General features: G+C 63.9%; 109 protein-coding genes, 4 tRNA genes and 2 pseudogenes (2 of these 115 only partly in view). 83 read left to right on the top strand and 32 right to left on the bottom strand.

The window, feature by feature from the left end; translation table 11 throughout:
* The 3 genes in view from ABB26_RS07470 to ABB26_RS07480 are tightly spaced (each overlapping or abutting the next) and all read left to right on the top strand, a layout consistent with a single transcriptional unit that may run on beyond the window.
* On the top strand, window positions 1–287 hold the 3' portion of the coding sequence (locus ABB26_RS07470; protein WP_057633060.1) for an NAD(P) transhydrogenase subunit alpha part 2. It extends 16 nt beyond the left edge of the window; the window shows 287 of its 303 coding nt (coding positions 17–303); the start codon falls outside the window, past its left edge; its stop codon occupies window positions 285–287.
* Window positions 284–781 carry a hypothetical protein gene (locus tag ABB26_RS07475; protein ID WP_057633061.1) on the top strand — a complete coding sequence of 166 codons (498 nt, stop codon included), beginning with the start codon at window positions 284–286 and terminating at the stop codon, window positions 779–781. Before ABB26_RS07470 ends, ABB26_RS07475 begins: the two co-directional genes overlap by 4 nt.
* Window positions 778–2,214 (top strand): NAD(P)(+) transhydrogenase (Re/Si-specific) subunit beta, encoded by a 1,437-nt coding sequence (locus tag ABB26_RS07480; RefSeq protein ID WP_057633062.1) that lies wholly within the window; start codon window positions 778–780, stop codon window positions 2,212–2,214. Before ABB26_RS07475 ends, ABB26_RS07480 begins: the two co-directional genes overlap by 4 nt.
* Window positions 2,215–2,222: 8 nt before the next feature.
* Here ABB26_RS07480 and ABB26_RS07485 read toward each other — a convergent pair whose 3' ends face one another.
* The gene (locus ABB26_RS07485) at window positions 2,223–3,161 is read right to left on the bottom strand and encodes a helix-turn-helix transcriptional regulator (protein WP_161809018.1); all 939 of its coding nucleotides are present in this window, start codon (window positions 3,159–3,161) and stop codon (window positions 2,223–2,225) included.
* Between the two features lie 395 nt (window positions 3,162–3,556).
* Here ABB26_RS07485 and ABB26_RS07490 point away from each other — a divergent pair, with 395 nt between their 5' ends.
* Complete coding sequence (locus ABB26_RS07490) at window positions 3,557–5,368, top strand: tetratricopeptide repeat-containing sulfotransferase family protein (RefSeq protein ID WP_161809019.1); 1,812 nt, start codon at window positions 3,557–3,559, stop codon at window positions 5,366–5,368.
* On the opposite strand, the gene ABB26_RS07495 is transcribed toward ABB26_RS07490, so the two are convergent.
* From ABB26_RS07495 to ABB26_RS07505, 3 genes are all read right to left on the bottom strand, one after another.
* Window positions 5,353–6,036 carry a 2OG-Fe(II) oxygenase gene (locus ABB26_RS07495; protein WP_083490725.1) on the bottom strand — a complete coding sequence of 228 codons (684 nt, stop codon included), beginning with the start codon at window positions 6,034–6,036 and terminating at the stop codon, window positions 5,353–5,355. The genes ABB26_RS07490 and ABB26_RS07495 overlap by 16 nt on opposite strands.
* On the bottom strand, window positions 5,990–8,875 hold the full coding sequence (locus ABB26_RS07500; RefSeq protein ID WP_057633065.1) for a TonB-dependent receptor plug domain-containing protein: 2,886 nt from the start codon (window positions 8,873–8,875) through the stop codon (window positions 5,990–5,992). Before ABB26_RS07500 ends, ABB26_RS07495 begins: the two co-directional genes overlap by 47 nt.
* A 316-nt stretch (window positions 8,876–9,191) precedes the next feature.
* A complete protein-coding gene (locus ABB26_RS07505) occupies window positions 9,192–9,614 on the bottom strand; it encodes a hypothetical protein (protein WP_057633066.1) in 423 nt (140 codons plus the stop codon).
* Window positions 9,615–9,722: 108 nt separating this feature from the next.
* Here ABB26_RS07505 and sufT point away from each other — a divergent pair, with 108 nt between their 5' ends.
* From sufT to ABB26_RS19420, 4 genes and pseudogenes are all read left to right on the top strand, one after another.
* The gene (sufT, locus tag ABB26_RS07510) at window positions 9,723–10,274 is read left to right on the top strand and encodes a putative Fe-S cluster assembly protein SufT (protein WP_057633067.1); all 552 of its coding nucleotides are present in this window, start codon (window positions 9,723–9,725) and stop codon (window positions 10,272–10,274) included.
* Between the two features lie 125 nt (window positions 10,275–10,399).
* Window positions 10,400–11,500 carry a branched-chain amino acid aminotransferase gene (locus ABB26_RS07515; RefSeq protein ID WP_057633068.1) on the top strand — a complete coding sequence of 367 codons (1,101 nt, stop codon included), beginning with the start codon at window positions 10,400–10,402 and terminating at the stop codon, window positions 11,498–11,500.
* A gap of 312 nt (window positions 11,501–11,812) precedes the next feature.
* Window positions 11,813–13,546: pseudogene (locus tag ABB26_RS07520) on the top strand (S8 family peptidase); the annotation flags it as partial.
* 141 nt (window positions 13,547–13,687) lie between these two features.
* A pseudogene (locus ABB26_RS19420) lies at window positions 13,688–13,909 on the top strand (proprotein convertase P-domain-containing protein); the annotation flags it as partial.
* 72 nt (window positions 13,910–13,981) lie between these two features.
* Here ABB26_RS19420 and ybaK read toward each other — a convergent pair.
* The 4 genes from ybaK to wrbA all read right to left on the bottom strand — a co-directional run bounded on the left by ybaK (window position 13,982) and on the right by wrbA (window position 16,051).
* The gene (gene ybaK / locus ABB26_RS07525; protein ID WP_057633070.1) at window positions 13,982–14,458 is read right to left on the bottom strand and encodes a Cys-tRNA(Pro) deacylase; all 477 of its coding nucleotides are present in this window, start codon (window positions 14,456–14,458) and stop codon (window positions 13,982–13,984) included.
* A 1-nt stretch (window position 14,459) separates the two neighbouring features.
* Window positions 14,460–14,945, bottom strand: coding sequence for an asparaginase domain-containing protein (locus tag ABB26_RS07530; protein ID WP_057633190.1), 486 nt, complete (start codon window positions 14,943–14,945; stop codon window positions 14,460–14,462).
* Window positions 14,946–15,116: 171 nt separating this feature from the next.
* Entirely contained in the window at window positions 15,117–15,461 is a 345-nt protein-coding gene (locus ABB26_RS07535; protein WP_057633071.1) for a DUF2069 domain-containing protein, read from the bottom strand.
* Complete coding sequence (gene wrbA, locus ABB26_RS07540) at window positions 15,458–16,051, bottom strand: NAD(P)H:quinone oxidoreductase (RefSeq protein ID WP_057633191.1); 594 nt, start codon at window positions 16,049–16,051, stop codon at window positions 15,458–15,460. Before wrbA ends, ABB26_RS07535 begins: the two co-directional genes overlap by 4 nt.
* A gap of 77 nt (window positions 16,052–16,128) precedes the next feature.
* On the opposite strand from wrbA, the gene ABB26_RS07545 reads away from it, so the two are divergent.
* Both ABB26_RS07545 and ABB26_RS07550 read left to right on the top strand, forming a co-directional pair.
* On the top strand, window positions 16,129–17,403 hold the full coding sequence (locus ABB26_RS07545; RefSeq protein WP_057633072.1) for a YihY family inner membrane protein: 1,275 nt from the start codon (window positions 16,129–16,131) through the stop codon (window positions 17,401–17,403).
* A complete protein-coding gene (locus tag ABB26_RS07550; RefSeq protein WP_057633073.1) occupies window positions 17,400–17,972 on the top strand; it encodes a TlpA family protein disulfide reductase in 573 nt (190 codons plus the stop codon). The genes ABB26_RS07545 and ABB26_RS07550 overlap by 4 nt, the downstream gene beginning before the upstream one ends.
* Before the next feature lie 161 nt (window positions 17,973–18,133).
* Here ABB26_RS07550 and ppk2 read toward each other — a convergent pair whose 3' ends face one another.
* The 4 genes from ppk2 to hemA all read right to left on the bottom strand — a co-directional run bounded on the left by ppk2 (window position 18,134) and on the right by hemA (window position 23,221).
* A complete protein-coding gene (gene ppk2, locus ABB26_RS07555; RefSeq protein WP_057633074.1) occupies window positions 18,134–18,925 on the bottom strand; it encodes a polyphosphate kinase 2 in 792 nt (263 codons plus the stop codon).
* Window positions 18,926–18,969: 44 nt separating this feature from the next.
* Window positions 18,970–20,682: an O-linked N-acetylglucosamine transferase, SPINDLY family protein gene (locus ABB26_RS07560; RefSeq protein WP_057633075.1), complete on the bottom strand. Its 1,713-nt coding sequence runs from the start codon at window positions 20,680–20,682 to the stop codon at window positions 18,970–18,972.
* Between the two features lie 192 nt (window positions 20,683–20,874).
* Window positions 20,875–21,960 (bottom strand): peptide chain release factor 1, encoded by a 1,086-nt coding sequence (gene prfA / locus ABB26_RS07565; RefSeq protein WP_057633076.1) that lies wholly within the window; start codon window positions 21,958–21,960, stop codon window positions 20,875–20,877.
* Window positions 21,938–23,221 (bottom strand): glutamyl-tRNA reductase, encoded by a 1,284-nt coding sequence (hemA, locus tag ABB26_RS07570; protein WP_057633077.1) that lies wholly within the window; start codon window positions 23,219–23,221, stop codon window positions 21,938–21,940. Before hemA ends, prfA begins: the two co-directional genes overlap by 23 nt.
* Before the next feature lie 67 nt (window positions 23,222–23,288).
* Here hemA and ABB26_RS07575 point away from each other — a divergent pair, with 67 nt between their 5' ends.
* The 8 genes from ABB26_RS07575 (at window position 23,289) to ychF (ending at window position 30,168) form a co-directional block, all read left to right on the top strand.
* Window positions 23,289–24,974, top strand: a complete 1,686-nt coding sequence (locus ABB26_RS07575) for a tetratricopeptide repeat protein (RefSeq protein WP_057633078.1) — start codon at window positions 23,289–23,291, stop codon at window positions 24,972–24,974.
* The gene (gene lolB / locus ABB26_RS07580) at window positions 24,971–25,630 is read left to right on the top strand and encodes a lipoprotein insertase outer membrane protein LolB (RefSeq protein WP_057633079.1); all 660 of its coding nucleotides are present in this window, start codon (window positions 24,971–24,973) and stop codon (window positions 25,628–25,630) included. Before ABB26_RS07575 ends, lolB begins: the two co-directional genes overlap by 4 nt.
* A complete protein-coding gene (gene ispE / locus ABB26_RS07585) occupies window positions 25,627–26,502 on the top strand; it encodes a 4-(cytidine 5'-diphospho)-2-C-methyl-D-erythritol kinase (RefSeq protein WP_057633080.1) in 876 nt (291 codons plus the stop codon). The genes lolB and ispE overlap by 4 nt, the downstream gene beginning before the upstream one ends.
* Before the next feature lie 3 nt (window positions 26,503–26,505).
* Window positions 26,506–26,582, top strand: a tRNA-Gln gene (locus tag ABB26_RS07590).
* Window positions 26,583–26,692: 110 nt separating this feature from the next.
* Complete coding sequence (locus tag ABB26_RS07595; protein ID WP_057633081.1) at window positions 26,693–27,652, top strand: ribose-phosphate diphosphokinase; 960 nt, start codon at window positions 26,693–26,695, stop codon at window positions 27,650–27,652.
* A 105-nt stretch (window positions 27,653–27,757) separates the two neighbouring features.
* Complete coding sequence (locus tag ABB26_RS07600; protein ID WP_057633082.1) at window positions 27,758–28,363, top strand: 50S ribosomal protein L25/general stress protein Ctc; 606 nt, start codon at window positions 27,758–27,760, stop codon at window positions 28,361–28,363.
* A 52-nt stretch (window positions 28,364–28,415) separates the two neighbouring features.
* Window positions 28,416–28,997, top strand: a complete 582-nt coding sequence (gene pth, locus ABB26_RS07605; RefSeq protein ID WP_057633083.1) for an aminoacyl-tRNA hydrolase — start codon at window positions 28,416–28,418, stop codon at window positions 28,995–28,997.
* 79 nt (window positions 28,998–29,076) lie between these two features.
* The gene (gene ychF / locus ABB26_RS07610) at window positions 29,077–30,168 is read left to right on the top strand and encodes a redox-regulated ATPase YchF (RefSeq protein WP_057633084.1); all 1,092 of its coding nucleotides are present in this window, start codon (window positions 29,077–29,079) and stop codon (window positions 30,166–30,168) included.
* Window positions 30,169–30,921: 753 nt separating this feature from the next.
* On the opposite strand, the gene ABB26_RS07615 is transcribed toward ychF, so the two are convergent.
* The 4 genes from ABB26_RS07615 to ABB26_RS07635 all read right to left on the bottom strand — a co-directional run bounded on the left by ABB26_RS07615 (window position 30,922) and on the right by ABB26_RS07635 (window position 37,826).
* Complete coding sequence (locus tag ABB26_RS07615; RefSeq protein WP_057633085.1) at window positions 30,922–31,551, bottom strand: response regulator; 630 nt, start codon at window positions 31,549–31,551, stop codon at window positions 30,922–30,924.
* 11 nt (window positions 31,552–31,562) lie between these two features.
* Window positions 31,563–31,925, bottom strand: coding sequence for an Hpt domain-containing protein (locus ABB26_RS19145; protein ID WP_161809020.1), 363 nt, complete (start codon window positions 31,923–31,925; stop codon window positions 31,563–31,565).
* Between the two features lie 178 nt (window positions 31,926–32,103).
* A complete protein-coding gene (locus ABB26_RS07630) occupies window positions 32,104–34,878 on the bottom strand; it encodes a response regulator (protein ID WP_245626165.1) in 2,775 nt (924 codons plus the stop codon).
* Between the two features lie 206 nt (window positions 34,879–35,084).
* Window positions 35,085–37,826: a TonB-dependent receptor plug domain-containing protein gene (locus tag ABB26_RS07635; RefSeq protein WP_338062616.1), complete on the bottom strand. Its 2,742-nt coding sequence runs from the start codon at window positions 37,824–37,826 to the stop codon at window positions 35,085–35,087.
* Between the two features lie 235 nt (window positions 37,827–38,061).
* On the opposite strand from ABB26_RS07635, the gene ABB26_RS07640 reads away from it, so the two are divergent.
* The 37 genes from ABB26_RS07640 to ABB26_RS07820 all read left to right on the top strand — a co-directional run bounded on the left by ABB26_RS07640 (window position 38,062) and on the right by ABB26_RS07820 (window position 62,283).
* Entirely contained in the window at window positions 38,062–39,084 is a 1,023-nt protein-coding gene (locus ABB26_RS07640; RefSeq protein ID WP_057633090.1) for a cyanophycinase, read from the top strand.
* A gap of 112 nt (window positions 39,085–39,196) precedes the next feature.
* A complete protein-coding gene (locus ABB26_RS07645; RefSeq protein ID WP_057633091.1) occupies window positions 39,197–40,213 on the top strand; it encodes an isoaspartyl peptidase/L-asparaginase family protein in 1,017 nt (338 codons plus the stop codon).
* Window positions 40,214–40,350: 137 nt separating this feature from the next.
* A tRNA-Tyr gene (locus ABB26_RS07650) sits at window positions 40,351–40,436 on the top strand.
* Between the two features lie 29 nt (window positions 40,437–40,465).
* Window positions 40,466–40,539: transfer RNA gene (locus ABB26_RS07655), tRNA-Gly, on the top strand.
* 37 nt (window positions 40,540–40,576) lie between these two features.
* Window positions 40,577–40,652 (top strand) — tRNA-Thr (locus ABB26_RS07660).
* A 47-nt stretch (window positions 40,653–40,699) separates the two neighbouring features.
* A complete protein-coding gene (tuf, locus tag ABB26_RS07665; RefSeq protein ID WP_057633092.1) occupies window positions 40,700–41,890 on the top strand; it encodes an elongation factor Tu in 1,191 nt (396 codons plus the stop codon).
* A gap of 357 nt (window positions 41,891–42,247) precedes the next feature.
* Window positions 42,248–44,998, top strand: a complete 2,751-nt coding sequence (locus tag ABB26_RS07670; protein WP_083490727.1) for a M14 family metallopeptidase — start codon at window positions 42,248–42,250, stop codon at window positions 44,996–44,998.
* Between the two features lie 395 nt (window positions 44,999–45,393).
* Window positions 45,394–45,705 (top strand): 30S ribosomal protein S10, encoded by a 312-nt coding sequence (gene rpsJ, locus ABB26_RS07675; RefSeq protein ID WP_010341589.1) that lies wholly within the window; start codon window positions 45,394–45,396, stop codon window positions 45,703–45,705.
* A gap of 11 nt (window positions 45,706–45,716) precedes the next feature.
* Window positions 45,717–46,367: a 50S ribosomal protein L3 gene (rplC, locus tag ABB26_RS07680; RefSeq protein WP_057633094.1), complete on the top strand. Its 651-nt coding sequence runs from the start codon at window positions 45,717–45,719 to the stop codon at window positions 46,365–46,367.
* 12 nt (window positions 46,368–46,379) lie between these two features.
* On the top strand, window positions 46,380–46,985 hold the full coding sequence (rplD, locus tag ABB26_RS07685) for a 50S ribosomal protein L4 (protein WP_057633192.1): 606 nt from the start codon (window positions 46,380–46,382) through the stop codon (window positions 46,983–46,985).
* Window positions 46,982–47,281 carry a 50S ribosomal protein L23 gene (gene rplW / locus ABB26_RS07690; RefSeq protein WP_057633095.1) on the top strand — a complete coding sequence of 100 codons (300 nt, stop codon included), beginning with the start codon at window positions 46,982–46,984 and terminating at the stop codon, window positions 47,279–47,281. Before rplD ends, rplW begins: the two co-directional genes overlap by 4 nt.
* A 10-nt stretch (window positions 47,282–47,291) precedes the next feature.
* Window positions 47,292–48,119 (top strand): 50S ribosomal protein L2, encoded by an 828-nt coding sequence (rplB, locus tag ABB26_RS07695; RefSeq protein ID WP_057633096.1) that lies wholly within the window; start codon window positions 47,292–47,294, stop codon window positions 48,117–48,119.
* A gap of 6 nt (window positions 48,120–48,125) precedes the next feature.
* Complete coding sequence (gene rpsS / locus ABB26_RS07700; protein WP_057633097.1) at window positions 48,126–48,395, top strand: 30S ribosomal protein S19; 270 nt, start codon at window positions 48,126–48,128, stop codon at window positions 48,393–48,395.
* Between the two features lie 12 nt (window positions 48,396–48,407).
* Complete coding sequence (rplV, locus tag ABB26_RS07705; RefSeq protein ID WP_057633098.1) at window positions 48,408–48,743, top strand: 50S ribosomal protein L22; 336 nt, start codon at window positions 48,408–48,410, stop codon at window positions 48,741–48,743.
* Window positions 48,744–48,760: 17 nt separating this feature from the next.
* Window positions 48,761–49,495, top strand: coding sequence for a 30S ribosomal protein S3 (gene rpsC, locus ABB26_RS07710; protein WP_057633099.1), 735 nt, complete (start codon window positions 48,761–48,763; stop codon window positions 49,493–49,495).
* A 5-nt stretch (window positions 49,496–49,500) separates the two neighbouring features.
* Window positions 49,501–49,914: a 50S ribosomal protein L16 gene (gene rplP, locus ABB26_RS07715; RefSeq protein WP_057629593.1), complete on the top strand. Its 414-nt coding sequence runs from the start codon at window positions 49,501–49,503 to the stop codon at window positions 49,912–49,914.
* Window positions 49,914–50,099 carry a 50S ribosomal protein L29 gene (gene rpmC / locus ABB26_RS07720; protein ID WP_057629594.1) on the top strand — a complete coding sequence of 62 codons (186 nt, stop codon included), beginning with the start codon at window positions 49,914–49,916 and terminating at the stop codon, window positions 50,097–50,099. Before rplP ends, rpmC begins: the two co-directional genes overlap by 1 nt.
* A gap of 11 nt (window positions 50,100–50,110) precedes the next feature.
* Entirely contained in the window at window positions 50,111–50,380 is a 270-nt protein-coding gene (gene rpsQ, locus ABB26_RS07725; RefSeq protein ID WP_057633100.1) for a 30S ribosomal protein S17, read from the top strand.
* Window positions 50,381–50,393: 13 nt separating this feature from the next.
* Complete coding sequence (gene rplN / locus ABB26_RS07730; protein WP_019186153.1) at window positions 50,394–50,762, top strand: 50S ribosomal protein L14; 369 nt, start codon at window positions 50,394–50,396, stop codon at window positions 50,760–50,762.
* 16 nt (window positions 50,763–50,778) lie between these two features.
* Window positions 50,779–51,096: a 50S ribosomal protein L24 gene (rplX, locus tag ABB26_RS07735; protein WP_057633101.1), complete on the top strand. Its 318-nt coding sequence runs from the start codon at window positions 50,779–50,781 to the stop codon at window positions 51,094–51,096.
* A gap of 11 nt (window positions 51,097–51,107) precedes the next feature.
* Window positions 51,108–51,650, top strand: a complete 543-nt coding sequence (rplE, locus tag ABB26_RS07740; RefSeq protein WP_057633102.1) for a 50S ribosomal protein L5 — start codon at window positions 51,108–51,110, stop codon at window positions 51,648–51,650.
* Between the two features lie 18 nt (window positions 51,651–51,668).
* On the top strand, window positions 51,669–51,974 hold the full coding sequence (gene rpsN / locus ABB26_RS07745; protein WP_057633103.1) for a 30S ribosomal protein S14: 306 nt from the start codon (window positions 51,669–51,671) through the stop codon (window positions 51,972–51,974).
* A 215-nt stretch (window positions 51,975–52,189) separates the two neighbouring features.
* The gene (rpsH, locus tag ABB26_RS07750; protein ID WP_057633104.1) at window positions 52,190–52,588 is read left to right on the top strand and encodes a 30S ribosomal protein S8; all 399 of its coding nucleotides are present in this window, start codon (window positions 52,190–52,192) and stop codon (window positions 52,586–52,588) included.
* Between the two features lie 15 nt (window positions 52,589–52,603).
* Window positions 52,604–53,131 (top strand): 50S ribosomal protein L6, encoded by a 528-nt coding sequence (gene rplF, locus ABB26_RS07755; protein WP_057633105.1) that lies wholly within the window; start codon window positions 52,604–52,606, stop codon window positions 53,129–53,131.
* A 33-nt stretch (window positions 53,132–53,164) separates the two neighbouring features.
* On the top strand, window positions 53,165–53,518 hold the full coding sequence (gene rplR / locus ABB26_RS07760) for a 50S ribosomal protein L18 (RefSeq protein WP_057633106.1): 354 nt from the start codon (window positions 53,165–53,167) through the stop codon (window positions 53,516–53,518).
* 156 nt (window positions 53,519–53,674) lie between these two features.
* Window positions 53,675–54,217: a 30S ribosomal protein S5 gene (rpsE, locus tag ABB26_RS07765; protein ID WP_057633107.1), complete on the top strand. Its 543-nt coding sequence runs from the start codon at window positions 53,675–53,677 to the stop codon at window positions 54,215–54,217.
* On the top strand, window positions 54,210–54,395 hold the full coding sequence (gene rpmD, locus ABB26_RS07770; RefSeq protein WP_057633108.1) for a 50S ribosomal protein L30: 186 nt from the start codon (window positions 54,210–54,212) through the stop codon (window positions 54,393–54,395). Before rpsE ends, rpmD begins: the two co-directional genes overlap by 8 nt.
* Window positions 54,396–54,401: 6 nt before the next feature.
* Window positions 54,402–54,845 (top strand): 50S ribosomal protein L15, encoded by a 444-nt coding sequence (rplO, locus tag ABB26_RS07775; RefSeq protein WP_057633109.1) that lies wholly within the window; start codon window positions 54,402–54,404, stop codon window positions 54,843–54,845.
* 7 nt (window positions 54,846–54,852) lie between these two features.
* Window positions 54,853–56,208, top strand: a complete 1,356-nt coding sequence (secY, locus tag ABB26_RS07780) for a preprotein translocase subunit SecY (RefSeq protein WP_057633110.1) — start codon at window positions 54,853–54,855, stop codon at window positions 56,206–56,208.
* Window positions 56,209–56,557: 349 nt separating this feature from the next.
* Window positions 56,558–56,914: a 30S ribosomal protein S13 gene (rpsM, locus tag ABB26_RS07785; protein WP_057633111.1), complete on the top strand. Its 357-nt coding sequence runs from the start codon at window positions 56,558–56,560 to the stop codon at window positions 56,912–56,914.
* A 12-nt stretch (window positions 56,915–56,926) separates the two neighbouring features.
* Complete coding sequence (gene rpsK / locus ABB26_RS07790; protein ID WP_057629606.1) at window positions 56,927–57,319, top strand: 30S ribosomal protein S11; 393 nt, start codon at window positions 56,927–56,929, stop codon at window positions 57,317–57,319.
* 14 nt (window positions 57,320–57,333) lie between these two features.
* Complete coding sequence (gene rpsD, locus ABB26_RS07795; RefSeq protein WP_057633112.1) at window positions 57,334–57,963, top strand: 30S ribosomal protein S4; 630 nt, start codon at window positions 57,334–57,336, stop codon at window positions 57,961–57,963.
* A 54-nt stretch (window positions 57,964–58,017) separates the two neighbouring features.
* Complete coding sequence (locus tag ABB26_RS07800; protein ID WP_057633113.1) at window positions 58,018–59,016, top strand: DNA-directed RNA polymerase subunit alpha; 999 nt, start codon at window positions 58,018–58,020, stop codon at window positions 59,014–59,016.
* A 191-nt stretch (window positions 59,017–59,207) separates the two neighbouring features.
* The gene (gene rplQ / locus ABB26_RS07805; RefSeq protein WP_055767523.1) at window positions 59,208–59,594 is read left to right on the top strand and encodes a 50S ribosomal protein L17; all 387 of its coding nucleotides are present in this window, start codon (window positions 59,208–59,210) and stop codon (window positions 59,592–59,594) included.
* Between the two features lie 145 nt (window positions 59,595–59,739).
* A complete protein-coding gene (locus tag ABB26_RS07810) occupies window positions 59,740–60,255 on the top strand; it encodes a disulfide bond formation protein B (protein WP_057633114.1) in 516 nt (171 codons plus the stop codon).
* A 34-nt stretch (window positions 60,256–60,289) separates the two neighbouring features.
* The gene (locus ABB26_RS07815) at window positions 60,290–61,672 is read left to right on the top strand and encodes a class II 3-deoxy-7-phosphoheptulonate synthase (RefSeq protein ID WP_057633115.1); all 1,383 of its coding nucleotides are present in this window, start codon (window positions 60,290–60,292) and stop codon (window positions 61,670–61,672) included.
* Between the two features lie 149 nt (window positions 61,673–61,821).
* Window positions 61,822–62,283, top strand: a complete 462-nt coding sequence (locus tag ABB26_RS07820; RefSeq protein ID WP_057633116.1) for a hypothetical protein — start codon at window positions 61,822–61,824, stop codon at window positions 62,281–62,283.
* Window positions 62,284–62,425: 142 nt separating this feature from the next.
* Here the strand turns inward: ABB26_RS07820 and ABB26_RS07825 are convergent, their stop codons facing one another.
* Window positions 62,426–62,899 carry a DUF2127 domain-containing protein gene (locus tag ABB26_RS07825; RefSeq protein WP_057633117.1) on the bottom strand — a complete coding sequence of 158 codons (474 nt, stop codon included), beginning with the start codon at window positions 62,897–62,899 and terminating at the stop codon, window positions 62,426–62,428.
* A gap of 5 nt (window positions 62,900–62,904) precedes the next feature.
* The gene (gene typA / locus ABB26_RS07830; protein ID WP_057633118.1) at window positions 62,905–64,734 is read right to left on the bottom strand and encodes a translational GTPase TypA; all 1,830 of its coding nucleotides are present in this window, start codon (window positions 64,732–64,734) and stop codon (window positions 62,905–62,907) included.
* Window positions 64,735–64,948: 214 nt separating this feature from the next.
* On the opposite strand from typA, the gene ABB26_RS07835 reads away from it, so the two are divergent.
* The 5 genes from ABB26_RS07835 to ABB26_RS07855 all read left to right on the top strand — a co-directional run bounded on the left by ABB26_RS07835 (window position 64,949) and on the right by ABB26_RS07855 (window position 70,005).
* Window positions 64,949–65,443 (top strand): peptidylprolyl isomerase, encoded by a 495-nt coding sequence (locus ABB26_RS07835; RefSeq protein WP_057633119.1) that lies wholly within the window; start codon window positions 64,949–64,951, stop codon window positions 65,441–65,443.
* Between the two features lie 118 nt (window positions 65,444–65,561).
* Entirely contained in the window at window positions 65,562–66,545 is a 984-nt protein-coding gene (locus ABB26_RS07840; RefSeq protein ID WP_057633120.1) for a malate dehydrogenase, read from the top strand.
* A 142-nt stretch (window positions 66,546–66,687) separates the two neighbouring features.
* Window positions 66,688–67,311 (top strand): RluA family pseudouridine synthase, encoded by a 624-nt coding sequence (locus tag ABB26_RS07845; RefSeq protein WP_057633121.1) that lies wholly within the window; start codon window positions 66,688–66,690, stop codon window positions 67,309–67,311.
* A gap of 212 nt (window positions 67,312–67,523) precedes the next feature.
* Window positions 67,524–69,404, top strand: coding sequence for a propionate--CoA ligase (prpE, locus tag ABB26_RS07850; RefSeq protein ID WP_057633122.1), 1,881 nt, complete (start codon window positions 67,524–67,526; stop codon window positions 69,402–69,404).
* A 121-nt stretch (window positions 69,405–69,525) separates the two neighbouring features.
* The gene (locus ABB26_RS07855; protein ID WP_057633123.1) at window positions 69,526–70,005 is read left to right on the top strand and encodes a hypothetical protein; all 480 of its coding nucleotides are present in this window, start codon (window positions 69,526–69,528) and stop codon (window positions 70,003–70,005) included.
* A 73-nt stretch (window positions 70,006–70,078) separates the two neighbouring features.
* Here ABB26_RS07855 and ABB26_RS07860 read toward each other — a convergent pair whose 3' ends face one another.
* Complete coding sequence (locus ABB26_RS07860; protein WP_057633124.1) at window positions 70,079–71,572, bottom strand: sensor histidine kinase; 1,494 nt, start codon at window positions 71,570–71,572, stop codon at window positions 70,079–70,081.
* Window positions 71,569–72,288 carry a response regulator transcription factor gene (locus ABB26_RS07865; RefSeq protein WP_057633125.1) on the bottom strand — a complete coding sequence of 240 codons (720 nt, stop codon included), beginning with the start codon at window positions 72,286–72,288 and terminating at the stop codon, window positions 71,569–71,571. Before ABB26_RS07865 ends, ABB26_RS07860 begins: the two co-directional genes overlap by 4 nt.
* Window positions 72,289–72,435: 147 nt before the next feature.
* Between ABB26_RS07865 and msrB the strand changes: the two genes are divergently transcribed.
* Genes msrB through msrA form a run of 3 tightly spaced genes read left to right on the top strand, consistent with a single transcriptional unit; the run spans window position 72,436 to window position 75,483 of the window.
* Window positions 72,436–72,939, top strand: a complete 504-nt coding sequence (msrB, locus tag ABB26_RS07870; protein WP_057633126.1) for a peptide-methionine (R)-S-oxide reductase MsrB — start codon at window positions 72,436–72,438, stop codon at window positions 72,937–72,939.
* A 35-nt stretch (window positions 72,940–72,974) separates the two neighbouring features.
* Window positions 72,975–74,732, top strand: coding sequence for a cytochrome c biogenesis protein DipZ (locus ABB26_RS07875; RefSeq protein WP_057633127.1), 1,758 nt, complete (start codon window positions 72,975–72,977; stop codon window positions 74,730–74,732).
* 16 nt (window positions 74,733–74,748) lie between these two features.
* A complete protein-coding gene (msrA, locus tag ABB26_RS07880) occupies window positions 74,749–75,483 on the top strand; it encodes a peptide-methionine (S)-S-oxide reductase MsrA (protein WP_057633128.1) in 735 nt (244 codons plus the stop codon).
* 112 nt (window positions 75,484–75,595) lie between these two features.
* Here the strand turns inward: msrA and ABB26_RS07885 are convergent, their stop codons facing one another.
* The 3 genes from ABB26_RS07885 to ABB26_RS07895 all read right to left on the bottom strand — a co-directional run bounded on the left by ABB26_RS07885 (window position 75,596) and on the right by ABB26_RS07895 (window position 79,290).
* The gene (locus ABB26_RS07885) at window positions 75,596–76,213 is read right to left on the bottom strand and encodes a glutathione S-transferase family protein (protein WP_057633129.1); all 618 of its coding nucleotides are present in this window, start codon (window positions 76,211–76,213) and stop codon (window positions 75,596–75,598) included.
* An 85-nt stretch (window positions 76,214–76,298) separates the two neighbouring features.
* On the bottom strand, window positions 76,299–76,757 hold the full coding sequence (locus tag ABB26_RS07890; RefSeq protein WP_057633130.1) for a cell wall hydrolase: 459 nt from the start codon (window positions 76,755–76,757) through the stop codon (window positions 76,299–76,301).
* 508 nt (window positions 76,758–77,265) lie between these two features.
* Entirely contained in the window at window positions 77,266–79,290 is a 2,025-nt protein-coding gene (locus tag ABB26_RS07895) for an NADPH-dependent 2,4-dienoyl-CoA reductase (protein ID WP_057633131.1), read from the bottom strand.
* A 160-nt stretch (window positions 79,291–79,450) separates the two neighbouring features.
* Here ABB26_RS07895 and ABB26_RS07900 point away from each other — a divergent pair, with 160 nt between their 5' ends.
* On the top strand, window positions 79,451–81,490 hold the full coding sequence (locus ABB26_RS07900; protein ID WP_057633132.1) for an LTA synthase family protein: 2,040 nt from the start codon (window positions 79,451–79,453) through the stop codon (window positions 81,488–81,490).
* A gap of 15 nt (window positions 81,491–81,505) precedes the next feature.
* On the opposite strand, the gene yczE is transcribed toward ABB26_RS07900, so the two are convergent.
* A complete protein-coding gene (gene yczE / locus ABB26_RS07905) occupies window positions 81,506–82,117 on the bottom strand; it encodes a membrane protein YczE (protein WP_057633133.1) in 612 nt (203 codons plus the stop codon).
* A 110-nt stretch (window positions 82,118–82,227) separates the two neighbouring features.
* Entirely contained in the window at window positions 82,228–83,253 is a 1,026-nt protein-coding gene (locus ABB26_RS07910; protein WP_057633134.1) for a zinc-binding alcohol dehydrogenase family protein, read from the bottom strand.
* A 378-nt stretch (window positions 83,254–83,631) separates the two neighbouring features.
* Here ABB26_RS07910 and ABB26_RS07915 point away from each other — a divergent pair, with 378 nt between their 5' ends.
* The 4 genes from ABB26_RS07915 (at window position 83,632) to ABB26_RS19225 (ending at window position 86,624) form a co-directional block, all read left to right on the top strand.
* Window positions 83,632–84,735, top strand: a complete 1,104-nt coding sequence (locus ABB26_RS07915; protein WP_057633135.1) for an OmpA family protein — start codon at window positions 83,632–83,634, stop codon at window positions 84,733–84,735.
* Between the two features lie 159 nt (window positions 84,736–84,894).
* A complete protein-coding gene (locus ABB26_RS07920) occupies window positions 84,895–85,386 on the top strand; it encodes a hypothetical protein (protein ID WP_057633136.1) in 492 nt (163 codons plus the stop codon).
* Between the two features lie 23 nt (window positions 85,387–85,409).
* Complete coding sequence (locus tag ABB26_RS07925) at window positions 85,410–86,216, top strand: pseudouridine synthase (protein ID WP_057633137.1); 807 nt, start codon at window positions 85,410–85,412, stop codon at window positions 86,214–86,216.
* 105 nt (window positions 86,217–86,321) lie between these two features.
* Complete coding sequence (locus tag ABB26_RS19225; protein WP_152982592.1) at window positions 86,322–86,624, top strand: hypothetical protein; 303 nt, start codon at window positions 86,322–86,324, stop codon at window positions 86,622–86,624.
* A gap of 157 nt (window positions 86,625–86,781) precedes the next feature.
* Here the strand turns inward: ABB26_RS19225 and kbl are convergent, their stop codons facing one another.
* Window positions 86,782–87,996 carry a glycine C-acetyltransferase gene (gene kbl / locus ABB26_RS07935; protein ID WP_057633139.1) on the bottom strand — a complete coding sequence of 405 codons (1,215 nt, stop codon included), beginning with the start codon at window positions 87,994–87,996 and terminating at the stop codon, window positions 86,782–86,784.
* A gap of 161 nt (window positions 87,997–88,157) precedes the next feature.
* Here kbl and ABB26_RS07940 point away from each other — a divergent pair, with 161 nt between their 5' ends.
* The 6 genes from ABB26_RS07940 (at window position 88,158) to ABB26_RS07965 (ending at window position 94,335) form a co-directional block, all read left to right on the top strand.
* Window positions 88,158–89,585: an OprO/OprP family phosphate-selective porin gene (locus ABB26_RS07940; protein WP_057633140.1), complete on the top strand. Its 1,428-nt coding sequence runs from the start codon at window positions 88,158–88,160 to the stop codon at window positions 89,583–89,585.
* Between the two features lie 12 nt (window positions 89,586–89,597).
* Window positions 89,598–90,620: a sulfate ABC transporter substrate-binding protein gene (locus ABB26_RS07945; RefSeq protein ID WP_152982593.1), complete on the top strand. Its 1,023-nt coding sequence runs from the start codon at window positions 89,598–89,600 to the stop codon at window positions 90,618–90,620.
* A 24-nt stretch (window positions 90,621–90,644) separates the two neighbouring features.
* Entirely contained in the window at window positions 90,645–91,481 is an 837-nt protein-coding gene (gene cysT / locus ABB26_RS07950) for a sulfate ABC transporter permease subunit CysT (protein ID WP_275452815.1), read from the top strand.
* Window positions 91,478–92,419 (top strand): sulfate ABC transporter permease subunit CysW, encoded by a 942-nt coding sequence (gene cysW, locus ABB26_RS07955; protein WP_083490735.1) that lies wholly within the window; start codon window positions 91,478–91,480, stop codon window positions 92,417–92,419. The genes cysT and cysW overlap by 4 nt, the downstream gene beginning before the upstream one ends.
* A 9-nt stretch (window positions 92,420–92,428) precedes the next feature.
* Complete coding sequence (locus ABB26_RS07960) at window positions 92,429–93,472, top strand: sulfate/molybdate ABC transporter ATP-binding protein (RefSeq protein ID WP_057633141.1); 1,044 nt, start codon at window positions 92,429–92,431, stop codon at window positions 93,470–93,472.
* A 110-nt stretch (window positions 93,473–93,582) separates the two neighbouring features.
* A complete protein-coding gene (locus ABB26_RS07965; protein ID WP_057633142.1) occupies window positions 93,583–94,335 on the top strand; it encodes a TorF family putative porin in 753 nt (250 codons plus the stop codon).
* Between the two features lie 168 nt (window positions 94,336–94,503).
* Here ABB26_RS07965 and tdh read toward each other — a convergent pair whose 3' ends face one another.
* Window positions 94,504–95,538, bottom strand: coding sequence for an L-threonine 3-dehydrogenase (tdh, locus tag ABB26_RS07970; RefSeq protein ID WP_057633143.1), 1,035 nt, complete (start codon window positions 95,536–95,538; stop codon window positions 94,504–94,506).
* A gap of 136 nt (window positions 95,539–95,674) precedes the next feature.
* Between tdh and ABB26_RS07975 the strand changes: the two genes are divergently transcribed.
* Window positions 95,675–97,840: a S46 family peptidase gene (locus ABB26_RS07975; RefSeq protein WP_057633144.1), complete on the top strand. Its 2,166-nt coding sequence runs from the start codon at window positions 95,675–95,677 to the stop codon at window positions 97,838–97,840.
* Between the two features lie 92 nt (window positions 97,841–97,932).
* Here ABB26_RS07975 and ABB26_RS07980 read toward each other — a convergent pair whose 3' ends face one another.
* Window positions 97,933–98,805: a hypothetical protein gene (locus ABB26_RS07980; RefSeq protein WP_057633145.1), complete on the bottom strand. Its 873-nt coding sequence runs from the start codon at window positions 98,803–98,805 to the stop codon at window positions 97,933–97,935.
* A 433-nt stretch (window positions 98,806–99,238) separates the two neighbouring features.
* On the opposite strand from ABB26_RS07980, the gene ABB26_RS07985 reads away from it, so the two are divergent.
* The 8 genes from ABB26_RS07985 to ABB26_RS08020 all read left to right on the top strand — a co-directional run bounded on the left by ABB26_RS07985 (window position 99,239) and on the right by ABB26_RS08020 (window position 106,862).
* Complete coding sequence (locus ABB26_RS07985; protein WP_057633146.1) at window positions 99,239–99,883, top strand: histidine phosphatase family protein; 645 nt, start codon at window positions 99,239–99,241, stop codon at window positions 99,881–99,883.
* A 206-nt stretch (window positions 99,884–100,089) separates the two neighbouring features.
* Window positions 100,090–101,364, top strand: a complete 1,275-nt coding sequence (folC, locus tag ABB26_RS07990; protein WP_057633147.1) for a bifunctional tetrahydrofolate synthase/dihydrofolate synthase — start codon at window positions 100,090–100,092, stop codon at window positions 101,362–101,364.
* 66 nt (window positions 101,365–101,430) lie between these two features.
* The gene (locus ABB26_RS07995) at window positions 101,431–102,444 is read left to right on the top strand and encodes an SPOR domain-containing protein (RefSeq protein WP_057633148.1); all 1,014 of its coding nucleotides are present in this window, start codon (window positions 101,431–101,433) and stop codon (window positions 102,442–102,444) included.
* 60 nt (window positions 102,445–102,504) lie between these two features.
* The gene (locus ABB26_RS08000) at window positions 102,505–103,251 is read left to right on the top strand and encodes a CvpA family protein (RefSeq protein ID WP_057633149.1); all 747 of its coding nucleotides are present in this window, start codon (window positions 102,505–102,507) and stop codon (window positions 103,249–103,251) included.
* A gap of 33 nt (window positions 103,252–103,284) precedes the next feature.
* On the top strand, window positions 103,285–104,751 hold the full coding sequence (gene purF, locus ABB26_RS08005; protein ID WP_057633150.1) for an amidophosphoribosyltransferase: 1,467 nt from the start codon (window positions 103,285–103,287) through the stop codon (window positions 104,749–104,751).
* 233 nt (window positions 104,752–104,984) lie between these two features.
* The gene (locus ABB26_RS08010) at window positions 104,985–105,755 is read left to right on the top strand and encodes a ferritin-like domain-containing protein (protein WP_245626172.1); all 771 of its coding nucleotides are present in this window, start codon (window positions 104,985–104,987) and stop codon (window positions 105,753–105,755) included.
* A 280-nt stretch (window positions 105,756–106,035) separates the two neighbouring features.
* The gene (locus ABB26_RS08015; protein WP_057633151.1) at window positions 106,036–106,428 is read left to right on the top strand and encodes a hypothetical protein; all 393 of its coding nucleotides are present in this window, start codon (window positions 106,036–106,038) and stop codon (window positions 106,426–106,428) included.
* A complete protein-coding gene (locus ABB26_RS08020; protein WP_057633152.1) occupies window positions 106,425–106,862 on the top strand; it encodes a COG3650 family protein in 438 nt (145 codons plus the stop codon). Before ABB26_RS08015 ends, ABB26_RS08020 begins: the two co-directional genes overlap by 4 nt.
* Before the next feature lie 172 nt (window positions 106,863–107,034).
* On the opposite strand, the gene lpxH is transcribed toward ABB26_RS08020, so the two are convergent.
* The 4 genes from lpxH to ppx form a co-directional block, all read right to left on the bottom strand.
* On the bottom strand, window positions 107,035–107,778 hold the full coding sequence (gene lpxH, locus ABB26_RS08025; protein ID WP_057633197.1) for a UDP-2,3-diacylglucosamine diphosphatase: 744 nt from the start codon (window positions 107,776–107,778) through the stop codon (window positions 107,035–107,037).
* A 21-nt stretch (window positions 107,779–107,799) separates the two neighbouring features.
* A complete protein-coding gene (locus ABB26_RS08030; RefSeq protein ID WP_057633153.1) occupies window positions 107,800–108,339 on the bottom strand; it encodes a phosphatase PAP2 family protein in 540 nt (179 codons plus the stop codon).
* Window positions 108,320–109,456, bottom strand: a complete 1,137-nt coding sequence (locus ABB26_RS08035; RefSeq protein ID WP_057633198.1) for a glycosyltransferase family 4 protein — start codon at window positions 109,454–109,456, stop codon at window positions 108,320–108,322. The genes ABB26_RS08030 and ABB26_RS08035 overlap by 20 nt, the downstream gene beginning before the upstream one ends.
* Window positions 109,457–109,683: 227 nt before the next feature.
* On the bottom strand, window positions 109,684–110,340 hold the end of the coding sequence (gene ppx, locus ABB26_RS08040; protein ID WP_057633154.1) for an exopolyphosphatase. It continues 870 nt past the right edge of the window; the window shows 657 of its 1,527 coding nt (coding positions 871–1,527); its start codon lies off the right edge, out of view; it ends in the stop codon at window positions 109,684–109,686.

Consider the following 110,340-nt stretch of genomic DNA (forward strand, 5'->3'; position numbering starts at 1 on the left):
TGGCGTTGTATATCTTCATGCTGGCAGCCATTGCCGGCCATGTGATCATTTCGCGGGTGCCGGTGATCCTGCATACCCCGTTGATGTCCGGTTCCAACTTCATCCACGGCATTGTATTGATTGGCGCGATGGTGGTGCTGGGCCATGCCGATACCACGCTGGAGAAAGCCATCGGCTTCATCGCGGTGGCCCTGGGCGCAGGCAATGCCGCCGGTGGCTATGTGGTCACCGAGCGCATGCTGGAGATGTTCAAAAGCTCGAAGAAGCCGGACGGGAAGGGGCAATGAGCGCGATGGCGTCTGCTACGACCGCGCGTCGGCGGGATGCGCGTCAGGTTTTCCAGTGGCTCAGTTATCTGCAGTATCCCGCCTTGCTGGTGGCCCTGGCGTACGCGGCGCGGCCGCTCTTCAACGGCATGGAAGGCATGCTCGATGCCTACAACAGCGCCTTGCTGTATGCCGGTGTGGGCATTGGCATGGCGTCGCTGCAGGATCCCACCAAGACGCAGAACAAGGTTTCCCGCAAGGTGTGGGAGGATCCGCGCAAGGGTCACTTCATGCTCTGGCTGATCGCGCTGCAGACGCTGGTCCCAATCGTGCTGGGGTTGCTGGGCGCGGCATTGGTCGACTCCACGGCGCTGAGCCAGCTTTCGTTGGGTCTGGTGGCTTTCGGCCTGGGCATGATCGGCCTGCTGAAAACCGCCATCGAGATGCGTGAACACCATCGCCTGGACAAACAGGTTGGCAGACAAGAACACGGAATTCCGGAGGCGGGTGCATGAGCATGCTGGTGCTGGTGAATACGAGTTATCTGGTGGCAGCAACGCTGTTCCTGCTGGGCCTGCAGCGCATGGCATCGCCCAAAACCGCACGTAGCGGCATCCACTGGGCCGGGCTGGGCATGTTGATCGCCACCATTGCCACCTTCTTTCTGCCAGGCCTGCACAACATCGCCTTGATCCTGGTGGCGCTGGTGCTGGGCACCGGGCTGGCGTGGGTGTCTGCCAAGAAGGTGGCCATCACCGACATGCCGCAGATGGTGGCGCTTTACAACGGCATGGGCGGTGGCTCGGCCGCTGCCATCGGCGCGGTGGAACTGCTGCGTTTTTCGGATGTAGCCAACCGTGATACCAGTCATTGGAGCGCGCAGGCCATCGCCGACCTGGCCGCGCGGCAGCCTTCGGCCACGGTGTTGGCGTTGGCGGTGATCGGTTCGGCGATTGGCGCGGTGTCGTTGTCCGGTTCGGTCATCGCCTGGGCCAAGCTCGACGGCCGCCTGGACAAGCGCGTCACCTTTCCGGGCCAGCAGGTGTTCAACCTGCTGGTTGCCGTGGCGATGGTGGCGCTGGGCGTTTGGGCTGCGGCAAGCCTGCAGCCGGTGGCGATCATCGCCTTCTTCGTGGTGGCGCTGGCGCTGGGTGTGTTGATGACGTTGCCGATCGGCGGTGCGGACATGCCGGTGGTGATTTCGCTGTACAACGCATTCACCGGTCTGGCGGTGGCTTTTGAAGGTTATGTGCTCGGCAACGAGGCGCTGATCATCGCCGGCATGATGGTCGGTGCCGCCGGCATCCTGTTGACGCGTTTGATGGCCAAGGCGATGAACCGGCCGATCAGCGGTGTGCTGTTCTCCAACTTCGGTGGCGGCGGCCAGGGTGCGGAAATCAGTGGCAGCCAGAAGCCGATCGAAGCGGCGGATGTGGCAGCGATGATGGCCTTTGCCGAACGCGTGGTGATCGTGCCCGGCTATGGCATGGCGGTGGCGCAGGCACAGCACAAGATCTGGGAACTGGCGCAACGCCTGATCGAACGCGGGGTCAAGGTGAAGTTCGCCATCCACCCGGTGGCCGGGCGCATGCCCGGGCACATGAACGTGCTGCTGGCCGAGGCCGGCGTGCCGTACGACCTGATCACCGACATGGACGACATCAACCCCGAGTTCGCCGTCACCGACGTGTCGCTGGTGATCGGTGCCAACGACGTGGTCAACCCGGTGGCCAAAACCGACCCGACCAGCCCGATCTACGGCATGCCGATCCTGGACGTGGTCAATTCGAGGAACACCATCGTCATCAAGCGCGGCAAGGGCACCGGTTTTGCCGGGATCGAGAATGCGCTGTTCTACGCGGACAACACCCGCATGCTGTATGGCGATGGGGCCGAAGCAGCCAGTTCACTGGTCAGCGAATTGAAGGCGCTGGATGGCGGGCATTGAGCCCGTCCTCACAGCACCAGGGTCGGCTCGCTGGTTCGAAGTTGCAACGCGTCGTCGGAGCTCAGGCCGAGGTGCCCGTGCACTGACACCATTGCGCGGGCACCGCGCCGCGCTTCGCTGGTGGTGCAGCCGAACGCGTGCTTGAACGCACGGCAGAAGGCACTCTCGCTTTCGAAGCTGAGTGCGTCGGCGATCTCGCAGACCGACATGTCGGTGGAACGCACCAGCTCCCACGCGCGCTGATGACGCAGGCGCGTGGCGTATTCGCAAGGGGTCTCACCGAATACCTCGCGGTACACGCGGATCAAATGGGTGGGCGAGTAGTTGGCGATGGCGGCAAGCCGGGTCAGGTCGATGCGGTCATCGACGTTGCAGCGGATCAGATGCTGCACACGGAGCAGCCGCAGCAAGGTCTGGTGCCGGCGCAATGCGGTGCGTCCGCTGCAGCGATCCATCTGTTGATGCTGCGCATCCTGGTGCTCGACGATGGCATCGCGCAGCCAGACCATGGTGTCGACCACTTCCCCCGCATCGCTGTCCTTCTTGAACCAGCGGGTACGTGCGATATGCACCAGGGGTCGGGCCAGTTGCGTGGGGCAGTGGGTTTCCACGGGGACCAGACTGGTATCGCATGGGGAGCTGTGCGGCAGTTCACGCCAAAGCTGTGCCGGCGCTGTCACGCACAGCCACCAGCAAGGAGTGCGGCTGACAAGGCGCACGCCGCCGTCCAGCCATAGTTGCTGATGACGGGAGGTCAATTGCCAGGGCGTATCACCACTGGCCAGCTCAAGCACACCGCGCAGTACCAGACTGATGCTGATCCAGCCGTTCGGAATCGACAGGCGTGAGCCACGACCGTTGCCGACAATGGCATGCACATTCGCCTGTTGCTGCGCATGCAGATCCAAGGACTGGGCGCCATGCAGAAGATGATGCTCGATTCTCACTGTTTTTCCATAGCTGGCGTGGCGGGGAAGCCGGCGGTGCGGTGGAATGGCGGGTGGGCAGAGCGGAGACTGCAGCAACAGATGGATGCCTAGCGGCCCATGAATGCAAAGGGCGTGGCGCAGGCGGAATCGCCGTGCACATGTTCGCGGAAACACATGTGAAATAGTGATGAAAAAAGAAGCCCGGACAGGCCGGGCAGTTCCGGAATGTCCTCGCTTGCCCCTGTGATTTGAGGGGCTGAGAAAGGCCGCGCCTGGGAGAGAGTTGCCAGGTTTCCGGACAGCTCTATGCTGCTCATACATGAGGATGGTCGACGTACCTGAATTTGCATTCCGATAGTCCGTTATTGCGATTTCGCGATGATGATTTCTTCCGTAACTGAAGAGGCGTGACAGTGACCCGGATTCAACTTGATCAGGCGCTTGAGCTGCTCCAGCAAGGACAGGCCCGGGAAGCGGAAGTGCTGATGCGACGTGTAATAGACGTTACGCCTGATGCAGCTGTCGCGATGCAATTGCTGGCATTGGCCCTGGCACACCAAGGCAAGACGGAAGCGGCCCGCGCATTGTTCGAGGAAGCGGCGCAGCGGCAGCCACGCGTTCCGGAAACCTGGATCAATCTGGGCAATGCCTGCCTGGAGTGTGGTGACCATGCTGGCGCCGACCGCGCCTTCGAGCATGCACGTAGTCTGGTGGGTGATGATGTCGCCGTGCTGTTGGGACAGGGACTTGCCTGGCTCGGGCTGCGGCGTTTTGTCGATGCGCACCGTGTGCTGGCGAAGGCGTTCGCATGCGAGCCGGACGCGGCGGACGTACGTCTGGCATACGCACAGTCGTTGATGGAGCTGGAGCGGTTCGATGATCTGGCGCTGTGCCTTGCGGACATCGATGCGGATACGCTGGATATCGACCAGCAACGCGCATTGGCCTGGCTGTGGGCACAGGCAGGCGACGATGAACATGCGCTCGCGCTCTATCAACAGCTGCTGGCAACGACGCCGGCGGACAGCGAATCGCGCGTTCGCCTTGCCTTGTTGCTTGAGCGGCTCAATCGCATCGATGAGGCCGCGAGCGTGCTGAACATGGTCGCCGCCGATAGCGGCGGGATGTGGGCGTTGGCCTCGGCGCGGGTGCTGCGCCGGCAAGGGCAGTTGAGCGAGGCGATGGAGCGCCTGCTGCCGGCCTTGTCGCAGCCCCTGCCATTGGCGATGCAGGCGCAGCTGCGCTTCGAGCAGGCCAAGTGCCACGACGCGGCGGGGGCAACCGATGAGGCCATGACGGCATTGGCGCTCGCGCATGACGCGTCAGCCCAGGCATTCCTGGAGCGCATGCCAGACACCGAACTGCCCGCCGTTCTGGGCTGGTTGCAGCAGCGTCTGCAGCACCGTGCCCCCGAGGCATGGAATGCGCCGGTGGAAGACATGCAGCCAGAGGACCCGGTTTTTCTGGTCGGCTTTCCGCGCTCCGGCACGACACTGCTGGAACGCATGCTCGACGCTCATCCGCAGTTGGATGTGCTGGATGAACGGCCGGCGCTCGAAGTCGCGATCGAATACCTGCGCGGCCGACCCGGTTGGCGCGACACTGACCTGGATCAATCGCTGGCGTTGCTGACGTCAGCCCAGATCACGCATGCCCGGGATATCTATTGGCAGCAAGTGCGCCGCTACGTGCACCCGAGCGGTCGCCTGATCGACAAGTACCCGTTGACGATGACGCGGCTCCCCTACGTGGCGCGCTTGTTTCCGCGGGCGCAATGGCTGCTGCTGTTGCGTCATCCCTGCGACTGTGTGCTGAGCTGCCACATGCAGGCGTTCGGCATGAATGGTGGCGCACTCGCATTTGCCTCACTGGAAGCCACCGCCAACACCTACGCCACAGTGATGGCCTGGTGGGACGCGCAGCGGCAGCGGGCGCCGGCGCGGGTGCATGTACTGCGCTACGAGGATCTGGTGCGGGCACCGGAAGCGGAGCTGGAAGCCTTGATGGGGTTCCTGTCGCTGTCGATGGAGCCGGTACAGCTGGCATCCCATCATGCGTCGGCGGCACGTACGCGACGCATCAATACACCCAGCTACGCGCAGGTGATCCAGCCGATCAATGCCAACGCGGTTGATCGCTGGAAGCGCTATCGGGCGTACTTCACCGACGCCACCCTGGCCGCACTGACTCCATGGCTGCAGCGCTATGGCTACGGAGTGGAGTGACGCTGAGGGAAGCGCAGGTATGTGGACAGGATGTATTTGTCCTGATGCGGCGATGCCTGCCCCTGGTGGGCATACATCCAGTAGGGGGGGAACATCAGCAGCCGTCCTGCGCGTGGTGCTACTCCGGTATGCAGCCCCGGGAACCAGGTCTGGCCGCCTTCCTCCACATCATTCAAGTACCAGAGAAACACCAGGTAGCGATCACAGACGTCATTGATCGAGTCGAAGTGCGTCTGGAATTTTTCCTCGTCGCCGGCGCGGTAGCGTTTGAGGATCAATGGACTCAACAGCGGGCTGTCAGGTACTGCGATGGGCAGACCGACATCGGCGTTGTAGCGCTGCAGCGACTGGCTGATCAGCTGCCGGAAGAATGCCAGGAAGCCAGCGTCGGAAAGCTTGCTGACATCCAGCTCGGTCCAGGCGCTGTCGTCCAGCCCTGCGCGGATGCCGCGTCCGTTGCGTTGCTGGAATCGTGCGAGCGTGGTGAAGGATTCAATCAGCTTGCTGCACAGGTCCGCCGGCAGGCTGTTGTCGTAAGTGCGGATGTAGTGGCGCAGGTGGCTGCCCTGAACATCCGCCGCGGCAGGTGCCGCGGCGGATGCCGGTGGTGCTGACTCAGGGTCAGAAGCGGGCAGTCCAGCGCATCCAGTAGAAACGGCCGATTGCATCGTAGGTCCGCATGTCCGTCGAGGCGTTGAAGCCAGAATAGATCAACGGCGGCTGGCGGTCAGTAAGGTTGCGCACGCCGATCTGGATGGAGCTGTTCTTCAGATCCTCGAAGCGGTAACCGATCTGGAAGTCGGTCTGGGTGAAGGACGGTACCCGGCGCTTGGCCACATAGCCGGGGTCGGTGACGTCAGCCACGTCCGGTGCTTCGTACACATGGTGCACGTAGCGCGTGGTCAGGCTGGCGCTGAGGTTGCCACGTGACCAGCTCAGGTCATTGAGCGCACGCCAACGGGCCATGTTGCCGAAGCCGGAGGAGGCATTGTCGACGAAGGTGCCGGCCAGTCCGGTGCTCTCCGGTATGCCGGGGAACGCGCCGACGTTGCTGCTGGGGTCGCCGGCCAGCAACTGCACGTCGTACTTGGCCAGGTAGGTGGTGTCCAGGTTCCAGCTGAACTTGCCCCACGCGCTTTCCGGGAACATATAGCGGAAGCCCAGGTCCATGCCGGAGGTTTCCAACGTGCCGAAGTTGCCGGTGATGTTGGTCATCTGTGCCACATCGCCCGCGTCATCACGAACAAACGTGTCGCAGAAGCGACCGAAGTTGAAGCACTGGTTGAGCAGCACGTTTTCCGGCAGGTTGGTGATGAACTTCTCCAGCTTCACCCGCCAGTAGTCTGCGGTGACGCTGAAGCCTTCCAACCAACTTGGGCTGTAGACGAAGCCATAGGTGAGCACATCACCTTCTTCCGGCACCAGTGCGGAATTGGCGACCTGGAACGATGTCACCTGGTTGTTGCTCTGGCGGAACGATCCGTCGGTCGGTACGCCTGCGCAGGCGGTGGGATTCCCGCCGGTGTAACCATTGCAGGGGTCGGTGTAGGTACTGGCACTGGGTACAGTGGGTGAGTACAGGTCGCCGATGGTCGGGGCCCGGAAAACGTCCGCGTAGGTTGCACGTACCAGCAGGTCGGCGAACGGCTTCCACTCCACGCCGATCTTGGAGTTGGTGGTGCCGCCGAAGTTCGAGTAATCCGAATAGCGTGTGCCCAGCGAAACGTTGAGCTTTTCGGCGAACGGCATGTCGGCCAACAACGGAATCAAGGCCTCGGCATAGATTTCGTTGACGTCGAACTTGCCGGAGATATCGCCGAACGTACAGGCTTCCTGGGTGATAAGGCAGACCGTTTCTCCCGGCGGGATGATGGTCAGGAAGTCGCTGCTGGAGCTGGCCGATTCCACGCGACGTTCGACGCCGACGGCCAGCGATACCGCGCCGGCCGGCATGCTGAACAAGTCGCCAGTGACGTTGGCATTGAAGACCTTCAGGTCATTCTCGTTGCTGCTGTGAATGGTGGGGTTGATCAGTTCCAGCGCGGCCAGCTGGGCCTGTCCAGCCGGCGTACTTGCATCCGGCGGCGGACCGAGGAAGTTGACCGGCAAGCAGCCGGCGATGGCGGTGGCGGCATTGCCCGGCGTGCGCACACAGATGGGATTGCCGGTGGCCGGGTCGATCATCGACGGGCCAAGGGCATCGGTCAGGCCCGGGCTGTAAAGATAGCCGCGTACCGCGGAAGACTGCGGTGTACGACCGTAGCCGTAGGAGGCATCCCAACTCCAGCTGCTGTCGCCGAACACACCGCGCAGGCCGCCGGTGATCTGGTAAGTCTCGGTCTCGAAGCGGGTGGTGCGGGTCGGGATGAAATTACGCAGGCGCAGACGTGCATCGGTGATGTCCACGCCGAACGGGTTGTAGATGCTGTCCTTGCTGATCGGTACGTTGTCCACAGCGGCACGGCCATCGAACGGCAGTGGCGCGATGAAGAACGAGGACTCGGTACGCAGCCACGAACCGAGCATGAAGGCTTCGATGTTGTCTGTGAGCTGGTAGTTGCCGCTCAGGAACAGCGCGGTGCGTTCCTGCGGAGTGAGGTTGAGGTTGCCGTCGGCCTGGAAGTTGTAGACGTCAGTGTTTGCGTTGAAGCAACGGAAATCCGATTGCGAGCTGCCAGGTCGGCCATCGATACGGGTCAACGTCACGTTTGCCCCGGTACCGCAGTTGGGGTCGGTCAGGTCCACGCCAGTGGCCGAGGCACGCGGCACCACGTAGCGACCGGTCAGGATGCGGCTGGTGCCACCAATACCGTGCTCACCGGCATACAGCTGGTAGGGCTGGCTGGAATAGGTGCGGTCGGCGGCGCTGACCGAATCCTCCTTGTCGTAGCTGGCACCCAGCATCATTCGGCCGCGGTCACCGACCATGCCGAAGGTGGCATCGAAGCGTTGGGTGTCGGCATCGCCGCGCGAGGAAATGCCATAGAAGGCGCTGGCTTCGAGTCCTTCGAAGTCCTTGCGCAGGATGAAGTTGACCACGCCGCCGATGGCGTCGGAGCCGTAGATGGCCGATGCGCCGTCCTTCAGCACCTCGACGCGCTCAATCAGTGCCATCGGGATGGAGTTCACGTCCACTGCGCCGTTGGCGTTGGAGATAGTGCCGATCCAGCGCTTGCCATCCACCAGCACCAGCGAACGGTTCACACCCAGGCCGCGCAGGTCGACCGTGGCCGCGCCTGCGCCGCCGCCGTTGTTGACCTGGGGATTGGTGGCCGCACCGGCGATGGCCGGGGTGCGTTGCAGGAATTCGCCGACCGTGGCTGCACCGGAGCTTTCAATGTTCTGACGGTCGATGGTGAAAACGGGGCTGGAGGTCTCCAGATCGGCGCGCTTGATGCGCGAACCAGTGACCTGAATGCGGTCCAGGTTGGTGGCCTCTTCCTTGGGAGGGGTGTCCTGAGCGAGGACGCTGCCGGCCGCTCCCAGCGCCAGGGCGGCGGTGGACATGGGCAACAGGGCACGACGAATTGCGTGACTCAGAGGCTGGATACTCACATTTGACTCCGCAGTGTTGGTGCAGGGGAGTCAAGAAATTACGAATATTTAACTCTATTGGATGTGCCACTCCAGCACAGAAAAATGTGCCGAAAATGACATTTGGTTACACATGGGTGCAATTTTGTGTAACCAAAATTACTCTGACTGATTGGAGCGGCAATGAACAGCGGTGGGGTTCAGTCAGCACACGCCACATCCACGGTGCTCGCAGCGAGCAAAAGCGCAACGCATTCCGGCCTACCCAACTGCGATCAAGCCCACGCGCTCAGCGCGCCGAACGCCAGGCCACCAACAGGGCGATGACCAGCCAGATGCCTTCGGCCAGGCCGTTGGCCAGGGACAGCAACGTCCAGGCCAGATGTGGCCCCATACGAAACGCTGATTCCCATGGAGTGAGTCCCATCGGGCCACCGATATAGGCGGCAGCGATCGCCCAATTGGCGGCAATGGCGATCAGCAGTGTTGCCGCGATGGCGATGGCGACCCGTGCCGGGCCGGCGCGGAATGTGCCAAGACGCAGCATCCATGCGGCTTCCAGTGCGGCCAATACCGCCATCCAGCCGGCTTGGGTGCCGGTGGCGAGCGCGGCGAGCAGCCACGCGACGGTGATGGTGATACTCCCCAGCAGCAACAGTAGTGGCCAAAGCCAGTGATGAGTGGCGCGCGCCGACGAGGAAACAGAGGACATGGGTATTCCCAAACAGGTCACGCAGCATAGCCCTTCAGCGGGGAAGGCGCCCAGTCGGATAAAATGACGCACCTTGCGGGAAGCCCCCGCGTCCCCATATCGATCCACATGTATTCGCGTAGCAGTGAACCCGTCCATTTTGAGCGTGATTGCCCGGCCGTGATGGTGCCGCAGGGCGATAGCGTGACCCTGCCCGCTGGCAGCTATGGCTACATCACCCAGGCACTGGGCGGCAGCTATACCGTGTTCGTCGAAGGCAATCTGTTCCGTATCGCCGGCAAGGATGGTGATGCCATCGGCAAGGAACCGCCGCCGGGGCTGGAACTGGCTGAAGGTGCAGCCGACGAAGATGTCGAGAAGCTGGTCTGGCAGCAGCTGCGGACCTGTTTCGATCCCGAGATTCCGTTCAACATCGTTGACCTGGGGCTGATCTACGAAGTGGACATCAAGCATCTGGAGGACGGCCAGCGCGAGGTCGACGTCAAGATGACCTTGACCGCACCCGGCTGCGGCATGGGTGAGATCCTGGTCGACGACGTACGCAGCAAACTGGAAATGATTCCGACGGTGGCCCAGGCCGACGTCGACCTGGTGTTCGATCCGCCGTGGGGGCGTCACATGATGTCCGAGGCGGCGCGCCTGGAAACTGGCATGCTGTAAGGGTTGGCTCGCTCCTGCAGTACCGGTATCGACTGGAAAACTGCAGGACGCCGAGGCTGACCTGCAATCAACCGGTGGCCGTATCGACACCGGTGCCCATCCCGCAATCTGGAAGGAATTACCCGGTGTCCCAGTCTTCCCTGAGCTTCGATGTCACCCGTTCGGCCAACCCGCGCAGCGCCGATGAGCGCGCCAAGATTCTGGAGAAGCCCGGCTTCGGCCTGTACTTCACCGACCACATGGTGGCCGTGCGTTGGGACAAGGACACCGGCTGGCACGATGCGGCGGTAACCCCGTATGGCCCCATCGCATTGGACCCGGCGGCTGCCGTGCTGCATTACGGCCAGGAAATCTTCGAGGGCATCAAGGCGTACCGCCACGCCGACGGTTCGATCTGGACCTTCCGCCCGGAAGCCAACGGCGCGCGCCTGCAGCGTTCGGCCCGCCGCCTGGCGCTGCCGGAACTGCCGGTGGACATCTTCGTTGAATCACTCAAGCAGATCACTGCCGTCGACAAGGACTGGGTGTCCGATGCCGACGAAGCCAGCCTTTACTTCCGTCCGTTCATGATCGGCGACGAAGCTTTCCTCGGCGTGCGTGGCGCGCACAAGGCCAGCTTCTACGTGATCGCCAGCCCGGCCGGCCCGTACTTCGCCAAGGGCGTGGCACCGGTCGCCATCTGGTTGTCCACCGACTACGCGCGTGCGGCCAAGGGCGGTACTGGCGCGGCCAAGTGCGGTGGCAACTACGCCGCATCGCTGCTGCCGCAGCAGCAGGCACAGGCACAGGGGTGCTCGCAGGTGCTGTTCCTCGACCCGGTCGAGGGCAAGTATCTGGAAGAGCTGGGCGGCATGAACGTGTTCCTGGTCTACGGCAAGACCAACACGCTGGTCACCCCGGCGCTGTCGGGCAGCATCCTGGAAGGCATCACCCGTGAGTCGCTCCTGCAGCTGGCGCGCGACCGCGGCATGACCGTGGAGGAGCGCAAGGTGACCATCGACGAGTGGAAGCAGGGCGTGAGCTCCGGCGAGATCACCGAAGTGTTCGCCTGCGGCACCGCTGCGGTCATCACCCCGATCGGCCAGCTCAAGGGCGAAGGTTTCTCGGTGGGCGACCTGAGCGCGCCGGCCGGTGAAGTGACCATGTCGCTGCGCAAGGAACTGACCGACATCCAGTACGGCCGCCAGCCGGATCGTCATGGTTGGTTGGTACGCCTGGACGGCTGAGTCGGAACAGGCAGCAAAGGTTTCCAAGCCCATCCAGGCGGCATGCCTGGATGGGCTTTTTTATGCCCGACGATCCGTGACGCAAATCGCATTTATGTTTTGAAACAGGCACTTATGGGGATTTTGCATGAGTGAAAGTTTCCTTTGAAACGCTCTTGGCAGGGGTTTATCCGGCATTTACTCTCCGACCACGGATCGGTGACAGGGGACTGGTCCGGGTAGTTCTACCCGGGCAACAGCGTTATCGATACTTGAAAGCCCGGGCTGGACTGACGCCGCGTTCGCGGCATCCCAATGCAGAAGGGCTCAACAATGTCACGCAAATCGCACCGTAGGCTTGGCCGTAGGTTCGTGGTGGTGGTTGGCACTGCTTCGCTGTCTTCACTGCTCCTGTGTGTGCCGGCCTTTGCCGGCGAGGTGTATCTGGCCGGACTGGAATCCGCGCCCACGCACCAGCGCTTCATCGTCAAGTACCGGCAGGACAGCCGTCAGCTGGCGGGTGAAACCGCGCTGAAGCAGAGCCTGTCCGCCGCATCGCGGGTGCTGCCTGCGCGTGCCGGCAAAGCGCTCAATGTGCAGCGACTACGGCGCCTGGCCGTCGGCCCGGATGTAGTGAGCGTGGATGCCGCCCTGGATCGCGTCGAAGCCGAGACGTTGATGCGCAAGCTGGCGGCGGATCCGAATGTTGAGTACGTCGAAGTCGATCGGCTGAACACCATCAACCTGACCCCCAATGACACCCGCTACAGCGAGCAGTGGGGGTACTCGGGGACGTACGGCATCAAGGCCAACCAGGCATGGGATGTGACCAACGGTGCCGGGTCGGTGGTTGCGGTGCTGGACACTGGCATCACCAACCACAGTGATCTGAACGCCAACATCCTCCCCGGCTATGACTTCATTGCTGACACCACGGTGTCCAACGATGGCAATGGTCGTGACAACGACCCCAGCGATCCGGGTGACTGGGTGACGGCCAACCAGTGCGGTGGCATACATGCCGCGCAGGGGTCGAGCTGGCATGGCACCCACGTGGCGGGCACCATCGCAGCGGTGACCAACAACGCCAAGGGCGTTGCAGGCGTGGCCTATGGTGCCAAGATCGTGCCGGTACGCGTGCTGGGTACCTGCGGTGGTTATGACTCGGATATCGCCGACGCCATTGTCTGGGCGTCAGGCGGCACCGTGTCGGGTGTGCCTGCCAATGCCAATCCGGCTGAAGTGATCAACCTGAGTCTTGGTGGCTCCGGTGCCTGCGGCGCGACCACGCAGAGCGCGATCAACGGGGCGGTCAGTCGCGGGACTACCTTGGTCATCGCCGCCGGCAATGACAACACCAATGTCTCCAATGCCTCGCCGGCCAACTGCAGCAACGTGATCGCGGTGGCATCCACCACCAGTACGGGCGCGCGCTCGAGCTTCTCCAACTACGGTGCGTTGATTGATATCGCCGCCCCGGGCTCAAGCATCCTGTCCACGCTCAATACCGGCAGCACCACGCCGGGCACGGAGACCTACGCGTCCTACAACGGGACCTCGATGGCGACGCCACATGTTGCCGGCGTCGTGGCGTTGATCCAGGCGCAGGCGACGACCCCCAAAACGCCGGCCCAGGTGGAGGCGTTGATCAAGGCCAATGTGACGGCGTTCCCCGCCACGCCCTCGCAGAGCATCGGCCCAGGCATCCTCAATGCGAAGGCGGTGGTTGATGCGGTCAATGGCGGCACGCCACCGGGCCCGGGCGGTGATCTGAACAATGGCGTGCCGGTGACCGGATTGTCCGGTGCGGCGGGCAGCACGCAGTTCTTCACCGTGCAGGTGCCCGCTGGGGCTGCCAATCTGGTCATCGCCAGTTCCGGTGGTAGCGGTGATGCCGATCTGTATGTGCGTGCCGGCAGCCAGCCCACGACCTCCACTTACGATTGCCGGCCCTACAAGAGTGGCAACGCGGAGAGCTGCAGCTTCGCAACGCCGGTGGCCGGCACGTACCACGTGATGTTGTCGGCCTACTCGGCGTTTTCCGGCGTGAGCCTGCAGGCCAGTTGGGGGACCGGTGGCGGTGGTGGTTCGCAGACGTACAGCAATGCCACCGGGGTGAACATCGTGGACAACGCGACGGTTGAAAGTGCCATCGCTGTGTCCGGGCGCAGCGGCAATGCGCCGGCATCCACGCCGGTAGCGGTGGATATCAGCCACACCTGGAAGGGTGATCTGAAGGTGGACCTGGTTGCGCCTGATGGCAGCGTGTACGTGCTGAGCAACTATGCCGGCGGCAGCGCTGACAACATCAAGCAGACCTTCAACGTGAACCTGTCCAGCGAGGCGCTCAACGGCACCTGGAAATTGCGGGTCAACGACAAGGCAAGTGGTGATACCGGTCGTATCAACAGCTGGTCGGTTACGTTCTGATGCGGTAGTGGTGACAGCGGCGCCGTTGCGGTGCCGCTGTCGTTTCGGCGGCGTTCGATCCCCGGGCGGGCATCAACCCTCGCGGATGTCCGCACACCGTGCCTGCAGGAAGCGCAGCGCATCGACCGGCGCGATCTCCAGCAGCAGGCCGCGTTGGCCGGCATTGATGTACACCGACGCGTGCTGCCGCACCTCATCGGCAAACACGACGGTGGCCGGGCGCTGCTGTGCGAACGGACTGATGCCGCCCACCTTGTAGCCGCTGCGTCGCTCGGCTTCGGCCACTTCCATCATCTGTGCATGCTTGCCGCCGCAACTGGCGGCAAGTTTCTTCAGCGACAGGCGCTGGTCACTGGGGATCACCGCGACTACCGGCTGCTTGTCCACCCACGCCATCAGTGTCTTGAACATCCTCTCCGGCGCGATGCCCAACGCCTGCGCCGCAGCCAGGCCTTTACTGTCGACGTCGGCCGAATAGTCATAGGCGTGCAGCCCGTGGGCGATCCCGGCCTTGTCCAGAGCGGCATTGGCGCGGGTGCCCTTGGCCAACTCAGACGGCCTCGAAGCGATTGGCGTCCACGTTCTTGCGCACGTGGGTGGGGTCCCAGATGCGGCCGTTCATGGCGATGAAAACGCCTGGCGGCAGCGACTGCACCGCGCCGATGGCGCAACCGATGTTGAATTCCGCATCCGAGCCACGGAAGCGTGCCGGGCTGAGCGCGCCGGTCATCACGATGGTCTTGTCGGGGATGGTCTGCAGCACCTTGCCGGTGGCAACCATCGAGTCGGTGCCGTGGGTCACCAGCACGTGGCGGGTGGGCTGGGCGGCGATGGTGGCGCGGATCAGCTCGCGGTCGTCATCGCTGATATGCAGCGAATCCTTGCGCAGGATCGGAATGACGTTGAAGCGGAAGGTCACGCCCAGCTCGCGCAGGATCATGCCGATCTGCGGGTCACCGATCTGGTAATCGGATTTGTCGTCGAAGTAGATCTTGTCGATCGTGCCGCCGGTGGTGACGACCAGGAGTTCTTCCATCATTGCGATAAATCCTTGCGGTGACTGCGTGCGGCGCCGTGCCGCGATGCTGCGCATGATAAAGCCGGATGGCAGAAGTGAGTGAAAAGACGCGATAGCGCCGAGTCATGCTCGGCGGGGCCTTGCCGGGAAAGCTCCAGCCGAGCATGGCTCGGCACTACCGGCGCGGGTTTACGGGCTACGCTTCTTGGCAAACCGCGCGCGCATGCCCGGCACGCTGACCAGCGCCACGATCGACAGCGACAACACGATCTCGATCCCCGCGTACAGCAGGGCATCGCGATGCACCCAGGCGCTCATCACGCCGTGGCTGAACCAGAACAGGGCCAGCACGCCGGCCCAGAACCGGGCTGGCGCGCGCTGTAGCGCCACGCCGGCCAGCAGAAGCAGCGGTGGCGCCACGAACACCAGCAGCACCGCCGGCAGATGGCGGTCGCTACGGAACCACCACGCGTAGAGGGCAGCGAGCAACAGCAATGCGAGGCCGAGCGCGAGGTCCCGCGCGCGCGACGTCATTGCGCCAGCCGCTTGGCGATGTCGGCCACGCGACGGCCGAGCACGCGGGCCAGGTGGGCCTCGTCGTCGCTGGGCTGCGGGTCGTCCTGCGCGCCGGCCACATGACTGGCACCGTAGGGCGTGCCACCGGTGGTGGTGTGGCTGAGTGCGGGCTCGGTGAACGGGATGCCGACGATCAGGCAACCGTGGTGCAGCAGCGGGATCTGCATCGACAGCAGGGTGGATTCCTGGCCGCCGTGCATCGAGGCGGTGGATGTGAACACCGCTGCCGGCTTGCCGGCCAAGGTGCCGTTCACCCATTCGGCGCCCAAACCATCCAGGAAGTGCTTCACCGGTGCGGCCATGTTGCCGAAGCGGGTCGGGCTGCCCAGCACGATCCCGTCGCATTCGGCCAGGTCGCTGATCTCGACGTAGGGGGCGCCATCGTCGGGGACCGGGGGCGCGCTGGTCTGGGTGACAGCGGCCACCGGCGGCACCGTACGCAGGCGCGCACTCATGCCGGGGACCTCACCAATGCCGCGGGCAATCTGCCGGGCCAGCCGTGCCACCGAACCACCACGGCTGTAGTACAGCACCAGGATTTCCGCCATCACACCATCCAATCATCACGCAGGAGCCGGCAGTATCGGCGATGCGGGCCGCGCTTTGCATCGGGTACCCTTGCCGCATGGAACCACTGGACTCCCTCAATCTATGGATGGAACGCGTGCGGGACCGGGCGCGGAACATCAGCTTTGCACGCTTCCTGTGGTGCCGTTTCCTGGATGACCGCCTGTTCCAGGCGGCCGGTTCGCTGGCCTACACCACCGTGTTCGCGCTGGTGCCGCTGGCCATCGTGGTGTTTGGCGTGCTGTCGGCGTTCCCGATGTTCGACCGCTGGAGCGAGGCGCTGAGTGACTACGTGTTCTCCAATTTCGTGCCCTCGGCGGCACGTGCGGCCGAAGGCTATCTGCGCCAGTTCTCGGCCAGCGCCGGGCAGCTGACTGCCGCCGGTTTCATCGCCCTGGTGGCGTCGTTGCTGATCACCCTCAACAGCGTCGAACAGACCTTCAACCGTATCTGGCGGGTGGCCTCGGCGCGGCCAAAGCTCACCCGTTTCCTGGTCTATTGGACGGTGCTGACACTGGGCGCGCTGCTGGCCGCTGCCTCGTTGGCGGTCTCGGCCAAGGTGCTGTCGTTGCCATTGTTCGGCACCACCGAGGGCCGCTGGCTGGCCGATCTGGGCCTGCGCCTGGCACCGGTGTTGATCGAGTTCGCCTGTGTGATGCTGATCTACCGCGTGGTACCGCACCACACCGTGAAGTGGCGCCACGCGGTGCCCGGCGCGATGTTGGCGGTATTGATGCTGGAGCTGGTGAAGTGGGGCATGGGGCTGTACCTGGGCAGCTTCCAGTCCTATCAGAAGCTTTACGGCACGGTGGCCTTCGTGCCGATCCTGCTGCTATGGATCTACCTGGGCTGGGTGTCGGTGCTGTTGGGCGCCTCGCTGGCCTCGTCCATCGCGGCATTCCGTTACCAGCCGGTGGCGTTCCGCTTGCCGCAGGGCGGAGAGTTGTATGGCCTGTTGCGTCTGCTTGGGCGCTTCCGTGAGGCGCGGGAGCAGGGCAAGGGACTGGACGAAGAACAGATGCTGACGCTGGAACCCATGCTCACCGATTCACTGTTGCAGCAGCTGCTTGAGCAGATGGAGAGCATCGATCTGCTGCGTCGTGACGAGCAGGGCCAGTGGCTGTTGGCGCGTGACCTGGACCGCATCACCCTGCATGAGCTGTACGAGAGCTCACAACTGCGTATTCCCGTGGCCGAGGAGTACCTGCCTTTCCGCGACGACGACCTGGGCCAGGCAGCCTGCCGCGCGCTGGACGAACTGCGCGTACCGTTGCGCGAACTGCTTAAACGCCGTGTGGATGACATCTACACGAACACTGGAGATCCACGATGACCCACAAGCTGCTTCCCCTTGCGCTGCTGGCCCTGTTGTTGGCGGGTTGCAAGCCAGCGCAACCCGACGCTGCGCCCGAACCGGCACCCGCTGGCCCGCCGCAGACCGCTGCCCCGGCAACACCGGCCCAGCCGGGTGCCGTGCAACAGACCGCTGACATGCCGCAACTGCAGGTGCCGACCGTGGATGGAAAGTCCTACGATCTGGCCAGTCATCGCGGGCAGTGGGTGGTGGTCAACTTCTGGGCGACGTGGTGTGCGCCATGCCTGCAGGAAATGCCGGAGTTGTCGGCCCTGCATGCCATGCGCAGCAATGTGGAAGTGATCGGGCTGGCCTATGAGGACATCGAGCTGGATGAGATGCAGGCCTTCCTGAAGGAACACCCGGTCGCCTATCCCATCGCCATCATCGATACCTACAACCCGCCCAAGGACTTCGCCACCCCGCGCGGCTTGCCGATGACTTACCTGATTGCCCCGGACGGCAAGGTCGCCAAGCAGTTCCTCGGGCCGGTCAACGCGCATGAGATCGAGCAGGCGATCAGCGCCGCCGGTGGCAAGGCCGCATAAGCCGGTCGCGAAGAATAAGCCCCTCTCCCGCCCGCGGCAGAGGGGGGAGGGCGCTCTACCGTTTCGGCCCTTGTAATCCGCGTAAGCCCACGTGGCATCCGGGACGCGCGGTGGGGTATCGGATGATGCGGGCCGTGATGCAGTTCTGCGTACGAGAACGCTTACGGCACGCCGGTACTCAACGCGATCGAAGGCAGCGGCTTCACCACGCCGAATTTCTCCTTCTTCAGCTTGCCCTTGAGTGGCGGCAGTTCCACCAACGGTTCGTCGATATGCGTGTCCGGCAGGCGGTCAAGCAGATTGCGGATCAAGGTCAGCCGGCCGCGTTTCTGGTCGTTGAAATCCACCAGCGTCCACGGTGCATGGCGGCTGTGCGTGGCCTGCAGCATGGCCTCGCGCGCCCGCGTGTAATCGTCGTAGGCCAGGCGTGACTGCAAGTCCACCGGTGACAGCTTCCAGCCCTTGAGTGGATCTTCGCGGCGCTCGGCGAAGCGCTTTTCCTGCTGTTCCTGGTCCACGCACAGCCAGTACTTGAACAACAGGATGCCGTCGTCCACCAGCATCTTCTCGAACACCGGTGCCTGTTTGAGGAAGGCCTGGTACTGCGCGTCGGTGCAGTAGCCCATCACCTTTTCCACGCCGGCGCGGTTGTACCAGCTGCGGTCCATCAACACGATCTCGCCAGCGGCCGGCAGGTGCGCGGTATGCCGCTGGAAATACCACTGGGTGTCCTCGCGATCAGTCGGCTTGGGCAGCGCGACCACGCGGCATTGGCGCGGATTGAGGTGCTCGGCCAGGTCCTGGATCACACCGCCCTTGCCGGCGGTGTCACGGCCCTCAAACAGGGCCAGCACCCGCTGCCCACGTTGCTGGGCCCAGCGTGCCATGTTGGCCAGTTCCAGCTGCATGGGTTCCAGCAGCTGTTCGTATTCCTTGCGCTTGAGCTTGGCCATGGGTACCCCCGGTCTGGAAGTGCCGAGCCTACCGCAGCGCTGTGTCAGCCGGCGTCGATGCCCTGCCAGCCACGCGCGCGGGCCAGTTGTTGCAGCAGCGCGGAGAAGTCCGCCGCATAGCCGGCCATGTCGAACAGCCCGCTGCGGTCGCGCGCCTCTGCGAGCCGCTGGCGCAGTGCCAGTCGTGCGCTCGGATCATTGCCCAGGGCGATGGCCGCATCGACGAAAGCGCGATCATCGGCCACGTTCATGTCGTCCAGCCCGAGGTAGTGGTTGAGGCTGCCGGCCACGCGGGCAGCAAACGTCTCGCCGGGTGCAGTCAGCACCGGACAGCCGGCCCACAGTGCATCAGAGGCCGTGGTGTGTGCGTTGTAGGGATGCGTGTCCAGGAACAGATCGGCGTGGCGATAGCGCGCCAGGTACTGCGGATGCGGCAGCTTGCGCATGAAGACCAGTCGCGACGCTTCCACGCCGTTCTGCTGCGCAACCTCGCGCAGCCGGTCGTCAGCCTTGCCGGGCCCGGACAGCAGCCACAGCACGCTGCCTGGCACGCCCTTGAGCACGTCCAGCAGCCGACCAACACTGCGCGGATTGAGCTTGTAGCTGTTGTTGAAGCAGCAGAACACCACGCCCTGTTCCGGCAGCCCGCATTCGTGGCGGGAGGGTGGTTCGGCAACGACGCGCGTGTTGTCCGAAGGCTGGAACGCGCGCGGCAGGCGCAGCACCTTTTCACTGAAGGCCGGCTCCCGTTGCGGCGGCAGCACGAAATCATCGGCCAGCACGTAATCCATCCACGGCGCACCGGAGGTGCCGGGGTAGGCCAGCCAGTTGATCTGCATCGGTGCTGGACGCATCGCCAGCACTTCCGGCGTGCCGCCACCGCCCCAGCCTCGCAGGTCGAACAGCACGTCGATGCCGGCATCGCGGATGCGGCGCGCAATGGCGACATGTGGCTGCGCGCAGACATCGTGCAACGTGTGCGCAGCGGCCTGCAGACGTTGGCGGATGCCGCTGCCGTCATCGGCGTTCAGCGCGAACAGATGCACCTGCAATTGCGGTTGCGCGCGCAGCTGTTCAAACAGTGCCACCGTCAGCAACCCGGTGGGATGCGCGCCAAAGCCGTTGGACAGGAATCCGATCCGCAACGGGCCGTGCCCGCGCACGTGGGCCACGGGCAGGCGGGGGAGGGTTTGTGCCAGCACCTGCGCGCGTTGTCGGGCGCAGGCGTGCTGCTCGGCGGGGCTGGCGTCTTCGCTGAGAAAGGCGAACGGTTCCACTGCCGGATTGCCTTGGGCGACGGCATTGCGTACCTGTCGCGACAGGCCATCCAGCTCGCGCCAGTCACATAGACGACGTTGCCAGTTCAGCCGCTGCGCAGCCATGTAGGCCTCGTCCGGTGCCAGCTGGTGCGCGCGACGGTAGGCGTCTGCGGCCGCTTCCGGTTGGTTGGCGTCTTCAAGGACATGGCCCAGCCAAAGTGCCATGCCGGGATGTTGCGGCGCCAGTTGGCAGGCACGTTGCAACAGCGCGGCGGCTTCGTCGTGACGGCCCTGCATCCAGCGCGCACGGCCGAGCCGGGCGAGGGCTTCGGGGTGGTCGGCACGCAGCTGCAATGCGCGCTGTGCGGCGGCTTCACCGGCGCCGATATCACCTTCGCCAAGTTCGGCGTCGGCCAGCATCACCCAGGCGATGAAGTCGGCGGGTTGGCGGGTGACTGCGGCACGCAGCTGCTCGCGTTCGCTGGGGGGATGAGGCATCGGATCAGGCTGCGGTGAGTGCAATGAGTGTGATTTTGCCGCGCCTGAGGGGCTTTTGCTTGGCTCATCTCGTTCTGTGGAAGACGAGGATGAGCGGGAAACCACTGCGGTTGCTTCCGTTCCGTCCCTTTCGCGCAGTGAAAGGGTGAAGCCAGGGCCATGCGATACCAAGTCAAGCGAAACCCGCTTCGCTCAGCTGCCCTCGGCCAACCGCGCCAGCTCGTCCACCTGATGCTCATGCTGCAGGCGGCTCACCAGTGCATCCAGGTCGCCTTCAATGATGTTGGGCAGGTCGTACAGGGTCAGGCCTTCGACGCGATGGTCGGTAATCCGCCCTTGCGGAAAGCTGTAGGTACGGATGCGTTGGCTGCGATCACCGCTGCCCACCTGCAACCGCCGCGACTCTGCCTGTGCGGCGGCCTGTTTGTTGCGTTCGGCATCCAGCAACTGCGCCTTCAATCGCTTCATCGCCTTGTCGCGGTTGGCGTGCTGGCTGCGCTCGGTCTGGCATTCCACCACCACGCCACTCGGCATGTGGGTGATGCGGATCGCCGACTCGGTCTTGTTGACGTGCTGGCCACCCGCACCGGAGGAACGATACGTATCCACCCGCAGATCGGCCGGGTTGATGACGATCTCTTCCACATCGTCGGCCTCGGGAATGATGGCCACGGTGGCAGCGGAGGTATGGATGCGGCCCTGCGATTCGGTGGCGGGCACGCGCTGTACGCGGTGGGTGCCGGATTCAAACTTCAAGCGCGAATAGGCACCACGACCGACCACGCGCGCCACCACTTCCTTGTAGCCACCGTGCTCGCCCGGGTTGTCGGATTCGATTTCGACCTTCCAACCCTGGCGCTCGGCATAGCGGGCATACATGCGGAACAGGTCGCCGGCGAAGATCGCCGCTTCGTCGCCGCCGGTGCCGGCGCGTACTTCCAGGAACAGGTTGCCCTCGTCGCGCGGGTCGCGAGGCACCAGCAGCAGCGCCAGTTCTTCGTCCAACGCCTGCAGGCGGGCCTGGGCGGCGCTGATTTCCTCTTCCGCCAGTTCGCGTAGTTCCGGGTCGGCACGCATGGCTTCTGCCGAGGCCAGGTCTTCCTTGGCCCGCGTTTCGGCCGCCAGCGCGTTGGCGACCGGCTCCAGCTGCGAGAACTCGCGGGAGAAATTGCGGAAGCGCTCGTTGTCGGCGACTACTGCCGGTTCGGAGAGCAGGCGTTCCAGTTCTTCACGGCGCTCGGCCAGTGCCAGCAACTTACGGCGCAGGGTCGGCGTCATCGGTCCTCACTACAGGGTGTTGATACCCGGGTGTGGCCGGGAACAAGCGCTCGGCGGCGCGGGTCAGGTCGGTGTCGCCGTCCAGCGCGGCTTGGCGCAGGGCAGCGGTCGGGGGATGCAGCAGGCGGTTGGTCAGGCCGTGGGCCAGCTGCTCCAGCACTTCGTCGGCGTCCTTGCCGGAGACCAGCTGCTGACGTGCCTTGGCCAGCAGTTCAGAGCGGGAGGCTTCGCCAAAGGCGCGCAGCTGGCGGATCGGGGTCTGCAGCTGCGCGGCGCGCAGATTGTCCTGGTAGCGGCCAACCTGCAGATCGATGATGGCCTCGGCCTCGGCGGCGGCTTCACGACGACTGCGGCGGTTTTCCTCCACGGCCCGTTCCATGTCATCCACGCTGTACAGGTAAGCGTCTGCCAGTTTGCCCACGCCGGCCTCGATGTCACGCGGCACCGCCAGGTCGAACAACAACATCGGCTTGTGCTTGCGCGAGCGCAGGGCGGTGGTGACGTGGCTTTCCAGAATCACCGGCTCGCGGGCCGCGGTAGCCGAGAACACCACGTCCGCTTCGCCCAGGTGCCGTTCCAGTTCGCTCAGGGGCAGGGCCACGCCGCCATGGCGGGTGGCCAGGTCCTGCGCGTGGGCCAGGGTGCGGTTGGCAATCAGCAGCCGCTTCACCCGCGCTTCGCTCAAGTGCTTGGCAGCCAGTTCGATGGTTTCGCCGGCGCCGACCAGCAGCACGGTGGATTCATCCATCCGGGCGAAGGAGTCCTGCGCCAGCCGCACGGCGGTGGAGGCCACCGACACCGGATTGGCGCCCACGCGGGTATCGGTGCGTGCGCGCTTGGCGACCGAGAAGGTCTGCTGGAACAGGCGATCGAGCTGGTGGCCGATGATGCCGCTGTCATGCGCCCGCGCCCAGGCATCCTTCACCTGGCCCAGGATCTGCGGTTCGCCCAGCACCATCGAGTCCAGCCCGGTGGCCACGCGGAACAGGTGGCGTACCGCCTCGCCTTCACTGTGCTGGTACAGGTAGCCCTGCAGGTTGCCGGCATGCTGCTCCAGCCACTGCGCCAGGGCCTGGCTGTCCTCGGCCACCGCGTACAGCTCGGTGCGGTTGCAGGTGGACAGCAGTACCGCCTCGGTCAGCTGCGGTGCACCGCGCAGTGAATCCATCGCGCGCGGCAAAGCCTCACCGCCAAAGGCAGCCCGTTCGCGCAGTTCCACCGGCGCAGTCTGGTGATTCAGTCCGAGCACCCACAAGGTCATCTGTTCAGTTGCTTGCGATAAGCTGCTGGCTGTTGAAGGCCGCCATTTTACGGCCCGGTCGCGTCAGATGCCCGTATTCCATCGCATATGCAGCGTTCTGTTGTTTTCCCTGCCGGTTTTCCCGGTGCTGGCGGCCCCTGCGCGGACCGCCCAGACCCCGGCGGCGGCTGAGGCGGCAGGCCCCATGACTCCGGTGCTGGCCGGGGAATTTTCGTTGCAGGCTGGTAAGTTGGCCGATTCGGCGCGCTGGTACCTGCAGGCGGCGCAGGAGGCGCAGGGAGATGTCGGGCTGGCCGAACGGGCCACCCGCATCGCCATGCTGGCCGGCGACGACGCCGGTGCCAGCCAGGCGCTGGCGCTCTGGGCGCAGCGCGATCCGCGCGCGGTAGCCGTGCGTGCCACCCGGGCTTCGTTGGCCATGCGCAAGGGGGATGCCCGTCTGGCGCGCAAGGAACTGCTGGCGGTACTGCATTCCTCCGAACCCCGTGCCTGGCGCTACGCGCTGCTGGCGCTGGCGACCGGTGGCCGTGATCCGGCGGTGCCAGCGCAGGTACTGGGTGAGCTGGTCGACGCCAATGCCATTCCCGAGGATCTCGAGGCATGGCAGGAATTCGGCCGCCTGGCGCTGCGCATGGAGCGCCCTGAGCTGGCGCGGCGCATGGTCGGTGAAGTGGTCAAGCGTTTCCCGGACGAGCCGCGCGTGGTCCTGCTGCACGCCACCCAGCTCAACCAGTCCGGCAGCAAAAATGAGGCGCTTGTCCTGCTCAGGAACGTCGAGCCCAAGGCGGCGCAGGATGAAGAGCTGCGCAACGCGCTGGCCATCACCTACGACCTGTTTGGCGAGCCCAAGGCCGCCGAGCGCGTGCTGGCGGTAGGTGAGCAGAATCTGCAGACCTGGGGCATGCGTGCCTCGCTGCTGGCCAAGCAGAAGGATGACGCGGCGCTGTTGGCGTTGTATCAGGACATCTCGGCCAAGGCCGGCAAACCGGATCCGGACCAGCGCCTGTTGCTGGGCAAGATTGCCGAATACCTCAAGCGCTATCAGGAAGCCGTGGACTGGTACCACAGCGTGCCGGGCGGCCCGCAGCGTGGCGAGGCGCAGTTGCGCGCCGTCAATGCGTTGTATCTGTTGGGCGAGAAGGCGCAGGCCACGGTCGAAGTGCACGCCATCCAGGCCGATGCGGCGGTGGACGACGATCTGCGTCGCGATGCCTATCTGCTCGAAGCCGAGCTGCGGCAGCGCGACGACAATGCCGAGGCGGAGATGGACGTGCTGGCCCGTGGTCTGGCAGCGTATCCGGACGACAGCGCCTTGTTGTATGCCCGCGCGCTGTCCTGGGAACGCAATGACAACGTGCCGCGCGCCGAGGCGGATCTGCGCAAGATCCTGGTGGCTGAGCCGGAGAACGTCGCCGCGCTCAATGCGCTGGGTTACACGCTGGCCGACCGCACGCAGCGTTACCAGGAAGCATTGGAGCTGATCGATCGCGCGCGCGTGGCCGAGCCGGACAACGCCGCCATCGTCGACAGTTACGGCTGGGTGCTCTATCGGCTGGGCCGCAATGAAGAGGCGCTGGTGCATCTGCGCCGTGCCTGGGGCCTGAACAAGGATCCGGAAATCGCCACGCATGTTGGCGAAGTGCTGTGGGTGATGGGCAACAAGGAGGAGGCGCGACGCTTCTTCGACGAGGCCCGCAAACTGGATCCGGACAACCGCGCGCTGCAGCGTGCGATCGAGAAATTTGGCGTATGAACACGATGATGTGGCGAGCGCCACTGGTGTTGCTGGTGGCGGGCGCGCTGAGTGCCTGTAGTTCGGTATCCACGCGGCAGAAAGCGCCGGTGGCAGCGGAAGTGGAGCGTGTCTCCGAGCAGGCCCGGGCGGCCGAACAGGCGCGACAGGCCGTGCTGCGCGCGCAGCCGGCGTGGTCGTTCCAGGGCCGGGTTGCGATCAGCAAAGGGCGCAACGGCGGCAGCGGCCGCATCGACTGGCAGCAGCAGGATGAAAGCTACCGGGTCAGCCTGTCGGCGCCGGTCACCCGGCAGAGCTGGCAGTTGACCGGCGGCGCCGGACAGCAGGTGCGGCTGGAGGGTCTGGACGGTGGTCCGCGCGGCGGTGATGACGCCAGTCAGGTGCTGCTGCAGGCCACCGGCTGGGAGATCCCGGTCGAACAACTGCCCGACTGGGTGCGCGGTCTGCCGGCGCAACGAGCGGGTACGCCAGATCACCAGGGTTTCGATGCGGACGGCCGTCCGCGCGTTCTGCGCCAGCAGGGCTGGCAGGTTGATTACCTGGATTGGTACCCGGCCGAAGCAGGCCGACCATCGTTGCCACGCCGTATCGAGGCGGTCAACGGCGATGCCAAGGTGCGTCTGATCGTGGATGAATGGGGCGCTGGCGGACAATGACGGCGGTCGAAGTGGCGGGGTGGTCGTACTGGCCAGCGCCGGCCAAGCTGAATCTGTTCCTGCATATCACCGGCCGCCGACCGGACGGGTACCACGAGCTGCAGACCGTATTCCGTCTGCTGGACTGGGGGGACCGCATCGGCCTGCGTCTGCGTGAAGACGGCCGGATACATCGCGACGGCCCTTCGGTGCCGGGGGTGGCGGAATCCGAAGATCTGGTCGTTCGTGCAGCGATTGCCCTGCAAGTTACCTCCAATTGCAGTCAAGGTGCCGATATCCGGGTTGAGAAGCGAATTCCCGCAGGCGGTGGGTTCGGTGGTGGTTCGTCCGATGCGGCGACCGTGCTGGTGGCGTTGAATGCGCTGTGGGGCACGGGGTTGGATGAGGACGCACTGGCGGCCATTGGCCTGCAGCTGGGCGCCGACGTGCCGGTATTTGCGCGCGGACGCAGCGCCTGGGCCGAAGGCGTGGGTGAAAAACTGCAGTCAATCCACCTGCCGCCAGCGTGGTATGTGCTGGTGGATCCGGGTGTTCACGTGCCCACGGCTGAACTTTTTCGTTCGCCGCATTTGACGCGGGATGCTGCGCCCGTGAAAATAGCGGACTTCGCTTCCGGGACCGTCCTCGGAAATGCGTTCGAGCCGGTACTGCGGCGCCGTGAACCCGCCATCGAGGCGGTGTTCCAGGCCTTGTCAGGTATTGGTCGGGCACGGCTCACGGGGTCGGGAAGCGGTTGTTTCGTCGAGTTCACCACGCGCGCTGCTGCAGAGCAGGCTCTGGCGAAATTGCCGAAGGAACTGCGGGCATGGGTAGCTGCGGGTGTTGATCGCTCGCCACTGCTTGATGCACTGGATACGACGGGAATTGTTTGATGCAGGGGCGTCGCCAAGAGGCCCAAGGCACCAGGTTTTGATCCTGGCATTCGTAGGTTCGAATCCTACCGCCCCTGCCACTCCTTTCCCCGAGGCTGTAAGCACAACGGATGTGCGCGAACCGCAACACGCGCCATCACTGCTGTAATCCCGATCCTTCCGCTACTCGCCCCCGCCCGAGAGAGCTGTCATGCAAGATTCCCCGAACCTGCTGGTCTTTTCCGGCAATGCCAACAAACACCTTGCGCAGAGCATCTGCAAGGAACTGGGGGTGAGGCCGGGCAAGGCGCTGGTTTCCAAGTTCTCCGACGGCGAAGTGCAGGTCGAGATCCAGGAAAACGTGCGCAAGCAGGACGTGTTCGTGGTCCAGTCCACCGGCGCCCCGAGTGCGGAAAACCTGATGGAGCTGCTGGTGATCATCGACGCGCTCAAGCGCGCGAGCGCCGCTTCCGTCACCGCGGTGGTGCCGTACTTCGGCTACGCCCGCCAGGATCGCCGCATGCGCTCCTCGCGCGTGCCGATCACGGCGAAGGTCGCCGCAAAGATGTTCTCGGCCGTGAACACCGACCAGATCCTGACGGTCGACCTGCACGCCGACCAGATCCAGGGCTTCTTCGACATGCCCGTGGACAATGTGTACGCCTCGCCGCTGCTGCTCGCTGACATCTGGCGCGCCTACGGCACGGACAACCTGATCGTGGTCAGCCCGGACGTCGGCGGCGTGGTACGCGCCCGTGCCGTGGCAAAGCGCCTGGATGATGCCGACCTGGCCATCATCGACAAGCGCCGTCCGCGAGCCAACGTCGCCACCGTGATGAACATCATCGGCGACGTGGAAGGCAAAACCTGCGTGATGGTCGATGACATCGTCGACACCGCCGGCACCCTGTGTGCTGCCGCTGCTGCCCTCAAGGCGCGTGGCGCGCTGAAGGTCGCCGCGTACTGCACCCACGCCGTGCTCTCGGGCCCGGCGGTGGACAATCTGAACAACTCCCAGCTCGACGAGCTGGTGGTGACCGACACGATTCCGCTTTCCGAAGTGGCTCGCGTCTGTCCCAAGATCCGCCAGATCAGCGTGGCCGAAATGCTGGCCGAGACGATGCGCCGCATCGCCTTCGGTGAGTCGGTCAGCTCGATGTACGTGGATTGATTTTCCGGTCTCCGGCTTCGGCTGGGGACCGCACCGGGCTCTTCTGGTCGCGGAAGAGTCTTTACGCAGCGTCGCGAGGCGTTGCATCAACCTAGAGTAGTCAACATGGCAAAGTCCCACGAAATCAAAGTCGCCCGTCGTGACATGCAAGGTCAGGGTGCGAGCCGCCGCCTGCGTCACGCCGGTGTGGTTCCGGGTATCGTTTACGGCGGTGATCGTGAGCCGGTGATGGTTCAGTTCAACCACAACGAAATCTGGCTGGCCCAGTTCAACGATTGGTTCTATTCGTCGATCATCGACCTGAACCTCGACGGCACCATCCACAAGGTGCTGCTGCGTGACATGCAGCGTCACCCGTACAAGCAGCTGGTCATGCACCTGGACTTCCAGCGCGTGAACGACAACGAAGTGCTGCACGCTTCGGTGCCGCTGACCTTCATCAACGAAGACACCTCGCCGGCTGGCAAGGCTGCCGACGTGCTGGTCACCCACGAACTGAAGGAAGTGGCAATTGCCTGCTTGCCGAAGGACCTGCCGGAGTCGATCGAAGTCGACCTGGGCGCGCTGAAGGCTGGCGACATCATCTACCTGTCGGGCCTGAAGCTGCCGGCCGGCGTGGAAATCCCGGCGCTGAAGCTGGGCAAGGGCCACGACGACGCAGTGGTCATCGCCAAGGTTGCTGGCGCTGAAGAAGAAGCATCGGCCGAGTAATCGGCATGTTGTGCCCGCCCTCCGGGGCGGGCACAGCGGATGCATCTGACAGATGACTGGCTTGCGATTGATCGTCGGTCTGGGCAATCCCGGACCCGAACACGCCCGGACCCGGCACAATGCCGGGTTTCATTTCGTTGAGGCCCTGGCAGAGCGGCAGGGCGCGCGCTGGGCGCTTGAAAGCAAGCTGTTCGGTGAAGTTGCCAAGGTCGATATCGGCGGACAGCCGGTGTGGCTGCTCAAGCCGGCGACCTTCATGAATCTCTCCGGCAAATCCGTCACCGCTGCACAGCGGTTCTGGAAGATCGAACCGGAGCAGACCCTGCTCGCACACGACGAACTGGACATGCCGCCCGGCGTGGCGCGGCTCAAGTTCGACGGTGGCCACGGCGGCCAGAACGGCCTGCGCGACACCATCCGTCTGCTTGGCCACGGCAAGTTCCACCGTCTGCGTCTGGGCATCGGTCATCCCGGTCACAAGGACCGCGTGGTGGGTTGGGTGCTGAACCGCCCTTCGCCGCAGGATGCGGTACTGATGGACCAGGCCATCGATGCGGCCATCGACGTGATGCCACTGGCGGTGGCAGGTGATTTCAATGAGGCCATGAAGCGGTTGCATACCGCCCGGCCATGATTGCGGCTTGCGGCTTGCGGTTTCACGGGCGAAGGCCTGGTGGAGAGCGCAAGCCGGAATCTCGAATCGTGGAGTTAGCATGGGTATCAAATGCGGCATCGTCGGTCTGCCCAACGTGGGCAAGTCGACCCTGTTCAATGCACTGACCAAGGCGGGTATCGCTGCGGCCAATTTCCCGTTCTGCACGATCGAGCCGAACGTCGGCATCGTGCCGGTTCCGGACCCGCGTCTGAACCAGCTCGCCGAAATCATCAATCCGCAGAAGGTCGTGCCGACCGCGGTTGAGTTCGTCGATATCGCCGGCCTGGTGGCGGGCGCTGCCAGCGGCGAAGGCCTGGGCAACAAGTTCCTGGCACATATCCGCGAAGTCGATGCGATCACCCACGTGGTGCGTTGCTTCGACAACGACGACGTCATCCACGTCAACAACAAGGTGGATCCGCTGTCGGACATCGACACGATCGATACCGAGTTGGCGCTGGCCGACCTGGACAGCGTTGAGAAGGCGTTGAACCGCGCCGAGCGCGCTGCCAAGGGCGGCGACAAGGATGCGGCGGCACGCAAGCCGGTGCTGGCCAAGCTGCAGGCCGCGTTGTCCGACGGCAAGGCCGGTCGTGCAGCAGGCCTGGATGAAGAAGAGAAGGCGCTGGTCCGTGACCTGTTCCTGCTCACCCTCAAGCCGGTGATGTACATCGCCAACGTGCTGGAAGACGGCTTCGAGAATAATCCGCACCTGGACGCCGTGCGCGCCCGTGCCGCCACCGAGGGTGCCGAAGTGGTGCCGGTGTCGGCAGCGATCGAAGAAGAGCTGTCGCAGCTGGATGATGAGGACCGCGACACCTTCCTGGCCGATCTGGGGCTGGAAGAGCCGGGCTTGAATCGCGTCATCCGCGCCGCTTACAGCCTGCTGGGCCTGCAGACCTACTTCACCGCAGGCGTGAAGGAAGTGCGTGCATGGACCGTCCGCAAGGGCGCTACCGCGCCGCAGGCGGCCGCAGTGATCCACACCGATTTCGAGAAGGGCTTCATCCGCGCCGAAACGATTTCCTTCGAGGATTTCATGAAGTACCGCGGCGAAGCGGGTGCCAAGGAAGCAGGTCGTCTGCGCCTGGAAGGCAAGGAATACCGCGTGCAGGAAGGTGACATCCTGCATTTCCGCTTCAACGTCTGATTCAATCAACGTTGTAGCTGCACAACAAAGCCCCGCATCGCGGGGCTTTGTTGCATCTGGGCCATGGCATCGCCTGCGGGTTGCCCGGTGGTCCGTTGGCGCCGGGCTCGTCGTGGGAATGGCTCGAGCCATGGCGCAAGGAGCGGTTCCGGAACGGGCGGGCACGCAATTGCGACCTGGCGCCAGTCGCCGTGTTGCAAACCTCTTGGCTTCCGCGGCTCCCGCGCTGAAGTGACGGCATGCAGTGGCCGGCAGCCTGCGGCGCTGCCGTGTTGGAACCGGGGATTGCGCTGCCAAGCATGCGGCCGGGCGCTACGGCACCCATTCCACCACCGTTACTGGTGAAAATTTGACCATGCATTGCAAGACATTGTTGCAGTGGAAGTTTTGCGCCTTATCCACATCTTCCTCGCATCCCGTTCCACATCCATTGTGGAGAACATGCCGGAGGGTGCTCGTCGGCAGCAAGGTGGCCCGGTCCCGCCGCTGGCGAAAAATTGAGCAGGATTCGTAAAGCCTTGATGCGTCTGGCTTGTGCGCGGTTATCCACATCTTTCCCGCACTCCGCTCCACATGGTGTGTGGAAAACCCGGTGGATGACGCGGGATCTGCTGACGACCGCGCATTCGGCGACTGGTGAAAAAATGATCGCTTCTCGCAAAGCCTTGTCTGGCAACGGCTGGCGGGGCTTATCCACATGTTTCCCTCGACAGTCTCCACATGCGCTGTGGAGAACGTGCGGAGTGGCGGCGTTCAACGGAACAAGTCGGATTCCAGGCAGAGCGCGATGAGGTCCTGGTCGCTCTGAGTGCCGAGTTTGCGCATGGCGTTGATCTTCTGCGTGCTGACGGTCTTGCTGCTTCGGTTCAACTGCCTGGCGATATCGCTCACGCTTTTTCCGTTGATGAACAGGCGCATGACTTCGAGCTCGCGGGGGGACAGTGCCGCCGTGTCCGTTTTTTTCAGTGCCTGCAGCTGCTCCTCGGGCGATTGTCGTGGGCGATAGACACGCCGCGACCGCAGCGCGGACAACGCCACCCGCAGCTCCAGCAGGTCGCCGCTTTTCCGCACGACACCGTTGGCTCCCGCCCGGTACATGGCTTCGACCATCGACGGTGTGGAGATCATTGTCAGCACCAGCACCTTGCAGCTCGGGAAGTGGCGTCGCAGGTAGGAGATCAACTTGATGCCATCCCCCAGCGGGCCGTTCCCTGGCATGTTGTAGTCACAGATCACCAGGTCCGGTGTGAGTGCCCGCATCATCTCCACCAAGGTGCTCGGCGAGAGCGCCTGGCCAATGATGTCCAGGCCGGCTTCGTCCGCGATCACGTCACGGACACCGGCCAGGACGATGGGGTGGTCATCGGCGATGATGATCTTCATGCGGGTGCTCTTCAGGCGGATGGCAGCGGGGAACAGGCATCGGAACGTTGCCGCTCAGTGGTTTCCAGGCCCAGAAGCGCTGAATCCAGCATTGCCAGAAACCGGCCCGTGAACTCCAGGCATGTTTCGGGCGCAGCGCCCTTGGTGATGGCGTCCTCGATCACCCAGGCGGTGTCGACAAGGTGATATGCCGAGACAATCATCAACGCACCCCGAATGCGATGCAGCATCTGCTGTATCAGATCCAGACGTTGGAGCCGTACAGCGGTCGCCAACCGTCGTTGATCACTGCGCATCGCGGGCAGAAAGACCTCGCGTATCGCTGCGGGAATCACGATGGAGGTGGCGCGCGGATCGGTGACGGTCAGGTCCAATGCTCGTACCTCGATGAGGCCCGCAACGTGTGCGCGCAGCAGCCGATTGGCTGGAAGGTTGAAGGAGAAGCGTTGATCGCGCGGGCTTGATCGTGGCGCTGTTCCGTCGGCATCTGCCGGGATGCACCATGGCCGTGGTAACGCGATGGGGGAGCTCGGATGTCGCAGGATGCGCGGCTCATGCGGGTACCTGATTCCGTACGTTGCGCAACGCATCGTGCAGTGCTTCGATGCTGATGGGCTTGAGCAGGTAGTCATTCATTCCTTCGTGAAGCGCGCGCGCACGGTCTTCATCGGAGGCATCGGCGCTGGCGCCAAGGATGGGAGCGGTGAAGCCGCGCTCACGTAGTTTTCGGGTCAAGGTCAGGCCATCCATTTCCGGCATGCACAGGTCTGTCAGCACAACATCGAACTGCTCGGTCTCGCAGTAGGCCAATGCCTCACGCCCGTCACGGGCAGTGGCGACACAGCACCCCAGTGTTCTCAGCTGCTCTTTCAGCAGCAGCAGATTGATGGGGTTGTCCTCGACCACCAGCACACGCAGCCCCGGCGCATCCGCAGCTTGCGGCGTAGCGGCGGCGGCTGCCGGATGCGCCCGGCCCTGCAGCTCGGCAACCGCTTGGGCGATGGCGCGGATGCTGAACAATGTCACCGTCAGTTGGTTTGGGCGGGATGCATCCTGGCTCGGCATCTCCGCTGCTTCCGGCAAGGCGACAACGCGCCCGCCCGGCCAAGCCAGGGTGACACTGTCACGCGGGTCGCTGTCGACAAGAATTGCATCGGTGGCGCCTGCCACGGTGGCAGCAGTGTAGGGGCGCGCAACGGCTCCCCATCGCTGCAGCCACTGACAGGCGCTTTCCACCAGCTCCGGGATGGAGGCGCGGACGTAGACCGGTGGGTGGGCTTGAAGATGTGGCGTATCCCCCCCGGCCACGACATCATCGCTGCCGTCAGCCACTGGCAATGGCAGGATCATGCTGAAGCTGCTGCCCAATCCGGGCTCGCTGACCAGGCGTAGATCGCCGCCCATCAACCGCACCAGGTGATCACTGATGGACAACCCCAGGCCGCTGCCTTCACCGCGTGCCTGGCTGTCGAGTTGCCCGAACGGCTTGAACAGACGCGCCTGCTCCGACGCGGCGATGCCTGTGCCGGTGTCGGTGACCTGCCAACTTATCGAAGCGATGCCGTCCAGGCATTCCAGCAGGCGTACCCGCAGAAAGATACGTCCGCTGTCGGTGAACTTGATGGCATTGCTGAGCAGGTTGCCCAGCACCTGGCGGATGCGGTCGGCATCGCCCCGCACCAGCGCGGGCAGATGGGGATCGGTGCAGACCAGAATCTGCAGCTGCTTGCGCATGGCTGAATCCGCGTAGGCGCGCAGTGTGCTTTCCGCCAGGTCCAGCGGCGAGAAGGCAGCCTCGGTGAGCGCCAGTTGGCCGGACTCAATGCGGGAGACATCCAGCGTGTCGCGTATCAGCTGCTGCAGTACGGATGACGACTGCTGGATGAGCCGCAGATACTGTGCCTGCCTGGCATCCAGCGGGGTACGCATCAACAGCTCCAGCGTGCCCAGCATGCCGTACAGTGGCGTGCGGATTTCATGGCTCAGTGTGGCGACAAATGCGCTCTTGGCCTGACTCGTCGCGTCGGCAGCGGCGCGCGCGGCTTCCAATGCCGCGCGCATCTGCTGATGCTGGCTGATGTCGTTGAAGGTGCACAGCAGCACATCTTCATCGTGGTAACGGGTGGCCGCGAACAATATCTGCAGCTGCTGGCCGCCCTGCGTAGTGAAATCGACCGTAGTGCAGGCGTGTGCTGCGTCCGGGCTATGGACCTGTCGCCAGGAGCCGTTCCAGTCACCTTTGCGGGTGTCGCTTCCCAGCCAGTCGCGGGCACGCTGGTTCTCAAGCACCACCTTGGCATCGCTGCAGCGCAGTACGCACATGCCGATGGGAGCCATGTCGATCACGGTGGCGCCGAAGTCAAAGCTTTCCAGCAGCTGGCGGTGCTGCTTGTACGCGGGCTGGATCAGCAGTCGGTCAACCCGGCGCAGCAACGTCCACAAAAAGATCGCTGCAAGCAGGCACAGCAGCAATGCGGTTGCGATGTGGCCACCGAGCTCCCGCATCAGTCGCGCCATTGGCAGGTGATAGACCAGCCGCCAGCCGTCCTGGCCGATGCCTTTGAACAACACCAGGCCTCGCGGCAAGCCGCGTTCCCAGACGACAGAGAACGCATCCTGGCGATGTGCGTCCAGCCAGGCTGTCGGCAGCGGGGCGTCTGCAGGTCGGGAGAGCACCTGGCGGTCGTGTGGATTCAGCAGGGTGACATTGGCGCCACCGCGGGTCTGGATGGCGTGGGCGACGGCGGTTGAGTCCAGTACCAGGACCAGCCAGCTGTCCGGGCCGGCACTGCCGCCAACGGCGCGGTAGAGGTTGATCGGCGCGTTCTCCGACGGCGATGTCACCCAGAACACCTTGCTCGCGTCGCGTGCCGCGAGTGCATGCCGCTGCAGCAATGCGGGATCCAGTTCCGGAAGCGGTGGCGCATCGTGCTGCGGGACATGCAGCCAGCGCATCGGGACACCGAGATCGGAGCTGGCATGCAACAAGCGCGCGCCCAGTGCATCGAGGGTGCTTTCGGTCCTTGCCGGCAGCAACAGCTGCAGCGGCCAACCATCGGCCGTGCTGCCCAGTGACATGCAGTGCAGGCCTTCCACATTGCTTGCAGAGCACGCTGCCGTGTTCCGTGCTGGGGTGGTGACGACGGCATCGGCGAGGTAGGTCAGCAATGCCTCGCGTTGATCGAAGTACAGTTGCGCGTGATACGCCGCAGCGTTCATGTCACGGCGATGCTGCGAAGTGGCCTCACCCAACTGCGCTGCGAGATAGAAAGCGGCCGCCCCCAGCAGGCAGAGCAAACCGCACACTGACAGCCAACGCAGCAACACGGAGTACGCCACCAATGGGGCGTCAACAGCGGGGCGCCTGGGGAGGAAGCGATGCATCGGAGCATGCTAGGAAGCGCATCTCGATGCGCACATCAGCGGATTCCTAATTTCCCGGCCGGGAGTTCCTGCAGTGTGAGATTGGCGCTCGTTCAATGGACAAAGCCCGCCATGCGGCGGGCTTTGTGGGTGGAGCGGGGTGATGGGGCTTACAGTGCGCTGCCGCCCAGCTTCCAGGTCAGTTGCACGAAATAGCTGCGGCCGATGCTGTCGAACCACGACGTGTCGTAGTACGGATAGTTGGACCAGGTAGCGTCCTTCGGCGGCATCTTGTCGAACAGGTTGTTGATCGACACCGAGACGCGCAGATGGTCGTTGATGTCATAACGCCCGCCGGCATTGAAGCGCCAGGTGGAGTCGGTCCATGCATCGTTGTCGTAGTTGGCCACGCGGCCCAGGTAGTTGCCGAAGATACTCGCACCCCATGCGCCCTTGTCCCAGCTCACGCCCAGGTTGCCTTTGGTACGCGGAAGAGTGGTGGCGCTGAAGCTGACGTCGAGCATGTCTTCGCTCGGATCGCCCGGGAACTGCTGGCGCGTGTGGCGGTGCGTCCAGTTGTAGTTGCCGCTGAAGCTGAAGTTGCCGGCACTGGCGGTCTGCAGACGGTAATGCGCGGTCACGTCGATGCCCGACGTTTCTTCATTGGCGATGTTGATCGGGCTGAAGTGAACGCTGGTGATGTTGCCATCCGTATCGCGGATGACGCGAGCCAGGGCGTCCACACAGGTCGGTGAATTGATGTCCACCGAAGCGCCGCTGTCAGTAACGCCAAGGCGGCAGTTGGCTTCGTCGATGCGCAGCTTCTCACGATCCTGCGTCTGCACCTGGTTCTCGATGCGGATCTTGTAGTAATCCACCGCCAGATCGAAATTGGCCACCGGTGACCAGACGAAACCGGCGGAGAACGACTTGCTGGTTTCCACGTCCAGTTCCATGTTGCCGCTGTAGACGTCGAAGGTGCTGCCGTCATAGCTACCATCGTCGTAGCAGTAGCCATCAGTGACGCCCGGCTCGGCAGTGCGGCATTGGTAGTAGTCGGTGGCAAAGCGGGTGCGGTAGTAATCGTTGCCTGCGAACAGGTAATGCATATCCGGGGCACGGAAGCCGGTGCCGTACGAGCTGCGGATCAGCAGCGTGTCGATGGGGCGCCATTCAAGGCCTGCGCTGTAGGTGAACTTGCCCGGATCCTTGTTGCCGTAGCTGTAGCGGTCGTAGCGGCCGGCGAGGCTGGCGTCGAGCGTGGACAGTAGCGGCACGCGCAATTCGCCGGCAGCACTCCAGTGGTCACGGTCGCCGCTGCCATCGCCATAGCGCGGGCCGTAATACGCATCTTCCGTCAGTGCCAGCGGATCGGGATTGATGCGGTAGGACTGCTTGCCGTACTCGACGGCACCGGCGAAACCGACATCACCGGCCGGCATCGTGAACAGCGCGGAGTTGTCCACGGTGAAGCTGAGGTTGTCGTTCTTCGCCTTGGGGCGGAACGTGGACATCGCGGCGATGGAGGCGAACTCGGCGGTCGTCAGTGGGGTGAAGAGGCGATCCGGGTCGGGGTTGTAGATGGCATAGCCATCATCGTCGTAACCGAGCCGCTCACCCAGGAACAGGCGATTGGCGGCCTCGGCCTTGATGCGCGGCATCTGCACCTCGGCCTTGTACTCGGAGTGGTTGTAGGCCGCTTCCCAGTTCCATGCGTCGGCGAAATAACCCTTCAGGCCGGTGGTGATGGCCATCGTCTTCTGGGTGGTGGTGTTCATGCGGTTCTTCAGGCCGCCGACTTCTTCCGGCGTGAACTGGCGCGACCACAATTCAAGGCGGTCGGTGCCGGCGTTGTAGAAGACCTTGTTGCGATAGTTGTTGGTTGATGCCGGATCGTGGAATTCCCAGCCCATGTGATCGCTGGCCACGTCGTTGCCGTTGGTGCCGGTCAGCAGCCTGACCTTCTGATGGCCGAGCTGCACGTCGGCAAACCAGGACAGGTTGTCGGAGAAACGGTACTCGAACGAACCATAGGCATTGGCGCCCTTGCGTTCGTTTTCGATGGTGCGATACGCGATGGCGCGTTCGCTGCCGCAGTACGGGCCGTAGTCGTTCTCGGCCAGTACCGTGGTGCCTTCGTTGAGCCCGGACATCGCTGCGCAATTGTCGGACGGCGCGATGTTCTCGTCGTCATCCCAGTTCATCAGCTGCGCGGTGAGGCGGGGCAGGCGACGCTCGGCGGCGGGAGAGTCGAGCGTCGAATCCTGCACGCCACGTTCGGTGCCCCACAGCGGGCGCTTGTTCAACAGCTCCACGCCGACGATACCGCTGAAACTGCCGCGCTCGAAGCCGGTCGTCAGCGTCAGCTTGTGCGATTCACCGCCACCACGGCTGGTATCGCCATAGCGGTAATCGATGGTGGTGCCGTCGGTGGATTTTTTCAGAATGAAGTTGATGACGCCGGCCATCGCATCGGAGCCGTACACGGCGGATGCGCTGCCAGTCAGTACTTCGACGCGATCAATCATCCCCAGCGGAATGTTGCCCACGTCGGTGAAGTTGCTGCGTCCATTGAGTGGCAGCGGGAAGTCGGCGATTCGGCGGCCGTTGACCAGCACCAGCGTGTGGTTGGGGCCGAGGCCGCGCAGATCGACGGCCTGCGCGCCCGGCGTCGACTGCGCGCCGGTGGTGTTCTGCTGGCCCTGGGTGCTGCCGCCGTTCTGGCTCAGCGAGCGCAGTACATCGGGGACGGAGGTGAAGCCTGCCGATTGAATCTGCTCGGCCGTCACCACCGTAATCGGCGCCGGACCCTCCACCTGTGCGCGCGGAATGCGCGAACCGGTGACCTGCACGGTGTCCAGCTGCTGGGGCTGGCCTCCAGATGCGGTCTGGGCCAGGACGGGGGCAGACATGGCCAGCAAGGCCAGCTGGATTGAACACACCATTGCGTGTTTACGCATGCAATCAGCTCTCTGATGAAAAGTGCTCTGGAAAATCCCGGTCCAGCGCCTCAGGAGGTGCCGGTTGCCCCAGTCAGAAAATGTGAAAGGGGTTGCCGCATCTAACACCTTTTTCACATCCTTGACCACTGCCGGAAAGTCTGGCATTAGGGTTGTAAGCGATTACAGCTGCGGATAAAGAAACACGATGAAACGTAAGAGTTCCCTGCTTGGACGATGGTTTCTTTTGATACTGCTTGGCGGTGTTGCAAGTGCTGCGATTGCGCAGGACGTGCGCGGTGTTCCGCAGGCAGGTTACCGCTACTACGAAATCGGCGATCTCGCTGCGCCGCGGCCGGGCAAGACCGAGGCGGCGATGATGTTGATGGGCGGTGGCGACTTCGCGCCGGACGCCTTCCATTGGTGGATCGAACGCGCCGGACACGGCCGCGTGGTGGTTCTGCGTGCCTCCGGCGCTGACGAACTGCAGAAAGAGATTTACAACGACATCGGCGGCGTCACCGCGGTACAGACCCTGGTATTCGACAGCCGCAAGGCTGCGGACGATCCGGCTGTGCTGCGCGTAGTGCGCGGCGCTGATGCGATCTTCATTGCCGGCGGTGACCAGTCGCGTTACATCCGCTTCTGGAAAGGCACCGCACTCAACACCGCATTGAACGAGCACATCCGCGCTGGCAAGCCCATCGGTGGCACCAGTGCCGGTCTGGCGATCCTGGGGCGGTATGCCTATGGCGCGCTGGATGGCGGAAGCGTCGATTCGCATGCCGCCATGAACGATCCGATGGGCAGCGAAGTCACCATGGACAAGGATTTCCTGACCATGCCGTACCTGTCCAACGTGGTCACCGATACGCACTTCGCCAAGCGTGATCGGCTTGGCCGACTGATCGTATTCGTCGCCCGCGCCGCGCAGGAAAAAGGCCAAAGCGACATCGTCGGTATCGGCGTGGATGAGGATACCGCGCTATGCGTGGAAGCAGATGGCCGTGGTCGCGTCCATTCGTTGAACGGCGGTTACGCCTGGCTGGTGATGCCGCGTCATACCGCCAATCGGTTGAGCAGCGGTGAGTCGCTGGATTTCAGCGCCATCCCCGTGACCGGGGTGGGGGCTGACAGCCGTCTGCACCTGGACGGCTTCAAGGTCGACAACGCCGCTTTCACCGCCGTGGCTAGCGTGGTGGACGGCGAACTGCAGTTGCGGCCGCATTGAGCGACGCGCGCACAGCAATGGCAGGAAGGGGCTTCGGCCCCTTTTTCATGCGCGTCTGTTCAGGTCATCAGCGAGGCGCCTAGAATCGGGTTCCTTTCCGGAGTGAAGAAACATGAAGCTGACTTCTGCGGTATTGCTGGGCCTGGCGTCGTTGTCTTCGGGAGCAGCGGTGGCGGCGTCCTCGCCCTTGCTGGTCATCCATGGTGGTGCCGGTGTCGAGCGCAAGGATTTCAGCCCGGAAGAGGAGCGCGCTGCACGCGCGGCATTGACCGAAGCACTGCGCAAAGGTCACGAGGCGTTGATGGCGGGCAAGCCGGCAATGGATGCGGTGACGGCCGCCATCACCGTGCTGGAAGACGATCCCACCTTCAACGCCGGTCGCGGTGCGGTGTTCACCCATGACGGCAAGAACGAGCTGGATGCCTCCTTGATGGATGGCGCTACCCTGCGCGCGGGCGCGGTGGCTGGCGTGCACACGGTGCGCAACCCCATCCTGCTGGCGCGCGCGGTGATGGAGCACTCGCCGCACGTGATGATGGTGGGCGAGGGCGCGGAGATGTTCGCCACCGAACAGAAGATCCCCTTGGTAGATCCTTCCTACTTCCGCACCGAAAAGCGCTGGCAGCAGCTGCAGCGTGCGCTCAAGGAAGAGGCGAACGGTCAGGCGCATGCCGATCTGGAAACCGCAAAGCACTTCGGCACCGTGGGTGCGGTGGCATTGGATGCGGAAGGCAAGCTGGCTGCAGGTACATCGACCGGCGGCATGACCAACAAGCGTTACGGGCGGGTGGGTGATTCACCCATCATCGGCGCTGGCACCTATGCCAATACGCGTTGTGCGGTGTCCGGCACGGGCTGGGGCGAGTTCTACATCCGCTTGGCGGTCGCGCATGAAATCTGCGCCCGCATGCAGTACCTGGGGGAAAGCCCTGCGCAGGCCGGCGAGGAAGTCATCGGCAAGCGCATACCGGAGTTGGGTGGTGACGGTGGCGCCATCGTGCTTTCCGCTGACGGCCGCGCTTCCACGCCATTCAATACCGAGGGCATGTATCGCGGTTGGATTGGTGCTGACGGCGTGCCGCACGTAGCCATTTTCGACAGCGAAAAGCTGAAGATGCCTGGCGAATGATGTGTGTGCCGCGCGAAGGCAGAAATATTTCATCAGATGTGAAGATTTCTGTTGACAGTATCGGCCTTCATCACCAGAATAGCGCGCTCTCCCACCCCTGACCGTTTAGGCCAAGGTCCTCAAAAAAGGGGTGGAGCGGAGGGATACCCAAGCGGCCAACGGGGGCAGACTGTAAATCTGCTGGCTTACGCCTTCGGTGGTTCGAATCCACCTCCCTCCACCAGTTTCAATGTTGTGATGTGTGTTCCCGGTGCGGGAGTAGTTCAACGGTAGAACCTCAGCCTTCCAAGCTGATGGTGCGGGTTCGATTCCCGTCTCCCGCTCCATTGAACGATCCTGAAAACATGTCATAATAGAAAACTCGCTCACGTAGCTCAGTCGGTAGAGCACCTCCTTGGTAAGGAGGAGGTCGAAGGTTCGATTCCTTTCGTGAGCACCATCTTGCCGATAGCGCCATAACCAACCTGTTACCGAGAAGAAGCAGCCATGTCCAAGGGTAAGTTCGAACGTACCAAGCCGCACGTCAACGTCGGCACCATCGGCCACGTCGATCATGGCAAGACCACGCTGACCGCCGCGCTGACCAAGATCGGTGCAGAGCGCTTCGGTGGTGAGTTCAAGGACTACTCGGCCATCGACGCCGCTCCGGAAGAGAAGGCTCGTGGTATCACGATCTCGACCGCACACGTTGAGTACGAATCCGCGAACCGTCATTACGCCCACGTCGATTGCCCGGGCCATGCTGACTACGTCAAGAACATGATCACCGGTGCCGCCCAGATGGACGGCGCGATCCTGGTGTGCTCGGCCGCTGACGGCCCGATGCCGCAGACCCGCGAGCACATCCTGCTGTCGCGTCAGGTCGGCGTGCCGTACATCGTCGTGTTCCTGAACAAGGCCGACATGGTGGACGACGCCGAGCTGCTCGAGCTGGTGGAAATGGAAGTGCGTGAGCTGCTGAGCAAGTACGACTTCCCGGGCGACGACACCCCGATCATCTCGGGCTCGGCTCGTATGGCGCTGGAAGGCGACCAGAGCGAAATCGGCGTGCCGGCCATCCTGAAGCTGGTCGACGCACTGGACAGCTGGATCCCGACGCCGGAGCGCGACGTGGACAAGCCGTTCCTGATGCCGGTGGAAGACGTGTTCTCGATCTCGGGTCGCGGCACCGTGGTGACCGGTCGTATCGAGCGTGGCGTGATCAAGGTCGGCGAAGAAATCGAAATCGTCGGTATCCGTCCGGTCCAGAAGACCACCGTCACCGGTGTGGAAATGTTCCGCAAGCTGCTGGACCAGGGCCAGGCAGGCGACAACGCCGGTCTGCTGCTGCGCGGCACCAAGCGTGACGACGTGGAGCGTGGCCAGGTTCTGGCCAAGCCGGGTTCGATCAAGCCGCACACCCAGTTCGACGCCGAAGTGTACGTGCTGTCGAAGGACGAGGGCGGCCGTCACACCCCGTTCTTCAAGGGCTACCGTCCGCAGTTCTACTTCCGTACCACCGACATCACCGGCGCTTGCGAGCTGCCGGAAGGCGTCGAGATGGTGATGCCGGGTGACAACGTCAAGATGACCGTCACCCTGATCAACCCGGTGGCAATGGACGAAGGCCTGCGCTTCGCAATCCGTGAAGGCGGTCGTACCGTCGGCGCCGGTGTGGTTGCCAAGATCATTGCCTGATAACGCCGCGCTTCCTTTGGGAGCAACGTGTTGAAAGAAGGGCGGCCCTCGGGTCGCCCTTTTTTTGTCTGTTGAATTCAGCTGATGCCGGGTTGAGTTGCTGCTTGTGCGCATGTGGTGGGGGTACGCGGCCTCCGCGGTCGTTGGCGCAGTATGTGACGGGAGATCCGCGGGCCGGTCTGCGTTGACGGGTTGCCCGGGCGAGCTTGCCGGATCTGTCCATTCATCTTTTGCGATAGCGGAACATTCGCCGTGGGCTATCTTGATTGGATGGGCGTCGTGCGCTGAAGCGGTGATGCCTGGATGACTCACATTTGGTCGTGGCGTGAAGGTGCCAGGCAAGCAAGGGAGCGGGGAATGATTCGATTGAAGGTGTTGCGGCGTTGCGCATGCGCGATGTTGTTGGTCGTGCTGGGGGTGGGTTCGCTGCAGGCAGCGGTGCCATCGCCGAAGGCGCATTTCGGTTTCGATATCGGCGATGACTACATGCTCGCCAACTACACGCAGACCGAGGCGTACTTCCGTCAGGTTGCGGCCACCTCGGACCGCTTCCAGCTGGTGGAGCTGGGCAAGACATCCGAAGGTCGCGCGCAGCTGATGTTGATCGCTTCCTCACCGGCCAACCTGGCGCGACTGGAGGAATACCGTGGCATTTCCGAGCGGCTGGCGCGCGCACGCGATGGTGATGCTGCCGCACGCGCCCTGGCTGCGCAGGGCAAGGCGGTGGTGTGGATTGACGGCGGCCTGCATGCCAATGAAACCGTTGGCGCACACCAGTTGATCGAAACGGTGTGGCAGCTGGCAAGCCGTGATGATGCTGAAACACGACGCATCCTCGACGACACCATCGTGTTGCTGGTGCACGCCAATCCCGATGGTCAGGAGTTGTATTCGAACTGGTACATGCGCGAGCCGGTGCCGGCCAAGCGCGTGCTCGACAAGCCGCCGCGTCTTTATCAGAAGTACGCCGGGCACGATAACAATCGCGACTTCTACATGGCGGCGCTGCAGGAAACGCGCAATCTCAACCGGGCCATGTATACCCGTTGGTATCCGCAGATCGTCTACAACCATCACCAGACCTCGCCGAAGGGCACGGTGATCGTGATTCCGCCGTACCGCGATCCGTACAACTACAACATCGACGCGATGATCCCGGTCGGGCTGGAAGCGCTGGGCGCGGCGATGAACCTGCGCTACCTGCAGGAGAACAAGCCGGGGGCGGTATCCAAGGGCGGCAGCGTGTATTCGACCTGGTGGAATGGCGGCCTGCGCACCATGCCGTACTTCCACAACATGCTGGGCGTGCTGACCGAGATCACCGGCAACCCGACGCCGATGCAGATCCCGTTCCTGCCGGAGCGACAGTTGCCGGACAGCAACCTGCCTGCGCCGGTCGCCGCGCAGACCTGGCATTTCCGCCAGTCCATCGACTACAGCCTCACCGCGAACTGGGCGTTGCTGGATTACGCCTCGCGCAACCGCGAGCAACTGCTGTGGAACATCTATCGCATGGGCCGCAATTCCATCGAGCGCGGCAGTCGTGACAGCTGGACGGCCAGTCCGGCGGCGCTGGGCTCGGCTGCAGAGCGCGCAAAAGCCGCATCCGCCGGCAAGTCCAGTGAGCTGACCCAGGCGCAGGTGGCGGAGATGCTGCAGCGCCCGGATCAGCGTGATGCGCGCGGCTACATCATCCCGGCCAGCCAGGCGGATCTGCCGACCGCGATTGCCTTCATCAACGCGCTGCAGTTGGCCGGCGTCGAGGTGCAGCGTGCCCGCGCGGATTTCAAGGTGGGCGGCAAGGCGTACCCGGCGGGCTCGTTCGTGGTGCGTGCGGATCAGGCATTCCGGCCGCATGTGCGCGACATGTTCGAGCCGCAGGATCATCCGCAGGACTTCGAGTACCCGGGTGGTCCGCCGATCGCGCCTTATGACTCGGCAGGCTGGACCCTGGCCTTGCAGATGGGCGTTGCCTTTGACCGGGTGCTGCAGGGTTTTGATGGGCAGTTCGAGCCGCTGGCCGTGGGTGCGCTGATGGTGCCTGCGGATGCCTCGCTGCCCGACTCCGCTACGGGTTGGGTGCTGGATCCTCGGGTCAACAATGCGGTCATCGCCGTCAATCGCCTGCTGAAGGCGGGCGTCCCGGTGCAGCGCCTCCCGGTACAGGATGGGGCGTACTTCGTCCCGGCGGGCAACCGCGATGCATTGGTCGCGGCGCTGCATGAAACCGGCGTCGCCGCCGCAGTGGCGGGGAAGGGGGCTTTGGCTGGTGCGGTGCCGGTGCGTGCGCCGCGGATCGCGTTGTGGGATCGCTACGGCGGCTCGATGGTGTCCGGCTGGACACGTCTGGTACTGGAAAACTTCGGTTTTGATTACGAAGTGTTGTATCCGCAGCAGATCCTCGCCGGCAACCTGCGTGAGCGGTTTGACGTGCTGATGCTGCCCAGTGGCGCGCTGCCTTTGCCGGAGGCGCTTGCCATCGAGGGCAAGGCCGGGCGCACGCCGGCGTCTCCTGCCGCTGCGACCGTGCCGGCGGAGTTCCACAGTCTGCTGGGCGAGCTGGAGGGTGAGGCCGCGACGCAGGTGCTGCGGGACTTCCTGCAGAAGGGTGGGCACGTGGTGACGACCGGTTCGTCCAGTGGCCTGGCGGTCGCGTTGGGGCTGCCGTTGTCCAGCCATCTGCGCAAGGCGGGGGCGGATGGTCGCTCCGAGCCGCTGAGCCAGCGCGAGTACTACATCCCCGGCAGCGTGCTGCAGGTGGCGGTGGACAAGGGTCGTTCGCTGAATTGGGGCCTTCCGTCGCAGTTGGACGTCTACTTCTCCGACGGCCGCTGGGATAATGCGCCGGTGTTCGATCTGCCTGTCGGCCGGGCGGATATCCGTCCGTTGCTGCACTTTGAATCGGCCACGCCACTGCGCAGCGGCTGGGCCTGGGGCCAGGAGCACCTGCAGGGTGGGGTGCTGGCGGCCGAGGCGGATGTGGGGGCCGGGCGGCTGACCTTCTTCGGCACCGACATCACGTTCCGCGCGCAGACCCATGCCTCATTCAAGCTGCTGTTCAACAGCCTGCTGCAGGCGGAGCGGGCCGAAACGGCCGTGCGGGAATAGCGCGAGCCAGGTGCGGCAAGCCTCTCAGGCTTGCCGCCAGCTGAAGCGTTGGTGACCCGTCAGGGGGTCGACTTGCACGCGCCAGAAAATGCTGACAGAATGCACGACCACTCGCGAAGGTCACGTTTATCGTGTGCTTCGCAACCAGCGAAAGGAGGGGCAGGACGCGCCTCGTATTCGCCAGACAAGGACAGGTCGCGTGGGTCACTCCGGTAAGTCGGGGTGATTTCTGCGCGTTTGAACGTGTCTGGGGCGGGCCGGGAAACCGGGCCGCCTTGCTGTTTTGAAGGGATTCTCGTTGACGGGAGGTGCTCGCGCGCCGACCGTCGTTTTCATGGGGTCTGGCACACACAGAGGCCAGGCCTGTCGCTCTTTAGACCTATAGGAACACCGTCATGGCGGACCAAAAGATCCGGATTCGGTTGAAGGCGTTCGATCATCGTTTGATCGACCGTTCGGCCAGCGAGATCGTTGAAACGGCCAAGCGGACCGGCGCGCAAGTGCGTGGCCCGATCCCGCTGCCAACCAAGATCGAGCGTTACACCATTCTCGTCTCCCCGCACGTCGACAAAGACGCGCGTGACCAGTACGAGACCCGCACGCACAAGCGCGTGCTCGATATCGTCGACCCCAACGACAAGACCGTGGACGCGCTGATGAAGCTCGAACTGGCTGCCGGCGTCGACGTTCAGATCAAGCTGACCTGAGGACTACGACCATGACGAAGAAATATTCGTTGGGCTTCGTGGGCCGCAAGGCTGGCATGAGCCGCGTTTTCACTGAAGATGGCCGCTCCATCCCGGTGACCCTGATCGAAGCAACCCCGAACCGCATCGCGCAGATCAAGACCGTCGAAGTTGACGGCTACAGCGCAGTGCAGGTGACCGTCGGCGCCCGTCGCGCTGCGCTGGTCAACAAGCCGGAAGCCGGCCACTTCGCCAAGGCGAAGGTGGAAGCGGGCCGTGGCCTGTGGGAATTCCGCGTTGAAGACGCCCAGATCGGCGATTTCGCCGTCGGTGGCGAAATCAAGGCAGACATCTTTGAAGTCGGCCAGACGGTTGACGTCCAGGGCGTCACCAAGGGTAAGGGCTTCCAGGGCACCATCAAGCGCTACAACTTCCGTATGGGCGATGCAACCCACGGTAACTCGCTGTCGCATCGCGCGCCGGGTTCCTTGGGCCAGCGCCAGACCCCGGGTCGCGTTTTCCCGGGCAAGAAGATGTCCGGCCACATGGGTGCTGTGCAGCAAAGCACGCAGAACCTGGAAGTGGTCAAGGTCGACGTCGAGCGTGGTCTGATTGCCATCCGCGGTGCCGTGCCTGGCGCAGCTGGTGGTGACGTGATCGTGCGTCCGGCTAGCAAGGCATAAGGAGAGATGACGATGGAACTCGTTATCACGGGTAGCAACAACAAGGTCTCGGTCTCCGAAGCCGTGTTCGGCCGCGATTTCAGCGAAGATCTGGTTCACCAGGTCGTCGTTGCCTATCGCAACGCCGCTCGCGCCGGCACCAAGGCACAGAAGACACGTTCTGAAGTGGCTGGTACCACCAAGAAGTCGAAGAAGCAGAAGGGTGGTGGCGCTCGTCACGGTGCCCTGACCGCTCCGATCTTCGTCGGCGGTGGTGTCACCTTCGCGGCCAAGCCGCGTAGCTTCGACCAGAAGGTCAACCGCAAGCAGTATCGCGCCGCCATGTGCGCCATCCTGTCCGAGCTGAACCGTCAGGGCCGTATCACCATCGTTGAGTCGTTTGATGTCGAAGCGACCAGCACCAAGGCTCTGATCGCCAAGCTGGCTGGCCTGGAAGTGGGCAAGCGCCCGCTGATCGTCACCGAAGAGGCTTCCGAGCATCTGTACCTGTCGGCCCGCAATCTGCCTTACGTGCAGGTGCGTGACGTGCAGGGCCTGGACCCGGTGTCGCTGGTCGGTGCCGACACGGTCGTCATCACCGCTGATGCGGTCAAGAAGGTCGAGGAGTGGCTGGCATGAGCAGCAACGAAAAAATCTTCAGCGTGCTGCGCGCTCCGCGAGTCTCTGAAAAGACCGCGCGCCTGCAGGAAATCTCCAACCAATACGTCTTCGAAGTTTCGAACGAAGCCACCAAGGCCGATGTAAAGGCCGCGGTTGAGCAGCTGTTCGACGTCAAGGTCGAGTCGGTCAACGTGCTGAACGTCAAGGGCAAGAACAAGTCCTTCCGTAACCGCACCGGCCGTCGCGGCGATTGGCGCAAGGCGTATGTGCGTCTCGCCGATGGCCAGTCCATCGATGTAACGGCCAAGGCCTGAGGTACATCCCATGCCATTGATGAAATTCAAACCCACTTCCCCCGGCCGTCGTTCGGCCGTGCGTGTGGTCACCCCCGATCTGCACAAAGGCGCGCCGCATGCAGCGCTGCTGGAGCCGCAGAGCAAGTCCGGTGGTCGTAACCACCACGGTCGCATCACCACCCGTCACGTGGGCGGTGGTCACAAGCAGCACTATCGCTTGATCGACTTCAAGCGCAACAAGGAAGGTATTCCGGCGCGCGTGGAACGTATCGAATACGATCCGAACCGCACCGCTCATATCGCCCTGCTGTGCTACGTCGACGGCGAGCGCCGCTACATCATCGCCCCGAAGGGCCTGAAGGCGGGTGACCAGGTCATCTCCGGTGCTCACGCACCGATCAAGACCGGCAACACCCTGCCGCTGCGCAACATCCCGGTCGGTACCACCGTCCACGGGATCGAGCTGAAGCCGGGCAAGGGCGCTCAGATCGCTCGTGCTGCTGGTGCAGCCGTGCAGCTGGTTGCTCGTGAAGGCATCTACGCCACCCTGCGTCTGCGCTCGGGTGAAATGCGTAAGGTGCCGGTCGAATGCCGCGCCACCATTGGTGAAGTTGGCAACGACGAGCACAACCTCGAGAAGCTCGGCAAGGCCGGTGCCAAGCGCTGGCGCGGTGTCAAGCCGACCGTCCGCGGTGCGGCCATGAACCCGGTTGACCATCCGCACGGTGGTGGTGAAGCCAAGGCCGGCCAGGGTAATCCGCATCCGGTCACCCCGTGGGGTGTTCCGACCAAGGGTTACAAGACGCGCCATAACAAGCGCACTCAGCAATTCATCGTCCGCGATCGTAGGGGCTAATCGACCATGGCACGTTCACTCAAGAAGGGCCCGTTCGTCGATCACCACCTCGTCAAGAAGGTGGAGGCCGCTGCGGGTAGTAAAAGGCCGATCAAGACCTGGTCGCGCCGTTCGATGATCCTGCCTGAAATGGTTGGCATCACCATTGCCGTGCATAACGGCAAGAACCACATCCCGGTTCTCGTCAACGAGAACATGGTCGGCCACAAGCTCGGCGAATTTGCCGTCACCCGGACCTTCAAGGGTCACGGTGGCGACAAGAAGTCGGGCAAGTAAGGAGAGATGACAATGGAAGCGAAAGCAATCCTGCGCACCGCGCGCATCTCTGCGCAGAAAGCTCGCCTGGTCGCTGACCAGGTGCGTGGCCTGCCGGCCGAGCGTGCAGTCAACCTGCTGAAGTTTTCGGACAAGAAAGCCGCACTCCTGATCAAGAAGGTCGTGGAGTCGGCAATCGCAAACGCCGAAAACAACCAGGGCGCTGACGTCGACGAGCTGAAGGTAAAGACCATCATGGTTGATGAAGGTCCGACCCTGAAGCGTTTCATGGCGCGGGCGAAAGGCCGCGGTACCCGCATCCTCAAGCGCACCAGCCACATCACTGTGGTTGTGGCCGCCGGCAAGTAAGCGGAAAGGAAAAGACCATGGGTCATAAAGTTCATCCGATTGGTATCCGCCTCGGTATTTCCAAGGATTGGAACTCCAAGTGGTACGCCAACAAGGCCGAGTTTGCTGGTTATCTGGCAGCCGACCTGAAAGTTCGCGAAATGCTGCGCAAGAAGCTTGCACAGGCCGGCATCAGCAAGATCCTGATCGAGCGTCCGGCCAAGACCGCACGCGTGACGATCCACACCGCCCGTCCGGGCGTGGTGATCGGCAAGCGTGGTGAGGACATCGAGAAGCTGCGTAAGGAAGTGAGCGAGATGATGGGCGTCCCGGCGCACATCAACGTCACTGAAGTGCGCAAGCCGGAGCTGGACGCACAGCTGGTTGCCGAGTCCATCGCGCAGCAGCTGGAGCGTCGCATCATGTTCCGCCGTGCAATGAAGCGCTCGGTCGGCAACGCGATGCGTCTGGGTGCCCTGGGCATCAAGGTCAACGTGGGTGGCCGCTTGAATGGTGCAGAAATCGCCCGTTCGGAGTGGTACCGCGAAGGCCGTGTGCCGCTGCACACCCTGCGCGCCGACATCGACTACGGTTTCGCTGAAGCCAGCACCACCTACGGCATCATCGGCATCAAGGTTTGGATCTACAAGGGCGAGATCTTCGATTTCTCCCAGGTTGGCCAGGAAAAGCAGGACGACAGCCCGCGCAACGATCGTAACGATCGCGGCGACCGTGGCGACCGTCCGTCGCGTCCGGCTCGTGAAGCGAGGTAACGGCAATGTTGCAACCCAAGCGAACCAAATACCGCAAGATGTTCAAGGGTCGTAACGACGGCCTGAGCTGGAGCGCAAATGCTGTCAGCTTTGGTGAGTACGGCCTGAAGGCAACCGCTCACGGCCAGCTGACCGCGCGTCAGATCGAAGCGGCTCGCCGCTCGATCAGCCGCTACGTCAAGCGCGGCGGCAAGATGTGGATCCGCGTGTTCCCCGACAAGCCCATCACCAAGAAGCCCATCGAAGTTCGAATGGGTGCTGGTAAGGGCGGCGTGGAGTACTGGGTCGCTCAGATCCAGCCGGGCCGCATGATTTATGAAGTCGAGGGCGTTACCGAGGAAGTGGCACGCGAGGCGTTCCGCCTGGCCGCTGCCAAGCTCTCGGTGACCACCACTTTCGTAACCCGGACGGTGCGCTGATGGACATCAAACAACTCCGCGAGAAGTCGGCTGACGATCTCAAGGCCCACCTGACCGACCTGCGTAAGGAGCAGTTCTCGCTCCGTATGCAGCAGGTCACCGGCCAGCTGCCGAAGACCCACGAAACCCGCCGGGTGCGCCGCGAGATTGCTCGCGTCAAGCACCTGATCGGCAGCACGAAGTAAGGATGGCTGCTATGAGCGAAAATACTGAAGTGAAAGCGCTGCGCACGGTCGAAGGCCGTGTCGTCAGCAACAAGATGGACAAGACGGTCACCGTGTTGGTGGAGCGCCAGGTCAAGCACCCGTTGTACGGCAAGTACATCAAGCGCTCGTCCAAGCTCCACGCACACGACGCCGACAACACCTGTAAAGAAGGTGATGTCGTGCGCGTGACTGAGATTGCTCCGATGTCCAAGACCAAGAACTGGCGCGTGGTGGAAGTCATCACGCGTGCGGCTGAATAAGGAGATCTGACTCATGATCCAGATGCAGAGCTACCTCGATGCCGCCGACAATTCCGGTGCGAAGGAACTGATGTGCATCAAGGTGCTGGGTGGTTCCAAGCGCCGTTATGCCCACATCGGCGACATCATCAAGGTCACCGTCAAGGATGCAATTCCGCGCGGCAAGGTCAAGAAGGGTGAAGTGTATGACGCCGTCGTGGTGCGTACCCGTAAGGGTGTGCGTCGCGCCGATGGCTCGCTGATCCGCTTCGACGGCAACGCCGCGGTCCTGCTCAACAACAAGCAAGAGCCGATCGGCACCCGCATCTTTGGGCCGGTGACCCGTGAACTTCGTTCCGAGAAGTTCATGAAGATCGTCTCGCTCGCTCCCGAAGTTCTGTGAGCGCCAGGAGATAATCATGGCTAACCGTATCAAGAAGGGCGACCAAGTTGTCGTCAACGCCGGCAAGGACAAGGGCAAGCAGGGCGAAATCGTCCGCGTCGACGGCGACCGTGTGGTCGTCGCCAACGTGAACATCGTCAAGCGCCACACCAAGCCGAACCCGCAGGCAGGTGTTGCCGGCGGCGTGGTCGAGCGCGAAGCTTCGATCCATATCTCCAACGTGGCAGTCCTGAACCCGGCAACGGGCAAGGGTGAGCGCGTTGGCTTCAAGGTGCTGGAGGATGGACGCAAACTGCGTGTGTTCCGCTCCAGCGGTGAGGCGCTTGACGCCTGAGGAATGAATTGATGAATTCCCGTCTCGAAAAGTTCTACAAGGACGAAGTGGTGCCGGCGCTGACCAAGCAGTTCGGCTACACCAATCCGATGCAAGTGCCGCGTCTGGTCAAGGTCACCTTGAACATGGGCGTCGGTGAAGCTGCGACCAACAAGAAGGTGCTTGAAAACGCCGTCGCCGACATGACCAAGATCACCGGCCAGAAGCCGGTGGTCACCAAGTCGCGCGTCTCGGTGGCGTCGTTCAAGATCCGTGATGGTTGGCCGATCGGCTGCAAGGTCACGCTGCGTCGTGACACCATGTTTGAGTTCCTGGATCGCCTGATCAACATCTCGCTGCCGCGCGTGCGTGACTTCCGCGGCGTGTCGGGTCGTTCGTTCGACGGTCGTGGCAACTTCAACATGGGTGTGAAGGAACAGATCATCTTCCCGGAAATCGACTTCGACGCCGTCGACGCGATCCGCGGTATGGATATCGCCATCACCACCACCGCCAAGACCGACGCGGAAGCGAAGGCGCTGCTCGCAGCGTTCAAGTTCCCGTTCCGTAACTGATTCGTCGAGGAAACCGAAATGGCAAAGACCTCAATGGTCAACCGCGACATCAAGCGGAAGAAGCTGGCAGTGAAGTACGCCGACAAGCGTGCGGCTCTGAAGAAGATCGTGTCCTCGGTGGACGCGAGCTACGAAGAGAAGGCTGACGCCGTGATCAAGTTGTCGAAGCTGCCGCGCGATTCGTCGCCGTGTCGCCACCGCAACCGTTGCGAACTGTCGGGCCGTCCGCGTGGCGTGTACAGCAAGTTCGGCCTTGGCCGCAACAAGCTGCGCGAAGCCACCATGCGTGGTGACGTTCCGGGCCTGCGCAAGGCCAGCTGGTAATAACCGGCTCCCGCCGGGTCGCAAGGCCCGGCCGGGACACCTGAAGGGCAACCTGAAGGTGAATTTCAAAGAGTCCGACGCAAGTCGGACTCTTTGTCGTATAATTCCGCTCCTTGCCTGCCAGAAACTGGCCGGTGGAGTAGGGGGCCTGGCCCATCCCAGGACAACACAAGATTTTCGCGAAAGCGGATATCGGTGCACTCAAAGGTACTTACATGAGCATGACTGATCCCATCGCCGACCTGCTGGTACGCATCAAGAATGCGGCCGCGGTTGGCAAGCAGACGGTGAAAGCCCCGTCGTCCAAGATCAAGGTGGCAATCGCCGAGGTCTTGAAGGCAGAAGGCTATATTTCCGATCTGCGCGTCACCAAGATCGAAAACAACAAGGCCGAACTCGAAATCGTCCTGAAGTACTTCGAAGGCAAGCCGGTCATCGCGACCCTGAAGCGCTTCTCGCGTTCGGGCCTGCGCCAGTACCGTGGCAAGTCTGAACTGCCGAAGGTCCTGAATGGCCTGGGCATCGCCATCATTTCCACCTCCAAGGGCATCATGACTGATGCGCAGGCGCGCCAGTTGGGCGTCGGCGGCGAAGTCCTGTGCTTCGTGGCCTAAGGGAAGGAGTCCACTATGTCCCGTGTAGCCAAGAAGCCAGTCAACCTGCCCAAGGGCGTTGAACTGGACATCCAGCCGGAATCCGTGAGCGTCAAGGGCCCGAAGGGCTCGCTGTCGCTGAAGAAGGCCGCTGGCGTTGAAATCACTGTCGACAACGGCGTCGTCTCGCTGAATCCGAAGGATATTTCCTTCGACGCGCTGACCGGTACCGTCCGTTCGATCCTGGCCAACATGGTGCAGGGCGTGTCCGAAGGCTTCGAGAAGAAGCTGGAGCTGGTGGGCGTGGGTTACCGCGCTGCCATGCAGGGCAAGGACCTGAACCTGTCGCTGGGCTTCTCGCATCCTGTCGTGTTCGTGGCGCCGGAAGGCATCACGCTGGCGACCCCGACGCAGACGGAAATCGTCGTGCAGGGTTCGGACAAGCAGGTTGTTGGTGAAGTCGCCGCCAAAATCCGTGGTTTCCGTCCGCCGGAGCCCTATAAGGGCAAGGGTGTGAAGTACGCCGGTGAAGTCATCATTCGCAAGGAAGCCAAGAAGGCCTAATTCTTAGGTTTTCAGCTTTCGAGGATAAAGAACATGAACAAGAACATCGCCCGTCTGCGTCGCGCCAAGTCGACCCGTTCGCACATCCGTACCCTGGGTGTCGCGCGTCTGTCGGTCCTGCGTACCGGACAGCACCTGTATGCACAGGTCTTCACCGCCGACGGTTCGCTGGTGCTGGCTGCTGCCAACACGGCCCAGGCCGAAGTCAAGGAAGGCCTGAAGAGCGGCAAGAACTGCGAAGCCGCCGTCAAGGTTGGCAAGCTGATCGCCGAGCGCGCCAAGGCCGCGGGTATCGAGAAGGTCGCTTTCGATCGCTCGGGCTACCGCTACCATGGCCGCATCAAGGCGCTGGCTGATGCCGCCCGTGAGGGTGGTCTGCAGTTCTAAGCAATAAAGGGAAGGGGCCTTGTGCCCCTTCCTGCCTGCCGGCACGGGATGTGCCGGGCGGTCGCGGTTCTTATGTAGCCGCCGCTGAGTCAACGCTTCACTTCACAACCATAAGCGGCCCCGAGCCGTACATACCCAATCAATCAAGGAATCAACATGGCAGAAGAACGTCAGTCGCGGGGTCGCGATCGCGACCGTAACCGCGAAGAGAAAGTCGACGACGGCATGATCGAGAAGCTGGTCGCGGTCAACCGCGTCAGCAAGACCGTCAAGGGCGGTCGCCAGTTCACCTTCACCGCTCTGACCGTGGTCGGCGATGGCGAAGGCAAGGTCGGTTTTGGTTATGGCAAGGCGCGTGAAGTGCCGGTCGCCATCCAGAAGTCGATGGAGCAGGCTCGCAAGAACCAGATCAGCGTTGACCTGAACAACGGCACCCTGTGGCACACCGTCAAGGATGGTCACGGCGCTGCTCGCGTGTTCATGCAGCCGGCTTCGGAAGGTACTGGCGTCATCGCCGGTGGTGCCATGCGCGCCGTCCTGGAAGCTGTTGGCGTGAAGAACGTGCTGGCCAAGGCTGTGGGTTCGCGTAACCCGATCAATCTGGTCCGTGCAACGCTGAAGGGTCTGGCTGGCGTGCAGTCGCCGGCTCGCATTGCTGCCAAGCGCGGCAAGAAGGTGGAGGATCTCAACCATGGCTGAGTCCAAGACTGTCAAGGTGCGCCTGGTGCGCGGCCTGCGTGGCACCCAGTCGCGTCACCGCCTGTCGGTGCGTGCCCTGGGCCTGAACAAGCTCAACGATGTGCGTGAACTGAAGGACAGCCCGCAGGTTCGCGGTCTGATCAACAAGGTTCACTACCTCGTCAAGGTTGAGGAGTAATCGATCATGACTTTGCGTCTCAATGAACTGAGCCCGGCACCGGGCGCCCGCACCGAGCGTACCCGCGTCGGTCGTGGTATCGGCTCCGGCCTGGGCAAGACCTGCGGCCGCGGCCACAAGGGTTCGTTCGCTCGTAAGGGCGGCGGCAAGATCAAGGCTGGCTTCGAAGGCGGCCAGACCCCGATGCAGCGTCGTCTGCCGAAGATTGGCTTCTTCTCGCACAAGGCCAAGGACACCGCAGAAGTGCTGTCCTACCACCTTGATCGTCTGGAAGCCGGTGAGATCGACGTGGCTGCACTGCGTGCTGCCAAGCTGATCCCGTCGACTGCCAAGAAGGCCAAGATCGTCCTGAAGGGCGAGCTGAGCAAGGCGTTCACCCTGAAGGGTGTTACGGCAACCGCCGGCGCCAAGGCTGCGATCGAAGCTGCCGGCGGCAGCGTACAGGAGTAACTGGAACATGGCGCAAGCTGGCATCGGTAACCTCGCGGGCGGGATGGGCAAGTTCACGGAACTTCGCCAGCGTCTTCTGTTCGTACTCGGGGCATTGCTCGTCTATCGCATCGGCTGTTATGTGCCGGTGCCGGGCGTCAATCCCGATGCCATGCTTGCGCTGATGCAGGCGCAGGGCGGCGGAATCGTGGACATGTTCAACATGTTCTCGGGCGGCGCCCTGCACCGTTTCAGCATTTTCGCGTTGAACGTGATGCCGTACATTTCGGCGTCCATCGTGATGCAGCTGGCTGTCCATATCTTCCCCGCGCTCAAGGCGATGCAGAAGGAAGGTGAATCGGGCCGTCGCAAGATCACCCAGTATTCGCGCATCGGCGCGGTGCTCCTGGCGGTGGTGCAGGGCGGCAGTATCGCGCTCGCACTGCAGAACCAGGTGTCGCCGGGCGGTGCAGCCGTGGTCTACAACCCCGGCATGGCGTTCGTGTTCACCGCCGTGGTCGCTCTGACCGCTGGCACCATCTTCCTGATGTGGGTGGGTGAGCAGGTCACCGAGCGTGGCATCGGCAACGGTGTTTCGCTGATCATTTTCGCCGGCATCGTTGCTGGCCTGCCGTCTGCGGTGATCCACACCGTCGAGGCTTACCGTGACGGCAACATGAGCTTCATCTCGTTGCTGATCATCGTCCTGGTGGTGCTGGCCTTCACCTACTTCGTGGTGTTCGTCGAGCGTGGCCAGCGTCGTATCACGGTCAATTACGCCCGCCGTCAGGGTGGTCGTAATGCCTACATGAACCAGACCTCGTTCCTGCCGCTGAAGCTGAACATGGCGGGCGTTATTCCGGCCATCTTCGCCTCCAGCATCCTGGCCTTCCCGGCCACCCTGGCCATGTGGTCCGGCCAGGCCAGCTCGGCGACCTGGTTGCAGAAGGTTGCCAACGCGCTGGGCCCGGGCGAGCCGCTGCACATGATCGTGTTTGCTGCGTTGATCTCCGGTTTCGCGTTCTTCTACACCGCGCTGGTGTTCAACTCGCAGGAAACCGCTGACAACCTGAAGAAGTCGGGCGCGCTGATTCCGGGTATCCGCCCGGGCAAGGCAACGGCGGAGTACGTCGACGCCGTGCTGACCCGTCTGACCGCTGCCGGTTCGCTGTACCTGGTCATTGTCTGCCTGCTGCCGGAAATCATGCGCACCCAGCTCAATGCCTCGTTCTACTTCGGCGGTACGTCGTTGCTGATCGTGGTCGTGGTGGTGATGGATTTCATCGCGCAGATCCAGGCGCACCTGATGTCACACCAGTACGAGAGCCTGCTCAAGAAGGCCAACCTGAAGGGCGGCAACCGCGGTGGTTTTGCACGCGGCTGATTCACCAGCTATACTTGGCGCTTCATTGCGCGATTGACCGCCCTGGCACCCAGGGCAGGTCTCCAAACAGAAGGGCGGCCCCTGCAGCGGTTTCGGGTGGGGGTGCGATGTGGTTGTTCCGCGCGGGAGTAGCGCGGGCGGCAAGAGGGTTTTCCTTCGAGCCAAGCACATCCGGCGCCGGAGCATGGGCACACTCCCCACGCCGGGTCCATGGAACCTCGTGTTCCAAGGACTTCAAAGCAAACCGAGACCTTGTTTGTATCGCTAGTTAACATTTTTGATCCATCCTGCCGGATTGGCGCGCCTATAAGGTGCGTATTCGGCCATCACTCAGCTGGAGAACCGCGTCATGGCGCGTATTGCAGGCGTCAACCTGCCAGCCCAGAAGCACGTCTGGGTCGGGTTGCAAAGCATTTACGGCATCGGCCGTACCCGTTCGAAGAAGGTCTGCGAAGTCGCAGGCGTTGCTTCGACCACCAAGATCCGCGATTTGTCGGAGCCGGAAATCGAACGCCTGCGTTTGGAAGTCGGCAAGTACATTGTCGAAGGCGATCTGCGTCGTGAAATCGGCATCGCAATCAAGCGCCTGATGGACCTGGGTTGCTACCGCGGCCTGCGTCACCGTCGTGGCTTGCCGCTGCGTGGCCAGCGTACCCGTACCAACGCCCGCACCCGTAAGGGTCCGCGCAAGGCGATCAGGAAGTAAGGGACCTAAGAAATGGCTAAGCCCGCAGCAGCAAAAACCAAGAAGAAGATCAAGCGCGTCATCACTGATGGCGTTGCCCACGTCCACGCTTCGTTCAACAACACCATCGTGACCATCACCGACCGTCAGGGCAATGCATTGTCCTGGGCGACCTCCGGTGGCGCCGGTTTCCGTGGCTCGCGTAAGTCGACTCCGTTCGCCGCTCAGGTTGCCGCCGAAAAGGCTGGCAAGGCTGCGCTGGATTACGGACTGAAGTCGCTGGAAGTCCGCATCAAGGGTCCGGGTCCGGGCCGTGAGTCGGCCGTACGTTCGTTGAACAACGTCGGCTACAAGATCACCAACATCATCGACGTGACGCCAATCCCGCACAACGGGTGCCGTCCGCCGAAGAAGCGTCGCGTCTAAAGGAGCGATAAGAAATGGCTCGTTATATCGGTCCTACCTGTAAGCTCGCCCGTCGCGAAGGCGCCGACCTCTCCCTCAAGAGCCCGGCCCGTGCGCTGGACTCCAAGTGCAAGCTGGAGCAGAAGCCCGGCCAGCACGGCGCTACCGCCCGTAAGGGCAAGCTGTCCGACTACGCTACCCAGCTGCGCGAAAAGCAGAAGGTCAAGCGTATCTACGGTCTGCTGGAGCGTCAGTTCCGCAACTACTACAAGAAGGCCTCGACCAAGAAGGGCAACACCGGCGAGAACCTGCTGCAGCTGCTGGAAACCCGTCTGGACAACGTCGTCTACCGCATGGGCTTCGCAGTGACGCGTCCGGCTGCTCGTCAGCTGGTCTCGCACCGCGGTGTCACGGTCAACGGCAAGTCGGTGAACCTGGCTTCGTACCAGGTCAAGGCCGGCGATGCGATCGCTCTGTCGGAAAAGGCTGCCAAGCAGCTGCGCGTCCAGGAAGCCCTGGTCGTCGCCGAGCAGCACGACCTCAGCCCGTCGTGGGTCGAAGTCGATTCGAAGAAGTTCAGCGGCGTCTTCAAGGCTGTGCCGGATCGTGCGGACCTGCCTGCGGATATCAACGAAGCGCTGATCGTCGAGTTGTATTCGAAGTAATTCACAATGGAGAACCTCCGGGTTGCACCGGAGGTTCGCAGGAGACCCCGCAACATGACGGTTACCGCAAACCAGGTTCTGCGTCCTCGCGGTCCGCAGATCGAACGCCTTACCGAGACCCGCGCCAAGGTCGTGATCGAACCGCTGGAGCGTGGTTACGGGCATACGTTGGGCAACGCCCTGCGTCGCGTGCTGCTGTCGTCCATCCCGGGCTTCGCCATTACCGAAGTCGAGATCGACGGCGTGCTTCACGAGTACACCACGCTTGAAGGCCTGCAGGAGGACGTGCTGGATGTCCTGCTCAACCTGAAAGACGTGGCTATCCGCATGCACACCGGCGACAGCGCCACGCTCTCCCTGTCCAAGCAGGGCCCGGGCACCGTGACTGCTGCCGACATCAAGCTGGACCACAACGTCGAAGTGATCAACGGCGACCACGTGATCTGCCATCTGACCAAGGACGCATCGATCAACATGCGTCTGAAGATCGAGCGTGGCTTCGGCTACCAGCCGGCGGCCGCGCGTCGTCGTCCGGACGAAGAAACCCGTGCGATCGGTCGTCTGGTTCTGGACGCTTCGTTCTCGCCGGTTCGCCGCGTCGCCTATTCGGTGGAAGCGGCTCGCGTTGAACAGCGTACCGATCTGGACAAGCTGGTCATCGATATCGAAACCAACGGCACGATCGATGCCGAGGAAGCTGTCCGCACCGCGGCCGACATCCTCAGCGATCAGCTGTCGGTGTTCGGTGATTTCACCCACCGCGATCGCGGTGCGGCCAAGCCGGCCAACAACGGCGTGGATCCGGTGCTGCTGCGCCCGATCGACGACCTGGAGCTGACCGTGCGTTCGGCCAACTGCCTGAAGGCCGAGAGCATCTACTACATCGGTGATCTGATCCAGAAGACCGAAGTGGAACTGCTCAAGACCCCGAACCTCGGCAAGAAGTCGCTGACCGAGATCAAGGAAGTGCTGGCCCAGCGTGGCCTGTCGCTTGGCATGAAGCTGGAGAACTGGCCGCCGGCCGGTGTCGCCGCTCACGGCATGCTTGGTTAAGCAACACCTGTTCCCCCGCATGGCAAGCCATGCGGGGGAATGTTGTAGCAGTACCCGCGTTGACGGCTGACAAGCCGCGGCGCCGGCCGTCCAGGAGGGGCGGTCAGGACCATCCGCAGTCCGTGCAACAACGCCAGGATGGCGACAGAGAAATCCAACGTCCTACCATTCATTTCTAAGGAATTAGTCCCATGCGTCATCAGAAGTCGGGCCGCAAGTTCAACCGTACCAGCGCCCACCGCGAAGCAATGTTCAAGAACATGGCTGCGTCGCTGTTCAAGCACGAGCTGATCAAGACCACCCTGCCGAAGGCCAAGGAACTGCGCCGCGTTGCCGAGCCGCTGATCACCCTGGCCAAGGTTGACTCGGTCGCCAACCGTCGTCTGGCGTTCGCCCGCCTGCGTGACAAGGAAGCCGTCGGCAACCTGTTCACCATCCTGGGCCCGCGCTACGCCACCCGTCCGGGCGGCTACCTGCGTCTGCTGAAGTGCGGCTTCCGCGCCGGCGACAACGCTCCGATGGCCTACGTCGAGCTGGTTGACCGTCCGGCTGCTGTTGCAGAAGAAGTCGCTGAGTAATCGCGTACTTTCATCCAGCAACGGATGAAGCAGAAGCCCGGCCCAGGTCGGGCTTTTTGCTTATGTAAAGTCGCCATTGCAACCGCTGCTGCCAGCCGCGGAACGGGCTGCTACTCTTGCCGCACTATTGAATCGGATTGATGTGATGAATCCTCTGCGTTGGAGTTTTCGCGCCCAGTTTCTGGCGGGCTTTCTGGTCTGTGCGGGGCTGCTGGCCTTTGCGATCTACACGCAGATCCAGATGGGTCTGGTGCCGTGTCCGCTGTGCATCTACCAGCGCATCGCCTTCGCGGCGCTGGGTGTCGGCTTCCTGCTGGGGGCGCTGCATGGGCCTTCCAGCCGTGCCGGGCGCGCCGCATATGGCGTTCTGACGCTGGTGCTGGCCGGCATTGGCGCCGGCATTGCCGGGCGGCATGTGTATGTGCAGTTGTTGCCGAAGGACCTGGGTAGCAGCTGTGGCCCGCCGCTGAGCTTTCTCAGTGAAACCATGGGGCCATTTGAAGTGTTCCGCACGGTGCTTACCGGTACCGGTGACTGCGGCAATATTGATTGGACCTTCCTCGGCCTGAGCATGCCGATGTGGAGCCTGGTGTGGTTCGTGGTGTTGGGCCTGGGCGGCTTGTACGCCGGCCTGCGTGCGCGCAAGTCGCGCCGACTCTGATTTTCCATTTTCCCTGCAAAACAACGGTACCTGTATGAACCTGTCTTCCCCGCTGTCCACGGCCGCCACGGATTCCAGCTGGGCGCCCGACAGCTGGCGTGGCAAGCAGGCGCTGCAGATGCCCACCTACCCGGACGCACGGGCGCTGGATTTGGCGCTGACCGAGCTGCGGCGGCTGCCGCCGCTGGTGACCTCGTGGGAGATCTTCGCGCTGAAGCAGCAGCTGGCCGAGGCGCAGGAAGGCAAGCGCTTCCTGCTGCAGGGCGGCGACTGTGCGGAGAATTTCGCCGACTGCGAATCGGGGATGATTTCCAACCGGCTCAAGGTGCTGCTGCAGATGAGCCTGGTGCTGGTGCACGGCCTGCGCATGCCGGTGGTACGCGTGGGGCGCTTCGCCGGCCAGTATGCAAAGCCGCGCTCGGCCGATACCGAGACGCGCGGCGAGGTGACGCTGCCCAGCTATCGCGGCGACGTGATCAACGCGCCGGAGTTCACCGAGGCAGCGCGCCTGCCTGATCCGCAGCGGATGATCGCCGCCCACTCGCGTTCTGCGCTGACGATGAACTTCGTGCGTGCGTTGATCGACGGTGGCTTCGCCGATCTGCACCATCCGGAGTACTGGAATCTCAGCTGGATGGGGTATTCGCCGCTGGCGGCCGAGTACCAGAAGATGGTTGCCTCGATCGGTGACGCGGTGGACTTCATGGAAACCCTGTCCGGCTCGCAGGTGCACAACCTCAACCGGGTGGATTTCTACACCTCGCATGAGGCGTTGCTGCTGCATTACGAGCAGGGCCTCACCCGTCAGGTGCCGCGTCAACATGGCTGGTTCAACCTGAGCACGCATTACCCGTGGATCGGCATGCGCACGGCGGCGCTGGATGGTGCCCACGTGGAGTACCTGCGTGGCGTGCGTAACCCGATTGCGATCAAGGTTGGCCCGACGGTGCAGCCAGATCAGCTGTTGCGCCTGATGGATGTCTTGAATCCGGATGACGAGCCTGGTCGCTTGAGTTTCATCCACCGCATGGGGGCGTCGCAGATCGCCGACAAACTGCCGCCGCTGCTGGATGCGGTGAAGCGCGATGGCCGACGCGTGTTGTGGGTATGCGATGCGATGCACGGTAATACCGAGAGCACCAGCAACGGCTACAAGACCCGGCGTTTCGACAACATCCGCAGCGAAGTGGAGATGTCGTTCGATCTGCATGCTGCCGCTGGCACGCGCCTGGGTGGCGTGCACCTTGAGCTCACTGGCGAGGACGTCACCGAGTGCACGGGCGGCGCACGCGAGCTGACCGAGCGTGATCTGGAGCGTGCCTATCGCTCCAGTGTGGATCCGCGTCTGAACTACGAACAGTCACTGGAGATCGCGATGGCCATTGTGCGCAAGCAGAGTGGTATCGCGGCGGGCTGAGCGATCGGGTGGCTGCAGTCCAGCCGCTGCCTTGGTTTCCGGCGGCACAGCGTTGCTGGGGCCTCGCCAGGAGGTTGATCGTCCGGGGCCGGCGAGCTGTTGCCTGTTCGACATGCGTGTCTTCCATCACTGCCGCCAGGTTTTCCTGCATGTCAGATGCACTCGAAATAGCGACACTTCCGGCGCGCTATCACTGGCCGGTCAGTGCGGAAGAGCTGCCGTATCCCATTGGTTTTCCTCCTACACCTGATCCGCCCTGGCGAGAGGATTGCGCCAGGATCGTCGGCTTCAACACCCTCGGGGAGGGGTGGCATCTGTTTGAGGATGCGTTCTTCAGGTCGCTGGAAGAGGGGGTGGCGACGAACGTATCGCCTTGGCTCTGGGTGCTGGATGGAAAGCACGCCGGCCGCATCACGGCGGCGCTCCGCGCGGAACCGATGGGTGCTGCGGCGGCCGCCATGAATGAGTATCGCAGGCGGGCGTTTGGTTGGGGCTGGGATATGACAAGCGCGGCAATGGGCGAGATACGCGGCGCCATCGTCGACTATCTCAAGCTCACGCAACCTTCGGAAATTGTCGTGATTCGCCTCTACGAATGGGGCAAGTACTGATCGGGCGGGCCTGCTGCGTCCGTGCGTGGGGCGTCACGTTCACCCAAGGCATTACGATCGCGCTGTTCAGGGCGATGGCGGATAGCGGATGCGGCGGGTCTTGTCACTGGCGCGCGCAGGGTGCCCGGCGACGTGAGCCGGCCTAGTGTTTCCGACGCTTGCCGATGTCGCGCGCCAGTACCCACACGACCAGCACATTCACCGCCAGCAGCAGCCATGAGGCCCAGCCGGGGTGTTTGATGATGGCGTAGATGTCCAGCGGGAGGTACAGCGCCGCGGAGATGCAGCCCAGCCATGAGGCCCAGGCCCTGGCGCGCCACAGGCCCCACGCTTCGAGCGCGCGCAGCAGGCCATATGCGACCAGTACGGCGGCACCCAGGTGAACAGTGTCGGGGGTAATCATGCCCAGCAGCGACGAGAACGCGCCGTTCTCGGGATCACCACCTACGCGGTGGATCAGGGCATTGATGATGTTGCGGAGTGGAGCTGGCCCGGAGATCTCCAGGCCAGCGGCAGCGAGAAAGGCCAGTACGGCCTTTCCCGCTTCCAGCAGCGCGATGGCTGCCAGACCCGGATGCGCATGCGGATCCGGGTTGTAGGGCGTATTGCTGGTCAATCCGATCAGCCGCCGCGCGAAGCCTTCTTGCGGTCGCTTTCGGTCAGCGCCTTCTTGCGCAGGCGGATTTCCTTCGGGGTGACTTCCACCAGCTCGTCGTCCTCGATGAAGTCCAGTGCCTGTTCCAGCGTGTACTTGATGGCCGGGGTCAGCTTGATCGCGTCATCCTTGCCCGAAGCGCGCATGTTGGTCAGCGGCTTGGTCTTGATGGCGTTGACGGTCAGATCGTTGTCCTTGGAGTGGATACCGATCAGCTGGCCTTCGTACACGTTGTCGCCTTCGGCGGCGAACAGCTTGCCGCGCTCTTCCAACGGGCCCAGGGCATATGCCGGGGTGGCGCCCGGGGCATTGGCGATCATCACGCCGTTCTGGCGCTTGGCGATGGCGCCCTGTTCCTTCGGGCCGTAATGGTCGAACACGTGGAACAGCAGGCCCGAACCCTGGGTCAGGGTCTTGAACTCGTTCTGGAAGCCGATCAGGCCACGCGCCGGGATCATGTAATCCAGACGCACGCGGCCCTTGCCGTCGCTTTCCATGTTCTTCAGCAGGCCCTTGCGGATGCCCAGCTTTTCCATCACGCCGCCCTGGTGGATTTCTTCCACGTCCACCACCAGCTGCTCGATCGGCTCCATCATCTGGCCGTCGATTTCCTTGATGATTACCTCCGGACGCGACACGGCCAGCTCGTAGCCTTCACGACGCATGGTTTCGATCAGCACCGACAGGTGCAGCTCGCCACGGCCGGAGACCAGGAACTTGTCGGCGTCTTCAAGCTGCTCGACCTTCAGTGCCACGTTGTGCACGGTCTCGCGCTCCAGGCGCTCCTTGAGCTGGCGGCTGGTCAGGAACTTGCCGCCGGACAGGTCCTTGTTGCCTGCGAACGGCGAGTTGTTGACCTGGAAGGTCATGGAGATGGTCGGCTCGTCGACGGTCAGTGCCGGCAGCGCTTCAGGCGCGTCCGGGTGGCAGATCGTGTCGGAGATGGTCAGCTCCTGGATGCCGGAGATGGCGACGATGTCACCGGCCTCGGCTTCCTCGACTTCCACACGCTCCAGGCCCATGAAGCCCAGTACCTGCAGCACCTTGCCGTTGCGCTTCTTGCCTTCGCGGTCGATGACGGTGACCTGCATGTTCTTCTTCAGCTTGCCGCGCTGAATGCGGCCAATGCCGATCACGCCGACGAAGTTGTTGTAGTCCAGCTGGCTGATGCGCATCTGGAAGGGACCTTCCGGGTCCACTTCCGGTGCCGGCACGTGCTTCATGATCGCTTCGTAAAGCGGGGTCATGTCGCCGTCACGGACGGTGTCTTCCAGGCCGGCGTAGCCATTCAGGCCCGAGGCGTAGACGATCGGGAAGTCCAGCTGCTCATTGGTGGCGCCGAGCTTGTCGAACAGGTCGAACACCTGGTCGATGACCCAATCCGGACGTGCGCTCGGGCGGTCGACCTTGTTGACCACCACGATCGGCTTGAAGCCCATCGCGAAGGCCTTCTGGGTGACGAAGCGGGTCTGCGGCATCGGGCCGTCCATCGCGTCGACCAGGATCAGCACCGAGTCGACCATCGACAGCACGCGCTCCACTTCACCGCCGAAGTCGGCGTGTCCGGGGGTGTCGACGATGTTGATGCGGTTGCCATTCCATGTAATGGCCGTGTTCTTGGCCAGGATGGTGATGCCGCGTTCTTTTTCCTGGTCGTTGCTGTCCATCACGCGCTCGGCAAGCACCGTGCGCTCGGACAGGGTGCCGGACTGCTTCAGCAGCTGGTCGACGAGGGTGGTTTTGCCATGGTCGACGTGGGCGACGATGGCGATGTTGCGAAGATTTTCGATGGACATGCGAAAGACGGCCAGCCGGTGCCGTGAATGGGGAAAAGAAGTCCAATATTATACCGGTATGTTTTGCCAACAGGAAAAGTCCTTGCTCCTGGTGGCTCGCAACCCGTTCAGCTGGCCCCCCGCCAGAGGTGGCAAAGGCAGGGGGATTCAGTCCGGCGAGGGCGGGTGTATCCTATGCGGCTAGCGCTAGATGTCTTCTCCTACAAGGATTCCCATGTCCCTGATCGCCAATTTCGACACCACCCGCGGCCTGATCAAGGTCGAGCTGTTCGCCGACAAGGCGCCGCTGACCGTGGCCAATTTCGTCAACCTGACCAAGCACGGTTTCTACGACGGACTGGCTTTCCACCGCGTGATTGCCGACTTCATGATCCAGGGCGGCTGCCCGGAAGGCTCCGGTCGTGGCGGCCCGGGCTACCGTTTTGAAGATGAGACCAAAAACGGCGTGCGCCACGAGCGCGGCGTGCTGTCCATGGCTAATGCCGGCCCGAACACCAACGGCAGCCAGTTCTTCATCACCCACATCAAGACCGATTGGCTTGATGGCAAGCACACCGTGTTTGGCAAGGTGCTTGAAGGCTTGGATGTGGTTGACGCAATCAAGCAGGGCGACGCCCTGAACAAGATCACCCTGGAAGGCGACACCGACGCCGTGCTGGCCGCCAAGGCCGACCGCGTCGCCGAGTGGAACAAGATCCTCGCCGCCTGATTGTTCTCGACGGCCACCTATTCATCAGGTGGCCGTTTCTGATTCTGGCCTTGGTGCCGCTCCCGCGCGGTGGCAGGGCTTCACCCCCACGACACGCTTCTTAGCAGAGGAAACCCCCATGAAAGCACCCGTACGTGTTGCCGTGACCGGCGCTGCCGGCAATATCGGTTACGCCCTGCTGTTCCGCATCGCTTCCGGCGAAATGCTCGGCAAGGACCAGCCGGTCATCCTGCAGCTGCTCGAAATCGACAACGAAAAGGCCCAGGCCGCCCTGCAGGGCGTGGTCATGGAACTGGAAGACTGCGCATTCCCGCTGCTGGCCGGCGTGGTGACCACCGCTGATCCGCTGGTGGCCTTCAAGGACGTCGACGTGGCCCTGCTGGTCGGCGCGCGTCCGCGCGGCCCGGGCATGGAGCGCAAGGACCTGCTGCTGGAAAACGCCAAGATCTTCACCGTGCAGGGCAAGGCCCTGAACGCCGTCGCCAAGCGCGATGTGAAGGTGCTGGTGGTCGGCAACCCGGCCAACACCAATGCCTACATCGCCATGAAGTCGGCGCCGGACCTGAACCCGAAGAACTTCACCGCCATGCTGCGCCTGGACCACAACCGTGCGCTGAGCCAGCTGGCTGCCAAGACCGGCAAGACCGTGGACAGCTTCGAGAAGTTCACCGTGTGGGGCAACCACAGCCCGACCATGTACCCGGACTACCGTTTCGCCACCAGCGGCGGCGCTTCGGTTGCCGAGCTGATCAACGACCAGGAATGGAACGCCAACACCTTCATTCCGACCGTCGGCAAGCGCGGCGCGGCGATCATCGCAGCCCGTGGCCTGTCCTCGGCTGCGTCGGCAGCCAATGCCGCCATCGACCACGTCCATGACTGGGTGCTGGGCAGCAACGGCAAGTGGGTGACGATGGGCGTGCCGTCCGACGGCTCCTATGGCATCCCGGAAGGCGTGGTGTTCGGCTTCCCGGTGACCACCGAGAACGGCCAGTACACGATCATCAAGGACCTGCCGATCGACGACTTCTCCAAGAAGTACATCGACATCACCCTGGGTGAGCTGGAAGAAGAGCGCGCCGGCGTTGCCGACCTGCTGTAACCGCAGCGGTACGACGTGATGCAATGAACGGGGAAGCTTCGGCTTCCCCGTTTTTTTGTGGGAGACGCGGTGGCCAGGACTATGCCGGTGATGCTTCTGCCGCGCGTGGCGCTGCACCAACGCTGCAAATTCTGTGAATGGCATGAACAACGAAATCACGCTGCATTACATCGACGGCGCGCTGCTGGTGGCCGAAAAGCCGGCCGGCCTGCTGTCCGTGCCCGGGCGCTTGCCGGAGAACCAGGATTGCCTGGTGACGCGCTTGCAGGCGTTGTACCCGGATGCGCTGACGGTGCACCGGTTGGACCAGGTGACTTCGGGGCTGATGTTGTATGCGCGCGGCAAGGCGATGCAGGCCGCGTTGTCGGGTCAGTTCGAGAAGCGCCTGGTCAGCAAACGCTATGAAGCCGTGGTGCAGGGATTGGTCGACGGTGATGCCGGTGAAGTTGCGTTGCCGTTGATCTGCGATTGGCCGAACCGGCCGAAACAGATGGTGGATTTCGAGCGCGGCAAGCCGGCGTTGACGCGGTGGCGGGTGCTGGCGCGGGATGTGGAAGCGCAACGCACGCGGGTCGAGCTGGAACCGGTGACCGGACGCAGCCACCAGCTGCGGCTGCACATGGCGAGCTTGGGGCATCCGATCATCGGGGATGTGATGTATGGGGCCGATCCGGCGGCACGGGTGCAGCTGCATGCGTGCCGGTTGCAGTTTGTGCATCCGGTGACGGGGGAGGTTTTTGGGTTTGTTTCGGAAAGCCCTTTTTGAGGCAGAAAGCGGCCCTCACCCCAACCCCTCTCCCGCTCACGGGAGAGGGCTCGGAATGCGTCGGCTCGCAGTGAACTGGCCCCTCTCCCGCGCGGGAGAGGGGTTGGGGTGAGGGCCGCTTTCGCCTTTGGTCTTAAGACCAAAGACGCAAGGAGAACGATGACGGCTGCTGACTATGCTCGGCTCAGATCAGGCAGCTTCCGGAGGGTGTCATGCAGTACGAGCAGATCTACCGCCGTTCCATCGAGGCGCCCGAGGAATTCTGGGCCGAGGAGGCCAAGGCGATTCACTGGCATCGCCCGCCGCAACAGATCCTCGATTACTCCAACCCGCCGTTCCGCCGCTGGTTCGTCGGTGGCGAAACCAACCTGTGCTACAACGCGGTTGACCGCCATCTTGCCGAGCGCGCCGAGCAGCTCGCACTGGTCGCCATTTCCACCGAAACCAATGTCACCCGCGAGATCACGTATCGCGAGTTGTATCGCGAGGTGAACGCATTCGCTGCCATGCTCAAGCAGCTTGATGTCGGCAGGGGTGATCGCGTCGTCATCTACATGCCGAACATGCCCGAGGCGGTATTCGCGATGCTGGCCTGCGCACGCATCGGCGCGGTGCATTCGGTGGTGTTCGGTGGCTTTGCCGCGCACAACCTGGCGCTGCGTATCGATGATGCGCAACCCAAACTGCTGATCGCCGCCGATGCAGGCATGCGCGGCGGCAAGGTGATTCCATACAAGGCGATGGTGGATGCCGCATGCGCTGAGGCGCAGAGTCCGCCACCGAAAGTGTTGATTGTTTCGCGTGGCCTGGATGCGGCCGAGCCCAAGGTCGCTGGTCGCGATGAGGACTATGCCGCGCTGCGTGCGCAGGTGGGCGATGTGGAGGTGCCGGTGGAATGGTTGGAGTCCAATGAGCCCAGCTACCTGCTGTACACCTCCGGCACCACCGGCAAGCCCAAGGGCGTGCAGCGCGATGTGGGCGGCTACGCGGTGGCGATGGCGCAGTCGATCCGCACCGTGTTTGACTGCGCGCCCGGGCAGGTGATGTTTTCCACCTCGGATGTGGGCTGGGCGGTGGGCCACTCGTACAACGTGTACGGGCCGCTGATCGGCGGCTGCACCTCGTTGTTGTATGAAGGGTTGCCGATCAACCCCGACGCCGGCATCTGGTGGGCGCTGTGCGAGCAGTACGGCGTGCGCACGATGTTCTCCTCGCCGACCGCGATCCGCGTGTTGAAGAAGCACGATGTCGATTTCATTGACCGGCATGATCTGTCCGAGCTGAAGTATCTGTTCCTGGCCGGCGAACCACTGGATCAGCCCACCGCGCAATGGATCAGCGGCGCACTGCACAAGCCGGTCATCGACAACTACTGGCAGACCGAAACCGGCTGGCCGGCACTTACGTTGTTGCCGGGCTTGGACATGAAGCCGGTGAAGTTCGGTTCGCCGGGTTTCCCGAACCTCGGTTACAGGATGAAGGTCATCGACGAACAGAGCGGGGAGGAAGTGGCGCCCGGACAGAAGGGAGTGCTGGTGATCCAGCCGCCATTGCCGCCGGGTTGCATGAGCACGGTGTGGAACGACGACGAGCGTTTCCTCAAAAGCTATTTCAGTCACTTCAATGAACTGCTCTACAGCTCGCTGGACTGGGCCATCCGTGATGAAGAGGGCTATACCTTCATCCTTGGTCGCACCGACGATGTGATCAACGTGGCCGGGCACCGGCTCGGCACGCGCGAGATCGAAGAGGCCATCTCCAGCCACCCGCGTGTGGCCGAGGCGGCGGTGATCGGGGTGCACGACGAGCTCAAGGGCCAGGTGCCGCTGGTGTTTGTCACCCTGAAGCAGGCCGCGGCCGCCGAGGAGACGGCGACGCTTGCCGCGGAAATGATGCAGCGCGTCACCAGCTCGCTCGGTGCGGTGGCACGTCCGGCGCACGTCCATATCGTCAACGCGCTTCCCAAGACGCGTTCGGGTAAGCTGCTGCGGCGTTCGTTGCAGGCATTGGCGGAGCAGCGCGACCCCGGGGATCTGTCGACATTGGACGACCCGGGCGCACTGGATGAAATCCGCCGCGCGCTGGGGAAATAGCGCAGGCCGCAGGCGCAGCGATCGCAAGGGGGCGGCACGTGGACAGGTAAGCAGATCCGGGGCGGGGGCTCCGGGTCGGTGGCGCGTGCCGTGGTTGCGATGCACAACTGTGGGAGGGGGAATGGCGTTGATCTATGCCAAGACGGCTGCTGGCCGTCGTGAAATGGAAGACCGTGCGCTGCGTTTGGTGCCGGCACTGCGTTCGGTGCTGTTGCTGGTTGACGGGCAGCGCGACGCGCATGAGCTGCAGCAGATGGCACAGGGGCTGCGCGCGCCGGAAGACGTACTGGCGCAGCTGATTTCGATGACGCTGATCGAAGCCGTCGGTGGCAGCGTCGAGCGCGCGCCGGATGTGCCGGTCACGGTGCAGCTGGGTGACGATCCGTTGCGCTACCAGCAGCTGCGTGACTGGATGGCTGAGTCGGTACGCAAACACCTTGGGCTGAAGGGTTATCTGATCCAGCTGAAGATCGAGCGCAGTCGCACCGCGGTCGGCCTGGAGCAGCTGTGGCCGGAAGTGGCCACCGCGCTTGGCAAGGCCAAGAGCCCAGCGTTCGCCAGCCGTTGGCTGGATGAGACGCGCGCCTTGGTGCTGGCATGAGCCGGTGAAACCGCCGGCCGTTGGGTTGGCCCGGCTGCGCGCTCGATTTCGCTGTTGAACGCGGCCGCTCTCGTCAGAGGGCAGGCCGCGCGTTGTTGCGCGCTTGCGCAGTTGCCAGCGAGAACACGAACAGTGCGCCTTCGCGGCTGTCGAGCAGGCGGATCTGGCGGTGATGCAGCTGCAGGATGCGGTGCACGATCAGCAGCCCCAGTCCGCCACTGTCCGCGCGCTGGCTGCCCAGCGCCGGGGGTGTGATGAACAGGTTGGCGCGGCGCTCCGGGGCGATGCCCGGGCCGCTGTCCAGCACGCTGACCTGTACCTCGTCGCCGGCAGCACGCAAGGTCACGCTGATATGGCCAGCTTCGGGTGTGTGGCGGATGGCGTTGTCGAGCAGGTTGGTCAGTACGCGTTCGATCAATCCAAGGTCGGCTTCCACCGCAGGCAGGCCCGGTGGGATATCGGCGGTCAATGTCTGCCGGCGTGCCTGTGCGGACAGTTCCAGTTTCTGGAACACGTCCTGCACCAGGTCGGGCAGGGAGAAGACCTGCGGCTCCAGCACCACGCCGCCATGTTCAAGCCGCGCCAGTTCAAACAGGGCCTGCGCCAGCTGCCCGACCTTGCGGCTCTGCGACAGCGCGATCGACAGGTAGCGTTGGCGCTCGTCGGCGCTGAGCGATGCATCCTTCAGCGACAACGTTTCCAGATAGCCGTGCAGCGAAGACAGCGGCGTGCGCAGATCGTGCGAGATGTTGGCGACCAGCTCACGGCGTTGCAGATCCTGTTGTCGCAGCTGCTGCCATTGATCGCCGATGCGCTGCGCCATCTGCCCGAAGCTGTGCTGCAGGATCGCGAGCTCATCGCGCTCGACGGCGCGCAGCGGGCCAGGTGGCACTGGCAGGGCTGGATTGTCGGCATCGACATCAAAGGACTGGATGCGGCGGGTCAACCGACGCAGCGGATGCGTCACCCAGCGAAAGGCGATTGCACCTGCGAGCAAGCCGATCAGCGCGACGATCGCCAGCGACCACAGCGCCGTGCGCAGGCTTGAGCTGGCGGCGATGTTGGCGGCCACTGCTTCGCGTTGTTCGCCCAGCAGCACCACATAGATGTAACCCGCCTGGCGGCCCTGCACCCACAGCGGTGCTGCATTGAATACCTTGCGCGTGCTGGTGCTGCGGGGGTCGTCACCGAGAATCGGCAGCGGCTCGCCTCGCAGCAAGGCCTGCACCGGCGCAAGATCAACGCGGTCGCGCTTGAGGTGGCCGTCGGGTGCGTCGTGGCCGAGGATGCGTCCCTGATCGTCGAGCAGGTACACCTCGACGCTGGGATTGACCGCCATCAACTTGCCGAACAATGCGCGCACGTTGCCATCGCGCATGCCGCGCGTGTCCATCAACTCACCTCTGCGTGCGATGTGTTCGGCCAGGCCTTGTGACAGACGCTGCACGGTTTCCAGCTCGTGCATGCGGGTATTGCGCATCTGTATCCACGCGAGCGCGCCACAGCACACCAGCAGCAGGCCGAAGAACACCACCGACAGCCGTTGTGACAACGTCAGGCGGATCATGTGCGGTCCTCGCCGGCACCGGCCAGTTTGTAGCCGCGGCCCCAGACGGTCTGGATCAACTGCGGATTGGCCGGGTCGTGTTCGATCTTGTTGCGCAGCCGGTTGATATGGGTGTTGACCGTGTGCTGGTAGCCATCGTGTTGATAGCCCCAGACCTGGTCGAGCAGGTTCATGCGTGAGTACACCTGGTCGGGATGACGCACGAAAAAATGCAGAAGGTCGAACTCGCGTGGTGTGAGTTCCAGTGTGCGGCCCTGCACCTGCGCGGTGCGGGCAACGGGATCGATACGGATGCCGGCCGCTTCGATCTCGCCGGCATCGATGCGGGCGTTCTGCGCCATCGCCTCGACCCGGCGCAGCAGCGCCTTGACCCGCGCGACCAGTTCCAGCATCGAGAAGGGTTTGGCCAGGTAGTCATCGGCGCCCAGCTCCAGACCGAGGATGCGATGTACTTCACTGGCGCGCGCGCTGGTGATGATGATCGGCGTGTAGCGCGCCATGGCACGCGCCCGCTTGCAGATTTCCAAACCGTCCACGCCCGGCAGCATCAAGTCCAGCACCAACGCGCTCCACGGACTGGCTTCGAGCAGGCGCAGTCCTTCGTCGCCGGTGGCAGCGTGGGTGACGTCGTAGCCTTCGTCACGCAGGTGCATGCGCAGCAGGTTGGCGATATGGATGTCGTCCTCGACGATCAGGACACGTTTGGCGCTGCTCATCGTTGCGCGCGACCGGCGGGAAAGGGGATTGGCATTGTCGGCGGAATCCCGCATGCAAGGTGTAACGGAAAATTTAACTCTGCGTGAGGATTCGTTGATCGGGCAGGGCGCAGCATGGTCACATCCTCCCAAGGCTGGAGAACGGCCATGTCCCTCACCCGTCGCAATGTGCTTGGCATCGGCTGCATGGCGGCAGCGGCCGGCGTGTTGGGCCTGACTGCCTGCAGCGGCGCTGCACCGGCCGCACCGGCCCAGAAGCGGTTGTTCGAGATCATGCGCAGTGATGCGCAATGGCGTGAACAGCTCAGCCCCGCGCAGTACGCGGTGCTGCGCGGCCAATCCACCGAGCGTGCGTTCAGCAGCCCGCTGAACAACGAGCACCGGCGCGGCACCTTTGTGTGCGCCGGTTGTGCCTTGCCGCTGTTCTCCTCGGCGACCAAGTTCGACAGCGGCACCGGTTGGCCGAGTTTCTGGGCGCCACTGCACGATGCCGTGGGTGAGGATCGCGACACCACCTTCGGCATGTTGCGCGTGGAAGCGCATTGCCGGCGCTGCGGTGGGCATCTGGGTCATGTGTTCAATGACGGCCCGCGCCCCACCGGGTTGCGTTACTGCATGAATGGCGTGGCCATGAACTTCGTGGCGGCCTGAGCCCCGCAGCTTTCGACTTCCAACAAGGACTCCCCATGTTCCTGCTCGTGCTGGCCTATCTCGGCGGTGTGCTCACCCTTCTCAGTCCGTGCATCCTGCCGGTGCTGCCGTTCGTGTTCGCACGCTCGGATCACCCGTTCCTGCGCAGCGGCTTGCCGCTGCTGGTCGGCATGGCCTTGATGTTTGCGGTGGTAGCCAGCCTGGCGGCGGTAGGCAGCCAATGGGTGGCGCAGGCCAATCAGATCGGGCGCTGGATCGCGCTGCTGGTGATGGCGATGTTCGCGCTGGCGCTGCTGTGGCCGGCATTCGCGAATCGGCTGTTGTCGCCATTGCAGCGGCTTGGCGTTCGTTTGAGTGCATCGGCCGATGAGGGTCGTGCGGGCATGGGGACATCGTTGTTGATCGGCATCGCGACCGGCTTGTTATGGGCGCCGTGCGCCGGGCCGATCCTTGGCTTGATACTCACTGGTGCCGCGCTGCAGGGTGCCAACGTCGGCACCAGCGGTCTGCTGTTGGCCTATGCGCTGGGGGCGGCCACATCACTGGCACTGGCCCTCTGGATCGGCGGCCGTGTATTCGCCGCGTTGAAGCGGCACCTTGGTGCGGGCGAATGGATCCGGCGCGGCCTCGGCATTGCCGCGTTGCTGGCGGTGGTGGCCATTGCGATGGGCTGGGACACCGGTGTGCTGACACGGCTGTCGACGGTTAGCACGGCCAGGCTTGAGCAGGGCCTGCTGGATGCGCTTCCCGGGCAGGCGCCAGCGGGTGGCTCAATGATGATGATGGCCGGGAACGATCCGCCCGCGACCGCGTTGCCGGTCGAAGGCATGTTGCCTTCCCTGGCCGGTGCCACCGGCTGGCTCAACAGTCCGCCGCTGGATGCGCAGGCATTGCGCGGCAAGGTGGTGCTGGTCGATTTCTGGACCTACTCGTGCATCAACTGCCTGCGCGCGATGCCGCATGTGCGCGAGTGGGTCGAACGCTACCGCGACCATGGCCTGGTGGTGATCGGAGTGCACGCGCCGGAGTTCGCATTCGAACGTGATGTGCGCAACGTGCAGCGTGCAGTCACCGATCTCAAGGTCACGTACCCGGTTGCCATCGACAACGACTTCGCGATCTGGCGCGGTTTCAACAATCGCTATTGGCCGGCGCATTACTTCATCGATGCGCAGGGGCGTATCCGTGCCCATCACTTTGGTGAAGGCAACTATGTGCAGTCCGAGCAGATCATCCGCCAGCTGCTGCGCGAAGCCGGCAACAGTCTGCCAGGTGAGGCTGCCCCGGCGATGAAGGCTGAAGCCGCGCGCGATGGTGTCGAACGCGAGGCGGACATGAACAATCTCAAGTCGCCGGAAACCTACGTCGGGCGCGCACGCGCAGAGAATTTCGCATCACCCGGCGGGCTGTACGCAGGGCGTGCAGCGGACTACCGCTTGCCGACCACATTGAAACTCAATCAATGGGCGTTGGACGGACGTTGGATCGTGGGCGAGGAAGACGCGCAGTTGCAGCAGGCCGGCGGTCGCATCGCGTTCCGCTTCCATGCGCGTGACCTGCATCTGGTGTTGGCGCCGCAGGACGCCAGCAAACCGGTGCGCTTCATTGTGCGTATCGATGGACAGGCGCCCGGTGCATCGGCAGGTGGTGATGTGTCGGCTGACGGCAGCGGCCAGGTGGACGGCAACCGGCTGTACCAGTTGATACGCCAGAACGGTGCCGTGCAGGAACGCACCTTCGAAATCGAATTCCTCGATCCCGGCGTGCATGCCTACGCCTTTACGTTTGGATGAGCCCCGGAGGCCAACGATGAAACTCGTCATGGACAAACTGGTTGCCGGCAGCATCGCCGCGATGATCGCGGTACTGCTGGTGATTGCCATATTCAGCCTGGACCGCCCCGTGCATGCTTCGTCGGCGATGGTCAGCATTCCCGCGACCAGTGGTGCAGCGGATCTGCGTCAGCCCGGCATCAAGCGCGCACAGGTGATCTTCGCTGGCGGCTGCTTCTGGGGCGTGCAGGGCGTGTTCCAGCACATCAAGGGTGTGGACAGCGCTGTCTCGGGTTACATCGGTGGCAGCGCGGCCAACGCGAGCTATGCGCGTGTGGGCAGCGGCAGCACCGGGCACGCTGAAGCCGTGCAGGTGACCTACGATCCGGCGCAGGTCAGCTATGGGCAGTTGATGCAGGTGTTTTTCTCGGTGGTGCATGACCCCACCCAACTCAATCGACAGGGGCCGGATCGTGGCACGCAGTATCGTTCGGCGGTATACGTCAACACGGCGGAGCAACGCGATGCTGCCCGTGCCTATATCGCGCAGCTGCAACGCAGTGCTGTGTTCAAGGCGCCCGTGGTGACCCAGGTGGACGGCGGCAAGGTGTTCTATGCGGCGGAGGGCTATCACCAGAACTACCTCACGCTGCATCCGGAGTCCTTGTACATCCGCGTCAACGACCTGCCCAAAGTGGAGGCGCTGAAACAGTACTTCCCCGCGCTGTACCGCGACACGCCGCGGTTGCTCACCACGTTATCGGTGCGTTGAGTCTTCGCTGCAGGAATGCAGCGCGGGCGAAACACCAACGCGGCGTTGAAACAAAACAGGCCACCGGCGTCTGCGCCGGTGGCCCGTCAAAAGTTCAGTGTGTGCTCTTGGTTTACGCCAGACCTTCGGTCTTCAGAGCAGCCTGCACGGCCGGGTCTGCCTGCATGCGTTGCTCGAAGCGATCCAACGCATCCATGCCAGCCAGGTCGATTTTCAAACCACGCGCCCAGCGCAGGGTCACGTAGGTGTACGCATCGGCGATGGACGGATGCGGGGTGCCGCCCAACCAGTCGACCTGCGCCAATCGATCATTCAGGCGCTGGTACAGCGCTTTGAGCTTGTCGCGCGAGTTCTGCTGGGTGCGGGCGATGACCGCCTCGTCCTCCAGGTACTTGGTCGAACCGAAGATCGGGTAGTACACCGGGTGCAGGTCGGCATTGACGAAGGACAGCCAGCGATTCACTTCGGCGCGGGTGCGTGCATCGCTGCCACCGTCCAGACCGGACGCCGGTGCCTTGTCGCAGATGTAATGCAGGATGGCGGCGTTCTGGGTCAGCACCCAGCCATCGTCCTCAAGCACCGGCACTGCGCCGGCCGGGTTCATGGCCAGGAATTCGGGCGACTTCATGGTCGCGTAGTCCACGATCTGTACTTCGAAAGGCAGGCCGGACCAGATCAATGCGATGTGGTCTGCCAGCGAACAGGCGCCGGGCTTGGTGTAGAGCTTCATCAGATACCTCGGGAGTGGAGTTACTCCCGCATTATCGCCACAAGCTCGTTGCGTGGTGTGGCGACAGGTATCCGTGCTGCGCGGCTCAGGAAGCGCGCGGCTTCAGCGACTGTACCTTGAAGAAGGTATGACCGCCGATGGTCGCTACCTGATAGGCATTGCGCCAGCTGGGGCTCGCGATGGACAACGCGGCGAAGTGGCTGGCACCCGGCACGATTTCCTTGCGCTGCTCGACCGGCAGGGCCCAGTTGCGCTCGGCGGCGAAGGCCACGTCCACGGCTTCTGCCCAGGCATCGTTGTTGCGCAGTTGGGTGCCCGGCGAGACCAGGGTCGGGGCGAACTGTTTGCGGGCAGTCACCACCTGGCACATCGAGTTGCCCCAGAGGCCGCTGTCCAGCCGCCGCAGGGCGACTTCGGCAACCGCCTGCTGACCGCGCAGGGTCTGGTCGCGGGCTTCCAGGTAAACGGTGGTGCTCAAGCACAGTGAATCGGCGGCCGGCTGCGGCAACATCTGCGACAGCCAGAGAATCCAGGCCAGTTTCATAAATCTCCTTGCTCCGTGTGGGCCGCAGCTCGCCTGTTCCTGAAAAGCATGGAACCGGTCGACTGAGACTTGGCGTTATGGGGAGGCGGCCGTGGCATCGGGGCCGCCCCGTGGGCGGCCCTCAATGAGATTGGGGGAAGGCCGCACCTTGCTCACCAGAACTGGGGGGTGAGCGGAAGAGCGCGCAAGTTAGGGGGCGAACCCCAAACCCATCCTGAATGGGGCTTGTTGACATTCAGGTTGTTTGCAACCGGCGCGAGGCGAAGAGTGAGTGACAGGAAGTGAGGAATGGGTGAGGGCAAAGGCCCTGCGGGACCAACCGAAAGAACACCCTGCCTCAGTCCTCTCCTGCGCTATCGCGCAAGGGAGGAGGCCAATGTCACGTACGTCGCAGCGCGCCTGGGCCCCCTGCCTTTCGCATAGCGAAGGGAAGGGGGGAGTGGTGTTTCGGCTTCGGTCTTTGCTGCCTCTCGTACAAACACCTTACCCATCTCCCCTGATTTCCACCTCAAAGCGCTGCGGCCAGACGACTGCCCTGATCGATCGCACGCTTGGCATCCAGCTCAGCGGCCACGTCGGCGCCGCCAATGATGTGGACGCTGCGACCGGCAGCGAGCAGCGCATCGGCCAGCTCACGCTGCGGCTCCTGTCCCGCACAGACCACCACGTTGCCGACGTCGAGCAACTGTTCCTGGCCATCGATACGGATACGCAGGCCGGTGTCGTCCACGCCCAGGTATTCCACGCCACCGAGCATCGTCACCGCCTTGGCCTTGAGCGTGGCGCGATGGATCCAGCCGGTGGTCTTGCCCAAACGGGCACCGGGCTTGCCGGGGCTGCGCTGCAGCAGCCAGACCTTGCGCGCGGGCGCCTCGGGCTGCGGCTTGACCAGCGCACCGCGCTTCTCGAAACCGGGGTCAACGCCCCATTCGGCCATCCAGCGCGCCGGATCAAGTGCGGGCGAGGGGCCTTCGTGCACCAGGAACTCACCCACGTCGAAACCGATGCCGCCAGCACCGATCACCGCAACCTTGTCGGCGGCCTTCACCCGGCCCAGCAACACGTCCAGGTAATTCACCACCATCGGGTGATCGGCGCCGGGGAAGTCGACCTTGCGCGGCAGGATGCCGGTGGCCACCACCACTTCGTCATATCCGCTCAACGTCGCCACATCGGCACGCGTTTCCAGGCGCACATCGACGCCGGTATCAACGAGGCGGTGGCGGAAGTAGCGCAGCGTCTCGTGGAACTCTTCCTTGCCGGGAATGCGCTTGGCAACGTTGAACTGGCCGCCGATCTCGCTGGCGGCATCGAACAGGGTGACCTTGTGCCCGCGCTCGGCGGCCACCGTGGCGCAGGCCAATCCGGCCGGGCCGGCGCCAACCACCGCAACGCGCTTGGGTGCGCTGGTCGGGCGGTAAACCAGTTCTGTTTCATGCGCGGCGCGCGGGTTTACCAGGCAGGTGGCGCGCTTGTTGACGAAGATATGGTCCAGGCAGGCCTGGTTGCAGGCGATGCAGGTGTTGATGGTCTCGGGTTTCCCGGCGCGGGCCTTGGCCGGCCACTGCGGATCGGCCAGCAGCGGGCGTGCCAGCGACACCATGTCGGCATGGCCATCAGCCAGTACGCGTTCGGCCACGTCGGGCATGTTGATGCGGTTGACCGCGATCACCGGCACATTCACATGCGGGCGCAGTTTGGCGGTGACGCCGGTGAAGGCCGCACGCGGCACCGAGGTGGCGATGGTCGGCACGCGCGCCTCATGCCAACCGATGCCGGAGTTGATCAGGGTGGCGCCGGCGGCTTCGATCGCCTTGGCCTGCAGCAGGATTTCCTCCCAGTTGCTGCCGTCCTCGACCAGGTCCAGCAATGACAGCCGGTAGATGATGATGAAGTCCGGGCCGCACGCTTCGCGGATGCGGCGCACGATCTCCACCGCAAAGCGCATGCGCTTGGCCGCGTCACCGCCCCAGGCGTCATCGCGCTTGTTGGTACGCGGGGCGATGAATTCGTTGATCAGGTAGCCTTCCGAGCCCATCACCTCGACGCCGTCATACCCGGCATCACGCGCCAGCCTGGCGGCACGGGCGTAGTCGCGGATATGTCGATCAACGCCGCGTGCGGTGAGCGCGCGCGGGGTGAACGGATTGATCGGCGCCTTCAGCTTCGATGGTGCCACCTGCAACGGGTGGTAGGCATAGCGGCCGGCGTGCAGCAGCTGCATGCAGATCTTGGCGCCATGGCTGTGCACGGCAGCGGTCACCTGGCGGTGACGGCCCACTTCCCACGGCCACGACAGCTTGCTGCCAAACGGTGCCAGCCAACCCACCACGTTCGGCGAGAAGCCACCGGTGACCAGCAGCGCGGCGCCGCCTTCGGCGCGCTCTGCAAAGTAAGCCGCCAGTTTCGGGAAGTCGCGGACATGGTCTTCCAGCCCGGTATGCATCGACCCCATCAGGATGCGATTGCGCAGCTGGGTGAAACCCAGGTCCAGGGGCGCGAACAGATTCGGGAAGGCGTTGGCTGGCGTCATGGTGGATACGCTTGCGTATGGAATGTGCCCATTCTGAGGGGCAATGCGGGAATTTCTCAATCCTCAGCGTGGCCGGAGCGCTAAAGACGGGATGTGACGAGCCGATTACAATTCGCGCCGCCGCCGACCGGCGGTCTGTTGTTGTCAGGGACCGATGTCAATGAATACTGCGTTTTCGCCGGCCCATGCCGAGCGGCTGTTCCCGCGGCTCTGGATGCTGGTGGGAGGCATCATGGCGCTTGGGGCGGTTGCGCGCCTGGGCATGTGGGTGGCTTACGCCGGCGCTTCGCGCGGCCCCGAACTGCTGGGGCCGGTGCTGTTGCAGGGCGCGCGTTATGACCTGGTGGCCGGCGCGATCTGCGCGCTGCTGGTTGGGCTGCTGACTGCCCCGGTATGGCTGAGTGGGCGTCATGGGCAGGCTGTGCGCGGAGCGCAATGGTTGCTGGTGGCGCTGTTGCTGCTGTTCGCACTGTTGGCGGTCTGCGAACACTTCTATTACGGGTTCTACAAGACGCGTTTCGATCCCATCGTGTTCGGTATGTTCGAGGACGACACCGGTGCGATCCTGCAAACGGTGTGGGACGACTACCCGGTCATTCCGGGGGTCGTGGCGCTGGTGTTGGGGGGCGCATTGCTCGGCTGGGGCGTGCCGCGTGTCGGGCGCTGGCTGGGCGCCCGCTGGCCGACGGGCTCGGCACGTTGGGCGCAGGTGCTGTTGTTGGTCGTGCAATGCCTGCTGCTGCTGTTGTTGGCGCGCGGCACGGTGAGCACCTTCCCGCTGGTGCGGCGCGACGTGACGGTTTCCGCCGACCCGTTCGTCAATGCGCTGGTGCTCAATGCACCACTGACGCTGTACCGCGCTGCCCGGATCCGCGCCAAGGAAACCGACATCGCCACTGATCCGCTGGTGGGCGTGCATCGGCTGGGTTTTGGCAGCCTGGAGCAGGCAGCGGCGGCGGCCGGGCTGCCTTCCGGTGACCCCGGTCGGATCCGCTCGGCACTGTTCCCGGTTGCTCCGGGGCAGCCGCGCACGGTCGCCCAGTCGCCGCATGTGGTGGTCGGTCTGCTGGAGTCGTTTGGCCAGGACCTGCTGTACACGGATGGCCCAGGCAATGATCTGCTCGGCCGCTTGCGTGGCGAGCTGGAGCACGGTTATCAGTTCGACAACTTCATCGCCGGACAGAATGGCACGCACCCGACGCTGGAGCATCTGCTGCTCGGCACGCCGATCACGCCGCTGGCCAATGGCCGCAACGCCCGCTTGGCCTTCGACACCTCGGCCGCGTTGCCGTTCAAGCGGGCCGGTTATCGCACGGCATTTCTGTATGGCGGCGGCAGCGACTGGCGTGAACTGGGCACTGCGCTGCCGCAGCAGGGCTTCGACCAGGTATATGACGCCCGCGACATCCGCAAACGCTTCCCCGCCGCCCACGGCACCGACTGGGGTCTGTACGACGCATATCTGTTCCGCTTCGCCCAGGAACTGCTGACGCAGGCCGATGCGCGTGGCGAACGTTTGTTCCTGGTGCTGTTGACCACCACCAACCACCCGCCGTTCGAGCTGGACACCCCGCATCCGGACCTGCCGCTCGATCCGGACAGGCTCGGGCCACGCGCGCTGGACGACAAGGCCGAGCTGCGGAAGATGCTGGCCACGTACCAGTACCAGGCCGACGAGTTCGGTGGTTTCCTGCAGCAGCTGCGGCAAGGACCGCTGGGTGAGCGCACCCTGGTTGCCGCCGCTGGCGACCACAACCTGCGTTCGCACTACCGCTATGACCTGCCTGCCGAACAGGTGGACGTGGATCGCGTGTTTGCCTATCTGCGGGTGCCGGCGGCCTACGCACCGCCGGGAGAAGGGCCGGATGTCCGCGCCTTTGCCGGCCATGGCGACCTGATTCCGACGCTGGTATCGCTGGCCCTGCCGGGCGAACGCTATTTCGCGACCGGCAGGAATCTGTGGGAGCGGCCGACCGATGGCGGTCAGGCGTTGGCGCAGTACGAGCGCCTGTATACCCGGGAGGGGGTGCTGTTTCCGCTGGTGGGGCCAAAGCTGCATGCCTGGCGTGATCCCCGCCACATCGCCGCGGAAGGGCGGATGCCGGATGCTGCGTCCGTTGCCCGGGTGCAGCGCACCGCTGCGGGTGTGGCGCTGCGTGATTGGTACATCCGCGAGCAGGTGCTGCGGCTGCGGCGCTAGGCTTGCTGGTATGCCTCAGCGTGCTGTTGCCATGGCGGCAGCACGCCGGTCGAACAATGGCAGGGTGATGCCGCACAGCGGTCCGATCAACACGGCAAAGGCCAGCGTGCCGATGCCGACGTTGCCCCCGAGCCACCAACCGATCGCCAGCGCGGTGGCTTCAATCAGCGTGCGCACCTTCCATATGGTCCAGCCGCTGCGTGCGTGCAGGCCGGTCATCAGGCCGTCGCGCGGTCCCGGCCCGAAGTTCGCACCAATATAGAGCCCGGTGGCGATGGCCAACAGCAGCAGGCCGGCGACGAATACCAGAACCTGCCACAGCAGGCCGCTCACCGGCGGCAGGATCGACAGACCGAGCTGTGCGCTGGGGCCAATCAACAGCACGTTCAGCACCGTGCCGAGCCCGGGTTTCTGTCGCAGCGGCAGCCACATCAGCAGTACCGCCACGCCGACCAGGTTGGTGATCAACCCGAAGCTCCAGCCGCTGCGCAGCGAAATGCCCTGGCTCAGGACGTCCCAGGGGGCAATACCGATACCGGCACGGATCATCAGCGACGAGGCGATGCCGAACAGAAACAGCCCCAGCAGCAGTTGCAGCAGGCGGGTGACGAAAGCAGGTGTGAACATGGAGGGCACGCGGGGAGGGCGGCGCAGGGAGCGCGGGTGAGCGATGAGCAGCGACGCACGCGGTCACGCCGCGCGCGTTGTGCGTGTTGCAGTTGTGGAGGCGCTGGGCTTCAGCCCCAGCCTTCCAGCGCCAGCTTGCCGATGGTGCGCCCGGACTCCATCTGTTGATGGGCCAAACGCAGGTTGGCGGCGGTGATCGGCCCCAACCGCTGGGTCAGCGTGGTACGCAGTTCGCCGGCATCGATCAGGCTGGCCGCACGGGTCAGGATGCGATGCTGCTCGATCATGTCCGCGGTACGGAAGCGCGCCCGCGCGAACATGAATTCCCAGTGGATGCCGATGCATTTGGATTTGTATGGATCACCGATGCGCAGCTCGCCAGCCGGCTCCACGATCAGGCCAACATGGCCCTGCGGTGCCAGCAGTTCCCCCAACTGCTGCCAATACAGGTCGGTATTGGCCAGGTTGAGTGCGGCATCCACCTGGTTGATGCCCACCGCCTGCAGCTGCGGCGCCAGCGGTTGGCGGTGGTCGATGACGTGGTCTGCCCCCAACTGCTTGCACCACGCCACGGTTTCAGGGCGCGAGGCGGTGGCCACGACCGTGAAGCCGGCATGTCGGCCCAGCTGGATGGCAATGGAGCCCACGCCACCGGCACCGCCGATCACCAGCAGGACTTTGCCGAGGTTGCGTTTGCCGTCCAGTTGATACGGCATGCGCTGGAACAGCAGCTCCCAGGCAGTGAGCGTGGTCAGCGGCAGCGCGGCAGCCTCGGCGAAGTCCAGGGTGTTGGGTTTGCGCCCGGCCAGGCGTTCGTCCACCAGTTGCAGCTGTGCGTTGCAGCCGGGGCGGGTGACGTCGCCGGCGTAATACACCTCATCGCCGACTTCGAACGCGGTCACGTCCGGGCCGATTGCCAGCACCGTGCCGGCAGCATCAAAACCCAGTACGCGTGGCGGGCTTTCCTGCCCCGCCTTCGGAGCGCGCAGTTTGGTATCCACCGGATTGACCGAAATCGCCTGCACCTGAATGAGCAGATCCTGGCCTTGCGGAGCGGCAGGCGCCGGCAGCTCGACATCCAGTAGGGAATCCGGGTTGCTGACGGGTAGGTAATGAGTCAGACCGATCGCTTTCATGCGGAAAAGTTCCGTGTGCGGGGGAGCGGAATCATCATACTCAGCAAACGGTTCAGCTGGCGGTAACGGCGGCGGGTTGGCCGGGTTTCCGGGGGTTTTCGGGTGAAACCGACCGCAATGCAGCAAAAACGCCGGAAGGCCTGCCACAGCACGGTCTTGCACCCTTTGATGAAGCTGTATACGGTTCGCCCAGCCGGACAAGTAGAGGTCTGGTGGTTGCGCCATTTGTTATATGGTCGTTAACATCGTCTTCACGGGCCAGCGCATACTGTGCACCCCGATGGCGTGCGGAAACGGCCGTCTCTGAACGCGACGAAATCGCTGTGCTGGACCATGCCTCTACCGGTTTCATACCCCCGAAACAAGGAGCTGTATTTCATGAACAAGAAGATCCTTACCGCCGCACTGCTGGGTGGTCTGGCTTTTGCCCAGGCCGCTTCGGCTCAGGAATTCGACGACCGCTGGTACCTGACCGGTTCGGCCGGCTTCAACTTCCAGGACGGTGATCGTGGCACCAACGACGCTCCGTTCGCCACGCTGGGTCTGGGCAAGTTCATCAGCCCGAACTGGTCGCTGGACGGTGAGCTGAACTATCAGAACCCGAACTTCGACGCCAACCAGGATCAGAACTGGTCGCAGTACGGCGTTTCGCTGGATCTGCGTCGCCACTTCATCCAGGAAGGCCGTGGCTGGAACCCCTACCTGCTGGCAGGCCTGGGTTACCAGAAGGCTGAAGAGGAATATCACCTGATCAACGGTGACCTGGCTGACCGTAAGGACGGCAACCTGGCTGCCAAGGTCGGCGTCGGTCTGCAGACCACGTTCGAGAAGCGCGTTGCCGTTCGTGCCGAACTGGCCTACCGCGCTGACTTCGACGACCAGAGCGTCCGTGAGTACAGCAACGACTCCAAGAAGCAGGATTGGTTCGGCGACGTGCTGGCTTCGGTCGGCGTCGTGATTCCGCTGGGCCCGGCCCCGGTGGCTGCTGTGCCGGCTCCGGCACCGGTTGCCCCGAGCTGCGCCGACCTGGATGACGACGGTGACGGCGTCAACAACTGCGACGACAAGTGCCCGAACTCGCAGCCTGGCCAGACCATTGGTCCGGACGGTTGCCCGGTGCCGGTCTCGATCGACCTGAAGGGCGTGAACTTCGACTTCGACAAGGCGACCCTGCGTTCGGACGCCGTCTCGATCCTGAGCGAAGCCACCGAGATCCTGAAGCGTTACCCGGATCTGCGCGTTGAAGTTGCCGGTCACACCGACTCGAAGGGTACCGACGCTTACAACCAGAAGCTGTCCGAGCGTCGCGCCAAGGCTGTGTACGACTACCTGACCACCAACGGTGTGTCGGCTGCTCGTCTGCAGGGCCCGATCGGCTACGGCGAGAGCCGTCCGATTGCTCCGAACACCAACCCGGATGGTTCGGACAACCCGGAAGGTCGTGCAAAGAACCGTCGCACCGAGCTGAACGTCCAGAACTAATCGGACGTTTCGGTAGCGATACAAGCAAGGCCCGGCTTCTGCCGGGCCTTGTTTTTTTGTGCCCGCGCGCATGGATCGTGGCCGCGCTGCACGTAACGGTTGAAAGCGGTGCGGGCGCTGCCTACACTCGCGGCGTTCTCCTGTCTTAATGGAAATTCAATGCTGCGTACTGTTCTGGCTGGTCTTGTCGTGCTGGCTGCCATGCCTGCCGCTCATGCAGCAGTGGATTGTTCGGCCAGTGCCATCCCGGCCGCGCCGCTGCCGGCCACGGTGATCGCACCGGTGGCTTCCGAGCTGTATGTGCGCCCGGGCCAGTTGGGCATGCCGTCGGGTGTGTTGAGCTCCGGCCTCAGCGAGGAGCAGTCGCTGGATCGCGTGCTGATGCGCCTGCGCGTGGAAAGCTGCAACAACGTGGCCAGTGCCATTCCGGCCCGTGGTGCGATCAACGCCAATGACCCGGCCGCTTACAAGCCGCAGACCGAGTTCGACAATACGCCGTGGCGTTTTGACATGAGCCAGAACGGCAAGCGCATGACCGCCGAAGAGTTCGACGCCTGGATGAAGGCGCGCGGCGTGCGCGTGGTCAAGGCGCGTCCGGTTCCTGCCGAAGCAGCAGCGCCAGCGGCGCAGCCGGCTGCCGAGGTCAAGTAAGGCGGCCAGCCGCTTCCGTACGAATGACCCAACGCAAGCCTCCGTATCGTTCAAACGCCCGCCCGGCCAAACCTGGCGGGCGTTTGCTTTCCCGTGCCGGCACAGGTGAGGCGCAGGTGCGTCATGGTCTGGCGCGGGTGCTGTCCAAGGCCGGTGTGTGCTCGCGCAGCGAGGCGGCGCGGCGGGTGCTGGATGGGCGTGTCAGCGTCGATGGGCGGGTGATCCGTGACCCCGAGTTCCCGATCCTGGCCGGGCGCCACAAGGTGCTGCTGGATGGCCAGCCACTGGCAGCGGCTGGGCGGCTTTACATCGCCTTGAACAAGCCGCGCGGGCTGGTCACCACCGTGCAGGACGAGCACGGCCGCGACACGGTCTACCAGTGTTTTGACGGTGCCGGGCTGCCATGGCTGGCGCCGGTCGGTCGCTTGGACAAGGCCAGCGAGGGCCTGTTGTTCTTCAGCAACGACCCGGAGTGGGCGGCGCGGCTGACCGATCCGGCCACCGGGCCACTGAAAACCTACCGCGTGCAGGTCGATGCGGTGCCCGACGCTGCGCAGCTGGCGCGCATGCAGGAGGGGGTTGATGATGCCGACGAGCATCTGGCCGCGCATTCGGTGCAAATCCTGCGCCACGGCGAGCGTACCGCCTGGTTGGAAGTGGTGCTGGATGAAGGCCGCAACCGCCATATCCGCCGGCTGCTGAAAGTGCTTGGATTCGATGTGCTGCGGTTGATGCGGGTGGCGATCGGGCCAGTGCAGCTTGGCGAGCTGGGCAAAGGACAGTGGCGTGAGCTCGACGCGGCGGAGTTGGAAGCCTTGGCGGGACGATGAATGCCAAGCTGAATGCGCTAATTAATTCAATTAATTCAGTGTAGTAGCTGCACTTGTTCGAGTGATTGTTTAGACTGGCCCCCTGTATTGAACGGGATCGCAGCCATGCAAGCTCTTATTCGTGTGTCAGGCATTACGCTGGTGACGCTGTCAGTGGTGGCCCTGGTGGGCTGTGCTTCGTCGGGCAAACACGCGAGCAAAGCTGACGACAAGCCGGTCACGGTCACCGTGGAAAGGCCGGTCGCCGAAAAGGACGCGTTGGGCAATTACCGTTTCCTGATGCAGCAGGGCGAGAGCCGGATGAGTGCTGACCAGTTCGATGCGTGGATGAAGGCCAACGGTATCCGTGTCGCCAAGGGCGCACCGGTGCCGGCTGCTGCGCCGGCCGCAAGGGCCGCCAAGAACTGATTACCGGTAGTGCAGGGCATCTAGCGGTGGACATGCTCGCAAAGGGCTGACCACCAAGGTCCCGGTGGTGCGTGGCTTTGCCCTGCGCGTGCCTTGCAGTGTTGAAATGAAACAGGCGCCTGGTGGGCGCCTGTTTCGTTTCCGCCTCGGGCACTGATCAGCCCTTGATCACGCCCAGCTCCTTGCCGATGCGGATGAAGGCATCGATGGCGCGGTCCAGGTGCACGCGGCTGTGCGCGGCGCTGATCTGGGTGCGGATGCGGGCCTGGCCCTTCGGCACGACCGGGAAGAAGAAGCCGATCGCGTAGATTCCTTCCTCCAGCAGGCGCTCGGCAAACTTCTGTGCCAACGGCGCGTCGTACAGCATCACCGGGCTGATCGGGTGTACGCCCGGCTTCACGTCGAAACCGGCAGCGGTCATCTTTTCGCGGAAATACGCGGTGTTCTCGGCCAGTGTGCCGCGCAGGTCATCGGCGGCGGCAAGCATCTCGAACGCCTTGATGCCGGCGGCGACCACGTGCGGCGGCAAGGAGTTGGAGAACAGGTACGGGCGCGAACGCTGGCGCAGCAGTTCGATCACCTCGGCGCTGGCGCAGGTGAAACCGCCCAGCGCGCCGCCCATGGCCTTGCCCAGGGTGCCGGTGATGATGTCGATCTTGTCGAGCACGCCCTTCACTTCGGCCGAACCACGGCCGGTGGCGCCAAGGAAGCCGGTGGCGTGGCATTCGTCGATATGCACCAGCGCGTTGTACTTCTTGGCCAGCGCGGTGATTTCATCGAGCGGGGCGATGAAGCCGTCCATCGAGAACACGCCATCGGTGGTGATCAGCTTGGTCTTGCAACCCGCAGCGTCGGCGGCCTGCAGCTGCGCTTCCAGATCGGCCATGTCGCAGTTGGCGTAGCGGAAGCGCTTGGCCTTGCACAGGCGCACGCCATCGATGATCGAGGCGTGGTTGAGCGCGTCGGAGATGATCGCGTCGTTCTCGCCCAGCAGCGGTTCGAACAGGCCGCCGTTGGCGTCGAAGCAGGCGGCGTAGAGGATGGTGTCGTCCTTGCCGAAGAAGTCGGCAATCTGCTTCTCCAACTGCTTGTGCAGGTCCTGGGTGCCGCAGATGAAGCGCACCGAGGCCATGCCGAAGCCGTGGCTGTCCAGCGCGTCCTTGGCCGCCTGGATCAGGTCCGGGTGGTCGGCCAGGCCCAGGTAGTTGTTGGCGCAGAAGTTCAGCACGGTGCGGCCGTCGTCCAAGGTGATCTCGGCTGACTGCGGGCTGGTGATGATGCGTTCGGACTTGAACAGCCCCTGCGCGCGGATGGCGTCCAGTTCCTCGGCGTAGTGCCGGGTGAGCGGGGAGGTGTTCGCGTTTGCGGTCATGGCAGGGTCTTGCGGACGGAAAGGAACCCCGATTTTAGCCGCCCCCTGCACTTGGCGCTGGCGTCATGCGCGATGGCTATAAGCGACGCGCCCGAAGTCATTTCTCCGACCGGGTGTGCGCCCGCAGCATCGACGCTCCATCCCCTTCACAGGAGCCACCGATGACCGCCAGACGTCCCCCGTTCACCCTGCCGACCAGGAAGCTGTTGTCCTTCAGCCTGGCCGGGCTGGCGTGCGGGGCGTGGTCATCGGTGCAGGCCCAGCAACTCAGTGTCGAACAGCTGCAGCAGCGCCTTGAGCGTCTGGAGCGGCTGGCGGGTGTGTCCGAGGGAGCGCCGGTGGAAGGTGCCGGCCTGGCCGATCTGGATCAGCGCCTGCGCATCCTTGAGCGTCGTCTGGAATTGCAGGAAGAAGAGCGTGTGGCCACGGCCAAGGCCGCACCGAAGATCACCGTCGACCAGAAGGGCGCCTCGTTCAAGTCCGGCGACGGCAACTACGAGCTGAAGCTGCGTGGCCTGCTACAGGGCGATGCGCGTGTGTTCCTGGGCGACAGCAGCCAGAACGACACCTTCCTGCTGCGCACCGCACGGCCGACGCTGGAAGGCTCGCTGGGCAAGCTGGTGGCGTACCGCTTCACCCCGGAGTTTGCCGGTGACAGCGCCAGCATCGTCGATGCCTACGCCGACCTGCGCTTCAATCCGGCTTACATCGTGCGCGTGGGCAAGTTCACCTCGCCGGTGGGGCTGGAACGTCTGCAGTCATCCGCCGCGCTGGTGGATGTGGAACGCGCGCTGGCCAGTGAGCTGGCGCCCAATCGCGACCTCGGCGTGCAGCTGCAGGGTGAAGTGGCCAAGGGCAGATTCAGCTACGCAATCGGCGTGTTCAACGGCACGGTCGATGGTCGTGATGCCGTGACCAGCAATCCGGACGATGATTTCGAGTACGCCGGGCGCGTGTTCTTCGAGCCGTTCAAGGGCAGGGATAGCGTCTGGGCCGGGTTGGGCTTTGGCCTCGGCGCAAGCGCGGGTGAGAAGCACGGCAGTGGCAGCAACTTCCTGCCGCGTTATCGCACGCCCGGCCAGGCGACGTTCTTCAGCTACCGCAGTGCGGTGCTCGCCGATGGTGACACGCTGCGCTGGTCACCGCAGGGTTGGTTCTATCGCAACAGCTTCGGCCTGCAGGCCGAGTACATCGTCTCGCAGCAGGAAGTCGCGCGTGATGTGCGGCACAAGGAGCTGGAACACCGCGCCTGGCAGACCACGGCCAGTTATGTGTTGACCGGTGAAGACGCCGGCTATCGCGGCGTGACGCCGTCACGGCCGTTCGGCATCAACGGTGGCCTGGGAGCGTTCGAGCTCACCGCACGTTATGGCGAACTGGATATCGATGATGCCGCGTTCCCGCTGTATGCCGATCCAGTCACCTCGGCGTCGCATATCCGCTCGTGGACGGTGGGCGCGAACTGGTACCTGACGGCCAACCTCAAGCTGGCGACCAATTACCTGCAAAGCAGCTTCGACGCGGCCGCTGGTGGCGTCAGGTTGCCGGACGAAAAAGCCGTTTTCTCACGCCTGCAAGTTTCCTTCTGACGGAGAGTCTTCGTGAAGCATTCCTTTCTTGCCCGTACCGGTATCGCCTCGCTGGCTTTCCTGCTGACCTTGAGCGCAGGTGCGGCGTTTGCGCGTGACATTCAGTTGCTCAACGTGTCCTACGACCCGACCCGCGAGTTGTACCGCGATTTCAACGCCGCCTTCGCCAAGCACTGGAAGGAAACCAAGGGCGACAACGTCACCATCGAAACCTCGCACGGCGGCTCCGGCAAACAGGCGCGTGCGGTGATCGATGGCATCGAGGCCGACGTGGTGACGCTGGCGCTGGCCTATGACGTGGACGCCATCGCCGAGAAGGCCAAGCTGTTGCCGGGCAACTGGGAAGACCGCTTGCCGGACAACAGCGCACCGTACACCTCGACCATCGTGTTCCTGGTGCGCAAGGGCAACCCGAAGGCCATCCGCGATTGGCCGGACCTGTTGCGCAGCGGTGTGTCGGTGGTGACGCCCAACCCGAAAACCTCCGGCGGCGCACGTTGGAATTACCTCGCTGCATGGGCCTACGCCGACCACATCTTCAAGGGTGATCGCGACAAGGTGCTGAACTACATGCGCGCGCTGTTCCGCAACGTGCCGGTGCTCGATACCGGTGCGCGCGGGGCGACGACCACCTTCGTGCAGCGTGGCATCGGTGACGTGTTGCTGGCCTGGGAGAACGAGGCATTCCTGGCGCAGGAAGAGCTGGGCCCGGACAAGTTCGAGATCGTGGTGCCGCGCCAGTCGATTCTGGCCGAGCCGTCGGTGGCGCTGGTGGACCGCAACGTGGACCGGCACGGTACCCGTGAAGTCGCACAGGCGTATCTGCAGTACCTGTACTCGCCGGAAGGCCAGCGCATCGCCGCGCGCCATTACTATCGCCCGCGCAGCCCCGAGTACGCCGACCGTGCCGACATTGCCCGCTTCCCGCAGATACCGCTGGTCACCATTCGTCAGGCGTTCGGTTCGTGGGAGAAGGCACAGTCCGAGCACTTCGCCGATGGCGGCCTCTTCGATCAGATCCAGGCGAGCAAGTAAGCGGTGAGTACAAGTGCTGACGTAGTGCTGCCGCGCACGCGGCGCCAACGCCGGGTACTGCCCGGCTTTGGTCTTGGTATGGGTATCACCCTGTTCTGGCTGGGGTTGATTGTGTTGATCCCGTTGGCCGGCGTGTTCCTCAAGGCGGCAGGGTTGGGCATCGGCGGTGTCTGGCAGATATGGACCGAGCCGCGTGTGCTCGCGGCACTGCGCTTGAGCTTCGGCACCGCATTTGCGGCGGCCGCGTTCAATACGGTGATGGGCACCTGGGTGGCGTGGGTGTTCGTGCGCTATCGCTTTCCCGGCAGGCGTCTGTTCGACGCGATGATCGATCTGCCGTTTGCCTTGCCCACGGCCGTCGCCGGCATCGCGCTGACTGCGTTGTATGGCGGTCAGGGTTGGGTCGGGCGATGGTTGGAACCGCTGGGGCTGAAGGTGGCCTACACGCCGTTGGGCATTACCGTCGCGCTGGTGTTCGTGGGCCTGCCGTTCGTGGTGCGCATCGTGCAACCGGTGCTCGCCGAAGCCGAGCGCGAGCTGGAAGAAGCCTCGGCAACCTTGGGCGCGAGCCGCTTGCAGACCATCGTGCGGGTGGTCGTGCCGATGTTGTGGCCGGCGATGCTGACCGGCTTTGCGCTGGCCTTCGCACGCGGCGTGGGCGAGTACGGCTCGGTGATCTTCATCGCTGGCAACCTGCCCAATTTCACCGAGATCGCACCGCTGCTGATCACCATCCGCCTGGAAGAATTTGATTACGCCGGTGCCACCGCCATTGCCGGGGCCATGCTGCTGCTGTCCTTCGTGGTGCTGCTGCTGGTCAACAGCCTGCAGGCATGGTTGCAGCGCCGGGGCGCACGATGAACGAACAAGTGTTGGAGTTGCCGGTGACAACAGGGAAGGGCACAGCCGTGCATGCGCGCCAGCGCGTGACCAGTGAACCGGGCTGGGTGCAGGTGCTGTTGATCCTCGGGGCACTGGGGTTCTTGTTGTCGTTCCTGCTGTTGCCGTTGCTGCTGGTATTCGTCGAAGCGCTGCGCGGCGGCGTGCAGGCGTTCTGGGTGGCAATCAGCGAGCCGGATGCCTTGTCGGCGGTGAAGCTGACTTTGATCGTCACCGCCATCGTGGTGCCGCTGAATCTGGTGTTCGGCGTGGCTGCGGCGTGGGTGGTGAGCAAGCACAACTTCCCCGGCAAGCGTTGGCTGGTCACCTTGATCGACCTGCCGTTCTCGGTGTCGCCGGTGGTGGCGGGCCTGGTGTTCGTGCTGCTGTTCGGGCGCGATGGCTGGTTCTGGCCGTTCATCGAGGATGGCGTGCGCGTGCATCTGCCGGTGCTCGGCGAGACGCTGCTGCAGTTGCCGCGCATCGTGTTCGCCATTCCGGGCATCGTGCTGGCCACGGTGTTCGTCACGTTCCCCTTCATCGCGCGCGAGTTGATGCCGCTGATGGAGCAGCAGGGCAGCGATGAGGAACTGGCTGCACTGACGCTTGGCGCCAATGCGTGGCAGATGTTCTGGAAGGTGACCTTGCCCAACATCCGCTGGGGCCTGCTCTACGGAGTGCTGTTGTGCAGCGCGCGCGCGATGGGTGAGTTCGGCGCGGTGTCGGTGGTGTCCGGGCATATCCGTGGACGCACCAACACGCTGCCGTTGCATGTGGAAATTCTCTACAACGAATACGCCTACAGCGCGGCGTTTGCCTGCGCATCACTGCTGGCCATCACCGCGCTGCTGACGCTGGTGGTCAAGACTTTCCTGGAATGGCGCCACGGTCAGTCGTTGGCCGCCGCGCATCGCCATTGAGGTGAAACGATGAACATCCGCATCCAACAACTGGGCAAGCGCTTCGGCGCGTTCGCCGCACTCGATGGCGTCAGCCTGGATATCCGCAGCGGCGAACTGCTCGCGTTGCTGGGACCCTCCGGTTCGGGCAAGACCACGCTGCTGCGGGCCATCGCCGGGCTGGAACAACCCGAGCAGGGCCACATCCTGTTCGATGGTGAAGACGCCACCGGGTTGAGCGTGCAGGCGCGACGTGCAGGTTTCGTGTTCCAGCATTACGCCTTGTTCAAGCACCTGGACGTGCGCAGCAACATCGCCTTCGGCCTGGAAGTGCGGCGCGGTGCCGCGCGCTGGCCGAAGGCGCGGATCCAGGCGCGGGTCGAGGAGCTGTTGTCGCTGGTGCAACTGGACGGGCTGGGCGGGCGCTACCCGACGCAGCTGTCCGGGGGGCAGCGTCAGCGTGTCGCATTGGCGCGTGCATTGGCCATCGAGCCGCGCGTGCTGTTGCTGGATGAACCATTCGGCGCGCTGGATGCGCAGGTGCGCCGTGATCTGCGTCGCTGGCTGCGAGAACTGCATGACCGCACTGGCCTGACCACGGTGTTCGTCACCCACGACCAGGAAGAGGCGCTGGAACTGGCCGACCGCGTGGCCATCCTCAATCGCGGTCGGATCGAGCAGGTCGGTACGCCCGGCGAGGTCTACGACCAGCCGGCATCCCCGTTTGTCTATGGCTTCGTGGGCGAAGCCAACCGGCTGCCGGCGCGGCTGCACGGAGAAACGCTGGAAGTAGCCGGCGTGCATTGGCCGCGCACTGGCGTGGTGCCGGTGGCCGAGGCGCTGGAGGTGTACGTACGCCCGGAAGATCTGGTGGTCGAGGCCGGCGGTGACTGGCTGGCAACGGTGGGGACGGTGCAGCGCAGCGGTGCGCGGCAGCGGCTGCGGGCCCGTCTGGACGGCGCAACAACGGATCTTGAGGTCGAGTTGCCGGCGGGCAGCCCGGCTTACGTGGCGGGTGAGTCCATCCGGCTGGCAGCCCGTCGTTACGGGGTATTCCCCGCCGCAGGGAGCTGAATACGGGAAGTGGGCGGCACGCGGATGTTGCATCGCAATATCATTGCGGTTAAAAATTCGTGAATCGGATCAGTTCGATCCGGTGCCCCCCACTTCCTGGAGAGTCCCTGATGCACAACAAGCGTCTTGTCGCCGTTGCCTGCGCCGCCCTGTTGTCCGTTCCGTTTGCCGCCTGGGCCCAGGACAGTGAGGAGGAAAGCACCTCCCCGTTCAGCGCTACCTTCGCGGTGACCACCGATTACGTGTTCCGTGGTGTGTCGCAGACCGACAATGGCCCAGCCTTCCAGGCCGGCGCTACCTACACCGCACCGTTCGGCGTGTACGCCACCGTGTGGGGCTCCAACGTCGATTTCGGTGAAGGTGGCCCGAACTTCGAAGTCGATTACAACATCGGCTGGAGCAAGGACCTGTCCGACAGCTGGAACATCGACCTGGGCGTGAACCGCTATACCTACACGAACGCCTCGTCGGGCTACGGTGACATCGACTACAACGAATACCTGGCCAAGGTCACCTGGAACGGCCCGGTCACCGTGAGCGGCCTGCTGGGCTATGCCAACGACTACAGCAACAGCGGCGCCAAACAGACCTACAGCGCGCTGGAAGCCAGCTACGACATCGGCGAGACCGGCTTCTCGATCGGTGCTTCGGCCGGCTACACCACCATCAAGGAAGAAGCCAACGAATGGCCGCGCCGTGCGGACTACTACGACGGCTCGATCTCGGTGTCCAAGGCCTTCGGCCCGGCGACCGCGACCCTGGGTTACTACGACACCTTCGGTTCGGACGCTTCGCTGCTGCGTCGCGAGTCGGACACCTACAAGCCGGGCGTGGTGTTCACCGTGTCGGTGGACGTGCCCTGATCTTTGTTTGATGCGTTGTATCTGATGCATCGTGAGAAGGCGCCGAAAGGCGCCTTTCTCATTTCCACCATTCCGGCCCGACGCCTGATGCGCTCCCGCGTGAATTCGTAGGGCTGCAGATACACGAAAGGCGCCTTGCGGCGCCTTTCGCATGTCAGTTGCTGGCAATCAATTCCAGCTCAGCACGACCTTGCCGGCCTTGCCCTGTTCCATCAGGTCGAAACCTTCCTGGAAACGGTCCACCGGCAACTGGTGGGTCATCACCTTGCCGAGCGGGAAGCCGGACAGCACCAGCTGGGTCATCTTGTACCAGGTCTCGTACATCTTGCGGCCGTAGATGCCCTGCACGGTCAGGCCCTTGAAGATGATCTTGTCCCAGTCGCAGCCGGCGCCCTTGGGCATGATGCCGAGCATGGCGATCTTGCCGCCGTGGTACATGCAGTCGAGCATGTCGTTGAACGCACGCGGATTGCCGCTCATTTCCAGGCCCACGTCGAAGCCCTCCATGTGCAGTTCCTTCATCACGTCCTTCAACGACTGGTTGGCGACGTTGACCACGCGGGTGGCACCCATGTCGGCGGCCAGCTTCAGGCGGAAATCATTGACGTCGGTAACCACCACGTTGCGCGCACCGATGTGCTTGCAGATGCCCGCGGCGATGATGCCGATCGGGCCGGCACCGGTGATCAGCACGTCCTCGCCGATCACGTCGAATTCCAGCGCGCAATGCGCGGCGTTGCCATAGGGGTCGAAGAACGCGGCCAGCTCCGACGGGATCTGGTCCGGGATCGGCCACAGGTTGCTGGCCGGCATCACCATGTACTCGGCGAAGGCGCCGTTGATGTTGACGCCGATACCCACGGTGTTCGGGCACAGGTGCGGGCGGCCGCCACGGCAGTTGCGGCAATGGCCGCAGACGATGTGGCCTTCGGCCGACACGCGCTGGCCGATTTCATAGCCGGTCACGCCCGGGCCGATCTCGGCGATGCGGCCGACGAATTCGTGGCCGATGGTCAGGCCCGGCTTGATGGTGCGCTGGCTCCAGTCGTCCCACAGGTAGATGTGCAGGTCGGTGCCGCAGATGGCGGTCTTCTCCAGCTTGATGAGCACTTCGTTCGGGCCGGGCGTGGGCACCGGCACCTCTTCCATCCAGATGCCCTTGGTCGCTTCGCGCTTCACCAGCGCCTTCATCGTCTGTGCCATTGCAGGAAAACCGCAGTGTGAAAAAGAGCGCCGATTATAGGCCTGCTGACGTAATGGCCCCGTACTGACCGATGGCAGGGGAAGCGGACGGTTCCAATCGTTACAATCGGCCGTTCCAACCTTTCGGAAGTGCCTCATGCGCGTGAATTTGCTTGCGTTTTCCATCGTCGCCGGGCTGGGCATGGCCCAGGCCGCCCAGGCCGCTGAAGGCATGTGGGTGCCGCAGCAGCTGCCGGAGATCGCCGGCCCGCTGAAGCAGGCAGGCCTGAAACTGGACCCGCAGCAGCTGGCCAACCTGACCGGTGACCCGATGGGCGCGGTGGTTGCGCTGGGCGGCTGCACCGCCAGTTTCGTGTCGCCGCAGGGCCTTGTGGTCACCAACCACCACTGCGCCTACGGCTCGATCCAGCTCAATTCGACCGCCGAGAAGAACCTGATCAAGGATGGCTTCAACGCGCCGACCTACAAGGACGAACTGAGCGCCGGCCCGAACGCGCGCATCTACGTGCTGGACGACATCACCGACGTGACCGCACAGGCCAAGGCCGCCATTGCCGGTGCCGGCAACGATCCGCTCAAGCGCACCGAGGCGCTGGAAGCCCTGGAGAAGCGCCTGATCGCGGACTGCGAAAGCGACGACGCCTACAGCTGCACCTTCTACAGCTTCTCCGGCGGCAACACCTACCGCCTGTTCAAGAACATGGAAATCAAGGACGTGCGCCTGGCCTATGCGCCTCCGGGCAGCGTCGGCAAGTTCGGTGGCGACATCGACAACTGGATGTGGCCGCGCCACACCGGTGACTTCTCGTTCTACCGCGCCTACGTGGGCAAGGATGGCAAGCCGGCCGCGTTCGCCGCCGACAACGTGCCGTACCAGCCCAAGCATTGGCTGAAGCTGGCCAACCAGCCGCTGGGCGAAGGTGATTTCGTGATGGTCGCCGGTTACCCGGGCCGTACCGACCGCTACGCGCTGGTCAGCGAGTTCGAGAACACCGCCAACTGGAGCTACCCGACCATTGCCAAGGCCTACAAGGACCAGATCGCCCTGGTCGAAGCCGCCAGCAAGGACAACAAGGACATCGCGGTGAAGTACGCCGCGAGCATGGCCGGTTGGAACAACACCAGCAAGAATTACGACGGCCAGCTGGACGGCTTCAAGCGCAACAACGTGCTGGCCCACAAGCAGCGCGAGGAAACCGCCGTGCTGGAATGGCTGCGCACGCAGGGTGCTGCCGGCAAGCCGGCGCTGGATGCCCATGCGCAGCTGTTGGCGCTGGGCCAGCAGGGCCGCGCCAACCAGGCGCGTGACCTGAATCTGGGCATGCTCAACCGCACCGGTACGCTGGGCACTGCGGTGCGCCTGTACCGCCTGGCCATCGAGAAGGCCAAGCCGGACGCGCAGCGCGAAGAGGGTTACCAGGAGCGTGATCTGCCGGCCATCGAAGGCGGCCTGAAGCAGATGGATCGCCGCTACGTGGCGGCCATGGACCGCCAGTTCCAGCAGTACTGGTTGCAGCAGTACGCACAGCTGCCGGCCGCGCAGCACCTGCCGGCGTTCGACAGCTGGCTGGGTGGCAACGACACCGCTGCGGTGAATGCAGCGGTAGCGCGTCTGGATGGCAGCAAGCTGGGCAACCTGGACGAGCGCCTGAAGTGGTTCACCGCCGACAAGGCGGCCTTCGAAGCCAGCACCGATCCGGCCATCCAGTACGCGGTGGCAGTGATGCCGGCGCTGTTGGAGATCGAGCATCAGCGCAAGGTGCGTACCGGTGAGGAGCTGGTGGCGCGTCCGCTGTTCCTGCAGGCGATCGCCGACTACAAGAAGAGCCAGGGTGAGTTCGTCTATCCGGACGCCAATCTGTCGCTGCGCATCACCTTCGGCAACGTGAAGGGTTACACCGGCCTGGACGGCAAGGTGCAGCCGGCCTTCACCGACCTGGAAGGCATCGTGGCCAAGGAAACCGGTGCTGATCCGTTCGACTCGCCGAAGGCACTGATCGATGCGGTCAAGGCCAAGCGTTACGGCGGTCTGGAAGATTCGCGCATCGGCAGCGTGCCGGTGAACTTCCTGTCGGACCTGGATATCACCGGCGGCAACTCGGGTTCGCCTGTGCTGGATGCGCACGGCCGCCTGGTGGGTCTGGCGTTCGACGGCATCTGGGAATCGGTTGCCAGCAACTGGGTGTTCGATCCGGTGATGACCCGCATGATCTCGGTGGACGAGCGCTACATGCGCTGGATCATGCAGGAAGTGGCGCCGGCGCCGCAGCTGCTGAAGGAAATGGACGCCGCGTCGAAGTAAGCGTGCGTCAGGCGGTTTGAACGGAAGCCCGGGCAGGGAACTGCCCGGGCTTCTTTAGTTTTCGAGGTGTGAGGAAAGAGGCCTGACCGGCCTCAGCGGTAGGGCCCCGGCCCACGCCAGAGCAGCTCGCCATAGCGGTAGACGTACATCACGATGACGAACTGTCGGGCATCGCCGATGTCCTTCAGTTCCGGCGAGCCCGCCTGCAGCATGCGGCACTTGCTGGAGCCGCGCCGGAGTGCGACTTCGGCCGGGCAGACCATCAGGTAAGTGGTGCCGGGCAGCGGAATGGAGAGTTCCTTCTTGCCATCGACTTCCTTGGCCCCTTCCATCCAGGCGCGCAGTCTGTCCTCGCTGAGCAGGTCATAGATGATCTGGTAGCCGCCCACTTCCATGGCCGGTTCACCGGCGCTCCTGTCGACACGCCTGCCGCTGTCATTGCCAGGGCCTGCGGAGCGTCCGGAGTCGTCCTGGGCGGTGGTTCTATCCAGCGAACCGGGCGGGCGTCCGGTCCAGGTCTGGGTCCTGCGTGGCACGGTCTCCGAGGGGCTGGCTGCCGGTGGTGGCGCGGCCGGTGCCTGTGCCTGTGTCGGCGTCTGCTGCTCTTCCTGCTCCGGCTCGCTGGGCGGCTCGATGTAGCGGGCTTCCGGCACCGGCTTGCGGGCTTCGCTGCGGCGGTGCGTCGGCGGTTTGGGTTGGGAGCGGGGCGTCATGCTGGGCTTCTGCTGGGGCTGTAATTGCCGGGGCTGTGGAGACGGTGGCGCCTCACCGACAAAATCGACCTTGACCCGACCACCCCCGGACGAGCCCTGTGGCGAGGAAACCACCGGCGGATTGGAGTGCAGCAGGATCAGCAGCATCAGCAGGTGCAGCAACGCACTGAGCAGCATCGCGGCCCAGCGGTCGCGGCGTTCGTTCCAGAGCTCGGGAGTGGATTGCTTCGGAGAAATGGAGGTGCTGGTCATGCCGCGTTTGGGAGCCTGGAGGTTGCTGCCCTTGTGCGGAAGTCACACCGTGCCACCGATAGGGGACTGGCATGGTAACGCCTGTGCCGGGCACGCAGCGGGGGGAGAGGGGAATGGAGAGCAGGGAATGAAAGGTCTCCCGCTGCTGATGTATTTCCCTTCCGCTCGTGTCCCTTCATTCCCTGTTCCTTGTTCTCCGCGTCAGAAGCTTTGATGGGACGGGGGCTGGGGCATGAAAGTTCCTTGCGCTCCGGATTTGTCCCATTCCCGTTCGTACCCCCTACATTCCCTGTTCCCCCAATCCCCGTTCCCTGCTGCCAGTCACCTGATCCGTATCGAAGGTAACCGTGGGCGGCTTCGTCGCGCGGCCGGGCTATGATGCGCCTCCCGCCGCATTCACCCGGCGGGCCCCACACAACAATGGAAATGCTGCATGCGCATCCTGCTTGCCCGTCACGGCGAAACGCCGTGGAACGCCGAAGGCCGTTACCAAGGCCAGATCGACATTCCTCTTTCGCCCGTGGGCGAAGCCCAGGCCAAGGCCTTGGGTGAGCGGCTGGCAGACGTGCAGATCACCCGCGCCGTCGCCTCGCCGCTGAGCCGTGCGCAAAGCACCGCCAAGGCCGCACTGGGCAGCAATCGTGAGTCGATGCTGCTGACCGAACCGGACCTGCAGGAAATCGCCCACGGCGAGTGGGAAGGCCTGCTCGCCAGCGAGATCAATGACAAGGATCCCGCCCGTCTGCGCGCCTGGCGCGAAGAGCCGGACACCGTACTGATGCCCGGCGGCGAATCGCTGCGGCAGGTGTTGGATCGCAGCTGGCGCGGGCTGGCCAAGGCCGCTGAAGGTCTGGGTGAGGAAGACACCTTGCTGGTGGTCGCCCACGACGCGGTCAACCGCGTGATCCTGTGCAAGATCCTAGGCCTGCCGATCTCCAAGCTGTGGACCTTCCGCCAGGCACCGACCACGCTCAACCTGCTCGAAGGCCCGGACGTGGAGCATCTGGAAGTCGTGCGCCTGAACGACTGCGCGCACCACACCCCGTTCTTCGGCGAAGCCAAGCACCGCGCGCTGTAACTCCACCGTGTTGCCCCCTCCCTTTGCCGCTGGCAAGGGGAGGGCTAGCGAGGTGCGCTTCGGGCTTTGCCGATGAACCTCCTGCCGAGCATGGCTCGGCACTACCGGCACCGGGGTATCCCCGGTCCCGCTGTATCATGGACGCCTTTCCCGCGCGCAACGCGCAGCCGGTTGCAGTCCGGCCCATGATCCAGAGAACTGTCCGCATGTCTTCCGCACGTCCCGCCACGCTTGAGCAGTGGCTCGCCCATATCGAACAGCAGCACCCGCAGGCCATCGCGATGGGGTTGGACCGCGTGCGTGAAGTCGCCGCGCGCATGCAGCTGGGGCGGCCGGCCGAGTACAACATCGTGGTTGGCGGTACCAACGGCAAGGGTTCGACGGTTGCTTTCATCGAGTCGATCGCGCGCGCTGCCGGTTGGAAAGTGGGCGCCTACACCTCGCCGCACCTGCTGGCCTACAACGAGCGCGTGCGCATTGATGGTGTGGATGCCGATGACGCCACCCTGGTGGCCGGTTTCAACGCCGTCGAGGACGCGCGTGGCGACACGCCGTTGACCTATTTCGAATACGGCACGCTGTGTGCGTTGTGGGTGTTCCAGCAGGCAAACCTCGACCTGGCGGTGCTTGAAGTCGGGCTGGGTGGCCGCCTGGATGCGGTCAACATCATCGACGCCGATGTGTCGGTGATCACCACCGTCGACATCGACCATGCCGACTGGCTGGGCGAGGACCGCGAAGCCATCGGTGCCGAGAAGGCCGGCATCATCCGCGGCTGGAAGCCGGTGATCCTGGGAGAGACCGATCCGCCGTCGAGCGTGCTGCGTCGCGCCTACGTGCTGGGCGCCAACGCGATCCGTGGCGGCAGCGACTTCTTCGCCGAGCCCATCGACGCCGAGCACTGGTCCTGGCGGGATGTGTCTTTCCGCATCGAACTGCCGCAGCCCGCCCTCTGGGCGCCGATCCAGCGCACCAATGCCGCCACCGCCATCGCCGCCCTGCGCGCGCTGGACAAGCCGGTTCCCGATGCCGCGTGGGCGCAGGGTGTGGCCGAGGCACGGGTGACCGGTCGCCTGCAGTCGTTCCAGTGCAATGGCATCGAAGTGCTGCTCGATGTCGGCCACAACCCGCAGGCTGCCGGTGCACTGGCAGCGGCATTGAGCGCCCGGCCTGTCACCGGCCGCACCCTGGCGGTGTATGCGGCATTGGCCGACAAGGACGCACTCGGCGTGGTGCAGGCGCTGCAGCCACAGGTGGATGCCTGGTACCTGGCCGGGCTGGACGGCGCGCGCGGCCAAAGCGCCCAGCAGTTGCGCGACCGCCTGCAGGACAGCAACGCCGCCAAGGCCGAACTTGCCGGGTCCGTCGCAGTGGCCTTGAAGGCCGCGCTGGCACAGGCCGGCGAGGGCGACCGGGTGCTGGTCTTCGGCTCGTTCCATACCGTGGGCGAAGCGTTGCCGATGCTTCGTTCAGCTGACTGAGAACGCACGCCGGACGCCACGCATATAATCGCGAAGGCATTCCGCCACGCCGCTCGTACGCCATCTGTGGATACTCCTCTGAAACAGCGACTGATTGGTGCCATCGTTCTGGTGGCGCTTGCCGTGATTTTCCTGCCCATGCTGGTCAAGGGGCCGGCGCCGGACAGTGGTACGAAAGACGTGCCGTTGACCGCGCCCGCCGCCCCTGGTGATGACCAGTTTGAAACCCGCGAATTGCCGCTGGTCGCACCGTCGGCCTCGGCCGCAGGCGCGCTGGGCATGCCCGCAGCGCAACCGGATGCACCGGCCACGGCGCCCGTGCAATCGGGCAACGCCTTGCCGCCAACCGCGGCGGCAGGCAACTACGCGGTCAACTTTGGCGCCTATGCCAGCGAGGCCGACGCCGACGCGGTGATCGCGCACCTGAAGAAATCCAACCTGCCGGGCTTCCGCCAGGCCGACACCATCAACGGTCGCCCGGCGTGGCGCGTGCGCATTGGTCCTTATGGGGATCGCGCGCAGGCCGAACTGGTGCGCCTGGAAGCGGGCAAGGTACGCAACGACGTCAACGCCCAGGTGGTGGTGCTCGATGCCAGCGCCGACGCGCCGGCCGCCGTATCGGCAACCCCGGCTGTCAGCACTGCCAGTGCCGCGCCAGCCACTGCGCCGGTGCGCACCGAGGCCTTGCCGCCGGAGCCGGCCAAGCCGGTCGCCGTAGCGCCCCGCCCCGAACCCAAGCCGGAAGCCCCCAAGCCGCCGGCACCGAAGCCCGAGGCGCCCAAGCCCGTCGCCGCCACCCCGGCCAAGCCGGAAGTGCGTACGCCGGCTGCCCCGGCCGCCAGCAACGTCGGCTTTGCCGTGCAGCTGGGTGCATTCGGCCAGGCTGCCGATGCCAACGCCCTGCGTGACCGCGCCCGCGCGGCAGGCTTCAGCGCCTTCGTCGAGCAGGTGCGTACCGACAACGGCACGCTCAACCGCGTACGCGTCGGCCCGGTGGCCAACCGTGCCGAGGCCGAGCAGCTCAAGGCCCAGGTCGCGGCGAAGGTCGGCATTGCCGGCATGGTTCGTCCGCACCCCTGATGCAGCCTGAAATCCTGGAGGTGAGCGGCATCGTGCGGGCCTGTCCGCAGGGGGCGTGCCTTGGTTGATCTGGTGCTGCTGGCGATCATCGCCCTGTCGGCGCTGTTCGGCCTGATCCGTGGCCTGCTGGCCACGGTGCTGGGCGTCGCCTCCTGGGTGGTCGCTGGCTGGAGCGCATTCCGCTTCGGCGAGCAGGCCGCCTTGACCCTGTCCGCCGGCATGGCGCCTTCACCTGGCGAGTACATCGGCGGTTACCTGCTGGTGTTCATCGGCGCTTTGCTGGTGATGGCGCTTGTCAGCTGGATGCTGCGCGGTGTCGTGAATTCGACCGTGTTGCTGAAAGGCCCCGACCGCCTGTTGGGGCTTTGTCTGGGCACGCTGCGCGGTGTTCTGCTGGCGGTATTGGCGGTACTGCTGATGGGCTTCACCTCGATGACTGAGGAGCCGTCCTGGCGCCAGTCCGTGGTGCTGCCCTGGTTGCAGCCGTCGGTCGATTGGCTGCGGCGCAAGCTGCCGCAGGCACCCGAGTTGCCCGAGTTGCCAGGAAAGGCGCTGATGGACTTGGGGAAGTCGGTGCTCACAGGCGATAATGCCGGACCGAACGAAGCAGACGCGGGCAATAGATGGCCGCCGACGGGTGTGGATGCCGGACCAGCCAATGGTCCACTGACACCTCCGGATGCAGGCCCATCAGCGGACCCGACGAGGGCGTTGCCCTCCAATATCGATCCGGCGCAGGTGCGCCCGGGTCAACCCGATCCCATCCGGGTCGAGGTACGCGGCCAGGCACGGCCACCTTCACGTTAACCGGGCGCCTGCGCCCAGCGGAGATCGCGCAACATGTGTGGCATCGTCGGAATCGTCGGCAACCAGAACGTCGCCGGGCAGCTTTATGACGGCCTGACCGTCCTCCAGCATCGCGGCCAGGATGCCGCAGGCATCGCCACCGTCAACGGCACGCGGCTGCGTGTGGAAAAGGCCAGTGGCCTGGTGCGGGATGTGTTTGATGAGCGCCGCATGGCACTGCTGCAGGGACGCATCGGCATCGCCCATGTGCGCTATCCCACCGCAGGTTCGGAAGGCACCGACGAGGCGCAGCCGTTCTACGTCAACTCGCCCTACGGCATCGCGCTGGCGCACAACGGCAACCTGATTAACACAGAGGCGCTGCGTCGCCAGGTGTTCGAAGCGGATCGCCGCAACATCAATACCGATTCGGACAGCGAAGTGCTGCTGAACGTCTTTGCCTTTGAACTCGACGCACAGGGCATGCTCACCCCGGAAGCGGCCATCCGCGCCGTGGCCGGCGTGCATCGCCGTTGCAAGGGCAGCTATGCCGTGGTCAGCGCGGTGCTGGGCCTGGGCCTGGTGGCCTTCCGTGACCCGCACGGCATCCGTCCGTTGGTGTTGGGCAAGCGCAAGCATGTGGAAGGCGACGAATACATCGTGGCATCCGAGTCGGTGGCGCTGGACGTGCTCGGTTTCGAGCGCGTGCGTGACGTCGCCCCGGGCGAGGCGGTGGTGATCACCGAGCGTGGCGAACTGTTCACCGAAGTGTGCGCGTCCAACACCCAGCAGACGCCGTGCATCTTCGAGTACGTGTACTTCGCGCGCCCGGACTCGATGATCGACAACGTGTCGGTGCACAAGGCGCGCATGCGCATGGGCCAGAAGCTGGGCGAGAAGATCCTGCGCCTGCGTCCGGACCACGACATCGACACGATCATCCCGATCCCGGACACCTCGCGCGACGCCGCGCTGGAAATGTCCAACGTGCTGGGCGTGAAATACCGCGAAGGCTTCGTCAAGAACCGCTACGTCGGCCGCACCTTCATCATGCCGGGGCAGGGCGAGCGCCAGAAGTCGGTGCGCCGCAAGCTCAACCCGATCCATCTGGAGTTCCGCAACCGTGTGGTGCTGCTGGTCGATGACTCGATCGTGCGTGGCACCACCAGCCAGCAGATCGTGCAGATGGCGCGCGACGCCGGTGCCCGCAAGGTGTACCTGGCCAGCGCCGCGCCGCCGGTGCGTTATCCCAACATCTACGGCATCGACATGCCGGCGCCGGAAGAGCTGGTCGCGCACAACCGCAGCGTCGAGGAAATCGAAAAACACCTGGGCTGCGATTGGCTGGTCTACCAGGATCTGGAAGACCTGGAAGTGGCCGTGCGCGAAGGCAACCAGGAGCTGAAGGAGTTCGATTCGTCCTGCTTCAACGGCAAGTACGTCACCGGCATCGAACCAGGCTACTTCGAGCGGATCCTGCAGCTGCGTTCGGACGAAGCCAAGACGCTGCGCCGCGCCTGAGGCGCAAACAGATCTGCACCACCCAAAGCCCCTCTTCTGCAAGCGGAAGAGGGGTTGGGGTGAGGGGCAAACGAAGCTGCAAGGCGTGAGTGCCAATGACAACGCAACAAGCACAACTGCCCGGAACCAACGATCAGCAGGTGGGGCAGGCAACCGCTCCGCAGGCTGTGCAGAAGCTGCTTCCCTTGCTGGAAGACAAGAATTTCTCGCTGCTCGACGCCGCCTGCCTGTGCATGGCCGCGACCGACCCGCTCGAGAAAGTCGCACTGACCCAGCACTTCGCCGCGCGTTACCGTGCCGGCAGCTTGAAGCTGCCGGCACAGGCGCCGGACCCCGAACCCATCCGCACGCCCGGTCGCCCGCCGCAGTTGGTGCTGGTGCATCCGCGCGATCTGGTGCGGCGTGGTTTCGGTTCGCCGGAAGGCCGCGCCGCCTTCATTCATGCCATCGCCCACATCGAAATCAACGCCATCGACCTGGCCTGGGATGCGGTGTATCGCTTCCGTGGTCTGCCGGGCAGTTTCTATGCCGATTGGGTGAGCTGCGCTGACGACGAGTCGCGGCACTTCATGCTGCTGCGCGAGCGATTGCTGGCGCACGGTCACGACTATGCCGATTTCCCAGCGCACAACGGCCTGTGGGAAATGTGCGAGAAGACCGCGCACGACGGTCTGGCACGCATGGGGCTGGTGCCGCGCGTGCTGGAGGCACGCGGGCTGGATGTCACCCCGGCCATGATCACCAAGCTGCGATCGCTCGGCGACGAGATCACCGCCGATGTGCTGGAAGTGATCCTGCGCGAGGAAGTGGCGCATGTCGCGGCAGGTTCGCGCTGGTACCGCTGGTACTGCGAACGCGCCGGTGTCGAACCGCGCACCCGCTTCAAAGAGCTGCTGCACGAATATGCACACGGTTACCTGCGTGGGCCGTTCAACGTCGAAGCGCGGCTGCTGGCCGGCTTCGACGAGGACGAACTGGCGGATCTGGTCGAGCAGGCCGGGTGAGCGACAACGACGTCGTGCGGATGCGCACGACGTCGGCAATGAAATGCGCTCCTGCCTTTCCGGACGGATCATCCTGCAAGCCGGGCAGGTGCAGTGCCTGTCCGGATTGCGACGGCAGCGCCACCCGCAGAACCGCAACGGGGGCTGGGATGAGATCCCGCGCGCCTCTGTGCCCAGGCAGACCTGGTACTGAACAAGGCCAGCGGGATGTGCCACGGTCCGATTGACGCGCCCGGCAGGGCATCCCACCATCGGCTCGATCACACCGGAAGTGTCCGCCATGCTGCGTTGTCTGATCGCTCTGTCCGCCCTGTCGCCGTTGCTTGCCGTTGCCCAGAAACCCAGTGACGAACGCACGGTCGAACAGGCCAGTGAGCTGGTGCCGTTGTGCCGGCAGGAAGTCGAAGCGCGTTATGTGGCCAGGGACATTCCCACCTATCAATGGCGCGCGTCGCACCACGATCGTGCCAATACCTTGCATGTCGATGGCTTGATCCGTGCCGGCGGTGAGGATGTCACCGTGGCCGGTCGCATCGCGCGCGGCGCGCGTGTGCGTTACATCACAGTGGGCATTACCGATCCACGGCTGTGGTCGAAGCCAGCCATTCGTTCACCGCGCGCACGCGCGCTGGTGGGCACAATCCACAGGGAAGCAACCAGGAGCGTTTCATGAAGAAGATGTATCTCGGGCTGGCATTGCTGGTCGCCTTGGCCGGTTGCAAGCAACCGGTGCCTGAAGCGGTGACCTCGTCCGGCGTCGACGCGCCGGCAGCGGTCGTGCCGGCGGAGGATTTCCCGGCAACGCTGCAGGCTTCGGGTACCGAGCCGTTCTGGGGTGTGCGTGCAGAAGGCGGCAAGCTGTCGTACACGACGCCGGAAACCATGGACACACCGCGTACGTTTGAAGGCAAGCGCGAGTTGCAGGGCGGCGCACTGATCGTGCATGGCGGTGAGGGCGATGGCGCATTCAAGCTGACCATCAAACGCGGCGAATGCTCTGATGGCATGTCCGACCTGCGCCATCCGTTCAGCGCCGACTTCGTGCTGGGCAAGGACACCTTCAAGGGCTGCGCCCGGGATCTGGCGGTGCCAGTGGAAGCGCCCTGATTGAAGCTTTCACCGCTCGGGCGTGTTCGCCCGATGGGCGGATGAAGGTGCGGGAAAAACAACGAAGGCCGGGAGGCAATCCCGGCCTTTGTTGTTTTTTGGAATGGTACCGGCTGGGCAACTCTTCCAGCCCAAGGCGAGCCTGCGTTTGGCCGCGCTGCGCGGGCTGTTCTCAGCCCTGCAACGCTTCCAGGCGGAAGCCATCGGCATCCACGCGCAGTACCGAGCCCTGTTCGTACCAGTCGCCCAGCACGATGCGGGTGCAGCTGTGCGCGTCGACCTGCACGGTGTGGATCGCGGGGCGGTGGGTGTGGCCGTGGATCATCGTTTCCACGCCGTAACGCTGGAACGTGGAAGCCACTTCATCCGGCGCCACGTCGGTGACGGTCTCGAACTGTCCGCGATCGTCCTGCTTCATTTCCGACTGACGCGCCTGGCTGGCGGCGCGTGCCTTCTGCGCGAAGGCGATACGCGCTTCCAGCGGCTGCGACAGGAACTGGGCGATGAAGGCCGGGTCGCGGGTCTGTGCACGGAACGCCTGATAGGCCACATCGTCGGTGCACAGCAGGTCACCGTGTTGCAGCATCACCGGCTTGCCATACAGCTCGATCACCGCCGGGTCGGGCAGGATGCGCATGCCGGCTCGCGCGGCGTAATCGTTGCCCACCAGGAAGTCGCGGTTGCCGCGGATGAAGTACACCGGCACACCGGCGTCGTGCACGTCACGCAGGGCGCTGGCGACCGCATCGGCGGCACTGGAGGGGGTGTCATCGCCGATCCAGGCTTCAAACAGATCGCCCAGGATATACAGCGCCTCGGCCTGCCGCGCTTCGTCGCGCAGGAAGTGGAGGAACAGCTCGGTGATGGCTGGACGGCTGGGGTCCAGATGCAGGTCGGAAATGAACAACGTGGTCATGCCACGCATTGTAGGGCCAGATCAGAGAGGCAGCGGCCACAGCTGCAGCGAGGCGGTGCCCAGCAGCAGGCCGATGCCGGTGGCGGCAAGCACATCGCTGGGGTAATGCAGGCCCAGCACCACCCGCGACATCGCCACGCCGGCGGTAAACGGCACCAGCAACGGTGCCAGCCACGGGTAGTAGGCCAGCGCCACCACGGTGAAGGACACCGCGTGCAGCGTGTGGCCCGATGGAAAGCTGTATTCATCCAGTGGTGCGACCCAGGCACGGATGCGCAGGTCGGCCGCGAACGGGCGCGGGCGCCGGGTCCAGCGCTTGAGTGCCTTGTACAGCGTCAGCGCGACCACGCCGGTGGCGGCCATGTGCACCGACGCCTGCAGGCCGTCGAGGCCATCGGCGAGCACCAGCGCTCCCATCAACATGTACCAGAACACGCCATCCCCGAGCCGACTCAGGCTCGAGAACACGATGCGGATGCCACGGCGGCGGCCGTAGCGGTTTGCGCGACGGCACCAGCGGGCCTCGCGGGCCGCGATACCTTCAGGCGGCAGCAATGGCATGGGGGCGTCTCCGGGTGGCCAGTTCATCCAGCAACGCCTCGAACTCGGCTACGACCTGCTCCGGATGCAGACGCTGCATGGCCCGGCTGGCGTTGGCGCCGAGTGTGGCGCGCATTTCATCGTCGCCCGCCAGCTGCACCGCGGCAGCGATGAAGTTGTCGTCGTTTTCCACTGAAACTCCGCTGTGTCCGCTGCGCAGGTGTTCGCGCGCTGCGCCGTAGTTGAAGGCCACCGTCGCCAAGCCGCTGGCCATGGATTCCAGCGTGACGTTGCCAAAGGTCTCGCTAAGGCTGGGGAACAGGAACAGGTCACCGCTGGCGAAATGACGGGCGAGCGCTTCGCCGCGCTGGATGCCGCAGAAGATGAAGTCCGGGTTTTCGTATGCCAGTTTCTCGCGCAACGGGCCATCTCCGACCCAGACGAAGCGCGCCTTGGGGCGTATCTGCTGGATGCGGCGGAAGGCCTTCACGGCCAGGCCAAGATTCTTTTCCGCCGCGACGCGTCCGACATGCATCACCACCAGTCCGGCGCCTTCGATGCCCCATTCCGCGCGCAGGGCGGGGTCGCGACGGCACGGGTCGAACTGGGTGGCATCCACCGCCCGCGCCAGCTGCCGCGCGTGGGAAAAGCCGTTGTCCTGCAGGAACTGGCGCAGCTCGTAGGTCGGCACCAGGGTGGCATCGGCCTGGTTGTGGAAGCGCCGCATCCAGCCTAGTGCGGCGGCCTGCAACCACGCCGCGCCGTAATCGGGCAGGTACTCGTCAAAGCGCGTATGCAGGCCTGATGCCACCGGAATGCCGAGCCGACGTGCGCTGCGCATCGCCGACCAGCCCAGCGGGCCCTCGGTGGCGATGTAGATGGCATCGGGGCGGCGTTGCTGCCAGTGGCGCGTGAGCAACTGCGGTGCCGGCAGGCCGAAGCGCAGGCCCGGATAGCGGGGCAGGGCGGCGCCGCGTACCAGCACTTCGTGCGCGGCGGCGGTGTCCTGCGCCTGGCGTGGCCGTACCAGGTCCACCTCATGCCCGCGTCGGCGCAATCCTTGTTCCAGGCTCTGCACGGTCAAGGCAACGCCATTGACCTCCGGTGGATAGGTCTCGGTGACGATGGCGTAGCGCATGGCAGCCTCCCGGTTTTCCGGCAGGATGCGGGCGCGTCGTGGCGGCAGCATGTCGGGAATGTTCCGGTTGCATGACAGACCGGAAAGCACCGGATAACGCTTGGCCGGTCAGCATCCGTCGCCCGGGCAGACGAGGCGGATCCGGGGCCACTGCTTCGTGTATACCGGGAATCCCATCCCCGGCCACTGCTCCGGCCGGGTAGCAACGACGTCGGAACGGCTATGCGTCAGGCCACGAACGGCCGGAAGCTGATGCCCAGGCCGGTCATGTTTTCCGCTTCGCCAACCAGGTCGGCGCGCAGCAATGGGCGGGCGTCGATGAAGTCCTTGGAGAGCACCAGCGACAGCGTGTTGCCGTCGACAGCCAGCTCCAGCGTCGGGATCGGGTCTGATTCGTGCGCGCGGTGCATCAGCACCGCCAGTCGCAACAGCGCGGCGGTGCGTTTGGCCGGCAGCAGCAGGCGGTCCGGCAGTGCTTCGAAGGCACTCTTGGGGACGCCGCGACGATGTGTGCGGATCAACGCCGCCAGCATCTGCTGTTCCTGTCGCGAGAAGCCAGCGATATCCGAATGCTCGATCACGTAGCTGCCGTGGGTGTGATACCCGCTGTGGGCGATCATCAGCCCCAGTTCGTGCAGGCGTGCTGCCCAGCCGAGCATGCGGGCGTCATCCGAATCCAGTTTCCAGATGTCGGCCACCTGCTCGAACAGACGTTGCGCGGTGGCTTCCACGCGCTCGGCCTGGACCGCATCGATGCCATAGCGCAGGGTGAGCGCGGCAACCGATTCATCGCGCAGATCGTTGTCGCTGGCGCGGCCCATGATGTCGTAGAGGATGCCCTCACGCATCGCGGCCTTGCTGACCAGCAGTTTCTGCAAGCCCAG

This window comes from Stenotrophomonas humi (genome assembly GCF_001431415.1).
Taxonomy (GTDB): Bacteria; Pseudomonadota; Gammaproteobacteria; order Xanthomonadales; family Xanthomonadaceae; genus Stenotrophomonas; species Stenotrophomonas humi.

What these genes read in the sequence shown, in the direction of transcription:
- rplV (WP_057633098.1), top strand. Translation starts at nt 48,408, where the DNA reads ATGGAAGCGAAAGCAATCCTGCGCACCGCGCGCATCTCTGCGCAGAAA.
- ABB26_RS07965 (WP_057633142.1), top strand. Translation starts at nt 93,583, where the DNA reads ATGCACAACAAGCGTCTTGTCGCCGTTGCCTGCGCCGCCCTGTTGTCC.
- ABB26_RS08015 (WP_057633151.1), top strand. Translation starts at nt 106,036, where the DNA reads ATGCTGCGTTGTCTGATCGCTCTGTCCGCCCTGTCGCCGTTGCTTGCC.
- ABB26_RS07595 (WP_057633081.1), top strand. Translation starts at nt 26,693, where the DNA reads ATGCAAGATTCCCCGAACCTGCTGGTCTTTTCCGGCAATGCCAACAAA.
- ppk2 (WP_057633074.1), bottom strand. Translation starts at nt 18,925, where the DNA reads ATGGCCAAGCTCAAGCGCAAGGAATACGAACAGCTGCTGGAACCCATG.
- ABB26_RS07800 (WP_057633113.1), top strand. Translation starts at nt 58,018, where the DNA reads ATGACGGTTACCGCAAACCAGGTTCTGCGTCCTCGCGGTCCGCAGATC.
- ABB26_RS07820 (WP_057633116.1), top strand. Translation starts at nt 61,822, where the DNA reads ATGTCAGATGCACTCGAAATAGCGACACTTCCGGCGCGCTATCACTGG.
- ABB26_RS07815 (WP_057633115.1), top strand. Translation starts at nt 60,290, where the DNA reads ATGAACCTGTCTTCCCCGCTGTCCACGGCCGCCACGGATTCCAGCTGG.
- ABB26_RS08010 (WP_245626172.1), top strand. Translation starts at nt 104,985, where the DNA reads ATGGCCGCGACCGACCCGCTCGAGAAAGTCGCACTGACCCAGCACTTC.
- typA (WP_057633118.1), bottom strand. Translation starts at nt 64,734, where the DNA reads ATGTCCATCGAAAATCTTCGCAACATCGCCATCGTCGCCCACGTCGAC.
- ABB26_RS07495 (WP_083490725.1), bottom strand. Translation starts at nt 6,036, where the DNA reads ATGCAATCGGCCGTTTCTACTGGATGCGCTGGACTGCCCGCTTCTGAC.
- ABB26_RS07505 (WP_057633066.1), bottom strand. Translation starts at nt 9,614, where the DNA reads ATGTCCTCTGTTTCCTCGTCGGCGCGCGCCACTCATCACTGGCTTTGG.
- rplN (WP_019186153.1), top strand. Translation starts at nt 50,394, where the DNA reads ATGATCCAGATGCAGAGCTACCTCGATGCCGCCGACAATTCCGGTGCG.
- ABB26_RS07885 (WP_057633129.1), bottom strand. Translation starts at nt 76,213, where the DNA reads ATGAAGCTCTACACCAAGCCCGGCGCCTGTTCGCTGGCAGACCACATC.
- ABB26_RS07560 (WP_057633075.1), bottom strand. Translation starts at nt 20,682, where the DNA reads ATGCCTCATCCCCCCAGCGAACGCGAGCAGCTGCGTGCCGCAGTCACC.
- msrB (WP_057633126.1), top strand. Translation starts at nt 72,436, where the DNA reads ATGTCCCTCACCCGTCGCAATGTGCTTGGCATCGGCTGCATGGCGGCA.
- ABB26_RS07640 (WP_057633090.1), top strand. Translation starts at nt 38,062, where the DNA reads ATGAAACGTAAGAGTTCCCTGCTTGGACGATGGTTTCTTTTGATACTG.
- ABB26_RS07860 (WP_057633124.1), bottom strand. Translation starts at nt 71,572, where the DNA reads ATGATCCGCCTGACGTTGTCACAACGGCTGTCGGTGGTGTTCTTCGGC.
- rplX (WP_057633101.1), top strand. Translation starts at nt 50,779, where the DNA reads ATGGCTAACCGTATCAAGAAGGGCGACCAAGTTGTCGTCAACGCCGGC.
- ABB26_RS07975 (WP_057633144.1), top strand. Translation starts at nt 95,675, where the DNA reads ATGCGCGTGAATTTGCTTGCGTTTTCCATCGTCGCCGGGCTGGGCATG.
- ABB26_RS08035 (WP_057633198.1), bottom strand. Translation starts at nt 109,456, where the DNA reads ATGCGCTACGCCATCGTCACCGAGACCTATCCACCGGAGGTCAATGGC.
- rplQ (WP_055767523.1), top strand. Translation starts at nt 59,208, where the DNA reads ATGCGTCATCAGAAGTCGGGCCGCAAGTTCAACCGTACCAGCGCCCAC.
- ABB26_RS07915 (WP_057633135.1), top strand. Translation starts at nt 83,632, where the DNA reads ATGAACAAGAAGATCCTTACCGCCGCACTGCTGGGTGGTCTGGCTTTT.
- ABB26_RS08030 (WP_057633153.1), bottom strand. Translation starts at nt 108,339, where the DNA reads ATGCCATTGCTGCCGCCTGAAGGTATCGCGGCCCGCGAGGCCCGCTGG.
- ABB26_RS07855 (WP_057633123.1), top strand. Translation starts at nt 69,526, where the DNA reads ATGGCGTTGATCTATGCCAAGACGGCTGCTGGCCGTCGTGAAATGGAA.
- ABB26_RS07925 (WP_057633137.1), top strand. Translation starts at nt 85,410, where the DNA reads ATGACCCAACGCAAGCCTCCGTATCGTTCAAACGCCCGCCCGGCCAAA.
- rpsM (WP_057633111.1), top strand. Translation starts at nt 56,558, where the DNA reads ATGGCGCGTATTGCAGGCGTCAACCTGCCAGCCCAGAAGCACGTCTGG.
- purF (WP_057633150.1), top strand. Translation starts at nt 103,285, where the DNA reads ATGTGTGGCATCGTCGGAATCGTCGGCAACCAGAACGTCGCCGGGCAG.
- prfA (WP_057633076.1), bottom strand. Translation starts at nt 21,960, where the DNA reads ATGACGCCGACCCTGCGCCGTAAGTTGCTGGCACTGGCCGAGCGCCGT.
- ABB26_RS19225 (WP_152982592.1), top strand. Translation starts at nt 86,322, where the DNA reads ATGCAAGCTCTTATTCGTGTGTCAGGCATTACGCTGGTGACGCTGTCA.
- ABB26_RS07810 (WP_057633114.1), top strand. Translation starts at nt 59,740, where the DNA reads ATGAATCCTCTGCGTTGGAGTTTTCGCGCCCAGTTTCTGGCGGGCTTT.
- ABB26_RS07840 (WP_057633120.1), top strand. Translation starts at nt 65,562, where the DNA reads ATGAAAGCACCCGTACGTGTTGCCGTGACCGGCGCTGCCGGCAATATC.
- ychF (WP_057633084.1), top strand. Translation starts at nt 29,077, where the DNA reads ATGGGTATCAAATGCGGCATCGTCGGTCTGCCCAACGTGGGCAAGTCG.
- ABB26_RS07835 (WP_057633119.1), top strand. Translation starts at nt 64,949, where the DNA reads ATGTCCCTGATCGCCAATTTCGACACCACCCGCGGCCTGATCAAGGTC.
- rpsS (WP_057633097.1), top strand. Translation starts at nt 48,126, where the DNA reads ATGGCACGTTCACTCAAGAAGGGCCCGTTCGTCGATCACCACCTCGTC.
- hemA (WP_057633077.1), bottom strand. Translation starts at nt 23,221, where the DNA reads ATGACCTTGTGGGTGCTCGGACTGAATCACCAGACTGCGCCGGTGGAA.
- msrA (WP_057633128.1), top strand. Translation starts at nt 74,749, where the DNA reads ATGAAACTCGTCATGGACAAACTGGTTGCCGGCAGCATCGCCGCGATG.
- rplW (WP_057633095.1), top strand. Translation starts at nt 46,982, where the DNA reads ATGAGCAGCAACGAAAAAATCTTCAGCGTGCTGCGCGCTCCGCGAGTC.
- ABB26_RS07480 (WP_057633062.1), top strand. Translation starts at nt 778, where the DNA reads ATGAGCATGCTGGTGCTGGTGAATACGAGTTATCTGGTGGCAGCAACG.
- rpsE (WP_057633107.1), top strand. Translation starts at nt 53,675, where the DNA reads ATGGCAGAAGAACGTCAGTCGCGGGGTCGCGATCGCGACCGTAACCGC.
- ABB26_RS07960 (WP_057633141.1), top strand. Translation starts at nt 92,429, where the DNA reads ATGAACATCCGCATCCAACAACTGGGCAAGCGCTTCGGCGCGTTCGCC.
- rplD (WP_057633192.1), top strand. Translation starts at nt 46,380, where the DNA reads ATGGAACTCGTTATCACGGGTAGCAACAACAAGGTCTCGGTCTCCGAA.
- pth (WP_057633083.1), top strand. Translation starts at nt 28,416, where the DNA reads ATGACTGGCTTGCGATTGATCGTCGGTCTGGGCAATCCCGGACCCGAA.
- rplE (WP_057633102.1), top strand. Translation starts at nt 51,108, where the DNA reads ATGAATTCCCGTCTCGAAAAGTTCTACAAGGACGAAGTGGTGCCGGCG.
- ABB26_RS07635 (WP_338062616.1), bottom strand. Translation starts at nt 37,826, where the DNA reads ATGTCTGCCCCCGTCCTGGCCCAGACCGCATCTGGAGGCCAGCCCCAG.
- rplF (WP_057633105.1), top strand. Translation starts at nt 52,604, where the DNA reads ATGTCCCGTGTAGCCAAGAAGCCAGTCAACCTGCCCAAGGGCGTTGAA.
- rpsD (WP_057633112.1), top strand. Translation starts at nt 57,334, where the DNA reads ATGGCTCGTTATATCGGTCCTACCTGTAAGCTCGCCCGTCGCGAAGGC.
- kbl (WP_057633139.1), bottom strand. Translation starts at nt 87,996, where the DNA reads ATGACCGCAAACGCGAACACCTCCCCGCTCACCCGGCACTACGCCGAG.
- ABB26_RS07940 (WP_057633140.1), top strand. Translation starts at nt 88,158, where the DNA reads ATGACCGCCAGACGTCCCCCGTTCACCCTGCCGACCAGGAAGCTGTTG.
- ABB26_RS07845 (WP_057633121.1), top strand. Translation starts at nt 66,688, where the DNA reads ATGAACAACGAAATCACGCTGCATTACATCGACGGCGCGCTGCTGGTG.
- ABB26_RS07910 (WP_057633134.1), bottom strand. Translation starts at nt 83,253, where the DNA reads ATGAAAGCGATCGGTCTGACTCATTACCTACCCGTCAGCAACCCGGAT.
- ABB26_RS07575 (WP_057633078.1), top strand. Translation starts at nt 23,289, where the DNA reads ATGCCCGTATTCCATCGCATATGCAGCGTTCTGTTGTTTTCCCTGCCG.
- lpxH (WP_057633197.1), bottom strand. Translation starts at nt 107,778, where the DNA reads ATGACCACGTTGTTCATTTCCGACCTGCATCTGGACCCCAGCCGTCCA.
- ABB26_RS07865 (WP_057633125.1), bottom strand. Translation starts at nt 72,288, where the DNA reads ATGAGCAGCGCCAAACGTGTCCTGATCGTCGAGGACGACATCCATATC.
- ABB26_RS07895 (WP_057633131.1), bottom strand. Translation starts at nt 79,290, where the DNA reads ATGACGCCAGCCAACGCCTTCCCGAATCTGTTCGCGCCCCTGGACCTG.
- ABB26_RS07535 (WP_057633071.1), bottom strand. Translation starts at nt 15,461, where the DNA reads ATGACGTCGCGCGCGCGGGACCTCGCGCTCGGCCTCGCATTGCTGTTG.
- sufT (WP_057633067.1), top strand. Translation starts at nt 9,723, where the DNA reads ATGTATTCGCGTAGCAGTGAACCCGTCCATTTTGAGCGTGATTGCCCG.
- lolB (WP_057633079.1), top strand. Translation starts at nt 24,971, where the DNA reads ATGAACACGATGATGTGGCGAGCGCCACTGGTGTTGCTGGTGGCGGGC.
- prpE (WP_057633122.1), top strand. Translation starts at nt 67,524, where the DNA reads ATGCAGTACGAGCAGATCTACCGCCGTTCCATCGAGGCGCCCGAGGAA.
- ABB26_RS07875 (WP_057633127.1), top strand. Translation starts at nt 72,975, where the DNA reads ATGTTCCTGCTCGTGCTGGCCTATCTCGGCGGTGTGCTCACCCTTCTC.
- ABB26_RS07900 (WP_057633132.1), top strand. Translation starts at nt 79,451, where the DNA reads ATGAATACTGCGTTTTCGCCGGCCCATGCCGAGCGGCTGTTCCCGCGG.
- secY (WP_057633110.1), top strand. Translation starts at nt 54,853, where the DNA reads ATGGCGCAAGCTGGCATCGGTAACCTCGCGGGCGGGATGGGCAAGTTC.
- rpsH (WP_057633104.1), top strand. Translation starts at nt 52,190, where the DNA reads ATGAGCATGACTGATCCCATCGCCGACCTGCTGGTACGCATCAAGAAT.
- rplR (WP_057633106.1), top strand. Translation starts at nt 53,165, where the DNA reads ATGAACAAGAACATCGCCCGTCTGCGTCGCGCCAAGTCGACCCGTTCG.
- rpsQ (WP_057633100.1), top strand. Translation starts at nt 50,111, where the DNA reads ATGAGCGAAAATACTGAAGTGAAAGCGCTGCGCACGGTCGAAGGCCGT.
- yczE (WP_057633133.1), bottom strand. Translation starts at nt 82,117, where the DNA reads ATGTTCACACCTGCTTTCGTCACCCGCCTGCTGCAACTGCTGCTGGGG.
- ABB26_RS07615 (WP_057633085.1), bottom strand. Translation starts at nt 31,551, where the DNA reads ATGAAGATCATCATCGCCGATGACCACCCCATCGTCCTGGCCGGTGTC.
- ABB26_RS07645 (WP_057633091.1), top strand. Translation starts at nt 39,197, where the DNA reads ATGAAGCTGACTTCTGCGGTATTGCTGGGCCTGGCGTCGTTGTCTTCG.
- ABB26_RS07500 (WP_057633065.1), bottom strand. Translation starts at nt 8,875, where the DNA reads ATGTCCACCGCCGCCCTGGCGCTGGGAGCGGCCGGCAGCGTCCTCGCT.
- tdh (WP_057633143.1), bottom strand. Translation starts at nt 95,538, where the DNA reads ATGGCACAGACGATGAAGGCGCTGGTGAAGCGCGAAGCGACCAAGGGC.
- ABB26_RS07545 (WP_057633072.1), top strand. Translation starts at nt 16,129, where the DNA reads ATGGAACCACTGGACTCCCTCAATCTATGGATGGAACGCGTGCGGGAC.
- rplB (WP_057633096.1), top strand. Translation starts at nt 47,292, where the DNA reads ATGCCATTGATGAAATTCAAACCCACTTCCCCCGGCCGTCGTTCGGCC.
- folC (WP_057633147.1), top strand. Translation starts at nt 100,090, where the DNA reads ATGTCTTCCGCACGTCCCGCCACGCTTGAGCAGTGGCTCGCCCATATC.
- ABB26_RS07670 (WP_083490727.1), top strand. Translation starts at nt 42,248, where the DNA reads ATGATTCGATTGAAGGTGTTGCGGCGTTGCGCATGCGCGATGTTGTTG.
- rplO (WP_057633109.1), top strand. Translation starts at nt 54,402, where the DNA reads ATGACTTTGCGTCTCAATGAACTGAGCCCGGCACCGGGCGCCCGCACC.
- rpmC (WP_057629594.1), top strand. Translation starts at nt 49,914, where the DNA reads ATGGACATCAAACAACTCCGCGAGAAGTCGGCTGACGATCTCAAGGCC.
- ABB26_RS07920 (WP_057633136.1), top strand. Translation starts at nt 84,895, where the DNA reads ATGCTGCGTACTGTTCTGGCTGGTCTTGTCGTGCTGGCTGCCATGCCT.
- ABB26_RS07550 (WP_057633073.1), top strand. Translation starts at nt 17,400, where the DNA reads ATGACCCACAAGCTGCTTCCCCTTGCGCTGCTGGCCCTGTTGTTGGCG.
- rpsC (WP_057633099.1), top strand. Translation starts at nt 48,761, where the DNA reads ATGGGTCATAAAGTTCATCCGATTGGTATCCGCCTCGGTATTTCCAAG.
- rpsK (WP_057629606.1), top strand. Translation starts at nt 56,927, where the DNA reads ATGGCTAAGCCCGCAGCAGCAAAAACCAAGAAGAAGATCAAGCGCGTC.
- wrbA (WP_057633191.1), bottom strand. Translation starts at nt 16,051, where the DNA reads ATGGCGGAAATCCTGGTGCTGTACTACAGCCGTGGTGGTTCGGTGGCA.
- ispE (WP_057633080.1), top strand. Translation starts at nt 25,627, where the DNA reads ATGACGGCGGTCGAAGTGGCGGGGTGGTCGTACTGGCCAGCGCCGGCC.
- ABB26_RS07980 (WP_057633145.1), bottom strand. Translation starts at nt 98,805, where the DNA reads ATGACCAGCACCTCCATTTCTCCGAAGCAATCCACTCCCGAGCTCTGG.
- cysW (WP_083490735.1), top strand. Translation starts at nt 91,478, where the DNA reads ATGAACGAACAAGTGTTGGAGTTGCCGGTGACAACAGGGAAGGGCACA.
- rpmD (WP_057633108.1), top strand. Translation starts at nt 54,210, where the DNA reads ATGGCTGAGTCCAAGACTGTCAAGGTGCGCCTGGTGCGCGGCCTGCGT.
- tuf (WP_057633092.1), top strand. Translation starts at nt 40,700, where the DNA reads ATGTCCAAGGGTAAGTTCGAACGTACCAAGCCGCACGTCAACGTCGGC.
- rplC (WP_057633094.1), top strand. Translation starts at nt 45,717, where the DNA reads ATGACGAAGAAATATTCGTTGGGCTTCGTGGGCCGCAAGGCTGGCATG.
- rpsN (WP_057633103.1), top strand. Translation starts at nt 51,669, where the DNA reads ATGGCAAAGACCTCAATGGTCAACCGCGACATCAAGCGGAAGAAGCTG.
- ABB26_RS07890 (WP_057633130.1), bottom strand. Translation starts at nt 76,757, where the DNA reads ATGAAACTGGCCTGGATTCTCTGGCTGTCGCAGATGTTGCCGCAGCCG.
- rpsJ (WP_010341589.1), top strand. Translation starts at nt 45,394, where the DNA reads ATGGCGGACCAAAAGATCCGGATTCGGTTGAAGGCGTTCGATCATCGT.
- ABB26_RS07985 (WP_057633146.1), top strand. Translation starts at nt 99,239, where the DNA reads ATGCGCATCCTGCTTGCCCGTCACGGCGAAACGCCGTGGAACGCCGAA.
- ABB26_RS08020 (WP_057633152.1), top strand. Translation starts at nt 106,425, where the DNA reads ATGAAGAAGATGTATCTCGGGCTGGCATTGCTGGTCGCCTTGGCCGGT.
- ABB26_RS07530 (WP_057633190.1), bottom strand. Translation starts at nt 14,945, where the DNA reads ATGGAAGAACTCCTGGTCGTCACCACCGGCGGCACGATCGACAAGATC.
- rplP (WP_057629593.1), top strand. Translation starts at nt 49,501, where the DNA reads ATGTTGCAACCCAAGCGAACCAAATACCGCAAGATGTTCAAGGGTCGT.
- ABB26_RS07475 (WP_057633061.1), top strand. Translation starts at nt 284, where the DNA reads ATGAGCGCGATGGCGTCTGCTACGACCGCGCGTCGGCGGGATGCGCGT.
- ABB26_RS07600 (WP_057633082.1), top strand. Translation starts at nt 27,758, where the DNA reads ATGGCAAAGTCCCACGAAATCAAAGTCGCCCGTCGTGACATGCAAGGT.